This is a genomic window from Labrys monachus (genome assembly GCF_030814655.1).
In the GTDB taxonomy this organism is placed as follows: Bacteria; Pseudomonadota; Alphaproteobacteria; order Rhizobiales; family Labraceae; genus Labrys; species Labrys monacha.
In genome coordinates this window covers 3,578,024-3,662,500 of record NZ_JAUSVK010000001.1, presented here as the reverse complement: position 1 = coordinate 3,662,500, position 84,477 = coordinate 3,578,024, and the positions used below count along the sequence as shown (strand labels likewise).

General features: G+C 61.9%; 78 protein-coding genes, 1 tRNA gene, 2 rRNA genes and 2 pseudogenes (1 of these 83 running past the window's edge). 53 read left to right on the top strand and 30 right to left on the bottom strand.

The annotated features are described in order from the left end of the window. Positions 1 to 190 precede the first annotated feature (190 nt). From J3R73_RS16630 to J3R73_RS16620, 3 genes are all read left to right on the top strand, one after another. Positions 191 to 3,025, top strand: a 23S ribosomal RNA gene (locus J3R73_RS16630). A 221-nt stretch (positions 3,026 to 3,246) separates the two neighbouring features. Then, positions 3,247 to 3,361, top strand: a 5S ribosomal RNA gene (rrf, locus tag J3R73_RS16625). A 53-nt stretch (positions 3,362 to 3,414) separates the two neighbouring features. Then, a tRNA-Met gene (locus J3R73_RS16620) sits at positions 3,415 to 3,491 on the top strand. On the opposite strand, the gene J3R73_RS16615 is transcribed toward J3R73_RS16620, so the two are convergent. From J3R73_RS16615 to J3R73_RS16595, 5 genes are all read right to left on the bottom strand, one after another. Then, entirely contained in the window at positions 3,448 to 5,145 is a 1,698-nt protein-coding gene (locus J3R73_RS16615) for a recombinase family protein (RefSeq protein WP_307437422.1), read from the bottom strand. The genes J3R73_RS16620 and J3R73_RS16615 overlap by 44 nt on opposite strands. A gap of 13 nt (positions 5,146 to 5,158) precedes the next feature. Further along, positions 5,159 to 5,539 carry a helix-turn-helix domain-containing protein gene (locus J3R73_RS16610; protein WP_213340608.1) on the bottom strand — a complete coding sequence of 127 codons (381 nt, stop codon included), beginning with the start codon at positions 5,537 to 5,539 and terminating at the stop codon, positions 5,159 to 5,161. Then, positions 5,529 to 5,852: a type II toxin-antitoxin system HigB family toxin gene (locus tag J3R73_RS16605; RefSeq protein WP_213340607.1), complete on the bottom strand. Its 324-nt coding sequence runs from the start codon at positions 5,850 to 5,852 to the stop codon at positions 5,529 to 5,531. Before J3R73_RS16605 ends, J3R73_RS16610 begins: the two co-directional genes overlap by 11 nt. 103 nt (positions 5,853 to 5,955) lie before the next feature. Beyond that, a complete protein-coding gene (locus tag J3R73_RS16600) occupies positions 5,956 to 6,165 on the bottom strand; it encodes a hypothetical protein (RefSeq protein ID WP_213340606.1) in 210 nt (69 codons plus the stop codon). A gap of 464 nt (positions 6,166 to 6,629) precedes the next feature. Next, positions 6,630 to 8,153 (bottom strand): MFS transporter, encoded by a 1,524-nt coding sequence (locus J3R73_RS16595; RefSeq protein ID WP_307429014.1) that lies wholly within the window; start codon positions 8,151 to 8,153, stop codon positions 6,630 to 6,632. 170 nt (positions 8,154 to 8,323) lie between these two features. On the opposite strand from J3R73_RS16595, the gene J3R73_RS16590 reads away from it, so the two are divergent. Then, on the top strand, positions 8,324 to 9,190 hold the full coding sequence (locus J3R73_RS16590) for a LysR family transcriptional regulator (RefSeq protein ID WP_307429011.1): 867 nt from the start codon (positions 8,324 to 8,326) through the stop codon (positions 9,188 to 9,190). Positions 9,191 to 9,515: 325 nt separating this feature from the next. Here J3R73_RS16590 and J3R73_RS16585 read toward each other — a convergent pair whose 3' ends face one another. Beyond that, a complete protein-coding gene (locus J3R73_RS16585) occupies positions 9,516 to 10,439 on the bottom strand; it encodes a LysR family transcriptional regulator (RefSeq protein ID WP_307429008.1) in 924 nt (307 codons plus the stop codon). 104 nt (positions 10,440 to 10,543) lie between these two features. Here J3R73_RS16585 and J3R73_RS16580 point away from each other — a divergent pair, with 104 nt between their 5' ends. The 4 genes from J3R73_RS16580 (at position 10,544) to J3R73_RS16565 (ending at position 15,625) form a co-directional block, all read left to right on the top strand. Next, entirely contained in the window at positions 10,544 to 11,410 is an 867-nt protein-coding gene (locus J3R73_RS16580) for a DMT family transporter (protein ID WP_307429005.1), read from the top strand. Further along, positions 11,407 to 11,637: a hypothetical protein gene (locus J3R73_RS16575; protein ID WP_307429002.1), complete on the top strand. Its 231-nt coding sequence runs from the start codon at positions 11,407 to 11,409 to the stop codon at positions 11,635 to 11,637. The genes J3R73_RS16580 and J3R73_RS16575 overlap by 4 nt, the downstream gene beginning before the upstream one ends. Before the next feature lies 1 nt (position 11,638). Continuing rightward, positions 11,639 to 12,850 (top strand): MFS transporter, encoded by a 1,212-nt coding sequence (locus tag J3R73_RS16570; protein ID WP_307428998.1) that lies wholly within the window; start codon positions 11,639 to 11,641, stop codon positions 12,848 to 12,850. 603 nt (positions 12,851 to 13,453) lie between these two features. Further along, positions 13,454 to 15,625 (top strand): putative bifunctional diguanylate cyclase/phosphodiesterase, encoded by a 2,172-nt coding sequence (locus tag J3R73_RS16565; protein ID WP_307428995.1) that lies wholly within the window; start codon positions 13,454 to 13,456, stop codon positions 15,623 to 15,625. Here the strand turns inward: J3R73_RS16565 and J3R73_RS16560 are convergent. From J3R73_RS16560 to J3R73_RS16535, 6 genes are all read right to left on the bottom strand, one after another. Then, positions 15,597 to 15,863, bottom strand: a complete 267-nt coding sequence (locus tag J3R73_RS16560) for a hypothetical protein (RefSeq protein WP_213340602.1) — start codon at positions 15,861 to 15,863, stop codon at positions 15,597 to 15,599. The genes J3R73_RS16565 and J3R73_RS16560 overlap by 29 nt on opposite strands. A gap of 226 nt (positions 15,864 to 16,089) precedes the next feature. Next, a complete protein-coding gene (locus J3R73_RS16555; protein ID WP_307428991.1) occupies positions 16,090 to 16,365 on the bottom strand; it encodes a hypothetical protein in 276 nt (91 codons plus the stop codon). 137 nt (positions 16,366 to 16,502) lie between these two features. Next, positions 16,503 to 17,483, bottom strand: a complete 981-nt coding sequence (locus tag J3R73_RS16550; RefSeq protein WP_307428988.1) for a hypothetical protein — start codon at positions 17,481 to 17,483, stop codon at positions 16,503 to 16,505. 67 nt (positions 17,484 to 17,550) lie between these two features. Then, positions 17,551 to 19,218: an ABC transporter permease gene (locus J3R73_RS16545; RefSeq protein ID WP_307428985.1), complete on the bottom strand. Its 1,668-nt coding sequence runs from the start codon at positions 19,216 to 19,218 to the stop codon at positions 17,551 to 17,553. Next, complete coding sequence (locus J3R73_RS16540; RefSeq protein WP_307428982.1) at positions 19,215 to 20,312, bottom strand: ABC transporter ATP-binding protein; 1,098 nt, start codon at positions 20,310 to 20,312, stop codon at positions 19,215 to 19,217. Before J3R73_RS16540 ends, J3R73_RS16545 begins: the two co-directional genes overlap by 4 nt. Positions 20,313 to 20,400: 88 nt before the next feature. Continuing rightward, positions 20,401 to 21,348, bottom strand: a complete 948-nt coding sequence (locus tag J3R73_RS16535; protein ID WP_307428979.1) for an extracellular solute-binding protein — start codon at positions 21,346 to 21,348, stop codon at positions 20,401 to 20,403. Between the two features lie 217 nt (positions 21,349 to 21,565). Between J3R73_RS16535 and J3R73_RS16530 the strand changes: the two genes are divergently transcribed. Then, positions 21,566 to 22,591, top strand: coding sequence for a LacI family DNA-binding transcriptional regulator (locus tag J3R73_RS16530; RefSeq protein ID WP_307428977.1), 1,026 nt, complete (start codon positions 21,566 to 21,568; stop codon positions 22,589 to 22,591). Positions 22,592 to 23,396: 805 nt separating this feature from the next. Here the strand turns inward: J3R73_RS16530 and J3R73_RS16525 are convergent. From J3R73_RS16525 to J3R73_RS16505, 5 genes are all read right to left on the bottom strand, one after another. Beyond that, entirely contained in the window at positions 23,397 to 24,212 is an 816-nt protein-coding gene (locus J3R73_RS16525) for an amino acid ABC transporter ATP-binding protein (RefSeq protein WP_213335644.1), read from the bottom strand. A gap of 182 nt (positions 24,213 to 24,394) precedes the next feature. Continuing rightward, positions 24,395 to 25,075 carry an ABC transporter permease gene (locus tag J3R73_RS16520; protein ID WP_213335642.1) on the bottom strand — a complete coding sequence of 227 codons (681 nt, stop codon included), beginning with the start codon at positions 25,073 to 25,075 and terminating at the stop codon, positions 24,395 to 24,397. A gap of 4 nt (positions 25,076 to 25,079) precedes the next feature. Then, the gene (locus J3R73_RS16515) at positions 25,080 to 25,754 is read right to left on the bottom strand and encodes an ABC transporter permease (protein ID WP_307428970.1); all 675 of its coding nucleotides are present in this window, start codon (positions 25,752 to 25,754) and stop codon (positions 25,080 to 25,082) included. Beyond that, a complete protein-coding gene (locus J3R73_RS16510) occupies positions 25,739 to 27,136 on the bottom strand; it encodes a M20/M25/M40 family metallo-hydrolase (protein ID WP_307428967.1) in 1,398 nt (465 codons plus the stop codon). Before J3R73_RS16510 ends, J3R73_RS16515 begins: the two co-directional genes overlap by 16 nt. Positions 27,137 to 27,200: 64 nt before the next feature. Next, positions 27,201 to 27,989 carry a transporter substrate-binding domain-containing protein gene (locus tag J3R73_RS16505; protein ID WP_246519257.1) on the bottom strand — a complete coding sequence of 263 codons (789 nt, stop codon included), beginning with the start codon at positions 27,987 to 27,989 and terminating at the stop codon, positions 27,201 to 27,203. A 263-nt stretch (positions 27,990 to 28,252) separates the two neighbouring features. Here J3R73_RS16505 and J3R73_RS16500 point away from each other — a divergent pair, with 263 nt between their 5' ends. Continuing rightward, positions 28,253 to 29,185: a LysR family transcriptional regulator gene (locus J3R73_RS16500; RefSeq protein WP_307428962.1), complete on the top strand. Its 933-nt coding sequence runs from the start codon at positions 28,253 to 28,255 to the stop codon at positions 29,183 to 29,185. A 70-nt stretch (positions 29,186 to 29,255) separates the two neighbouring features. Here J3R73_RS16500 and J3R73_RS16495 read toward each other — a convergent pair whose 3' ends face one another. Next, positions 29,256 to 29,693, bottom strand: coding sequence for an Lrp/AsnC family transcriptional regulator (locus J3R73_RS16495; RefSeq protein WP_213335633.1), 438 nt, complete (start codon positions 29,691 to 29,693; stop codon positions 29,256 to 29,258). Between the two features lie 132 nt (positions 29,694 to 29,825). On the opposite strand from J3R73_RS16495, the gene rocF reads away from it, so the two are divergent. From rocF to J3R73_RS16465, 6 genes and pseudogenes are all read left to right on the top strand, one after another. Beyond that, on the top strand, positions 29,826 to 30,755 hold the full coding sequence (gene rocF, locus J3R73_RS16490; protein ID WP_213335628.1) for an arginase: 930 nt from the start codon (positions 29,826 to 29,828) through the stop codon (positions 30,753 to 30,755). Beyond that, positions 30,752 to 31,813, top strand: a complete 1,062-nt coding sequence (gene ocd / locus J3R73_RS16485; RefSeq protein ID WP_213335625.1) for an ornithine cyclodeaminase — start codon at positions 30,752 to 30,754, stop codon at positions 31,811 to 31,813. Before rocF ends, ocd begins: the two co-directional genes overlap by 4 nt. Positions 31,814 to 32,006: 193 nt before the next feature. Next, positions 32,007 to 32,234, top strand: a pseudogene (locus tag J3R73_RS16480) (DUF6429 family protein). A 184-nt stretch (positions 32,235 to 32,418) separates the two neighbouring features. After that, positions 32,419 to 32,772 carry a DUF2958 domain-containing protein gene (locus J3R73_RS16475; protein WP_213335623.1) on the top strand — a complete coding sequence of 118 codons (354 nt, stop codon included), beginning with the start codon at positions 32,419 to 32,421 and terminating at the stop codon, positions 32,770 to 32,772. Positions 32,773 to 33,191: 419 nt separating this feature from the next. Further along, positions 33,192 to 35,249, top strand: a complete 2,058-nt coding sequence (locus J3R73_RS16470; protein ID WP_246519131.1) for a ParB/RepB/Spo0J family partition protein — start codon at positions 33,192 to 33,194, stop codon at positions 35,247 to 35,249. Positions 35,250 to 35,395: 146 nt separating this feature from the next. Beyond that, complete coding sequence (locus tag J3R73_RS16465; RefSeq protein ID WP_307428954.1) at positions 35,396 to 35,812, top strand: hypothetical protein; 417 nt, start codon at positions 35,396 to 35,398, stop codon at positions 35,810 to 35,812. A 256-nt stretch (positions 35,813 to 36,068) separates the two neighbouring features. Here J3R73_RS16465 and J3R73_RS16460 read toward each other — a convergent pair whose 3' ends face one another. Genes J3R73_RS16460 through J3R73_RS16445 form a run of 4 tightly spaced genes read right to left on the bottom strand, consistent with a single transcriptional unit; the run spans position 36,069 to position 38,278 of the window. After that, positions 36,069 to 36,485 carry a VOC family protein gene (locus tag J3R73_RS16460; protein ID WP_213335574.1) on the bottom strand — a complete coding sequence of 139 codons (417 nt, stop codon included), beginning with the start codon at positions 36,483 to 36,485 and terminating at the stop codon, positions 36,069 to 36,071. 44 nt (positions 36,486 to 36,529) lie between these two features. Next, positions 36,530 to 37,144, bottom strand: coding sequence for a LysE family translocator (locus J3R73_RS16455; protein ID WP_213335576.1), 615 nt, complete (start codon positions 37,142 to 37,144; stop codon positions 36,530 to 36,532). Between the two features lie 52 nt (positions 37,145 to 37,196). Beyond that, positions 37,197 to 37,823 (bottom strand): LysE family translocator, encoded by a 627-nt coding sequence (locus tag J3R73_RS16450; RefSeq protein ID WP_307428949.1) that lies wholly within the window; start codon positions 37,821 to 37,823, stop codon positions 37,197 to 37,199. Further along, a complete protein-coding gene (locus J3R73_RS16445; RefSeq protein ID WP_307428946.1) occupies positions 37,823 to 38,278 on the bottom strand; it encodes an Lrp/AsnC family transcriptional regulator in 456 nt (151 codons plus the stop codon). The genes J3R73_RS16450 and J3R73_RS16445 overlap by 1 nt, the downstream gene beginning before the upstream one ends. Before the next feature lie 833 nt (positions 38,279 to 39,111). Here J3R73_RS16445 and J3R73_RS16440 point away from each other — a divergent pair. Further along, positions 39,112 to 39,432 (top strand): DUF736 domain-containing protein, encoded by a 321-nt coding sequence (locus J3R73_RS16440; RefSeq protein ID WP_307428943.1) that lies wholly within the window; start codon positions 39,112 to 39,114, stop codon positions 39,430 to 39,432. A 187-nt stretch (positions 39,433 to 39,619) separates the two neighbouring features. Here the strand turns inward: J3R73_RS16440 and J3R73_RS16435 are convergent, their stop codons facing one another. After that, positions 39,620 to 39,886 carry a hypothetical protein gene (locus J3R73_RS16435; protein ID WP_213335580.1) on the bottom strand — a complete coding sequence of 89 codons (267 nt, stop codon included), beginning with the start codon at positions 39,884 to 39,886 and terminating at the stop codon, positions 39,620 to 39,622. 6 nt (positions 39,887 to 39,892) lie between these two features. Continuing rightward, positions 39,893 to 40,024: a hypothetical protein gene (locus tag J3R73_RS16430; RefSeq protein WP_307428939.1), complete on the bottom strand. Its 132-nt coding sequence runs from the start codon at positions 40,022 to 40,024 to the stop codon at positions 39,893 to 39,895. 140 nt (positions 40,025 to 40,164) lie between these two features. Between J3R73_RS16430 and J3R73_RS16425 the strand changes: the two genes are divergently transcribed. From J3R73_RS16425 to J3R73_RS16345, 17 genes are all read left to right on the top strand, one after another. Beyond that, positions 40,165 to 41,067 carry an AraC family transcriptional regulator gene (locus J3R73_RS16425; protein WP_213335581.1) on the top strand — a complete coding sequence of 301 codons (903 nt, stop codon included), beginning with the start codon at positions 40,165 to 40,167 and terminating at the stop codon, positions 41,065 to 41,067. 388 nt (positions 41,068 to 41,455) lie between these two features. Continuing rightward, positions 41,456 to 42,226 carry an ABC transporter ATP-binding protein gene (locus J3R73_RS16420; RefSeq protein ID WP_307437419.1) on the top strand — a complete coding sequence of 257 codons (771 nt, stop codon included), beginning with the start codon at positions 41,456 to 41,458 and terminating at the stop codon, positions 42,224 to 42,226. Then, complete coding sequence (locus tag J3R73_RS16415; protein WP_213335584.1) at positions 42,223 to 42,930, top strand: ABC transporter ATP-binding protein; 708 nt, start codon at positions 42,223 to 42,225, stop codon at positions 42,928 to 42,930. Before J3R73_RS16420 ends, J3R73_RS16415 begins: the two co-directional genes overlap by 4 nt. 9 nt (positions 42,931 to 42,939) lie before the next feature. Continuing rightward, entirely contained in the window at positions 42,940 to 43,812 is an 873-nt protein-coding gene (locus J3R73_RS16410; protein WP_213335586.1) for a branched-chain amino acid ABC transporter permease, read from the top strand. A 15-nt stretch (positions 43,813 to 43,827) separates the two neighbouring features. Further along, positions 43,828 to 44,829 carry a branched-chain amino acid ABC transporter permease gene (locus tag J3R73_RS16405; RefSeq protein ID WP_213335588.1) on the top strand — a complete coding sequence of 334 codons (1,002 nt, stop codon included), beginning with the start codon at positions 43,828 to 43,830 and terminating at the stop codon, positions 44,827 to 44,829. Further along, a complete protein-coding gene (locus J3R73_RS16400) occupies positions 44,826 to 46,079 on the top strand; it encodes an ABC transporter substrate-binding protein (RefSeq protein WP_307428933.1) in 1,254 nt (417 codons plus the stop codon). Before J3R73_RS16405 ends, J3R73_RS16400 begins: the two co-directional genes overlap by 4 nt. 114 nt (positions 46,080 to 46,193) lie before the next feature. Continuing rightward, entirely contained in the window at positions 46,194 to 47,258 is a 1,065-nt protein-coding gene (locus tag J3R73_RS16395; RefSeq protein WP_213335593.1) for a branched-chain amino acid aminotransferase, read from the top strand. 172 nt (positions 47,259 to 47,430) lie between these two features. Next, a complete protein-coding gene (locus J3R73_RS16390; protein WP_213335596.1) occupies positions 47,431 to 48,654 on the top strand; it encodes an MFS transporter in 1,224 nt (407 codons plus the stop codon). Between the two features lie 67 nt (positions 48,655 to 48,721). After that, on the top strand, positions 48,722 to 49,471 hold the full coding sequence (locus J3R73_RS16385) for an SDR family oxidoreductase (protein WP_213335599.1): 750 nt from the start codon (positions 48,722 to 48,724) through the stop codon (positions 49,469 to 49,471). 121 nt (positions 49,472 to 49,592) lie between these two features. Further along, positions 49,593 to 50,168 (top strand): hypothetical protein, encoded by a 576-nt coding sequence (locus J3R73_RS16380; protein ID WP_213335601.1) that lies wholly within the window; start codon positions 49,593 to 49,595, stop codon positions 50,166 to 50,168. 185 nt (positions 50,169 to 50,353) lie between these two features. Next, positions 50,354 to 51,196, top strand: coding sequence for a DUF932 domain-containing protein (locus J3R73_RS16375; RefSeq protein ID WP_213335603.1), 843 nt, complete (start codon positions 50,354 to 50,356; stop codon positions 51,194 to 51,196). 246 nt (positions 51,197 to 51,442) lie between these two features. Next, a complete protein-coding gene (locus J3R73_RS16370) occupies positions 51,443 to 51,916 on the top strand; it encodes a transcriptional regulator domain-containing protein (RefSeq protein ID WP_307428924.1) in 474 nt (157 codons plus the stop codon). Continuing rightward, on the top strand, positions 51,798 to 52,298 hold the full coding sequence (locus J3R73_RS16365) for a DUF2285 domain-containing protein (protein ID WP_213335619.1): 501 nt from the start codon (positions 51,798 to 51,800) through the stop codon (positions 52,296 to 52,298). Before J3R73_RS16370 ends, J3R73_RS16365 begins: the two co-directional genes overlap by 119 nt. 188 nt (positions 52,299 to 52,486) lie before the next feature. Beyond that, positions 52,487 to 53,245, top strand: coding sequence for an AraC family transcriptional regulator (locus J3R73_RS16360; protein WP_213335605.1), 759 nt, complete (start codon positions 52,487 to 52,489; stop codon positions 53,243 to 53,245). 57 nt (positions 53,246 to 53,302) lie between these two features. Next, positions 53,303 to 54,208: an aromatic amino acid exporter YddG gene (yddG, locus tag J3R73_RS16355; protein WP_307428921.1), complete on the top strand. Its 906-nt coding sequence runs from the start codon at positions 53,303 to 53,305 to the stop codon at positions 54,206 to 54,208. Positions 54,209 to 54,496: 288 nt separating this feature from the next. Continuing rightward, a complete protein-coding gene (locus tag J3R73_RS16350; RefSeq protein WP_307428918.1) occupies positions 54,497 to 54,766 on the top strand; it encodes a helix-turn-helix transcriptional regulator in 270 nt (89 codons plus the stop codon). Beyond that, positions 54,767 to 55,888, top strand: a complete 1,122-nt coding sequence (locus tag J3R73_RS16345) for a replication initiator protein A (RefSeq protein ID WP_307428914.1) — start codon at positions 54,767 to 54,769, stop codon at positions 55,886 to 55,888. A 79-nt stretch (positions 55,889 to 55,967) separates the two neighbouring features. Here J3R73_RS16345 and J3R73_RS16340 read toward each other — a convergent pair whose 3' ends face one another. From J3R73_RS16340 to J3R73_RS16325, 4 genes are read right to left on the bottom strand one after another with little or no spacing between them, the layout of a single operon-like run. Continuing rightward, positions 55,968 to 57,491, bottom strand: a complete 1,524-nt coding sequence (locus J3R73_RS16340) for a TniQ family protein (protein WP_307428911.1) — start codon at positions 57,489 to 57,491, stop codon at positions 55,968 to 55,970. Beyond that, complete coding sequence (locus J3R73_RS16335) at positions 57,478 to 58,383, bottom strand: TniB family NTP-binding protein (protein WP_370879936.1); 906 nt, start codon at positions 58,381 to 58,383, stop codon at positions 57,478 to 57,480. Before J3R73_RS16335 ends, J3R73_RS16340 begins: the two co-directional genes overlap by 14 nt. After that, a complete protein-coding gene (locus tag J3R73_RS16330) occupies positions 58,374 to 60,053 on the bottom strand; it encodes a TnsB C-terminal domain-containing protein (protein WP_307428903.1) in 1,680 nt (559 codons plus the stop codon). The genes J3R73_RS16335 and J3R73_RS16330 overlap by 10 nt, the downstream gene beginning before the upstream one ends. After that, positions 60,050 to 60,664, bottom strand: coding sequence for a TnsA endonuclease N-terminal domain-containing protein (locus J3R73_RS16325; protein WP_307428900.1), 615 nt, complete (start codon positions 60,662 to 60,664; stop codon positions 60,050 to 60,052). The genes J3R73_RS16330 and J3R73_RS16325 overlap by 4 nt, the downstream gene beginning before the upstream one ends. Before the next feature lie 245 nt (positions 60,665 to 60,909). Here J3R73_RS16325 and parA point away from each other — a divergent pair, with 245 nt between their 5' ends. From parA to J3R73_RS16290, 7 genes are all read left to right on the top strand, one after another. Continuing rightward, complete coding sequence (gene parA, locus J3R73_RS16320) at positions 60,910 to 61,563, top strand: ParA family partition ATPase (RefSeq protein WP_307428898.1); 654 nt, start codon at positions 60,910 to 60,912, stop codon at positions 61,561 to 61,563. Then, positions 61,560 to 61,811, top strand: coding sequence for a hypothetical protein (locus J3R73_RS16315; protein ID WP_307428895.1), 252 nt, complete (start codon positions 61,560 to 61,562; stop codon positions 61,809 to 61,811). Before parA ends, J3R73_RS16315 begins: the two co-directional genes overlap by 4 nt. Then, positions 61,808 to 62,329, top strand: a complete 522-nt coding sequence (locus J3R73_RS16310; RefSeq protein WP_307428892.1) for a DUF2840 domain-containing protein — start codon at positions 61,808 to 61,810, stop codon at positions 62,327 to 62,329. The genes J3R73_RS16315 and J3R73_RS16310 overlap by 4 nt, the downstream gene beginning before the upstream one ends. Then, entirely contained in the window at positions 62,326 to 62,883 is a 558-nt protein-coding gene (locus J3R73_RS16305; protein ID WP_307428889.1) for a S26 family signal peptidase, read from the top strand. The genes J3R73_RS16310 and J3R73_RS16305 overlap by 4 nt, the downstream gene beginning before the upstream one ends. Positions 62,884 to 62,951: 68 nt before the next feature. Next, on the top strand, positions 62,952 to 63,287 hold the full coding sequence (locus J3R73_RS16300) for a DUF736 domain-containing protein (protein ID WP_307437416.1): 336 nt from the start codon (positions 62,952 to 62,954) through the stop codon (positions 63,285 to 63,287). Between the two features lie 4 nt (positions 63,288 to 63,291). Then, positions 63,292 to 64,218, top strand: coding sequence for a lytic transglycosylase domain-containing protein (locus tag J3R73_RS16295; RefSeq protein ID WP_307428886.1), 927 nt, complete (start codon positions 63,292 to 63,294; stop codon positions 64,216 to 64,218). Beyond that, entirely contained in the window at positions 64,148 to 66,571 is a 2,424-nt protein-coding gene (locus tag J3R73_RS16290) for a relaxase/mobilization nuclease domain-containing protein (protein ID WP_442358286.1), read from the top strand. Before J3R73_RS16295 ends, J3R73_RS16290 begins: the two co-directional genes overlap by 71 nt. Before the next feature lie 100 nt (positions 66,572 to 66,671). Here J3R73_RS16290 and J3R73_RS16285 read toward each other — a convergent pair whose 3' ends face one another. Continuing rightward, positions 66,672 to 67,631 carry an AraC family transcriptional regulator gene (locus J3R73_RS16285; protein ID WP_307428880.1) on the bottom strand — a complete coding sequence of 320 codons (960 nt, stop codon included), beginning with the start codon at positions 67,629 to 67,631 and terminating at the stop codon, positions 66,672 to 66,674. Positions 67,632 to 68,196: 565 nt separating this feature from the next. On the opposite strand from J3R73_RS16285, the gene J3R73_RS16280 reads away from it, so the two are divergent. The 10 genes and pseudogenes from J3R73_RS16280 to J3R73_RS16240 all read left to right on the top strand — a co-directional run bounded on the left by J3R73_RS16280 (position 68,197) and on the right by J3R73_RS16240 (position 82,657). Beyond that, positions 68,197 to 69,894, top strand: a complete 1,698-nt coding sequence (locus tag J3R73_RS16280) for a methyl-accepting chemotaxis protein (protein ID WP_307428876.1) — start codon at positions 68,197 to 68,199, stop codon at positions 69,892 to 69,894. Between the two features lie 37 nt (positions 69,895 to 69,931). Then, positions 69,932 to 72,193 carry a methyl-accepting chemotaxis protein gene (locus J3R73_RS16275; RefSeq protein ID WP_307428873.1) on the top strand — a complete coding sequence of 754 codons (2,262 nt, stop codon included), beginning with the start codon at positions 69,932 to 69,934 and terminating at the stop codon, positions 72,191 to 72,193. Positions 72,194 to 72,218: 25 nt separating this feature from the next. Further along, a complete protein-coding gene (locus J3R73_RS16270; RefSeq protein WP_307428869.1) occupies positions 72,219 to 73,343 on the top strand; it encodes an HD-GYP domain-containing protein in 1,125 nt (374 codons plus the stop codon). Continuing rightward, positions 73,340 to 73,672, top strand: a complete 333-nt coding sequence (locus J3R73_RS16265; protein WP_307428866.1) for a hypothetical protein — start codon at positions 73,340 to 73,342, stop codon at positions 73,670 to 73,672. Before J3R73_RS16270 ends, J3R73_RS16265 begins: the two co-directional genes overlap by 4 nt. Positions 73,673 to 74,098: 426 nt before the next feature. Continuing rightward, positions 74,099 to 76,120: a methyl-accepting chemotaxis protein gene (locus J3R73_RS16260; protein ID WP_307428863.1), complete on the top strand. Its 2,022-nt coding sequence runs from the start codon at positions 74,099 to 74,101 to the stop codon at positions 76,118 to 76,120. A gap of 127 nt (positions 76,121 to 76,247) precedes the next feature. Continuing rightward, positions 76,248 to 78,959 (top strand): hybrid sensor histidine kinase/response regulator, encoded by a 2,712-nt coding sequence (locus J3R73_RS16255; RefSeq protein WP_307437412.1) that lies wholly within the window; start codon positions 76,248 to 76,250, stop codon positions 78,957 to 78,959. Next, entirely contained in the window at positions 78,956 to 79,423 is a 468-nt protein-coding gene (locus J3R73_RS16250) for a chemotaxis protein CheW (RefSeq protein WP_307428858.1), read from the top strand. The genes J3R73_RS16255 and J3R73_RS16250 overlap by 4 nt, the downstream gene beginning before the upstream one ends. A gap of 51 nt (positions 79,424 to 79,474) precedes the next feature. Next, positions 79,475 to 80,950 (top strand): annotated as a pseudogene (locus J3R73_RS16245) (methyl-accepting chemotaxis protein); the annotation flags it as partial. Positions 80,951 to 80,980: 30 nt separating this feature from the next. Next, complete coding sequence (locus J3R73_RS31545; protein ID WP_370880060.1) at positions 80,981 to 81,406, top strand: bacteriohemerythrin; 426 nt, start codon at positions 80,981 to 80,983, stop codon at positions 81,404 to 81,406. A 372-nt stretch (positions 81,407 to 81,778) separates the two neighbouring features. Beyond that, positions 81,779 to 82,657: a LysR family transcriptional regulator gene (locus J3R73_RS16240; protein WP_307428852.1), complete on the top strand. Its 879-nt coding sequence runs from the start codon at positions 81,779 to 81,781 to the stop codon at positions 82,655 to 82,657. Here the strand turns inward: J3R73_RS16240 and J3R73_RS16235 are convergent. Then, positions 82,649 to 82,861 carry a helix-turn-helix domain-containing protein gene (locus J3R73_RS16235; protein WP_213335609.1) on the bottom strand — a complete coding sequence of 71 codons (213 nt, stop codon included), beginning with the start codon at positions 82,859 to 82,861 and terminating at the stop codon, positions 82,649 to 82,651. The two genes, J3R73_RS16240 and J3R73_RS16235, sit on opposite strands and share 9 nt — an antisense overlap. A gap of 208 nt (positions 82,862 to 83,069) precedes the next feature. Between J3R73_RS16235 and J3R73_RS16230 the strand changes: the two genes are divergently transcribed. Continuing rightward, positions 83,070 to 83,369: a DNA -binding domain-containing protein gene (locus tag J3R73_RS16230; protein ID WP_213335612.1), complete on the top strand. Its 300-nt coding sequence runs from the start codon at positions 83,070 to 83,072 to the stop codon at positions 83,367 to 83,369. A 117-nt stretch (positions 83,370 to 83,486) separates the two neighbouring features. Then, a protein-coding gene (locus tag J3R73_RS16225; protein WP_307437408.1) for a conjugal transfer protein TraG crosses the window boundary here: on the top strand, positions 83,487 to 84,477 show its 5' end (the start). It continues 1,001 nt past the right edge of the window; only the first 991 of its 1,992 coding nucleotides appear in the window; its start codon is at positions 83,487 to 83,489; the stop codon falls past the right edge of the window.

Sequence of the window (84,477 nt, the reverse complement as noted above, 5' to 3'; positions counted from 1 at the left end):
TGAAGCAAGATGGTCTTTCTAATCATATTCACGGGTGCCACCAAATCCTGCAAAGGTGGAGGGTGGGCCCGGGATGACCGTCCCGACAGCTGGTTGCCATTTTCCCTTCGGGAAAAGGCCGACCGGAGTAGGGTGGTGGTTCTGCTCGCAATCGCTTTGCGATTGCGAGGTGAGTATCGACAATGAGAGCGATCAAGCGTCTTAAGGGCATTCGGTGGATGCCTTGGCACTGAGAGGCGATGAAGGACGTGGTACGCTGCGAAAAGCTTTGGGGAGCCGCGAACAGGCATTGATCCAGAGATATCCGAATGGGGAAACCCACTTCCGACAATTGTTATTTTGAGGACGTTGCGCATCCGAGACCGGCAATGGAGACATTGCGAGGGATTGGGTGTGTTGCGGCTTTGGACTAACAATTGTCACAAGGAGGTATTCTTTCCCTGAATACATAGGGGATTGAAAGCGAACCCGGGGAACTGAAACATCTAAGTACCCGGAGGAAAGGACATCAACCGAGACTCCGTTAGTAGTGGCGAGCGAACGCGGACCAGGCCAGTGCTCTTCCTGAGATTACCAGAAGCAGATGGAAAGCTGCGCGATATCGGGTGATAGCCCCGTATGGAACGATTGATGGAAGAGACCAGAGTAGGGCGGGGCACGTGAAACCCTGTCTGAACGTGGGGGGACCACCCTCCAAGCCTAAGTACTCCTCAGTGACCGATAGCGAACCAGTACCGTGAGGGAAAGGTGAAAAGATCCCCGACGAGGGGAGTGAAACAGATCCTGAAACCGGGTGCCTACAAACAGGTGAAGGCCGCAAGGCTGACACCGTACCTTTTGTATAATGGGCCAGCGACTTAGTGAGACGGGCAAGCTTAAGCCGGTAGGTGTAGGCGTAGCGAAAGCGAGTCTGAACAGGGCGTTCAGTCCGTCTTATTAGACCCGAAACCGATGTGATCTAGCCATGAGCAGGTTGAAGGTGGGGTAACACCCACTGGAGGACCGAACCGGTGTCTGTTGAAAAAGCCTCGGATGACTTGTGGCTAGGGGTGAAAGGCCAATCAAACTCGGAAATAGCTGGTTCTCCGCGAAAACTATTTAGGTAGTGCGTCGCATGAATGCTCCGGGGGGTAGAGCACTGGATGGGCTAGGGGAACTTACCGTTCTACCAAACCTAACCAAACTCCGAATACCCGGAAGCAATGTGCGGCAGACAGACGGCGGGTGCTAACGTCCGTCGTCGAGAGGGAAAAAACCCTGACCACCAGCTAAGGCCCCTAATTCATGGCTAAGTGGTAAAGGATGTGAGGATCCCATAACAACCAGGAGGTTGGCTTAGAAGCAGCCATCCTTTAAAGAAAGCGTAACAGCTCACTGGTCTAAACAAGGGTCTTTGCGCCGAAAATGTAACGGGGCTCAAGCCATGAGCCGAAGCTGTGGGCTCGCAAGAGCGGTAGCGGAGCGTTCCATAGGCCTGTGAAGGTGTACCCGTGAGGGGCGCTGGAGGTATTGGAAGTGCGAATGCTGGCATGAGTAACGACAAACAGTGTGAGAGACACTGTCGCCGAAAGTCCAAGGGTTCCTGCGTAAAGTTAATCTGCGCAGGGTTAGTCGGCCCCTAAGGCGAGGCTGAAAAGCGTAGTCGATGGGAATGCGGTGAATATTCCGCAACCAGTGGGTAGTGACGGATCTCTTCCGTGGTGTGTGCTTATTGGATTGTGCATGCCATCACGAGGTTCCAGGAAATAGCTCCCACGATGGACCGTACCCGAAACCGACACAGGTGGACTGGTAGAGTATACCAAGGCGCTTGAGAGAACTATGCTGAAGGAACTCGGCAATTTGCCTCCGTAACTTCGGGATAAGGAGGCCTCATGAGCGGGCAACCGTTTGTGAGGGGCACAAACTAGGGGGTGGCGACTGTTTAACAAAAACACAGGGCTCTGCTAAGCCGCAAGGCGACGTATAGGGTCTGACGCCTGCCCGGTGCCGGAAGGTTAAGAGGAGAGGTGCAAGCTTTGAATCGAAGCCCCGGTAAACGGCGGCCGTAACTATAACGGTCCTAAGGTAGCGAAATTCCTTGTCGGGTAAGTTCCGACCTGCACGAATGGCGTAACGATCTCCCCGCTGTCTCCAGCATAGACTCAGTGAAATTGAATTCCCCGTGAAGATGCGGGGTACCTGCGCTTAGACGGAAAGACCCCGTGCACCTTTACTATAACTTTACACTGGCATTCGTGTTTGCATGTGTAGGATAGGTGGTAGGCTACGAAGCGAGGGCGCTAGCCCTTGTGGAGCCACCCTTGAAATACCACCCTTATGAACATGGATGTCTAACCGCGACCCGTCATCCGGGCCCGGGACAGTGTATGGTGGGTAGTTTGACTGGGGCGGTCGCCTCCCAAAGAGTAACGGAGGCGTGCGAAGGTGGGCTCAGACCGGTCGGAAATCGGTCGTCGAGTGCAATGGCATAAGCCCGCCTGACTGCGAGACTGACAAGTCGAGCAGAGACGAAAGTCGGCCATAGTGATCCGGTGGTCCGTTGTGGAACGGCCATCGCTCAACGAATAAAAGGTACGCCGGGGATAACAGGCTGATGATTCCCAAGAGTCCATATCGACGGAATCGTTTGGCACCTCGATGTCGACTCATCACATCCTGGGGCTGGAGAAGGTCCCAAGGGTTCGGCTGTTCGCCGATTAAAGTGGTACGTGAGTTGGGTTCAAAACGTCGTGAGACAGTTTGGTCCCTATCTGGCGTGGGCGTAGGAGAATTGAGAGGATCTGTCCTTAGTACGAGAGGACCGGGATGGACGTACCTCTGGTGGACCTGTTGTGGCGCCAGCCGCAGTGCAGGGTAGCTATGTACGGTCGGGATAACCGCTGAAGGCATCTAAGCGGGAAACCCACCTCAAGATGAGTTCTCCCTCGAAAGCCGTGGTAGACCACCACGTTGATAGGCCGGGTGTGGAAGTGGAGCGATCCATGCAGCTTACCGGTACTAATCGCTTGATCGGCTTGATCGCTCTCATTTGTCGATACTCACAACGCAATCGCAAGGCGATTGCGTGGAACCTCGGACCGACTGGTCAGCCTTTTGCAAAGCAAAATGGCAACCAGTTCGTTCCGGTGGAAAACCGGAAACACCATCTTATGCGCTTCACGTGACGATCAGCTGCGCTGATTGCACGGCGCGCATCCTCCGCAATCGTACCGATTGCCCAGGGCTTCACTTGTCTTTCGCCGGCCTGGTGGCCCTAGCGAGGAGCCTGAACCCGATCCCATCCCGAACTCGGCCGTTAAACTCCTCAGCGCCGATGGTACTATGTCTCAAGACCTGGGAGAGTAGGTCGTCGCCAGGCCTGCAAAAGACAAGCTTATCCAATCACCATGCATCCAACATCTCCCAAATCAACGCGGGGTGGAGCAGCCCGGTAGCTCGTCAGGCTCATAACCTGAAGGCCGCAGGTTCAAATCCTGCCCCCGCAACCACCGATACCGACACTCCCGAGAGCTCAGCTCCGGGAGTGTTTGTTTTTGTAAGTCCGCCAATGGCTTGGCGATCGGTCCAGTTCAAAATTGTGCCTAGTTCGCCATAGAGAGCTGCGTCGATCTCGCCCTTGTTCGGTCCTGGCTTCAGTACGATCTTCTCGATCAGCAACCGCAGGGCTTCTGCCGCCTCTGCTCGCTGGTCGGGCTGGTTCAGTGCCTCTGTCAGCCGGCCGACTTTCTTAGCATAGATGGCCGACGCGCTTGGCAGAAGATCCGGCACGTCGGCCGGAACATCGGCGAGCATGGCGGTCAGCTCGGCTTTGCGAGCTTCGAGAGCATCCATCTCGGCTTTCATGCTCGGCTGGAACATGCCTTCCTTGATCGCTTCGATGATGCCCCGGATTTGCTTTGTGACCTTCGCCAACTCGGTGCGCCAGGCTTCACCATTCGAGCGACGCTCGCGGTTCAGCCGATTCATCTCTTCGGCATAGGCGCGCATCGCCTCGGCCGCCACGTCTGGTGCCATCATGCGGTCCTTGAGACCAGAGAGAACGCGGTGCTCCAGTTCCTCACGTGGGATCGTCCGACTGTTCGAGCAAGACCCATTGCTGATGTGGTTTGAGCAGGCGAAGCGATCGGCGCTGCGCAGCGAATAGGGACCGCCGCAGCAGCCGCAGAAGATCAAGCCGGACAGGAGCGACTTCGGGCGACGTGCGCCATTGAGGCGGTTGCGTGTGTGGTGTTCGCGGACCGCCTCGGTCAGGTTGACGTGCTTCTCGGCGATGTCGTTCTGACGCGCCTTCGTGGCCTGCCACAATTCGTCGTCGACGATCCGCAGTTCGGGCACGTCCGTCGTGATCCATTCGGATTCCGGGTTGAGTCGGGAAACCCGCTTGCCGGTCGAGGGATCTTTGATGTAGCGCTGCCGGTTCCACACCAGCCGGCCGATATAGAGTTCGTTGTTGATAATGCCGGTGCCGCGCTTCACGTGGCCGCGGATTGTTGTGTCGTTCCAGAGCTTACCGTCTGGGCCGGCGATGCCCTGATCGTTCAGCGCTTTGGCGATGGCGCGTGGGCCGATGCCAGCGGCGAAGTCGCGGAAGATGCGGCGGATGACCTCGGCGTGATGGGCATCGATCTCGCGGTCCCCGCGAATCTGCTCACCGCGCGCGTCGAGCTTCTTCACGACGCGATAGCCGTAGCAGAGACCGCCGCCCGACTTCCCGTCTTCTACCCGGCCGCGCAAACCGCGGTGTGTCTTTTGTGCGAGGTCTTTGAGGAAGAGGGCGTTCATCGTGCCCTTCAAGCCGACATGCAGTTCGGATATCTCGCCTTCAGCCAGCGTGACGATCGGTACACCGGCGAACTTGAGATGTTTGAACAGCGTGGCGATATCGGCTTGGTCGCGACTGACGCGATCGAGAGCCTCAGCCAACACAATGTCGAACTGCCCGGTCTGAGCGTCCTGCAGTAGCGCTTGGATACCGGGACGCAGGATCATGCTCGACCCGGAAATGCCCGCGTCCTTATAGGCGCCGACCACCTGCCAGCCCTCGCGTTTGGCCTGCTCGCGGCAGATGCGGAACTGATCCTCGATCGACGCGTCGCGTTGATTGTCTGAGGAGTAGCGGGCGTAAAGCGCGACGCGGGTCATGGCGGCAATCCTTTCAGGCAACCTTATCCATCCGGCTGGGTCGGATCAGCACCTCAGCTGAGATACCAAGACGTTCATGCAGGTGCCGGATCATCTCGATTGACAGGCCCCGTTTGCGGTTCAGGACATCCGCTACCCGGTTGCGGGGGCCGATCATCGGCTCCAGATCCTTGCGGGTGAGACCCTGCTGCTCCATACGGAAACGGATCGCCTCGATAGGATCAGGCGGATCGATCGGATGATGCCGCGCTTCATAGGCGTCGATCAGGGTCGCCAGTACGTCGAGGCGGTCGCCTTCCGGCGTGCCACTCTTGGCACCCCACAGGTGTTCTACCTCGGCCAGCGCTGTCTCGTAATCCGCCTCATTGCGAATAGGCTTCAGGTCACTTGTCATGTTCGACCTCCGTGACGTCGATCATATCATAAGCCTCGTGTGTGCCAATCCATTTGACCCAGACGATGCCCTTCTCGAAATCAACGGCGACGACGAGGCGGTAATCGTTACCCTTGATGTTGAATACGATCCGCTCTGCATTGACGATACTCGCTGTTGCATAGAGCCGCTTCACATCGGCGGTGCTCGACCAGGCCGCCTTGCTGACTTCATCAAACCATGCTTCGAGCGCGGCCTTGACGGCTTGCCTGTCCTTCTGACCCGCAAGGCTATCGACAAATTCGCGCAAGGTGCGGCGGGCGATGATCCTCATGTGCTCACCTATAACATGAGACCGTAATGGTCTCAAGCGGAATACGCCAACGGCCCGACGGGGAAATCCCTGCCGGGTGTTCGAGTTGATGCAACAGTGCAGTCTACTGCTGCTCGTCGCTGTTGATGGGGCGGCGCTGCTGCTGTTCTTTCGCTCTCTCACGCTCGTGTTGCTCGCGGGCGATCTGACGACCGATCAATCTGGCGAGTTGAAGCACGGTATCGCTCGATAGGCTGCGCGAGCTTTCAGCCATTTCCGCGACATCGGCGGGGCCGAAGACCGCAATCCTGATCTTGTCCTGCCTCGCTGTCATCGCTCAATAAAATCCGCGCCGGAAATCGGCTCGGACGATGAAAACGCAGCCGGGCGCTTATGAAAATACCGACGATAACACTGGACGGTAATCGGCGGCTGCATCGAAGAAATAGGATGGCTCGGACGCCCATTGTGGGGAGACGGCAGACAGCAGTTTAGTGACGATCTCAGCAATGTTTGCCTCCGTTACCGATCGACTGGAGCGAGTTCCCCCACGTCGAACTGGTGGACGGTGATTATCTTTTTTTCACTGCGAACAATCCTATCGCCTTTCTTAAGTGGAAAGCACTCGGTTTTGTGCATTTTGGCCTGACGCTGTTACGCACGGCCGTAACACAGTCTATATTGACGTCCATATAGACAGATCATCCAATTCCGCTTGCTTTGGGAGCAGCAAGGGGCCTTCCTCGGCACCAATGATTCCAATCTTCATCTCTGCACCTTTGCCAAAGTCCGTTTTCATCAGCGGGAAGAGGCGTCCGCCCGCATCGCCTTCCTTCTTCCGAAGGCGAGGAAGCTGAGCGCCGACAGGCCACAGGCGCATGTCGCTGCGTATAGCGTGACCCAGCCTATGCCGTGCGCAAGCGCATCGCGCGCCGTGGCGACCGGGAAGCCGAAGTTTTCGGCGGCGGAGAGATTCCCGGCCGATACCACATCCGCCAGCGCCCGAAGCGTAACGTCGGAGGGAACATCCGGCAGCGCCCGCACGAGATAGGCGGATACGCCGGTCAGCAGAATGAACCCCATGAGCGCGATATTGACCGCCAGCGAAATCATTCTCGCACTCATGTCCATGCCCGACGCCATGCCTGCTCTTTCCGGCGGTACGGCTGCGGTGGCAGTATTGGTGACAGGCGTATTGGTCAGCCCGAGACCGATCCCCGCGAGGATGCAGCCGGGAAGAAGCGTCTGCCAATGTGCGTTGCCGCTGGTGATGGCGACATGGAGAACGGCGAAGCCCGCGCCGATGGTCAGAAGACCGAGGGGAATGACAAAGCCCGGTCCGCGGCGCAGGAGCAGCCGCTCCGCAAGGGGCGGCACCACGATTGTCGGCAAGGTGTAGGCGAGCACGGTCAAGCCCGCCGTGATCGCGTCGTAGCCGAGCACGCCTTTCAGGTAGATCGGCAGGTAGATCACGAAAGGCCAGAAGCTGAAATTCATGCCGCTCGACCCCAGAAGCGCGCCGGAAAACTTGCGGACACGAAATGCGCTGAAGTCGAACATCGGCCGCGCGATGCGGTTCTCGATCAACACGAACAGGAGGAAACTGACGATACTGAGAGCGAGAATTGTCAGCACCAGAGGGCTTGTAAGCCCCAGCGTCTGGCCCTGTGTGATCAGATAGACGACGCCGAACACCGCGAGCGACAGCGTCGTCATGCCAGCGAAGTCGATACGGATCGCGTTCGGGTCCGACGATTCCTCGACCCCCTTCAGCGCGCAGAGCAACGTCACAACCGCGATGAAACCGTGGATCAGAAACACCCACTGCCAGCTCGCAAGGGTGATGATCGCGCCGCCGACAATCGGACCGAAACCGAGACCGACCCCGAAGACGATGCCCCACCAGCCAAACGCCTTGCCGCGTTCCGCTCCGTTGCGGAACTGGTGCGACAGGACGGCGACCTGACAGGCGAGCATGGCCGCCGCGCTGAGCCCTTGAAGAAAGCGCGCTGCGATCAGAAGCGGCGCATTGATCGCCAGTCCGCAAATGAGCGACGCCATCGCGAAAACAGCGATTCCGGACATGAAAATGCGCTTGCGGCCAAATCGATCTCCCAAAGCGCCCATCGCCATCAAGACCGCGCACATGGTGATGGTATAGGCGTTCATGATCCATTGCAGTTGCCGGAAGTCGGCAGGCAGCAGGCTTTCGAGCGTAGGCAGGATGGACGGGACGGAGGTTATTTCGAGTCCGAGCATGAGCGCCGACAGACAGACGGCGACCAATGCAAAGTGATTTCTGGATGAGGATGCGGGAGTCATGATTTGCCTTGCTGTTATCTGCGTCGCAAGGCGGACTATCCCGACAGCCGTGTGCTTAACCCGGATCACTCCGCGCGACGATATTGTTCGCTTGCAAAGTTGCAGTTGCGCTGCTCATTATGCAATCGTATGACCGGATATTTCAGTGATGACAAAATCGGATAGATAGAATGGACACGCTTGAGATCGAAGCCGTCCGCGCCTTTGTGATGATCGCGGACCTTCAGAGCTTCACCCGTGCGGCGGAGGCTCTTGGTTCGACGCAAGGCGCGGTCAGCGTGAAGCTCAAACGTCTGGAAGATCGTTTGGGCAAAAAGCTGATCGAGCGCACCCCGAGACAGGTCCGCATGTCCGCGCAGGGCGAAACCTTCCTGCCTTCCGCAAGAGAGTTTCTGGCCGCTCACGAGCGCGCGCTTGCCGCCCTCACAATGGAGCGTCGGCGCTTCCGCCTCGGTATTGCCGCCCACGTCATGGGGCCGGAAGTTCCAACCCTGCTGGCGAAGCTCAAATCTCTCGATCCCTGTTTGACCGTCGAGGTGCTGGTCGACAATTCACGCGCGCTGCTTGATGCATATGAACAGGGATCACTTGATGCGATAATCGTACGCAGCGACGATGACCGGCGCGATGGGGAAGTGCTTGGACCGGAGCATTTCGGGTGGTTTACGTCATCGGATTTCGAGCACCGTGCGGGCGAGCCGCTGCGGATCGCCAGCCATCCTTCCTGCTGCACGGTGCGGGAGGTGGCGCGGCGATTGCTGGACACCGCTTCAATTCCTTGGACCGAGGTTTTTGTCGGCGGCACTTCCGCCGTGACAGCTGCTTTGTCCGCTGGTCTCGCCGTTGCCGCGTTTCCCTGTCGGCTCGCGACGCCGGACATGATAGAAGTCAGTCAGGCGCTCAGCCTGCCGCCCATTCCCTCGCTGTCGATCATGCTGCATTCGTCGCTGACCGACGCCAAGACGCGCGAAACCTTGCGCGCCATCACGGCAGCGTTCAGCGAGCATCGGCGGACCGGAAATCGGCTCGAACGATGAAAACGCAGCCGAGCACGTATGGAAATACCGACGATAACACTGGGCGGTAATCGGCGGCTGTATCGAAGAAATAGGATGGCTGGGACGCTAAGCGCGGGGAGACGGCAGACAGCAGTTCAGTGGCGATCTCGGCCAAACGCTCGACTTGTCCCGTGCGGTTCCACTCCGGCACCTTGTGACCGAAGGGGAAAAGAGGTATTCGCGGCGGCAGGTAATGGACACGCGCAAACCATCTCCCCGGACAAATTGCGGGACGGGGCGTGACCGATGGCGGGCGGCGCAACGACGCCACATATCACAGCGTCGCGCGGCAACGTCGTGTAGTTCAAATAAGCACGGCGTTATGGCCGATCTTGTTTCCGGATGAACGGCGAAGAAAATCGGCCATCTGGCAGATTGCGTTCGTTTTCGATGCCTGAATCATAACAAGATGAACATCGGGGAGCGGCGGAAAGCCGTCCTCTTCATCGAGAATAACATGGTCTTTGGAAATCGCGCTTTGCGGAAGGATACCGACACCGAGCCCTGACGACACCGCCGCGCGGATATTCTCGTAGGCGGCGCTGACATAGCCACAATAAGTACGTTTGCCGACAGCGGACAGAGCCGCCCGCGCGGCGGCGCGATAGGAACAGCCTTCGGGAAAAACCGCCAAAGACAGTTCCTCAAAGCGGTCGATCCTCTGCCGTTCACTGGCTATCCAGCGCAAAGGCTCCTTGCGCAACAGGTGGACCGAATGTCCTTTGTCGGGAAGCTCGTCGGTCGCCACACGTTTGGCGATGGCCAGGTCCAGGTGCCCGTCATCAAGCATCTGGAATATGGTTGATGACAGCGCGGATCGGACCTCGATCCTCAAATCCGGATTCATCGTCAGGCATCGTGACATGGCTCCGTGCAGATCGAAAATCTTGAAATCGTCGGGGACACCTATTGCCAGATGACCGGAGATTTGGGGACGCTTCATGGCGCTGACGGCTTCGGAGGCTCGGGCCAGAATCTCGTTCACGGCTGGAAGAAACCGCTCTCCATCCGGCGTCAGTCCGACGACATGTCCCTGTCGGCGCTCCACGAGGCGGCATTGAAGGATGTCTTCCAGACGTTTCAATCCCTGTGTGATGGCCGATTGGCTCCGGCACAGTTCCTGCGCGGCTTGCAGAAAGCCGCCGCCTTCGGCGATCAGGGCGAACGCGCGCAACTGCTCAAGAGTGACGCGCCGGTCGCCCAAGGGAGAAGAAAGTGTGAGCTTCATCGCGGCTTCCTGCGGAATAAGCTGAACTGATTATGGAAGCGTTATAACTCATTTTCCCGATACACGCATCAATGCCATGTTCGCTCTAAAAGAGGGAGTATGGCGTGCGGCGCTTCACATTCGCAATATTGGTTGTTGTTTTCAGCCTGATCTGGAGTTCGGCCTTCATCGCCGGAACGGTCGCGTTGAAAGACTTCGATCCTTTCACGCTTCTGTCTTTAAGGTTTGCGCTTAGCGCAATTGTGCTATTGCCATTCAGCTTGTACGGGAAATCGGCATTCGATCGCGCCGTGATACAGCGTGGTCTTGCGCTCGGCCTCCTGAATAACGCGATCTACCTTGGCCTGAGTTTTTCCGCCTTGCGATCCGTCAAGCCGGAAGTTGTCGTCGTTGTCATCAGTTGTGCGCCCTTCGTGACGACGCTCATTGCCGCATTACTTGGTCACGAAGCCTTATCGGTGAAAAAGCTGGCGGGGATTGCCATCGGGTTCATCGGGGTCATCGTCATCTCGGGCGTGGCGTCAACGCAAAAGCCGGACCCTTGGGGGCTATTTCTGGCGACTGCCGGTATGGTGGCATTCGCTTGCGGCACGGTCCTGTTTCGGAGCCGCTCCACGGAACTCCCTATCCTCCAAATCAATTCCTGGCAGTCCGTCGCGGGTGCCGGAGCGCTGATCCCATTTGCGGTTCTGTGGGGAACGCCGGTGCGCATGGTGGACGCGCCATCGGTCGTCGCCCTGCTTTATCTCGTTCTCGTGGTCAGCATCGGCGGCATGGCGCTTTGGCTCGTGCTGATCCGCACCAGCGGGGCGGCGACAGCCTCGTCCTATCACCTTCTCAATCCGTTCTTTGGCGTTCTGCTGGCCCATTTCGTTCTGGGTCGGGATCTTCACGTCACGGATTTCATCGGTGTCGCCCTCATCGCGGGCGGCCTCGTTCTTTCAACAGCAAAAGGGAGGATAAAATCATGACAAATGCGCGCGAAACAACTGATCCTAAGCACATCAACCTCGACGCCGCCGCATTTTTCGGCCTGCCGAAGCTAAAGCGGATTCGTTCAGATACAACTATTGGGCTGAGCGACCGCAGCTATCTGCCTAAGGTCGATGACCCAAGATCCATTACGTCGCTGCCGTTAAGGACGGCGCGCTGGAAATCTGCGATTGCTGCGACGAACTGCCAAGGGAATTTGACCTGATATGACCGAAGCAACCGACACATCCACCGCGACGCCTATGTTTGAACACACTGATACGGACTGGCAATCCGTCGGCATCCTGTGGGGCATCGGGATCGGGGCCGCGATGCAGTTTGCCAAATTCTCCGCCGCGTTTACCGAACTCCAGAGCCACTATGATGTTGACGCCACTCAGATCGGGTTGGCGTTGTCCATTGTCGGCTTCGTGGGTCTCGTCCTGGGCGTCAGTGCGGGCGTTCTGGCTGGACGCACCGGATATCGTCGCGTTCTTGTCGGCTGTTTGATTGTGGGGGCGTCCCTCAGCCTTCTTCAGTCGTTTCTCCCTCCATTTCCGGTGTTACTGTTCAGTCGGTTCGCGGAAGGTGTTTCTCATCTGGGGATAGTCGTCGCCGCTCCGACGATGATGGCTTTTGTCAGCGCACGCCGACATCGATCGATTACCATGGCGATATGGGGTACGTTCTTTGGCGTCGCATTCGGCCTGATGGGCTGGATCGGCCCCCTCGTGATCAAGCACTCGGGTTTGCCTTCACTCTTTGTCGGTCATGCCGCCTTCATGGCGATATTCGCGCTTTGCGCTTTACGTCTCCCCGCGACCAAGCAAGCAGCAATGAGGTCGGTCGAACAGGCGACGTTCGGGCATTTCTTTAAGGAAAACCTCGCGGTTTACAGAAACCCGCGAACGGTTCTTCCCGGCGCGATCTTTCTGTTTCACACCTCGATGTATATTGCCCTGCTGACGTTCGTTCCGCGCCTGACCACTCACCCGGATGTTACAAGCCTCCTTCTCGTTGCGCTGCCGCTGGCGAGCACCGGGGGAACGTTTCTCGCCGGTATCATCGCGCAATATCTCATGTCGCCGCAGACACTCGTCGTGATCGCCTACATGGTCGTAGCCGGTCTTTCCGTTGCGGTGGCAACGACTGTTTCCTCAGATTACGTCTTTGTCTGCGCAGCGATGAGCTTGCTCCTCTTCTCCGGGCTTGTGCAGGGCGCAACCTTTGCAACCATTCCGCATGTAACCCGCAGCCCCGATGAGCAGGCTCAAGCGAACGGGGCGATCGCCCAACTTGGAAATCTCGGTTCAACCCTCGGACCACCGGTATTCGCTATGGCGCTCGGCAAATACGGGAGCACTGGCATAATTGGGCTGACATTCTTTCTTTGTCTCGGCGGGGTGGCGGTCGGTTGGATGGCGCAAAAGCTGCGATAAATGAAATTGGTGCATGCCTTTGGCCAGTAGCGGACCTTCTTTTGGTCGGGGATTTCATCGTGCTCGCTTAAATTCCTGACGACGGGCGGATCGGGAGGTTCGAGGGCGGGGACTATGGGGGCACGACCCTTGGACCAGCGTCAGGCCGCTCGATGCGGCTAAGGGGCGGCAGGTGGTGCCGGGGGCAACGTCAATAGTGGGATCGAGTGAATGCAGCGATCATCCCTATCGGTCGCGGCTCGACAGGCAATACCCGACGGCGCGTTTTTCCCGAGGGGAAGAAAATGCTCTACATCCAGAAAGAGAGCTCACCGAACGGCTCTCTTGAAGCAAAATTTCCGGATTATGGAATATTGTCATGGGTAATGACAATTAAAATTTCGCATTTTGTAATGTATTTCGCATATAGGAATATAATGTCCTCTATTTTCCGCGAAATAAATATAGCATGATTTGCCATCATTGCTCATAATTTCGCGCAATTAAAATGAAAATACATAATGTTACACACATTTTCCATGAGAAGTTGAATAATCACTTGGCAAAAATTAACCTATGGCGTGTATCCAGCCATAGAAGCTACGCGTTTATCGGAGCGAACGAATGAGGCAAGAAACGTCCGAGTCGATGGAGATCGAGTCGGTGATCAATGCTTCTCTCCGTCTCCAGAAAGCAGCTTCTGAAGCCGAGATATTCACTGTCCTATACGAAGCCTGCACAGCAGTGGCAGGTCCCGTCGGCCTCGACGGTTGGGTAATCGGCCATAGCCGCTCCGCCCACCACGTTGCTCACCTCGGACCCGAATCGGTCGAGGCGACGGTCGACGAGGTCGAGGCATGGCTCGCTGGTGGCTCCCTTCCCGAGGCCTTCGCCCGCCACGACCATGTTGCCACGGATGTTACGACTTCGCGCCTGGAGAGTGAGAAGCGCGTCGTCGGCGGGATCGTGGTCATCGCCGCGCGTCTGACATCGCTCGAGCGGCGATACCTCTTCGATTTAGCCCGCCTCGCTGCCGAGGCATTGGCAAAGCTCCCCGAGATGCGGCGCTGCCAACTGGTCCTTGAGGCGCTCGAACAGAGCGAAGAGGCAATCTCTTTTTACGACGAGACTGAGGGCATCGTCTTTACGAACGATGCCTATCACCGGATCTTTCAGCACTATCCTGATCGATCCGAACTTCTCGGGATGAACCATCTTGATCTCTACCGCCTCGATCTCAATGCTGGCGTGATCGAGGATCCCCTGGCGCAATGCGATCCAGAGGCTTATCTCGCTCAACGAGCTCGTCTCTCGGCGACCCTGGTCGGGCAGCAGCGCGAGATCCAGACGATCCGCGGTCGGACCTATATCTATACCCGCAGCCGCTCGACGACCGGGGCGACGATGTCGCGGCGGATCGACATCACGGAACAGGTGGCGACCGAAATGCGGCTGAGAGAGCGAGAGAGGGAACTCCACGATCTGGCGTTTCGCGACTCGCTCACCGGTCTCTACAATCGCGCCCATCTGCGCGATCTCCTTGGAAGTCTGACGCGGCAGGTCGCCGATGGGACGCTGGCCGGGGTCACCGCGTTTCTGGTCGATCTCGACGAGTTCAAATGGGTCAACGACACCTATGGCCACGACTGGGGCGATCACGTCCTGAAGACTGTCGCCGACCGCCTGTCCCGGTCCTCTGCGACTGATGGCGGAGCCGTGGCACGGATCGGTGGTGACGAATTCGTCGTTCTCTTCGAAGCGCCCTTCACGCCGGAAGAAATGGTGGCGGCGGGAGACCGGTTTATCGCCGTTCTGGCCGAACCGATGGCGCACGACGGTATGGTTTTGCGCATCGGTGCGAGCATCGGTATCGCCCACCGTTGTGGCGCCGCCGCTGACATCGCTACAATCCTGACCGATGCCGATTTCGCTATGTACGAGGCCAAAAAGGTGAAAGGCGGCGCCAGTCGGGTCTTCACCCCAGGCCTCAAGACGGCGACTCTCGACCGGCTCCGCCTCTTAGAGGACATACGCAATGCGTTGTACAGGCGCGAATTCACGCTCCTCTACCAGCCGCAGTTCTCGATCGGGACAAGGCGGCTCAATGGCTTCGAGGCCTTGGCGCGCTGGATGCATCCGACGCGCGGATCGGTGCCGCCCGACATATTCATTCCAATGCTCGAGGAGCACGGGCTCATCGAGGAATTCGGCGAATGGGTGCTCGAAACGGCTTGCTCGGAGGCGATGCGTTGGCCGGACGACCTCGGCGTCGCTATCAACGTATCGCCGCTTCAGGTCCACGCCGTCCGTTTTTCGCTGAAGCTTTGCGAGACACTGATGCGTACCGGCTTGCGACCGGGTCGACTGGAGCTGGAGGTTACCGAAACGGTGTTTCTCGACGGAAAACAGCAAACCGAGGCAGTGCTCAACAACTGGAAAGCACTCGGCATCCGCATCGCCCTGGATGACTTCGGCCACGGCTATTCCAGCCTCAGCTATCTCGGCAACTTTCCGATCGATAAACTCAAGATCGACCGCGGCTTTCTCGGACAATTCGATCCTTCGCAGCCGCAAGCCAAAGCCGGTGTCATACTCGATACCATCATCGACCTAGGACGAAAGCTCGGCATGACGGTAACGGCGGAAGGAGTTGAATCGGCCGAACAGCTCGAGCATCTACATCGGCATGGGTGCACCGAGGCTCAAGGGTTCCTGCTCGGTCGCCCTATGTCGGCAGACGAGGTCCGGCAGATCATATCGGCGCGGGTCACGCCGCCGCCATCGAACCGAGATTGATCCAGACGCCAATCCTGACGAGATGATGCCGGGAAGGTTGGTCGACCGCGCGGAACGAGAAGCCCTGCCGGCTGGCGGCACCCTGTTCGTTGATGTGGAAACCGCAACTTGGACGGCCATGCAGATCGACGCGACGGCACGTGTTGGAGCCTGCCGCCGTTTGCCGGAGCGTCGTTTTCTCCGGCTTCAGCAGAGGGATCAGCCTGGTGTCAATTATGTGCTCCGGCTCTTCCGACATGGCCGTGGGACTCTGGTCCAACATCCTCTCAACGCATCGTCCAACAAGAGTAATCCGGTGTGCTTTCGTCTGCCGCGCGATCTCGCCGAACGCCGCACTCAGGTTCCTCGCTCGCGCTGGCGACGGTCATCACGTTGTCGGATGCCAGATGGGCAGCGCCGGCAACATCGCGCGTCTTGCCGATCAAGCGCGCAGCGGACCCGGACAGGGTTCCGGGCGTTACCCGCTACTCGACCGCAGCGGAGGTGATCGAACCGACGACGCTGCCGATCGCATGCTCGAAGGCATCGGCCGTCGCATACATCATGCTGCGGCGCTGAGCCATCGTTTCGGCGCGCCGGGTCGCTCCCGCTTGTTCCAGGTCGGCGCTGCGAACCATGCTGCGGCGGAAGACCTCGATGGTCCCATCCGTGACGGGGATCGCGGCGAAATGGGGACCGAGGACCTTCTTGATATCAGCGAGCATCGCGATCTCACCAACATCTGCCACTGCGCGCAACATGGAGAACGGCCACCCGCATCTGTCCCCGTCTCGCTCGACAGTGGCGTTGCCGCCGCCCATATGGTCCCGGTGCTGGCTTGGCCGTTCGGCATTATGCTCTTGTGGATGCGACGCTCTGCCTGATCGGAGACGCCGCTTCAGATCCTGGGCCTTGCCCAATGACGCACGATGATCAGGCTCCGATCGTCGTGGCTGCCGCCGGGGATTACGCCCTTGACGGCGGCGAAGCGGCCGAGCCGGCGCGGATCTTCCCGATTGGCGGCATCGATCAGTGCCTCCCAGTCAGCGATGGTAGCGCCCGACGGTTGGCCCGGATAGCCGTCGGAGAAGAGCTCGACGGTGGAGAATTGCCCCCAGGGAATGGTGATGCCGGGTTGCGGTGGATTTTCATGCGAGAAGCCATCGATCGCCATGGAATAGAGCGGCGATCTCCCGTCACGGGCATCTCGACCGCCTCTGAGTCCGAGGTCAAGCGCCGCATCGATGGTTTCGGGAGGAAAATGCGGCTCGCGACGCAGCACGGTCTCGACGCGGGTACGGATATCGGCTGTAGGGCCGATGGGCGCGATGCCGGCGCGCAGGAGTGTCCCGACGGCCGCATCACGTCCGTCCTCGTCCAGCTCTGCCATCGACGGATCGCTCCAGAGCGCACGGCGCAGGGCGATGAAGAGTGCCTCGAGATCGTTCGTGGGGTTTGTGACCCGGCTGCCGTCGACGCGAACGAGCGACAGATCGCCGATGATCCTGAGACCGTCGGTGGAGGCGCGAGCCAGCACCAACGCGGATCGGAAGCGGCGCTTCGGATCCGCACACGCGAGGTCGAAAAGCCCAAAATGCCGATAGGCCGCCTCGAAATGCCGATCGATCTCGCTGAAGACGGCGTCGTCGTTCCAATCCTCGGTCACCATGCGCTCGGCGTTGTCGGCGATGCAGCGGGCGACGATATCCGCCGCCAGCCATCCGGGTGCACGGTCATCGTAGCGGTAGCCGTGGATGTCGGTGGCGCCATCGACGATCGCGGCGGCGTAGGGCAGAGCCGAGACGACCCGGTCTTCACACGCGTCCGGATGAGACGGATGTTTGCCGATGCAGAGGCTTTCAACGATTGGGGCGGGCAAAGCGTATGTCCTCATGGGGGGTGCAAGGCAGGTCGATCGAGATGTCGGAGACCCAGAGCAAAAGCGATCAGTTCGCCGTGAGGCGTTCCTGACCGCCGAGACGATAGAGCAGCGCGAAGACCGCAAGGGTCAGCGCCGTCTGGACGAAGCCAAGCGCGGCGGCAGGCCCGTTTTCGAAGGTCATGGCATATTGGTAGGTCATGATGGGAAGCGTCACGGTTCGTGCAGTATAGAGCACGATGGATGCGCTGAGTTCGTTGAAGATCTCCAGCCAGACCAGCAGCGCGCCAGCAAGGATACCGGGCGCCATCAGAGGCACCATGACCTTGCCGAAGGTCCTCAGCGGCGGGTAGCCGAGGCTGAGGGAGGCTTCTTCCAACGAGCCATCGATCTGCGCGACAATGGATGCGCTGGTACGCACCATATAGGGAAGACGGCGAACGACATAAGCGAGCACGATGATGGCCGCCGTACCGGTCAGAAGGAACGGTGGACCGCCGAAACTGTAGACGAGGCCGATGCCAAACACGGTGCCGGGTAGGAAATAGGGCAGCATGACCAGAGCGTCGGCGATCCACATCGTCCCGTCCTTGCGGCGCGCGGAGAGATAGCCGATCATGCTGCCCAGCACCACGACGATGGCGAAGGCGATGCCCGAGAAGAGGATGCTGTTCCAGATCGACGTGCGCAGATCATGCGCGACGCGCTGGAAATTGCCGAGCGACAAGGCCGGATAGATGACCGCGCCGCGCACCTCGAGGAAGGCGAGGATCGAAATCGTCAGCAAGGACAAGCAGGTGAGCAGCATTAAGGAGTAAGCGGCGCCTTGGGCGATAGCGCCAGTGAGCGGCGTGAGCTGGCGCCGGACGATCGGTTGCGGCTGGTCGGTTGTCACCGTCAGCCGTCGCAGGATCACGAGCTGCCCGCCGGCAACCGTGACCGAAATCAGAAGTAGGATGGTGCTCGTGACGGCGGCGAGCCCGCCTTCGGTGCCGATCTCATTGACGAAGGTACTGTAGGCGACGGTGGCGAGAACGGGAAAACGCTCGCCCTGGCCGATCAGCATCGCCGTGCCCCAGTCGGAAATGGCACCGAGGAACACCAGCATGCCGCCGGTCAGGATTGCCGGCATGAGCAATGGCAGCGAGACCGTGAAGAAGACGGCGGTGGGCGGTCGACCGAGACTGGCGGCGGCCTCTTCGAGGGCGGGGTCGATCCGGGTCAGGGCGGCGCTGACGATCAGGAACACCATCGGAAACGAATGCAGCGTCGACACCAGGATGATGCCGCCGGGGCCATAGATGCTGGGGACCGCCAGGCCGAGATCGCGCAGCGGCTGGAGCGCGACGCCCGCATCGCCGAAGAGCAGGATCCAGCAGAAGGCGCCAAGAAAAGCCGGTGACAGCATGCCGATGGTGACGACGGTGCGGAAGGTGGCAGCGCCACGCACGGCATAGCGGGTGAGAAGCAACGCCATCGGTACGGCGACGACGAGGGATGCCAGCATGGAGCCGATGCCGATGATGAAAGTGTTGGTCAGACAGCGGACGAAATAGCGCGAGGCGAAGAACTGCGCAAAGTTGCCCGTATCGCTGGCGCCATCGCTATGGAAACTGCGCATGAGCACACTTGCCACCGGCACCAGAACCAATCCAGCCAATGCAAAGATCAATAGGCTGATGAAGACGATCCAGGGATCGCGCGGGCGACGGACGGATTGGCCGGCGATGGTCATGACGCAAGCACCTTTCCGTCCTTGGGCGAGAACAGGTGAAGGCCTGCCGGGTCCGGGTGAAGCCGCCAGCGGCTGCCGGAGGCCGACGACATGACCGGATGGGTTCCGGGAACCCGAAGTTCGACCTCACCGCCCTGGTCGACGGCAAGACGGACCTGACAATGGGCGCCGAGAAAGCTCGCCAGGACAAGATTACAGGCGATGCCGTCGCTGCCGGCCGCGTCGAAGGCCTCCAACACCGCCGCTGCCTCCGGGCGGAAGGCGATCCGGACCGGGGTGGCTGCGGAAAGCCGGCCGAGGAATTCAGGACCGGCGAGGCGACCGCCTCCGGACCCGACCAGGGCGGGAATGCCGAGATCGAGGCGGATTTCGCCGTCGAGCAGATTGCTGCGGCCGATGAATTCGGCGACGATGACATGCTGCGGGTGGTGATACAGGTCCGTGGGCGTTCCATATTGGCGGATGATGCCACTGTTCATCAGCGCCACCTTGTCGGAGATGGCGAGTGCCTCTTCCTGGTCGTGGGTGACGTAGATGGTGGTAATGCCATAGTCGCGCTGCAGGAGCCGGATCTCCTCGCGCATCTCGATGCGCAGCGTGGCATCGAGGTTCGAAAGCGGCTCGTCCATCAGCAGCAGGTCGGGACGGATGACGAGGGCGCGGGCGAGACCGACGCGCTGCTTTTGGCCGCCGGACAGTTGGGAGGGCATGCGCGCCTCATAGCCGGACATGCGGACTTTGGCGAGGATGTCGCGCACCCGCGCCTCGCGCTCGGCGCGCCCGACACCGCGGGCCTTGAGGCCGTAGGCGACATTGTCCGCCACCGTGAGATGCGGAAAAATGGCGTAGCTCTGGAAGACCATGGCGGCACCGCGGCGATAGGGCGGTAAGGCTTCGACGCGCTGGCCACCGAACAGCACCTTGCCGGCGTCGGGATGCAGAAAGCCGGCGAGGATGCGCAGGAGCGTGGTCTTGCCGCAACCGGACGGCCCGAGCAGCGTGACCAGACTGCCGCTTTCAACGGTAAGATCGACCCCTCTCAGGACGCAGGACGAGCCGAAAGACTTGGCGATGGACTCCAGTTCGACGTGCACGGCGCTCCCCCTGTTGTCTATGCAGGACTGTGAATGAACGACCGACCGCCTCAAGGGCGGCCGGCAAGGTGTCCCCAGGTCGGCCTATTCAACTGCGGATCAACGCCAAGTATTTCCTGATGACTGCGTCGCGATCGAGCGTCGCGGCGGCGGCCGGGTCGATCTTGGCCTGTGGCAGTTCTGCGGCGAGGCCCTTCGGCAACGTCACGCCAGGGACCGGCGAACGACGAAACATCCTGTCGACGATAACCTGCTGTACCGCCGGCCGTGCGGCATAGGCGAAGAAGAGACGCGCCTCGTCAGCGTGCTTGCCCCCCTTGATCAGCGCCGAGCCGTCGTTCTTCACGACGACGCCCTCGGCCGGATAGATCACCTTCACCGGGGCACCGTCGACGATGAGCTTGTAGGCGGCATCTTCATTGGTGATGCCGATGGCATATTCGCCACGGCCGGTGCCGGTCACCACCGCGCCCGAGCTGTTGGTCACGATGAGGTTCGGAAGGATCCGGCCAAAGAGCTTCCACCCGGCTTCTTCTCCCTTCACGCCGAGCAGCAACGTCAGTTGCTCATAGGCGGAGCCGGACTTGTCGGCGCCGGCATAGGCGATCTTGCCCCTGTAGATCGGCTTGGCGAGATCCTCCCAACTCGCGGGAACCGGTAGGTTGCCGAGCGCATTTTCGTTGACCGCGAAGACGCCGACGACGGCGCGGGAGAACGGTGGCCAGGGCTTGCCGGCACCGTCCGGGACCTCGAGGTTGTCCTTGGCATCGTCCAGCAGTTCGTTGGACATGCCGACAAGAGCATCGCCGAGCGGCGCTGCTGCTTCCGCCTTGATGCGCTGCAGGATCTCGCCCGAGCCGGCGGCGACCATGTCGACCTTGATGCCGGTCTCGGCTTCGAAGGCCGGCACGATCAGGTCGAGATAGCCTTTGCTAGGGGTGTAGACGACGAGCGAGCGGTCGGCGGACGAAGCCGCCGACGGCAGGGCAATAGCCAGCGCGGCGATGGCCGGCAGGAAGAGCGTGGTGAGCTTCATGTTCATCTCCGTGGCGTCATCACAAAGTCGGCGAGCACGACATCGACCCGCTACCCATCAAAATCTGGAACGTTTCACATTTAATGTGCGCACCATGCCGAATTTATATTGCTGTTTCATGACGACCTGTCATAGATCGGCAGGAATATTGACTCTTGCCAAGCGAGAGGGGTGATATATCTTTTGATACGTTTCATTTATTGCTGAGGATTCACCAATGAATCGACCCAATTCCAACGGGCGGCCAACGATCGTCGACGTGGCGAGAAAGGCGGGGCTCTCCGTCGGAACCGTGTCCAACTATCTCAACGGACAGTCGCTTCGGATGGCAAACCGCGCCCGGATCGAAGCGGCAATCGAGGAGTTGAGTTTTACGCGCAATCAGATCGCCGTCTCCATGAAGACGACCGAAACCCGGCTCGTCGGCTTGCTGGTGCCGTCGATGAGCGAGTTCCACGGCGGCATCGCGGAGCGGCTATCGGCGATCTTGCACGAACAGGGCCGAGCGCTGCTGACCTATTGCCATGGTCAGAAGCCGGACGTGATGGATCAGGCGTTGGACTTTTTCACCGGACAACGGGTCGCGGCACTCGTGTTGAGCGGTGCCGATTGTCTCCGAGACAAACTCGTCCGCCTCGCCGATCGTGGCTTGCCGATCATCTGCTTTAACAACGATATTGAAGGCGTGCCGATGCAGCGAGTGTTCGTCAACAACCGCGACGCGGCGCGGCGAGCTGTCGGTCATCTCATCGATCTCGGTCATTCACGAATTGCTGTTCTGAGCGGTGACCTCAGTCAGTCCACCGCGCGCGAGCGCCTTGAGGGTTACCATCAGGCCATGGCGGGCCGCGGGCTCGCCGTCGATGACCGCCTGGTCGGGGCTGGTTCATGGCGACCGAGCCTCGCCTATGCGGCACTGTCAGACCTTCTCGACGGCCCGCAGAAGCCAACCGCGCTGTTTTCGTCGAGCGCCGGCATGACATTCGGGGCTCTCCAACTGTTGGCGGATCGGGGTTTGCGCGTTCCCGATGACATTTCTCTCATAGGCTTCGACGACAGCGTCGCTTTCCGGCTCCGCGAACACCCGCTGACCGTCATTCAGCAGCCGCTCGACAGGATCGCCGGTGCGATCGGGGAGCTTCTGGCCGCGCATCTTGAGGCCGACAAATACTTAGCGCCCGGAACTCTGCGTTTCGATTGCGACTTGATAACCCGCCGTTCCTGTGGGCGACTTCCGGCGTGAATGTAAGCTCAAATCCATTGGCCGAATCCGTTGGCAGTCAGGGGCCAGGTCCTTGAGGCTCAATGGGCCGTTGCGGTGATTGCGGCAGCGACCATTCTCTCCTGACTGGCCATCATGTTGTATGATACGTCGAGCCTTCAGCGACATTAAGTCCGGTCGGGCGGGGGAGCGGCATGGGTAGCCCGGGGTCAGCTGCCATACAAATTCGCCGTGTTCTTGTTCGCAGTCGACACATGATGAAAGCGGAGTGACACGTGCTCGCTTGTATCTCGTGATAGAGCATATTATTTTTTTGTGTTGGCGTGTGGAATGCAGATATTTCTTGTAATATCTGCTGTTCCAATTACCTTAAAAAGGTGTAAAGATCCACACTGCTGCCGTTTAAATCGGATACTTATGCTTCATCTGTCTGATTATAACTCAGAGTTAACTGTGTTGATAGATCAATTATTTCATATTTTTTTATGATATCACAATTCACTAGCCTTATTTCTTCCCGGCACGGAACTCAACTATTCGTTCGAACGAGGTATAGCGTTCTATCAACCGGCGGCGGGTTGTTTTCTCGACCGACGTGGGAAACGACTGCATCCCATCCTACAGCGGTCGGATCGCTCGAATAACCCCGATCGCAACGCTGGTAGACCTCCGATTCTCGCGGCTCCGCATTGACGTTTCCGTAGAAACAGCGTCAACCATTGGAGCGATGCAGGCGCTTCAACTCCCATCCGGACCAGCTATCAGGAGCCCTATTCCGGTGATACGCGATAGAGTGCTTGATAGAGCTGACTTATTATTAAAGACATCAATGTATTATCTGACTTAGAAATATTTTTGTACGCTCATTCTGAGGATTGTCAAAGAATTCATCTGGCGTGTTCTGCTCGACAATCTGGCCTTTGTCCATGAATATTACGCGATTGGCGACCTTGCGCGCGAAGCCCATTTCGTGAGTGACACACAGCATGGTCATACCTTCTTCGGCGAGGCCAACCATCGTCTCCAGTACCTCCTTCACCATCTCGGGGTCGAGGGCCGAGGTGGGCTCGTCGAAAAGCATGACGCGTGGCTTCATACAAAGCGCACGTGCGATTGCGACACGCTGTTGCTGGCCGCCGGAGAGCTGGCCCGGGTATTTGTGAGCTTGCTCAGGAATTCTAACGCGTTCGAGGAAATGCATTGCAAGTTCTTCGGCAGCCTTGCGGGGCATTTTTCGGGTCGATATTGGTGCCAGAGTGCAATTCTGCAGGATGGTCAGGTGAGGGAATAGATTAAAATGCTGGAACACCATGCCGACTTCGCGGCGAACTTCGTATATACGCCTGCGGTCGTTCGCGAGGTCGCTTGTGAGTTCGATACCGTCGACGACGATGCTGCCCTTCTGGTGTTCCTCAAGCCGGTTGATGCAGCGGATCATCGTGGACTTGCCAGAGCCGGAAGGTCCACAGATGACGATGCGCTCGCCGCGCATGACTTTCAGGTTGATGTCTTTGAGAACGTTGAAATCGTTATACCATTTGTGCATGCCGATGATCTCGACAGCGATGTCGTTTCGCGACACCTTCATCTTTGAGGCATCGACCGTGAATTCTCCCGCGCTGATCTGATTCTCATTCGTCATCAATCGCCTCCAATCTGATTGTATAGACACTCCGGCCAAGCTGGGCCCGGCAGAATGCGAGTGGACCCTTGCCCTCCGGCAAGCCCAGCAGGACGCAGCCGTGTTGGCACCTTTCTTCCGCCAGACTTCCTCCGGCTTTGAACGACAGTGGCCCAATCCTATCCGCGCCTACTCGCGGTAGATCATCGTCCCGGAATGGCCACTCGTGCTTCGATGATCTTGAAGGTCCACCCGAACAGAGCGCCGAACACGAGATAGAGGATGCCCGCGATCAGAAAGGCTTCGAATGGTGCATAGGTGCGTGCGACGAAGAGGCGTGCGGCACCAGTCATCTCGATGACCGTCACCGCGCTTGCCAATGTCGATGCCTTCATGACCAAGACGAGTTCATTGCCAATCGCGGGAAGAACGACCCGATAGACCTGTGGCAAAACCACCTTCGACAGGATTGCGTGGTCCGTGAGGCCAAGCGCATGTCCGGCCTCGAATTGACCCTTGTGGAGCTGCCGAATGGCACCCGCAACGACGCGCGCGGAATAGGCGGCGGAGTTCAGCGCGATCGCCAGGATCGCGCAGTAGACCGCGCTGCGCAGCACCGGCCACAGGAAGCTCTCGCGTATGAATTCCAGTTGTCCAAGACCGTAGTAGATGATGAACAACTGAATGAGGAGTGGACTGCCTCGCACGACGAAAGTGTAGAATGCCGCCGGGACGCTCAGCCACACACGCGTCGAGACGAGGGCAAGTGCGACCGGAAGAGCTATCGCTTGCCCGAGAGCGAAACCGCAGATCGTGATGAGGAGCGTCAGGAAAAGACCGCTCAAAATGGCGCTAAATGCCGGAAGCAACAAGTCGAAAGACATGGCATCACCGCGTTGAGTTGGGATCAAGACGGGCGGAGATCAGATTGATCACCAGGGAAGAGATCCCTGTCACCAGGACGTAAAGGACCGCAGCTGTCAGATAAAAGGCGAGTGGCTGGTGCGTGGCGCCAGCGGCCACCACCGACTTTCGCATCAACTCTTCCAGGCCGACGATGGAGACGAGCGCGCTCTCCTTGAGAATTACCAACCACTGATTGCCGAGGCCGGGTAAAGCCCTCATAACCATTTGCGGCGATATCACCTTTGTGAAGGCCGAGAGATGCGTCAATCCCAAAGCGATGGCGGCCTCCCACTGGCCGCGCGCGATACCGGCGAGGGCACCGCGCAGGATTTCTGTACAATAGGCGGCTGACACGACCGACAGCGAAGCTATGCCTGCCGAGAGTGCATCGACCTCGAAGTAGGCACCCCGCATGCGGGTCAGCAACACCGTACCACCGTAAAAGACGAGAAAAATGATGAGGAGTTCCGGAAGGCCGCGGATCAGACCGACATAACCGGCGACCAAGCGCCGCAGAACCGGCGGGCCATAGTGGCCGACAGGAGCCAGGAAGAGCGCCATGGCGAGCCCGCACGCAAAGCTGCCCGCCGCGACTGCGAGCGTCACCCAGAGGCCTTGCAGCAGTTGTGGAGAGTATTGGACTATCGAATCGAGCATGCAGCGGCCTCCTTTTTGGATCGGCCCGCGTCCGTCAGAGATAGAATTTCGCGGGTGAGGGCCTCGAAGAAGCTCGCGGAGAACCCGACCATCTTCTCGAACTGCGCAATGACGATATTCTCGTCAGAGGAGTGAAGTCTGGACCCGTGATGGGTAATTCCCGCGCCGAACAGGGTTGCGCCGAATTGGCGCACGAAGTGATGGGCCGGTCCCGATCCAGCCGCGCTGGGTTGAAGAACGACCTCCAGGCCGAACCATTTGCCGAGAAGTTCGGCACCGAACGCGATGATCGGATTATCCGGGGCACTGCGCACACCCCTCAGTTCCGCATCGTGCACGGTCAGCTCAATGTCGACAAAGCCTTTGGCATCGAGATGCTGACGCAAGAGCCGGACTATGGTCTCGGGAGACTGACCCGGTACGAGACGAAAATCGAGTTTGGCGATGGCGCTGCACGGCAGAACCGTCATGGACCCTTCGCCGCCGTAACCGCCATGAATGCCGTTGACGTTGACGCAAGGGGCGAGGTTCATGCGACCGTAGAAATTGGCGTCGGTCACGTCGCGCAATCGTTTCGTGCCTCCGGTGGAGCGCCCGAGATCGTCGAGCGAAAACGGGCTCCGCTCGACGAGGTGTCGGGTGGTCGCGTCGACCGGTTCGATGCCCTCGTAGAATCCGTTGATGAGAACACGACCGGCTTCATCGCGCAGCGAGGCAATCGCCGAGGCCATTCGCCACAGCGGATTGTCGAAGACGACCCCAAGGCTCGAATGTAGGTCCGCCGCCGAGGTGCGACAGGAGAGTTCCACCGCGAGAAGCCCCTTGAAACCGAGGAGAATGACGGGGCGTCCAGTCGTATCGATCTCGCCGTATTCCCACCAACAGAGATCCGATTTCAGGTCTGGAAAACGGCTGGCGAGAAAGCCCGAGAGAGACGGGCTGCCGACCTCCTCTTCACCTTCCAGGATCCAGACGACCCGGTATGGCAAGGGCTCCGGGAAGCGCGAGCGGAACAAGTTCCATCCCGCCAACCTGCTCACGAACTCACCCTTGTCGTCGGCCACACCGCGCCCGAACAACCGCCCGTCACGTTCGGCGAGCACGAAGGGTGGCGCGGTCCACCGGTCCAAAGGCCCTTCCGGCTGAACGTCATAATGGTTGTAGATGACGAGTGTGAAAGGTCCGGCGCCGGCCTCGGCGACCACGAAAGGTCCGATAGCGCCTTCATGGAGCCCGGTCTCAAAGCCGGCTTCAGCGAGCAGTGCCGCGATCTTCATCGCGCACGTATCCAATTCCTGCCCCCTTGCGCTTACCGAGGGGATTGCCACCAGTTCGGCGAGTTCGCGGCGCGCAGTTGCTAGAATCTGGGCATCTATCGACACGTCGAAGCTCCTGAAGCCGAAATATTCGCGGGTGAGGCGGGAGGGGCGAGCCGTCTCGACAACGTCACTTGGCCGAAACGTCGTAGCCGAACCACTTTTCGGAGGCGGCTTTGATGGCCCCTTCTGTCCGCATTGCCGCGATCGCCGCATCGATGCGTGACCGCAATGCGGAATTGCCCTTCTTCAGAGCAATGCCCTGACCTTTGCCGAATTCGGGGAAGTCGGAGCTGTTCAACAAAGGGCCGGCGTAGGTGAGCTTACCCGCGCCATGGGCCTTGACCAGGGGATCCCAGGCGGCCCGCTCCATCAGTCCAGCATCTATACGACCGGCGATCAGGTCGTCGGCAATCTGGTCTGGTCGGTCATAGGCTCTGACGTCAGCCTTGGGAAAATGGGCACGGATCACCTGCTCGTGCGTCGTGCCGGTCTGGACGCCGATCACGGCCGAGCCCAGCTTCGCGACCAGTTCCGCGGCCGACTTGGCAGATGCGGCTGCGTTGCCGAGCGCGACGACCACGGATGCGGGAGCGTCGGCGTAGGCAGTCGAGAAATCGACGCGCTCGGCACGCTCGGCGTTGATCGAGATGCCAGACATCACCAGGTCGAACTTACCGATCTGTAGGCCGGGCAGCAGGCCGTCGAACGTCTGGTTCTGCCAGACGCAGGTCGCGCGGATGCGCTTGCAGATCTCGTCTCCGACCGAACGATCGAACCCGATGATCTGGCCGGCAGCGTCGACCGACTCCCATGGTGGATAATCGGCGCTGGTGCCGATCTTGAGTTCTTCGGCTCGCGCGGAACCCGCGCTCATAGCAATGCTGAGCAGAGTGGCCAGAGCCAGAGTCTTCATCATCCGTACCCCCTTAACATAGACTGGGACCGCTTCGGTGCGTGATGCAGAGCGAGGCCGGTCGTATTGAGTTCGGGGTCATACTGCTGGCTCCGTCCTTGCGGTCACGTTCCTCAAGCGCCGGAAAACCTGCAGTGCGTGGACTCCGATGATAGACGCAACGCGTGCCTACAAAGCAGGCATTATTTGTGTGCGCCCATAATTTGAACGGTACGTGTTACCTATTGCATTGCAAAGCTGATTTATATGCGTGATAGCATACTGCAATGCGGAAGAAATCGACGCCCAGTGGCTCGCAATGGCTTGGAAAATGGTCGCGCTTGCGCGACCTCGAAATCATCTGCGCGATCGTTGCAGAGCGGAAGACGACGACCGCAGCGCAGCGCCTGGGGATGTCTCAGCCCGGCGTCAGTCGTGCGATTGCCGCAATCGAAAAGCGACATGGCAAAGTCCTGTTCCATCGTGAGGGAGGGCGCCTTCAGCCGACCGCAGAGGCCTTGGTACTCCACCGCTTGGGAAGCGCGGCCTTCAGCGCGCTGGCGGCTCTGGACGGCAGTCTGGCGGAGCCCGTCGCGGAGCACATCGTCGTGTCCGCACTCCCGACGATGTGCCACTGTTTCCTCGTCGGAGCCGTCGCCGATTTCCTCGAGTTCCATCCGCAGGTCTCGATTTCCCTCTATATGGCAGACGCCGAAGACCCTGCGGGGTCGATCGCGGAAGGACGGGTGGACGTGGGCGTGAGTGACTCTGTCTTCCTCCATTCCGGCGTTTCGGCTGAGCCGTTGCTTCAGACGTCGGCGGTCTGCGTAATGCCTTCCGATCACCATCTCGCTGCCAAACCTTGGATCGGTCCTGACGATCTCGATGACGAACGCTTCGTCGCCACCAGCCATAGACATTCCCAGAGGGCGGCATTGGACCGCATCTTTTCCGACTCCGGGGTGATGCCGAAAACCACTGTCGAGATTGATACCGTCATGGACATGGTCGAGATGATCAGACGGGGCTTCGGCGTGTCGATCCTCAACCCGTTTCCGATTGCCCGTTTCGATGTGACAGGTCTCGAACTGAAGCCGTTTCGGCCGGAATTCCTTTTTCAGACAAACGTAATGTTGTCCGCGAACCGACCGATGTCGGTGTCGGTACGGCGCTTTGTCGACTTTCTCAAGGATCGGTGTCGCAGTTTCGGTCTGCCGTGAGATCTTGTCCCATAAGCGGACTGCCAGCTCAGTCCGAGGTCGGCTGCGCGTTCTCGTTCTACATCAATGGTCACAACCGTGCGCGCGTGCTGCGCGGCGTGGCGAGCAGCAATGTCGTCTCCGAGGCTGTGATGCCGGGTACCAATCGGACCCGACGTAGCACGGTATCGAGATCGGTCAGGCTTTGGGCGGAAAACTCGATGACCAAGTCCCAGCGGCCGTTCGTGGTGTGGATCGCGCCGATCTCAGGGAAGCCGACCAGTGCATCGATCACACGATCCACCACCCGCCCCTCAACCTCGACCATTGTCAATCCACGCACCGGCATGAACACCGCGTCGGCCCGCAGCACCACAGTGTAGCCGATGATCGTCCCGTCGGCCTCCAGCCGTTCAAGCCTTGCCCGGACGGTCGCTCTGGACAGGCCGAGCTCGACGGCGAGGTTCGAAATGCTGCTGCGGCCGTCGTGGCGTAGAATCGAGACGAGGCGTTGGTCGATTTCGTCCATCGGTCGCTCCTATTCGATAAGGCTTTTAGAGCACATCGATAAGGTAAATCGTCCTTTTTGCCAATCTGATCCGTTCACTCTGCCGGTCATCCCCTCTAGTTTCTGAGGAGATGACGACAGACGAGGACCTTCATGAGCGATCGCTGCATTCTGATTGGAGCGCCGGTAGAGGCGGGAACGGGGCGACGCGGTGCCGACATGGGTGCGAGAGCCTTCCGCGCCGCCGGCCTCGCCGAGACCCTGCGGGATCTCGGCCTCGAAGTTCGCGAGCACGGCAATCTGTTTATCGGGCCGGTCGTGCCCAAAGCACACCCCAATCCGATGATCGGCGACATCGCCGAGATCGCTGCCTGGACCGAGGTGATCGAGAAGGTCGCCTACGAGACGGCAGCGCAAGGCATGCCGATCTTCCTCGGCGGTGACCACAGCGTGGCGGCGGGATCGATCGCCGGCATCAACCGGCGCGCGGTCGAGGACGGTCGCGAGCTGTTCGTGCTCTGGCTCGACGCTCATTCCGACTATCACACGCTCGACACCACCGAGAGTGGCAATCTCCACGGCGTGCCGGCGGCCTATGTCACGGGGCGACCGGGATTTGCCGGCTATTTCCCGCCGCTCGTCGCGCCGGTGAAGCCGGAGAACGTCTGCATGGTCGGGCTGCGCAGCGTCGATCCGGCGGAGCGCTCGGCGCTCGACGGCTCCGGCATCACCGTTCACGACATGCGCGCCATCGACGAGAACGGCATCGGCCGGCTGGTCGGCAGCTTCCTGAAGGAGGTGGTGGTGCGCGGCGGCATCCTCCACGTCAGTCTCGACGTCGATTTTCTCGATCCGGAGATCGCGCCGGGCGTCGGCACCACGGTTCCCGGCGGGGCGACCTTCCGCGAGGCCCATCTCGTCATGGAGATGCTGCACGACACCGGTCTCGTGCGCAGCCTCGACGTGGTCGAGCTCAACCCCTTCCTCGACGAGCGCGGCCGCACCGCGCTGTTGCTCGTCGACCTCGTCGCCAGTCTCATGGGCCGGCGGATCCTCGACAGACCCACCCGGAGCTGGTCATGACCCACCGCGCCTTGAACATCGTTCCCTTCGTCAGCGTCCACAACATGATGCGGCTGGTGAACGCCGTCGGCGTCGAGCGGTTCCTGACCGAACTCGCCACTTTCGTCGAGGACGATTTCCGGCGCTGGCCGGTTTTCGACAAGACGCCGCGTCTCGCCTCGCATTCGGTCGACGGCGTGATCGAGCTGATGCCTACCAGCGACGGCATCACCTACGGTTTCAAATACGTCAATGGTCACCCCAAGAACATGCGCGTCGGCCGCCAGACAGTCACCGCCTTCGGGCTCCTCGCCGATGTCGCCACCGGCTATCCGGTGCTCCTCAGCGAGATGACGATCCTGACGGCGCTGCGCACCGCCGCCACCTCCGCCGTCGCCGCGCTCCACCTCGCCAGACCGGGATCGCGCACCATGGCGATCATCGGCAACGGCGCGCAGTCGGAGTTCCAGGCCGTCGCATTCAAGGCGCTCCTCGGCATCGACCGCCTGCGCCTCTACGACATCGAGCGCTGGGCGAGCGAGAAATGCGCCCGCAATCTCGCCCGTTACGGCTTCGACGTGACGATCTGCGACGGTGTCGCCTCGGCCGTCGAGGGCGCCGACATCGTCACCACGGTGACCGCCGACAAGCAGAACGCCACCATCCTCACCGACAATCTCGTCGGAGCGGGACAGCACATCAACGCCGTTGGCGGCGATTGCCCGGGCAAGACCGAACTGCACCGCGACATTCTGCTGCGCGCCGACATCTTCGTCGAATATCCGCCGCAGACCCGGATCGAGGGCGAAATTCAGCAGCTCGCCGCAGACCATCCGGTCACCGAGTTCTGGCGGGTGATTGCCGGCGAGGTGGCGGGCCGACGCTCGGCCGAGCAGATCACCCTGTTCGACTCGGTCGGCTTCGCCACGGAGGACTTTTCGGCCTTGCGCTACGTCCGCTCCAAGCTGGCGCTCGGTGGCTTCCACGAGGATCTCGATCTGCTCGCCGACCCCGACGAGCCGCGCGATCTCCTCGGCATGGTCCATCGCGCCGCTGTCTCGGAAATTTCTCGCCCCTGACGCGGCGGAGTTGACACCAATCGTCCGCTGCGTAGAGATCTTGGGCGCACTCGTGCTCATCCATCCTCGAACGCCGGACGTGGACGTGATGAACCGCCGGCTATTCGAGCTATTTCACGGCCGCTTTCGCTCACAACAATTGCTCACGCCCAACCCCCCGCATAAATTTATCTGGCCGGGACCATAGGTGACGGTGTCTCAGTTACACCACGCCAGTGGGCACGATCTCGCGCTGCTCTTTCTGTCGCTCGACCGTGATGGCCGCGCATGGAAGAGTTTCGATTGGGACGCGATGAATCGCCTCTAGGAGAAGGGCTATATCGGCAATCCCGCAAGCAAGGCGAAATCGGTCATTCTGACGGACGATGGCCTCGCCAGGTCCGAGCGATTATTCCGCGGATTGTTCGGCAAGGCGGAGTGACGAGCGATATTGCCGCCTTCACCCGACCTCACCCTTCCGACGGGTATCGGCAAGCTGGCTGCCGCCGCGGCGGGGTCAAGCCCGGCCCGCGCCAGACCGTGTAGGGCCTGACCTCACCGCTCGACTGCGCCGACCCAACGCCTCCTCGCCCTCGATCGGAGGGTGACATCGAATGGAGGCCGACATGGCAGACCCGCTCATCACAGACGAACTCTTCGCCCAGCTCATCGCCAATGGCGTCCGCAGCGTCGCCGGCGAGGACATCGATCCGCCCCCGGTCGTCAAGCTCTTTACGCCGGATGCCGGTGCAACCTGGCTTCTCACAGAAGCCGATCCAGACGACCCCGACCGACTCTTCGGCCTGTGCGACCTCGGCCTTGGCGAACCCGAACTCGGCTATGTCAGCCTCGTCGAGATCAGTACAGTGCGTGGACGCCTGCGGCTTCCGGTCGAACGCGACCTCTACTTCACGGCCCGGCGTTCGCTGAGCTGGTACGCTCGGCGCGCCCGCCAATCCGGTAGGATCGTCACCGACTGACGATCACAATCGCGCCCCGCCTTCGGGCGGGGCGCTTCGCTATGTTCGTGTTTCCGGCAGAACACGAAAATGCGGTGATCAGGATGCACGGCTTTCAGGTTCGGCGGCTTTACGCATCCTGATCCGGTTTTTCTCCCGGCTCCCGCTGGCGCTCAAGCCGGGCGGATTGCTTGGGGGCGCCGCCCCCTGGCGCGGTCAAGGGTGAAGCGCCGGCGAGCCGGCGCCGTCCGGGGTGGTCTCCCCGACCTTCCGCGCGGATACGATGTTCCGCACATCGGTCATTGGGCAAATCCGCTTGTGCAGGCCGGGCGATCCCCCTCCACCCCGGCCGCCCTGGCCCTTGCACCCCCCGGTCTCGCCGACGGGCAGGGTTGCAGCGCAGCGCTGCGCTCCAACCCAAGCCCATGAGGATCAAGACCATGACCAACATTATCGAGACAACCGCTACGATTTCCGAAGCCCCCGCCATCGAGAACGGCGCGGTGCTGTTCGTGCCGCTGAACAAATTGAAGAAGTCGCCCAAGAACGCCCGCAAGACCCCGCACAGCGACGCCCATATCGAGGCGCTGGCAGCCAGCATCGCCGCCAAGGGGATGTTGCAAAATCTGGTGGTGGAGCCGGAGACGGACGCGGACGGCCAGCCGACCGGCTGCTATTGCGTCATCATCGGTGAAGGCCGCAGGCTGGCGCAGATGCTGCGCGTCAAGCGCAAGCAGATCAAGAAGACGGAAGCCATCCGCGTCGTTCTCGATACGGAGAACGACGCGGCGGAAATCAGCCTTGACGAGAACGTCACCCGCGAGGCGATGCACCCCGCCGACCAGTTCGAGCGGTTCCGTGAGTTGGCCGAAAATCGTGGTTGGGGCGCGGAGGACATCGCCGCCCGATTTGGCGTGACGGCCCATGTCGTGCGCCAGCGGATGCGTCTCGGCGCTGTCAGCCCCAAACTGATGCAGGTCTATCGCGACGGTGGATTAACCTTGGAGCAGTTGATGGCCTTCGCCATCGTGGACGATCCGGCCCGGCAGGAGCAGGTTTACGAGAACCTGTCGTGGAACAAAGACCCCTCGACCATTCGCCGCGACCTGACCCGGATGCACATCGCAGCGACGGATCGGCGGGCGATCTTCGTCGGTGCGGAAGTCTATAGCGAGGCGGGTGGCGTGATCCTGCGCGACCTGTTCACCGAGGATCGTGGTGGCTTCTACGAGGATGCCGGTTTGCTCGACCGGCTTGTCATCAAGAAGCTGGACGGGATCGCGGAGAGCGTGAAGGCCGAGGAAGGTTGGAAGTGGGCCTCTGTCCATATCGACTATCCGCACGGCAACGGTCTGCGCCGCACCTATCCGCATTCGGTGGCGCTGTCGGAGGAAGACGAGGCAGCCTACGCCGCCGCGCAAACAGAATACAACGCGCTGACCGAGCAGTATGACAGCGTTGAGGAACTGCCCGACGACGTCGATCAGCGGTTCGGGGAGTTGGAAGCCGAGATCGAGCGCATCGACGCCTTGCGTCACGCCTATGACGCTGACGAGATCGCCCGTGGCGGCGTGTTCGTCATCCTCTCCCATGACGGGGAAGCCCGCATCGAACGAGGGTTCATCCGCGCCGAGGATGAACAGCCGGAAGCCAAGGACGATACAAACGGTGAAGGCGGTGGTGTGATCGATGGCGTTCGCGTCAACGGTGACGGCGAGATCATCGAGGAGGTCGACCGTGAAGAGGACGGCAACCCCGTTTCCACACGCGAAACTGAGGAGGAAGACGCCGGGGACGTGGGCAAGCCCCAGTCGGACGGTCTCATCCGTGACCTGACCTCGCACCGAACGCTCGGCCTTCGCCTTGCCTTGGGCGAGCAGCCGGACATGGCGCTGATCGCCGTCACCCATGCGCTGGTGGCGCAGACATTCTATCGCGGGACGGACGCTACCTGCCTCGAAATCCGCCCTACGAGCAGCTATCTGGCGTCCCACGCGGACGGCATCGAGGACACGGCGGCGGGCAAGGCGCTGGCGGATCGTCACGCCGGATGGGCGGCGGACATGCCGCGCGACGTGGCTGACCTGTGGGGCTTCGTTGCCGGTCTGGACCATGCCAGCGTCATGGCGCTGTTCGCCCATTGCGCCTCGCTCACCGTCAATGCGGTGAAGCAGCCTTGGGAGAAGAAGCCCCACGCCCATGCCACGGCGGAGAAGCTGGCGACGGCGGTGGCGCTGGACATGACGGCGCACTGGACGCCGACCGTGCGGGCCTATCTGGGCCGCGTGACCAAGGCGCACATCCTCGCCGCCGTGCGCGAAGCCATCGGCGATGCGGCGGCGGAGCGGATCGCGGGCTTGAAGAAGACGGAGATGGCGGAGGCTGCCGAACAGCTTCTGGCCGGAACCGGCTGGCTTCCCGCCGCACTGCGGACAGTGCGGCCCACGTGGCTGGACGATCGCCAAGAAGCTGACGCCTTGCAGATCGCCGCCGAGTGAGGATCGGGCCGGGACCGCATCGGCGCGGTCCCGGCTTCTCTCTCACCCAGAATCCAAAAAACGCGGTCGTGCGGTGTTCACCGCGCGACCGGCTGACCTCGACTGTCCGATGGCCATGACCGTCATCGGGATTATGGAGACCCATCATGATCGCCGTGATGTTGATGAGCATAGCGCTGATCGCGGGCCTATGTGTCCTGGCCTATACGCTTGCCGTCTATGCGCTGCCCTTCATGCTGGCCGTGGAAGCGGCGCGCTTCGCCTATGCCACCGGCTCCAGCCTATTCGGCGCGGGCCTTGTCGGGCTCGTCGCCGGGGCCACAGCCTATGGTCTGTTGATATTCGCTTTCACGTCGCAGCGCTCGCCGATCCTGCGCCTGATCGTGGTGCTCGCTTTCGCTTTGCCTGCCGGCATCGCAGGCTATGCGCTCGTTCACGGTGTCACGCGCGAGGCCGTGCCGTCCGGGGGCTGGCGCGTGATCTTCTGTATGGTCGGAGGCTGTGTAACCGGCGTGTCGGCATTGATGCGACTGGCAGGCGGGGCGCTCTCCCCTGCTGAATAGGCGGAACGCCACGATAGCGGCCTTCGACCGCTACCTCACCGGTGCCAGTGCTGCCTGAACTCGTCAGCGAACCACATCTCGACATCATAGGAGACGGACGTGGTGGTTCGGAAATCGAGATAGGACGAATAGTTCGGCCAGGCCCATGACAAAAACGGCCGAGAAGCTGAGTTTTCCGGACGAAGGTCTGTCAGTCCACTCTCCCTGTGCCATTGGTGGCACAGGTGACGGATCACGGCTTCGCACGCGCCTTTCTTCATGACGGCTCATCTGTCCACTCGCCAACCTCCGCCTGATAGCAGACGAAGGCGAGCTTGTTGCCGTCCGGGTCGCGCACATAGGCTGCGTAGAAACCCGGCCCATACTGTGGTCGTGGACCGGGCAGGCCTTCATCGGAGCCGCCATGCGTCATCGCCAACTCATAAAGGTCTTTCACCTGGGCGACACTCGGCGCACGAAGCGCCAGCATCACGCCATTACCTGACGTTGCCGCCATGCTGTCGAACGGTCGACCGACGCAAAGTCCGGGAATGGCATAATCTTCCAGCGATCCCCACGACACGCTGTTATCCCCGGTCCAGCATCGCGGCTGCCCGAGCCGCTCCATCAACGGGTCATAGAACCGGATCGCACGATCCAGATCGTTGGTCCCCAACATGGCATAGGCGAACATCGAACTCCTCCGAACGCGGCGCTATAGTCACCGACCGAGAGGCATCACCTCGCCGCGACCACCGCAACACCCGCGCCGACCATGACGCTGCCGGCGGTGCGGTTCACCCGGCGGACGATGCGGGGGCTACGCAAGAGCTTGCGGGCACGACTGGCCAGGAGCACATGCCCACCGATAACGACGACCTCGACAGCGACAATGACCGCTGCCAACACTCCGACCTGACCGAGCGTGAGAGACGCCCCGACCATGTTTGGCAACAGCGCAACATAGAATAGAGGCATTTTCGGATTGCCGAGATTGAGCGCGATGCCGGTTGCGAAGATCGAAACAAGTCCACCCCCTCCGTTGACGGGCTGGAGATCGGGTACGACCGGTTCAGCCGTCCAGAGCCTGATGCCCATCCAGATCAGATAGGCTGCGCCCGCGTAACGCAGGATCGTCATCACCACTCCCATCTCGGCCGCGAGGACCGATAGGCCGAACGCCGCGAGCGTCAGGAAGATCAGGATGCCGACAACGGTTCCAGCGCCGTAGGCGATGCCCGAGGCCGCACCATTGGCAATGGTGCGGGCGACGATGGTCATGTTGTCGGGTCCAGGACTGGCGGCGAAGACGAAAAAGGCTGCTGCAAAAGCGAGAAGAGTGGAGAACTCCATCAATATACTCCCGAGGTTGGTGTGGAGGCGCAGACCTCCTGTTTTTAGCTCATCAAGCAACCATACTCAAAGCAAGTGAACCGAGGGCATAGAGACCGAAAAGGATGAGGATCAGTCCTGACAGGCTCGAAACCCTCCGGGAGAAACTTTCGGGAAGGCGCTGCCTGGCCAATGCTACACCGCCGCTCAGGACAAACCACCACAGCAAAGAGCCAAGAAAAACGCCAGCGACAACGAGAAACACACTCGTGGTGCCCGCTGCGTCCGCAAGACCGAGACCCGCAAAAATCGCCGCAAAGGACAGAATGGTCATAGGGTTGGTGATCGTCAGGAAGAAGGTCGCGGCGATGGTGCCGAAAAGATCGCGCGCGCCGACTTGAGCTGCGTTCCCGACAGGCTTGGGTTTCAGGCTTTTCCATCCGAGCCACAACATGAACAGGCCACCCACGATTTTGAGTGGCGCGTCGATCGTCGCAAGGGTGGCCGCGAAAGCCGAAAACCCGACGGCTGCGAGGCTGGCATAGACGGCATCCGCCAGGGCGGTGCCAAGGCCACCCGCCACACCAGCCCAGAATCCGCGTTCAAACGTCCGATTGATGCATAAGGCGCCGATCGGGCCGAGCGGAGCCGCGATCGCAAGGCCCAGCACGATGCTTTTCAGGATAAGGATCAAGTCCATCAGTCCACGCTCCCCTTCGGCATAAACGGCCCCGGCACCACGGATGACAGGGCGATGATCGTTTCCGTGCGGGCGAGGAATCCGTACTGTTTCATGGTCGCCAGAAAGGATTCGATCTCCGCCAGAGATGCGACATGGACTTTGGCGAGATAGGACCACGGTCCGGTCACATGGTGACATTCCGCAATGGCGGACTGCGACGCCGCATAGGAGCGAAACGCGCCCTCATCGGCATCCGGCGCTAATGCGATCCAGACGAAGGCGATGACCGGCAACTCGAAGGCTGCCGGATCGGCATCGACGGTGATGCGCCGGATCGCCCCGCTCGCGGTCAGGCGTCGGATGCGCTCGTTCACTGCCGACGCGGAAAGCTCGACCACATTTCCGATATCGGCCAACGAACGGCGGGCATCTTCTGCCAAAAGAGTGATGATTTTGCGGTCTACGATGTCCATAACCGCATAAATGCACGTTGGACACATAAATACAAGATATTATGCGGAATATGTGGCGTTAGCCGCATAATTTGTGGTCCAGATGGTGATCGACCGGATAATCGGGCGTTGCCCTTCGGGCCGCGCTTTCGGCAGCGCCGGAACCACGCCGATGGCGCGTTTCCGCCATTCGGCTTCAATCGCTAACGCAAAGAGTGGGCGGCGGCGGCCCCCTGAGCAGCCCCGCCCGGGCGAGCGGCAGCCTGTGGGTGTCGGTTCATGGCACCAGCGGCGGGATCGTGCGTCCGTTATCTCCTTCTCGGCAGCGACACTTTCGTCCGGCTCAAACGCGTGGAAGTTTGGATCGTCAGCCGGCGAGACCGGTCGCTTTGGGCCCTGCAGGTGATCCTCACCGGCCTGCCCAACGCCAGCGCATCGAAGAAGACGAAGATCGGGAAGCATCCGTGTCCGCTTGTGGAGCCTGGGACGGCCTTGTCGTCGGCGGTTAGGAATAGATTGACGCGATCGGGGGGCACGTTTCGTGCCTGGCGCACAGGCCATCGCCACCAGTGCCGTGTTCCTTCCGATTTCCGTATAAGCCACGCCCACGGCGTCCTCGAATGGATTGGGTCTGACCGAAGACCGGCTGCGCCTCGCTCGTCTTCCCGCAACGTCCGTCGCCAACTTTTTTCCGCCGCGCGCCAACGCGCTTTGCATCGCCAAGCAAAAAAGCCGTCGCCGGCCGTCGTCCATTGCATTCCCGCCCTCCGGGTGCGGGGCCGATCGTCCTCGGTCGCACGACCACCATCGAGGTCGCGACAGGCGCGGCCCGAAGCAACGAAAGGCTCACGACAATGGCAACCATCGGCACCTTCACCAAGAACGAAAACGGCTCGGGCTTCACCGGCGCGGTCAAGACCCTGACCCTCAATGTCAAGGCCAAGTTCGTCCCCACCGAGGGCGAAAGCGAGCGCGGCCCGGACTTCCGCATCTTCGCAGGCACCACGGTCGAGTTCGGCGCGGCCTGGAAGAAGACCGCCCGCGAGACGGGCCGCGAATACCTCTCCGTCAAGCTGGATGATCCGAGCTTCCCCGCTCCGATCTACGCCAGCCTGGTCGAGGCCGAAGACGGCGAAGGCCTCAATCTCATCTGGTCGCGCCGCACGGGCGACTGAGGCCGGACATCTCCCGAAGCCCCGCTCGTCCGAGCGGGGCTGCTCAAGGGGCCGCCGCCTTTCAGGAAGTCCGGCAATCAGGTTGTACGATTTCAGGTAACCGCGGCGACCGGTCTCGTGCACCGACGCGGCGCACGACATGTTCGAAGAACTGCGGCCCGGCAGCACGATGTCGAATGAGGAAGATTCACGATCGGTCCGTCAGCGATCCGATTGACCGCGGTGATCCGAGGATCGAGCCGCGCCGGATTTGGCGCTTGTCGAGATGGCCGCTCCACAAGGTCAGTAGCAGGCCGATCCCGGCCATGATTGCACCGACCCATGGCGTTGCGCCCAATCCGAAGCGGGAAGCGGCCACCGTTCCGACGATGAAGGCTCCGAGCGCAAAGCCGGCATTGGCGGCTGACACATTGATGGTGGAGGCGCTATCGACACTGCCCGGTCGATGGCGCATGGTGAGCTAAGCGACATAGGTTGCCAGGCCCGGCGCATTGCAGAACATCAAGCCGCCAAGCGCCGCCAATGTCATGATCATGCCAGGCATGGACAAGGCGGTGAAGGTCAGCACCGCCGCCGCCTGCGCGGCGAACATCACGGTGCGCTGCGACCACGCTGCCCAGCAAGTGGTGTTGCAAGATTATATCCACGCGGTCACTGATGCCCCGTGCGGTTTGAGCTGGCCTCGAATTTGCTTGTTATTCCGTGTGTAATCGGTTGGGAAAACAAGTTCGTATGGCCGTGTCCAAATGGCTCAGCTACGCCGACTTCTATCGGGAATCGTCTTATCAGGCCTTTCCGCAAGAGCATCGGCGCGCTCAGGGGCTTCTAGCCTATAATTTGATCCAAGTTGAACAAGGTCCGCACAATTTCGTCGATCCCGAAGTTCCCGAGACAATCCTTGCCTTGCCATTGACCGTCGATCGTCGCTGCACGTGGCGATGGACGATGGGTGGGAAGAGTTCGCGGGAGAGCGCCGAACCCGGCCGTCTGCTCGCTGTCCCCTCCGGCGTCGAAAGCCGTTGGGAGATCGATGGAAGTCGCAAGATCCTGCTACTGACCGTGCCTGATTCGACTGTCCGATCGGTACTCGGCTCGTCGTGCCCGAAACGGGTGAGCGATGTGTTCTGGACCCTCAGTCGGGATACCTGGGTCGACCCCTTCGTCGAGGTTCTGCTCAATCGGATGTGGCAATGCGGGGCAGGCGGAGAGGCCGCCGATCGTTATCTCGCCGATGGTCTTCTCGTCTCGATGCTGTCGCAGCTCCTGATCCGGGCGGGGGCTCGGCTGGACGACGGAGCGCCCGTGGCCTTGCCACAATGGCGCCTTCGCCGAGTACGGGAATTCGTGGAAGCCAATCTCGACCAAGACATCGGCCTCGATGAGCTCGCTGATGCTGCCGGTTTCAGCAGACGTCATTTTGCCCGCAGTTTTCGCACCGAGACGGGCGAAACCCCTCACCGATGGCTCATGAAAGTCCGTCTGGAGCGGGCCCTGTTGCTCCTGAGGGAGACCGAAGAGACACTTGTCGACATTTCAGATCAGTGCGGCTTTTCGAGCCAGAGCCACTTTACGACGACAATGAAGTTGGTGACCGGCATGACGCCACGACAGTGGCGCCAAAACAATCAAGATTGAGCGTGATTGCCCTGTCTCAGAGCGCGATGAAACAGGGCATCGTGAGACGTGGCGCCTCGCAATCATTGAGATAGATCCGAACTTCGTCAGGCGCTCGACCACTCCCTGCGTCGATCGGTGCCAAGAGGAGGCGTGGCTCTGCCGCACGAGACGGGCAAGGGGCAGCGTGGCTCTTTGCTGAAAATTACGGCACGCCCAAATAAGAACCAAACGACGCTTTCCTCTAATTTCTCTAGACGAGTGGCGCGCCCTTCGAGTGGCACGCCGATTACCTCTCTGTGAGGTGCCGTCGAGGGATTTCATGAACGCATCACCACGAGCCCGCACCGTACTGCCTCTCGCTCCTGATCGGCAGGGCGCAGGACTGCACGAACATCAGAATGACGATCTGCTCGTCTGCCGAGACATCGTACTGGAGTTCGGGGCTTTTCGGGCGGTGAATTCATGTTCGTTTTCGGTTCGGCGCGGTTCAATCACCGGTTTGGTCGGCCCAAATGGTGCCGGCAAGTCGACGATGATCAATCTGATCGCCGGGGCGCTGCATCCCAGTAGTGGCAAGATTCACTACGCTGGTGAGGACATCACCGACCTCGCGCCGAACGAACGCTTTCATAGAGGGCTCGTGCGAACCTTTCAGATCCCGCACGAGTTTGCCCACCTGTCGGTCCTCGAGAACCTGATGTTGGTAGCGCCACATCAAGCCGGCGAACAGATGTGGTCGAACTGGTTCTCGCCTGGGCGGGTTCGCATCGACGAAGACGAAATCCGGCGACGCGCCTGGGCGACACTCGGGTTCCTCGAACTCACGCACATCGCCCACGAGCGCGCGGGGCGCATTTCCGGTGGGCAGAAGAAGCTGCTTGAGCTCGGCCGTACCATGATGACCGATGCCCAGCTGGTACTTCTCGACGAACCTGCAGCCGGCGTGAACCGAACACTGCTCCGCAAGCTCGAGTCGCAGATCGAGTATCTCAATCGCGAGAGAAACTACACCTTCCTCCTCATCGAACACGACATGGAGATGATCGAGCGCCTCTGCGATCCGGTCGTCTGTATGACCGAGGGCAGCGTTTTGATCGAGGCCGATTTCAAGACGGTGCGGTCCGATCCGCACGTCCTCGAAGCCTATCTTGGGGAAACGAAGGACGCAGCTCAATGACCGCATTACTTACCATGAGCAGCATCTCCGGCGGCTATGGCGACGCCGACATCCTTCATGACCTGTCGATGGAAGTCGGGGCGCGCGAGATCGTGGCGATCATCGGTCCCAACGGCGCCGGCAAATCCACCGCAATGAAGTCGATCTTCGGCCTCTTGACCATTCGCAGCGGCACCATCGTCGTCGATGGCACCGACATCACCGGATGGGCCCCGAGCCGGATCGTCAGATCGGGCATCTGCTACGTCCCGCAGGTCGCCAACGTCTTCTACGACATGACCGTTCACGAAAATTTCGAGATGGGAGCCTTTCTGCGCAACGGTGACTACTCCGATGCGCTGGAGCGGGTCTACGAGATGTTCCCGGACATGAAGGCCAAGCAGAAGGCGCTGGCCGGCAGCCTCTCGGGTGGGCAGCGCCAGATGGTCGCAATTGGGCGCGCACTCATGCTCGACCCCAAGGTTCTTCTCCTCGATGAGCCGACAGCAGGCCTCTCCCCCAAATACATGGAACAAATATTCCAGACATGTCGCGATATTCGCAACACCGGTGTTGCGTTAGTCCTCGTTGAGCAACACGCAAAGCAAGCTCTACGCTTCGCCGATCGTGGCTATGTCCTGGCTGCTGGAAGAAATAGATGCGACGGAACCGGGGTAGATTTGCTGAACAATAGATTTATCGCGGAAATGTTCTTGGGCGCATAAGGGGGTGACGTGGATATATCGAGCTTTATCAACTTCTTCCTGATCCCTGGGATCATCCTCGGGTCGATCTATGCGCTCGGTGCCATCGGCGTCACGCTCGTGTACGCGATCATGCGTCACGGTCACTTCGCCCACGGAGATCTTGCGACCTTCGGCGCCTTCATGGTGTTGCTGTTCTCCGCGTCATCGGGCCTGTCCCCATATGCCGCATTGCCCATTGCGGCCGTGGCTGCCGGGCTGATGGCGATTGCCATCGACTGGTTGTTCTATACCCATCTGCGCACGCTTCCCAAGATCATCACAACGATATCGTCTCTCGGCGTCGCATTGATGCTTCGCGCGGTGGTGCAGATCTTCTGGGGCGTCAATACCCTCAGCTACGAAACGGGGATCGCGCGGCCCGAAAACTGGTTCGGCCTGCGGATCAAGCCACACGAGGTGGTGACGGTCGTCATGGTGATCGGGCTGGTCGTGGCACTCGAGATCTTCCTGCGCCACAGCAAGTGGGGCAAGGCGATGCGGGCGATGTCCGACAACCCGGATCTGGCCTCGCTCTGCGGAATCGACAACCGAAAGGTGATCGCACTCACTTGGATGCTCGTCGGTGCGCTTTGCGCCGCTTCGGGGTTCTTCCTCGGATTGAACACCCAAGTCAAATCATTGATGGGGTGGAATATTCTGCTCCCGACGTTTGCTGCGGCCATTCTGGGCGGCGTCGGTCGCATCGAGGGGGCCATCCTCGGTGGCCTGATCGTCGGCATCTGCGAGGAGATGTCCGTCCTGGTCATCCGCAGTGAATACAAGGTTCTCAGCGGCTTCGTCATTCTGCTTCTCGCTCTCCTGATCCGTCCGACCGGCCTTTTCCGTGGCAAGGTACTCTGAGAGGAGACAGCCGAGATGAACTTCGTCACACTCCTCAACTATCCTATCTATCTTCTGATCTTCATATCGATCTACGGATGCCTGACCATCGCGCTGAATGTTCAGTGGGGGTATGCCGGGCTGTTCAACGCTGGTGTCGCCGGATTCTTCGCCGTCGGGGCCTACACGTCGGCCATTCTGACGTCACCCGCCGCCGTAGGACGGATCGGCGGCTTCAGCCTCCCCGTTCCGGTGGGCATGCTGGGTGCCATGCTCGCCTGTGTGGTCGCCGCATGGCCGGTCGGCAAAGTGTGCCTGAGGTTCCGTTCGGACTATCTCGCCATCGTGTCGATCGGGGTAGCGGAAGCCATTCGTCTGGTCGTCCGGTCGGAAGAGTGGCTCACCAACGGCAGCCGCGGCATCATCGATATTCCCCGGCCCTTCGGTGATCTTCCCTACGCCCAGTCACAGGTCGCCTTTCTCGGCCTCTCCTGCCTCATCCTCCTAGTGGTCTATTTCCTCGTCGAACGCCAGCTTCGCTCACCCTGGGGGCGAATGATGCGAGCGATCCGAGACAATGAGACGGCGGCCCAGGCGATGGGCAAGGATGTGCCGCGCCGACGCCTCGAGGCCTTCATCCTCGGCTCCGCTCTGATGGGCCTGGCCGGTGCCCTCTACGTCCATCTCACCCGAGTGATCACGCCGGATGCGATCGATCCCATGATCGTGACATTTCTCGTCTGGATCATGGTCATTCTCGGTGGGTCTGGAAACAACCGCGGCGTTCTCGTCGGTGCACTGATCATCTGGGTCATCTGGTCCGCGTCCGAACTGGTGACCGATCAGCTTCCGGCGGACATCGCCCTGAAGGCCAAATACGCGCGGATGTTCCTGGTCGGACTGCTTCTACAGGTCATCTTGCGGCTCAGACCCGAAGGACTGCTCCCGGAACGTGTCGGTACGGCAGGCGGTTCCGGTGATCTCGGACGAACGTCCCCCGAAGCGATCGCTCCGTCGGAAGGGTCGGACGACGTTTGAACTCCAGGCCCGGCGGTCGTTGCCGCCCTTTCGAAGAGAGGAAGACTCTGATGCGTAACACTGTACTCGGAATGGCATCACTCATTGTTGCAGCCGGTGTCGCTGCCACTCCTGCTCAGGCCGATGTCGGTATCGGTTTGGTCGGTGGGATCACCGGCGGCACGGCGGCGCTGGCACCGGAAATGATGAAGTCCTACCAGTTCGCCGTGAAGCAGGTGAACGATCAGGGCGGCATCAAGAACGGCGAAAAACTCATCGGCGTGGTGGCGGACGACGGTTGCAATGCGCAGACCGGCGTCGACGCGGTGACGAAGGTCGTGAACGTCTCCCAGGTCGTGGGGATGGCAGGCCCGTGGTGCTCCGGCGTGGTTCTCGCCGTGGCGAATTCCGTGACGATCCCGGCCGGCGTCGTGCTGATCACGCCTGCCGGAACCTCGCCGCAGATCACGGCGCTGAAGGACAACGATCTCGTCTTCCGGACGGTGCCCTCCGACGAATATCAGGGCCAGGTTCTGGCGCGGACGCTGCTGGCGCGGGGCACCACCAAGGTGGCGCTCTCCTTCATCAACAACGACTACGGCAAGGGCCTCGCCGACGCGTTCCAGAAGGAATTCGTCGCCAAGGGTGGCACCGTCGCCGCCCGCGCTGCCCACGAGGAAAATCGCGCCTCCTATCGCACCGACCTCGCGCAACTCGCCAAGGGCGGCGCCGACACGCTCGTGCTGATCGATTACGGCGACAGCTCCGGTTTGACGGTTCTGCGCGAATCCATCGAAAACGACTTCTTCAAAACCTACGTCGGCGGCGAGGGGATGAAGACGACCGCCACGATCAAGACGATCGGATCGAAGAACCTCGCCAACTTCTATGTCTCCTCGCCGGTCAGCGAGAAGTCGCAGTCGCTTGAGGTCTTCGCCTCCGGCTTCAAGAGCGCTGGTGGTGACCCCAACGCGACCTTCGTGTCGACATCTTATGACGCCGTCTTCCTCCTCGCCCTGGCGATCGAACAGACCGGCGGCGACAAGACCAAGATCTCGGCCGCTCTGCGCAATCTCGTCGACGCTGCCGGTGAATCGATCATGCCGGGCGAATGGGCGAAGGCCAAGGCGCTCATCGCCGCCGGCAAGCCCATTTCCTACAAGGGTGCTTCGGGCACGCTCGCCTTCGATGCGAACGGTGATGTCCCTGGTGCCTATGCCCTGTTCAAAGTGAACGGGGACGACTTTCAGTTCGTCACCGACATGAAGTGAACTCACACGGATGGCGTGCCCGACGAAGGCATGCCATCCGCTTCCCACCTGCCGCGCGACATCACGTTCGCCGCTGTCCATGCACCTCTCCCAAAGCGAGAGAAAGGTAAGTCAATGCCGTTTCCGGTCACGAGAACGATTGCGCCCAAACCCATTCCTTCGGATGTCGGAAACACCTTCGGCGCTTATTTCACCGACCACATGTTCGTCATGGACTACACGGAGGGGCGCGGATGGCACAATCACCGGATCGGTCCCTTCGGGCCGATCCCCGTTCATCCCTCGTGCTCGGCGATCCAATACGGTCAGTCGATCTTCGACGGCTACAAAGCCTACCGGTGCGACGACGGCATCATCCGACTGTTCCGCCCCAAGGCTCATCTGGAGCGCATCAACCGCTCAACGGCGCGTCTGTGCATGCCGGCGATCGAACCCGACACCGTCCTCGATGCCATGGTGCAACTCGTCGGCCTCGACCGCGACTGGGTGCCCCACCAGCCCGGCAAGGCTCTCTATGTTCGCGAGACGATGATCGGAACGGAGGGTTTCATGGCCGTGCGCCCGGCCAAGACCTATACGTTCATGATCTTCTTGTCGCCAGTCGGCAATTACTACGCCGAAGGGGCCGATCCGGTCAAAATTCTGGTTTCGGACAAGCATGTGCGGGCGGCCCGTGGCGGTATAGGCGCCGCGAAGGCTGCCGCGAACTACAGCGCCAGCCTCCTCGCGACAGAAGAGGCCAAGGCGCTCGGCCATACGCAGGTCCTGTGGCTCGATTCCGTCGAGCGGCGCTATCTCGAGGAAGTCGGCACGATGAACGTGATGCTGAAGGTCGGCGATGAAATCGTCACCCCGCCGCTCACCGACTCGATCCTGCCGGGCGTGACGCGCCTCACTGCCCTCCACCTCCTGCGCGAATGGGGGCTGAAGGTCAGCGAGAGGCAGATCGCCATCGATGACGTCTTGGCTGGTATCGAAGACGAATCGATCGAGGAAATCTGGGGGCTCGGGACCGCCGCAGTGGTTTCACCGATCGGCGAACTCACTTATCGCGGCAGGTCACGGGTTGTCGGCGGCGGCAAGATCGGCCCCACGACGGCAAAGCTCTACGATGCGATTACCAAGCTTCACACCCAGGCGGGCAACGATCCCTACGGTTGGCGCGTGGACGTCCTCTGACCCCCTTCCCTGGAGTTTCGACGGGATCGAGTTCTAGGGGCACATCGCGAAGGCTTGCCTGGCCTGTCGGAGCGCTCGCCGCCGATCTCTCCGACATCACGCGCCGCGCTGCTCGTCCGCCGTCCGGAGCTTGCCAACACGAAGGTCCGGCCTCTAGGTCCGGAGAGGGTCCATGAATTCACTCGACGGGACGAATTCTTCTGCCCCGGAAGCGGCCGATGCCACCTCGGCCGTCATGCCGCCGCACCAGATCGCCGTCTTCTGTGCCGCCACCGGCATCATCGTCGCCAACCTCTATTACGCGCAGCCACTCGCCGGCATGATGGCGGCAGACGTCGGGCTGCCGTCGTCGGCAGCGGGTCTGATCGTGACCCTCACGCAGATCGGCTTTGGGTTGGGGCTCGTCTTCCTCGTGCCGTTGGTGGATCTCGTCCGTGCGCGTCTGCTGCTTCCCATGGTGGTGATCGGGGCCGGGCTGGCTCTCGCCGCGATGGCGTTGGCTCAGGCGGCTTGGCAGATCCTGCTCGGCGCCCTGCTCATCGGTCTGTGTTCGACGGCGACGCAGATGTTGGTGCCGATCGCCGCCCGTCTGTCGCCGCCGACGTTGCGTGGGCGGGTCGTCGGCAGGGTCATGGCGGGGCTCCTGTCAGGTATTCTCGCGTCACGGCCGATCGCGGGCATCATCGCGGATTCACTGGGATGGCGTGCGGTGTTCGTCGTCGCAGGGATCATGATGGCGCTGCTCGCGGGAACGCTGCTGTCGGCTCTGCCGAAGCGTCGCGTGGTGACCGACAGCACCTCCTATCGGGAGCTGATCGGCTCCATGGGGCGGCTGTTTCGCAGCAATCGCGTCGTGCGTACGCGGGCCTACCTCCATGCGCCGTTGTTTGCCGCCTTCACCTTGTTCTGGACTGCCGTCCCCCTTCATCTCGGCAACGACCTCGCGCTGACCCCGACCCAGATCGGCTGGTTCACCCTCGCCAGCGCCGCCGGCGCCCTGGCAGCCCCGATCGTCGGACGCCTCGCCGACGCCGGGTGGAGTGGACCGGCGACCCTGGCGGCGATGGGAATGGTTGCAACTGCGTTCGGCCTGGCCGCGGTCGGACGCGGCAGCATTCCGCTGCTGTTACTCGCTGCAACGCTCCTCGATTTCGGTGTGCAGTCGAATCTGGTTCTCGGCCAGCGGGCCATCTTTGTCGCGAGTGGCGAAGCCAGCGGACGTGCCAACGCCGTGTTCATGTCATTGTTCTTCGTCGGTGGCGCAGTCGGATCTGCGATGTCCGGTGGACTGATGACACTCGGTGGTTGGGGGGCGGTCGCCGCCGCCGGTCTCGGTGCAGCGGTGTTCGCGACTGTGATGGCGATCATGGACACGCGACCCCGCGCTCGACCGTGACAGTCCCGGCGGAGGCAAGTGACATTCATGAGGCGAAGCCGCCGCCAACCACGTGAACGAGGGAAAGATGAAGAAGCTCAACGGAAAGACGGCACTGATCACCGGCGCGGCGCGTGGCCTCGGCCTCGAAATAGCTCGTGGGCTGGCGGCGAACGGCGCGCACGTCGTCATCCATGGCCGCAATCAAGACGAACTCGAAGTGGCGAGGCGCGACCTGATCGCAGCAGGCGCAGATGTCTCCATGCTGTTGGTGGATCTCGCCGACGAAATGGGGACCATCGAGGCCTGCAAGGACCTCGTCGCACGGCAGGGCCGGATCGACATCCTCGTCAACAACGCAGGGGCTCGGGATCGCCGCCCCCTCGCCGAGATCGATCGCCAGTCGTTTCGGCGGCTTCTGGAAGTCAATCTCGTCGCCCCTTTCGATCTGGTGCGGCGTCTGACCCCCCATATTCCCGATGGCGGTCGGATCGTGAACATCACCTCGATCGCCGGCCCGATCGCCCGCGCCGGAGACCCCGCCTACACGGCGGCCAAGGGGGGGCTCGATGCTCTGACCCGCGCGCTCGCCGCCGAACTCGGAAGTCGAGGGATCACCGTCAACGCCATCGCCCCAGGCTTTTTCGCGACCGAGGCGAACGGAAAGATGGTCGCCGATCCCACCATCGCAGCACGCCTCGAACAACGCACGTCGCTCGGTCGCTGGGGCAATCCGAGAGAAATCGTCGGCGCCGTCCTCTTTCTCTGCTCGCCGGATGCATCCTATGTCACCGGTACCACGCTGGCCGTCGACGGAGGATACCTCTCACACTTCTGATGCTGGGCCAGAATATCTTCTATGTAAAAGCGCACAGTAACGTATTGCAAGCAGTCGACGGGTTGATATCCGATCTGCAGTAAGACGATATAAAATACAGATTGCGCCGTTACGGCGTTAATTGGAGTTTGATGTTCAAACGCATCCTGCCACGCCGCGATTCCAGGGACACCTTCATGAACCTGATCCTTCGGCGATCGACGTTACCACGATCAGGCGCTCCGAGGCGATGCCGAGCGAGGCCAACCGCACCCTACAGATGGATGCTGCCAGACGCACCGCCGAGATTGAGCAGTTGATGCTGACCGGCATCGGCAATCGCCGCCTGCTGAATGAGCGTCTCGCCGAAGCCATCGCTCTTGCCGATCGTGCTCGCAGCGCTCCTGTCGCAAGAAATGACGCCATCGTGTGCCGTGATGCGCAGACGCTCCGCGCTCTATCGGGTGTCGTGCCGGTCACACGCAGCAGCGGCAAGCAAGACCTCTTTCTTGGTGATGCGCCAAGCCTGCCCGCATCGGCTCCGCATGGCGGTCTGGTGAAACGTTCGACGGCAATCGAATGCCGTAACCAGATGCCGTGTGAGGCTGTCGTCGGCAAGGTGCGACGCTTCCACATTGCGCAGCGCCGCGGCGACGACTGCGATGAGCATGCACCACCAGCAAATAGAGCTGCGTGGCACGCCCAACTCTTGGCCTGACAATGCTTAGGGCTCCGCCCTCGGCGCGCTTCGAGGCGCCTTCCGCCCAGCTTCCTGCGCGTGTGCCACGCTCCGTGCAGCCGGGTCCCCGCGAAGGGCCCCTCCGCTTGCACACCCGCTGCTCGCCGCGAGGCAAGGTTGCAGCGCAGCGCAGCGCTCCAACCCAGCCCCAAAGGAGACAGATCATGTATCATCACCTCGCCACCCGGTTCGGCCGCAATTCGCATCAGATCAGCGGGCGCGAAGCCCTCGACAACGAAGCCCTGTTTCGCCACGTCCCGTCCGTGTTCGCCCGTGAGGCGCATGACAGCCGGTCGGATCGTTATGTCTATGTCCCCACCATCGAGATCGTGGAGGGGTTGCGGCGGGAGGGGTGGTTTCCATTCTTCGCCGTGCAGTCGGTGCCGCGCGACGGCAGTCGCCACGGCCACGCCAAGCATATGCTGCGGCTGCGCCGCGATGACGGGATCGGCAAACCGGAGGCGGCGGAAGTCATCATCGTGAATTCCCACGACGGAACCTCGGCTTATCAGATGTTTGCCGGTGTACTGCGTTTCGTCTGCACCAACAGCATGATCGCGGGCGAACGCTTCGAGGAAGTCCGCGTCCCCCACAAGGGCGGCATTCAGGATCAGATCATCGAAGGCGTCTACACAGTTGCCGAAGACTTCCCGCGCCTGATCGATGCCACCGAGACGATGAAAGACACAAGGCTGTCGCGGGACGAACAGCAGGTGTTCGCCGAGGCGAGCCTTGTTGCCCGTTATGGCGAGGACGAAAGCCCGCTTCGCCCCGACCAGATCATCGCTCCGCGCCGCCGCGAGGATGTCGGCCAAAGCCTGTGGCAGACCTTCAATGTCGTTCAGGAGAACCTGATACGCGGCGGACTGGACGGCCACCGAACCAATGCCGATGGCCGCATCCGTCGCAGCCGGACCCGTCCCATCAACGGCATCGACCAGAATGTCGGTCTCAATCGCGCGCTGTGGACGCTGGCCGAGGGAATGCAGCGGATCAAAGCCGCCTGACCACAAAGCCGTGCAATCGGGTTTCCGGTTGCACGGCTTTCAGCCTTTCCAGTTCCGCACATCACCAATTTTCCGCCGATCCGTGGACCCGGATCGGCGGCGCGGCCGTGCTTGTGCCACGGCCGCCGCTCGCCGGGCTGCCCCCGGCTCGCCAAAGAACGACTACAATGATAGATGTATTTTACAAATATATGATCGTATTGCGCGAACAACATATCTGATATTCATGGCTTCAATAAAAATCTGATGATTCCTACTCTGCTCCTCTTTAGCGCCGACCAACAGGCGCATGAGAGGAAAGGTGACGCCATGCCAAGCACGGATTGGCGCTCGCCGGTCGCTTATGGACATGCCAGGAGCATTCCAGCCGCCGGCTTCGCTTGGGAATATCTTCGCCGCGACGACGACTATCGCCGTGATTTTGAGCAGTTCAGCGCTTTGCCGAAGAGAGACACCGGTATGACCGATGCGTTCTCCCGGCGTTGGGGGGTGCGATTTCCCGGTTGCTCCGGAAACACTGGCCGACGAACATACGCCGTTCTGGATACCGGCGCTGCAACCCGGCACGATCCAGCTCGCGCCGATAGGCACTCCAGACGATATGCCGGCGGACTTGCCGCTGGTCCTGTCGGAGCTTCCCGGTGTTGCGATCCATCCGGCACAGAATGGTGTTCATATCGTCTGGCGGGTGAATGGCGTCGATCATCAGATCTGGCTTGAACTTGCCGTACCGAGCGAACCGACCGGTTTCGTTGCGATCCTGCCGCTCGACGCTTTGTTTCTATTGCGCGCCCAGGCGGCCCGCCGTCTCTGGCGGTCGCTGAACGGTCAGCCGCCGGACGATCCGCTGGGGTCTTTGCCGACGCTCACCCGTGACCGCCACATCCTGACCCTTCGAGCGCTCGACGCCCGTCTGGCCGGGGAAAGCTATCGGACGATCGCCGAGGTACTGCTCGGCTTCCACGGTCGGATCAAGAACGACTGGGAGGTGAGCCCGCTCAAGAACCAGGCCCGCCGCCTCGTCGCCGACGGCCTGTACTACATGCACGGCGGCTACCGCGATCTGCTCCACTATCCGCTCAAGCTGACACGCCGCCGCTGACCGGCGGCGTGTCAGCATTCGCCGGACCGATGGCCATGTCGGGCCGATGTCCTGTCGTATCTTCCCGTCTACCCGCAAGCAAGCTGTGTCGCCATGCACTGCGCGCCGTGATCTTTACTTGAAAGCCCGTCTCTCCAAGATGCTATGCTATATTGCATTTCTATCCATAAATTATCTGGACCAAGGAAATGGATGGGCCGACGATAGAAATAAGAAGTTACGCCGATGCATCACGGCGTCACGATCATGATCACCACCAGATCGTCTTGCCCTTCCGAGGGTGTCTGGAACTCGATTTTGGACACAGCGGCGGGTACGTCGCGACCGGCGTTGGTGCGATCATCCCAGCAGGAGCCGATCATGCTTTTCAGGCGCGGGGAAACAATGCCTTCGTGGTCATGGACCTGCCGGACGAGTATCCCGTGCAGACGGGTATCTTCGGATCGGTAGGGGCGTTCTTTGCGATCGGTGCCGATCTCCAGGGGTTGTTGGATTACGCCACCGTCCGGTCATCGCAGAGCAACCTTCCCACGCATCTTCGCGCCGCCTGGACAAGCTTGATGCTCGATCGGCTCAACGCCACAGCGAGCCATCCCGATTTCGTCGATGTCGCTCTTCGGCGCGCGATTTCCTTCATGAGAGAGAGGCTGGCCGACCCGGTCCGCACGGATGACATCGCTGCGGCCGCCGGCCTCAGTCTGACCAGGCTCCATGCGGCCTTCCGTGACCGTCTGGGATCGACCCCGCATGCGCACCTTTCAGCGCTGCGTCTCGATGCGGCCGAACGCCTGCTGATGACGACCAGCGATCCCATCGCCATTATCGCGCTCCGGACCGGCCATGCGGATCAAAGCGCTCTGACCCGCGCCCTGAAGCGGGAACGCGGAAAGACCCCGGCCGCGATGCGACGGGCAGTGCGGCACGGTAATTCGGCAGACGAAGCCTAAAATTCCGCAGACCGTATCAAGACGGTGCCCGCCGTTTCGGAGTGCCGTGTCGTCTCCATGGAAGCGGAGACGACGATATTGCAGCAGCTACAGCAGAAGCGCACATTTAAAGCCACGGCGATCGGCATCGCCGCCATCCTATTCTGGGCGGGGCTGGCCCTCCTGACGGTGACAGCCCGAGGCATTCCGCCCTTTGAACTTCTTGCCCTCAGTTTCGGTGTCGCCTTCCTTGCCGGCGTGATCGTCTTGGCCGCGCGCGGGCGTCAGGCGTTGGTCCGGCTTCGCCAGCCGCCCGGACCATGGCTGACCGCCTTTGCGGCGATATTTCTATATCATGCACTCTACTTCTATGCACTGACGACGGTCCCTCCCGCAGAGGCCGGTTTGATCGCCTATCTATGGCCTCTCCTCATCGTGCTGTTCGCCGCCGTGGGGCCGGGCGGCGAGCGGCTCCGGCTGAACCACCTCGGCGGTGCTATCCTCGGTCTTCTGGGAACTGCCGTCCTCTTCGTGGACCACCCGCCCGAAACCTTCGTCTCGGGTGCAGCGGCAGGTTATACGGCGGCGTTCGGTTGTGCGGTCATCTGGTCCGGCTACTCGGTCGTCAATCGCCACTTTGCAAACGTGCCGAGCGAAATGCTCATCGGCGTCTGTGGCGCCGTCACCATCGCCGGCCTCGTTGCCCACGGGTTGTTCGAGACAATGGTCTGGCCCGATACCCGGCAGTGGCTTGCCGTGGTCCTACTCGGCATAGGCCCGACGGGGCTTGCCTTCCTCGCCTGGGATCACGCCACCAAGCACGGCAATCTGCTGTTATTGGGTGCGCTCTCCTATCTCGCGCCGCTCCTCTCGACGGCTCTTCTCGTTGCGGCCGGCCAAACGCGGCCGACGGGGTTTCTCGCGCTCGCGGCGCTCTTCATCGTCGGCGGGGCGATCCTGGCAAGCCTGCGATCATCGCGGTGATGAACCCGGCCTTCGTGGTTTTCCGCCCCGATCGTGACGGTCGCGCCAGGATCGGGCCGCAGTCACGGCGACCGTTGCACGACCTGCCGTGCTGACGATCTCAGCCGTTCTTCGCTCGGCCTTCCTGTTGCCGATAACCGGGAGATGTTCAGGCCATTGCCAACGTCCGGTGTGCCGGATTCACGTCCCGTGAATCCGGCACACTGCAAGCCGTCGATCCTCCGCCACGGTTCGCCATGGCCCGCTGTCGCCACCGACAGCCGCCGAACCCGACCCGGAGACCCGACCATGATCGACCCGAAGACGGGGCTGCCGCCCCGATTCCTGCGCACACCCGATGCGGCCCGTTTTCTCGGCATCTCGCTCAGGACGCTGGAGAAACACCGCACCTATGGCACCGGCCCGACCTATCGCAAGATCGGCGGCCGCGTCGTCTACGCGCTCGACGACCTGCAAGCCTGGACGGCCGTCGCTGCCCGCAAATCCACCACCGACAAGAACGCCGACCGCGTCTACCCCGCGCGTCCCTTGACGCCCGCCGAGCGGAGCGCCCGCTGAATGGCGCCCGGCTCGACCCCTGACGCCCCTCGGCGCTCCCGTCGCCTCGCCGGCAGCGAGCGGGCGCGGCTCGACCCCTTCGTCGTCGCCACCGGCGATGCCAGCCCCCGCGACCAGCGCGACCTGATGGAGCGGCCGTTCTTCTCGCTGTCGAAGACGCCACGCACCACGCCCATCCTCTACAAGGCCGCCGACATCGAAGTGCTGGTGCTCGGAATGCCCGAGCACGGCATGGCGACCATCTGGGACGCCGACGTGCTGATCTGGGCGGCGAGCCAGATCGTCGAGGCCGAAAACCGTGGCATGAAGACCTCGCGCTTCTTCCGCTTCACGCCGTACCAGCTCCTGCGCGGCATCGGCCGCGACACCGGCAATCGGCAATACCTGTTGCTGAAGGCGTCGCTCGCCCGCCTGCAATCGACCGTCATCGCCACCACCATCCGCAACGGCATCCACTGGCGACGTCGGCAATTCTCCTGGATCAACGAATGGGAGGAAATGACCACGCGCGACGGCCGCGTCGAGGGCATGGAGTTCGTCCTGCCCGAATGGTTCTACAACGGTGTCGTAGACCGTTCTCTGGTCTTGACCATCGACCCGGACTATTTCCGACTGACCGGCGGCATCGAGCGCTGGCTCTACCGCGTCGCCCGCAAGCACGCCGGACATCAGCCGCATGGCTGGCTGTTCGAGGTCGCCCATCTCCACGAAAAGTCCGGCAGTCTGGCGCGGCCGTCTGACTTCGCACTCGACCTGCGCCGCATCGCCGCCCGTCAGCCGCTGCCCGGATACCGGGTGTCGATCGAGCCCGATGGACGGCGCGAATGGCTCAGAATCCTACCCACCGAACAATTCACAGTGCCTGTGGACAAGGGTGTGAATCCTATCGGTACATCAGGCGCAAAGGGTATCGGTACATCAGGCGCAGCCCTATCGGTACATCAGGCGCACGGACCGCAGTTAAATCTCTGGCCTGAAAAGCGGAATCCGACTGCTAACTTAGAGTCTAACAAAGAATCTAACTCTTTTTCTTTGCGGCGCGCGGGCGCGACCCATGGTGCCGGTGCCGTCGATGGGTGTCGGTTTCCCCAAAAACGTGGACGGGGGCCGATAAATGATTAAACGGCTCCTTAAATCGTGGACTGGTGTCCCTTTAATCGTTGAACGGAACTTTGCCCTCATCGCTGGGCGAGATTTCCCTTTAATCGTGGAATCGCGCATCGTCGCGGCTCCATCGACGAGGGGCGCTGACGCGACGCCGGACCCAGGGACCATGCTTGCGCAGCAAGCGGGACGCGACCTCCAGGCTGACTTCCAGCCCGAAGCGACGGAAGATCTCGTTCCTGACGCGGTTCGAGCGCCAGTGCGGCTGGTTGGTCGGTGCCTCGGCGATCCATTGTGCGATCTCGACGGCCTGAGCCTGGTTGAGGGCACCGCGCTGACGATCGAGCGCGGACTCAAGACCGGCTTTCGCGCCCCGCTTCAGCCAGATGTAGAGGGTGCGTGGAATGATTCCGGCAGCCTCGGCCGCCAGTTCGACGGGCATCCCGTCACGCACATCGGCGAGCGCCATCAGGCGGGCCCGACGATGCGGAAAGCGGTCGATCGCAGCGCGGGCGCGCAATTCATCTCCGCTCTCGGGCAGGTTCTCGATCCAGTCGCGCCACCATGCCCGGTCATCGGGATGCTTCTGGTCCGGCCAGATCGCCAGCAGGAGATCGAGCAACACCTGTCGGGTCGCACCATCGAGATGCTGCCAGCGATCAAGCTGCCGGCGTGGTCGCGGTCCCTGCACGATGGCGATGGTCGTTCTCACCCGGTCGGGCCAGCCGTCCAGTATCCACGCAAGGATCAGCAAGCCTTCGTAGCTACCGGCTGGCTCCGGGCCGAGCGTGCCGGGGCCGAAGTCCCGTTCGATCCGTTCGAACAGCCGACGACGCGTAACGGGTCGGGTCTCGATCCAGATCGCGCCCAGCAGCACGTCGAACAATGCGATGGCTTCGGGCCACGCAAGCCGTTCTCTATCCGGCATGACGAAGGTGCCGCTGTCATGCGCGGCGCGGAGTTGCCGATGCAGGGCGACGGCGGCCGGATGGGCCTCGCGCGCCGCCATTGCGGTGAGACGGAAGCCACAGTGCGTGCAACGGTCGGGCGCAAAATAGTCCTGCGAGGACAAAGCTGGCAGCTTCAGCCTGTGTCCGCATTCCGGACAAGCCCCGACCAGCACTTCGGAATGGTCGGGGCAGATCATGGTCCATCCGGTGGCCCAGTCTCGGCGGACATAGGGCACCGGATCATCCATCAAGCAATGCGGACATACGGCAATGCGCCGTTTACGGCGGCTCGTCGCCCCCTGTGCCCGGAAGCGCAGCCCTGCGAAGCGGTCGCGTGGATCGTCCGTCTCTTCGTCTCCCGGCCACAACGTCAGTTCGGTCAGCACCATCGCATCGACGCCGGTTGCTTGCGCCAGATGCTCCAGCAGCGCCGGAGGAGGCCTACGCCACCAGTCGCCGCGACCGGCCAGTTCGATGTCGGCACGGCGCAGGAGCAGATCCTCGGGCGAGACCCCGAAGGGCTCGGCATAACGCAGCAGCCACGATGCCAGTGCTTCATCCCGCAGCGGCACGGTCACGCCCGGCAGCTTCGGTCGCTGCACGATGGCCAGCTCCCCGGCGGGCGGGTCGAACAACTCGACCTCGAACAAATCCTTCTCAGACCACGGCATGACGACGCTCGGAGGGCGCTATGAACCCCAACTCATCCAGCATGTCGGGCAGGATGCATTCCTTGCCCGTGACGACGGCGGCCACCGCCGCGCGCGTCACGATAGACACGACTTCACCAAGGATGCCCTCGGAGATCGAGAGTAACCGCTGCGCCATCGGTGGTGCCGACAGGTTCGAGGCTTCCTTCAACGGCATCGAAGCTTCGAGCGTGTTGAGCAGGCGTGTGAACTCGGCCCCACCTTCCCAAGGGGGCAGGCCGAACGGCGTGAAGCGGTTGGCAAGCTGGTCGTCACTCTGGATCGCCCGCAATCCTTCGGCCGTGCCGACCGCGACCAGCGGGATTTGCAGCTCGTTGCCGAGCCAGCGCAACAGGTTCAGGAACCGCCGCTGCTGGTCGCGCGACCCGCACAGCATGTTGTGGACCTCATCGATGACGAGCATCCGTACGCCTGTCGCCCGCAGCATGCGCACCGCCGTATCCTGCTTGGTCGACAGCCTGTCGTTCAACCGGTCCGGCGCGCCGAGCGCTTCGAGGATCGCCGAGAAGAAGCGCCGCTCATCCGGAGCCGGCGGCATCTGCACTTTCAGCACCGGCACCCGGATTGCGCCGTCGCGGGCGCTTTCCTCCGATCCCGGCAGGTGGCTGCGCCGGAACTTCTCGACGATCATCGTCTTGCCGTTGTTGCTCGGCCCGACCAGCAGCAGGTTCGGCATTCGCGTCCGCTTCGGGAAGGACAGCAGATCCTCAAGTGCCGACAAGGCGGCTTCCGCCCGTGCGTAACCGAGCCAACGATCCGTCCGGATACGCCGTATGCGCGCCTCGTCAGGCGCATCGGCCAGCGCCTGCATCGCGGGCAGCAGATGGGAATAGGTCTTCTCCGTCACAGCCATTCCTCCACGTTGGTGAACAGCCGCTCGTTCTCGGGCAGCGGTTCGAACGCCCGGGGATCGGGTCTGTCAGGTTTTGCCACCGCTGGTTTCACAGCGTTGGCCTTGGCGGCTTGCAGCCGGCGCTCACGCTGCCGCCGTATGGTTTTGGTTTCAATGACCGCCCGTTCGGCAATACTGCGCATCCGGTCGATCGCCGCGAAGATAGCGTCCTCGTCCACCTGGGCGCGGCCGTCCTCACGCAGACGTTTCAGGGCAAGACGATGCTCCCACAGGCTGACCGGCGGTCGCCTGAGATCGGCGTAGTTCAGGTCGTAATAGCGCCCGTCGGGTGCCCAGAGGTAAATCCGGCTGAGATCGCGCGGATCGTAGCGCACGACCATCTTCTCCCGCTCGCCGATCAGCGTGCGCAGCACGTCCGACCAATAGGCGATCGAATGCAGGAATACGCCCTGGCGACGTATCAGCCGCCGTTCCATCGGCAGAAAGTCGATCAGGAACTTGCGGGCATCGAAGACCTGTCGCGTGTTGCCGCGCCCAGGCCGTTCCTCGTTCCCTTCCAACCCACGCTGCCAGGCCACGAGCGGCGTCGCGCCAATGCCGCGATGCAGGTCGCAATGATAGACGCCGGTGATGGCATGAGCGAGCCATCGCTCCACTTCGTCGAGCGTCATCGCCGCGCTCTTCGACGGATCGAGATCACCCTTCACCCGCACGTCGGAGAAGGTCGTGCCTGGCAGAAGATGGACCTTGCCCATCATCGTGCCGATCAGCCGCTCGATATGGCCGCCATAGTGCGGGGTGCGCACCGGCCGGTAGTCGATGTCGATGCCATGTTCATGGCATCCCTGCTTCAGCGCGATCGAACGGAACTCCTTGGCATTGTCGAGGTGCAGACGCTCGGGAATACCGCTGACCGGCCAGTCGCCCTCGACGTCGCGCACCCGCATCCATGCATCCTTCGGCAAGGCGGCATGGGTGATGCACAAGGCGACGCTGACCGCCGAGGGCGGGTCGAGCGAGAGATGGAAGCCCGCGACGCAGCGGGAATGCACATCGATCGCCAGCGTCAGCCACGGCCGCTGGATCGGCTCGCGCGTGCGGCTGTCGACAACGATTACGTCGACCAGCGTGTGATCGATCTGCACCAGCGACAGCGGCCATGGTGCCTCGAGCGAACCGACCGCCGGCGCGTAACGATCCCGCGCGGCCTTGCGGCCATGGCGTTTGCGATGCACGTCCGCAGCCGGTCGCATGCGCAGTCTCAGATCGATCGCCTTACGGCTCGGTGGCGTAAAACCGAGCATCCGGCAGCGCTTGCGCACTTCCAGGACGACATCGCTGATGCGCTGTTTCTGGCGCGTCAGGAACAGTTGATCGATGACCGCTGCAACGATCTCCTCGACCTCGGCGGAGAGGACAAGTTGGCCCTCACGTCGTCCGCGCCGCTCGGGCAACAGGCTGGTCAGCCGTGGATCGGCCTCGTAACGCGCCAGCAGTCGATAGACGAGCGTCAGGCTGATACCCAGTTCGTCCGCAGCCGCCTGTGCCATGCCGCGCGATCGGCGCTCGGTTTCTGCAAGCGGCTTGAGAACTTCGAGCCGTCGCCGCGCTTTCTCCCACTCTTCCAGGCCAATTCCGGACAGATCGGGCGCGGACGACGGCTGGGTCATGACACCCTCAACCGGGTGTCGAACCCGACAGCGAGTTGCGGATCGAAGACAAGATCGCCGCGCGCCATCAGCCGCCAAACAACGCCCAGCGCCATCACGCGGTCGCACGGCATCGCCGTCACCGTCTCGCGCAGCGTGGCGGCACCCATTCGCCTGACAACGGTCTTGGCAGCCTCCGCCAACTCCGCATCCAGTGGCGCCGTGCGCAGCGGCAGCAGCCTGCGCGCATTGTCCAGCCGGGGAACGCGGATTGCCGATTCAGTGACGATCCGGAAGCTGCCGCCATCCTTATGCACAGTGGTTCGGGCAGCAACAAATCCCGGTCGCAACGCGGACCAGTTCGCGCGCAGATCAGCCCGATATTTGATCTCGACGAGTTCGTATCGCCCGTCGCTCCAGGTCACGCCGAAGTCCGGCGTGTACCGACGCGCTCCCACCGGAGTCTCAAACCGGATCGTCGTCGGCTGTGCCACGATAACCGCACCGGGATCATCGAAGGCCGCAAGCAACGCGAAGTCTCGTTCGAGCGCGCTCTCGTGTTCGACGAGGCCGGTCTCGAAACTTCCGAACCCTGTGACATGCGAACGGCGACTGAGCGGGATGCGTCTCATCGCTCCCTCCGACTCATCTGAGTGTCACACGAACGTACACCCAGATGTAGCGGTCAGTCCACGATTTAGGGACAAAATCTATGATTCAAGGGAAATCAGCCAATGGCCAAGAGTCCAGAAAGACTCAGCATTCCTTACCGATCAGATTCGGATTCAAGGAAAAACGACAATGGGGCCTCAAATCGTGGACTGGCCTCGGATGCCACGAAAGCGCGCAACGTCATCCGCCCGAACCGGGGGCGGCCATGATCATCGCCCTCCTCAATCAGAAGGGTGGCGTCGGCAAGACCACGCTGGCGCTGCATCTGGCTGGCGAATGGGCCGGCAAGGGCAAGCGCGTCACGCTGATCGACGCGGACCCGCAGGGTTCGGCGCTCGACTGGTCGCAGCAGCGGGCGCGCGAAGGCTCCCCCCGGCTCTTCGGCGTCGTCGGCCTGGCGCGAGACACCTTGCACCGGGAGGCGCCCGAGCTGGCGCGCGATGTCGATCACGTCGTCATCGACGGACCGCCGCGCGTCGCCGGTCTGATGCGCTCGGCCTTGCTCGCCGCCGATCTGGTGCTGATCCCGGTTCAGCCGTCGCCCTTCGACGGCTGGGCCTCGGCGGAGATGCTGGCGTTGCTGACCGAGGCGCGCATCTACCGGCCGGAGCTCGCCGCCCGTTTCGTGCTGAACCGCTGCGGTGCACGCACCGTCATCGCCCGTGAGACGGCCGAGACGCTGGCCGACCACGATCCGCCGGTGCTCACCGCGACCATCGGCCAGCGTGTCGTCTTCGCCGACGCCGCGCAGTCCGGCCGGCTCGCCTCGGAAATCGACGCCGGCAGTCCGGCCGCGCGCGAGATCGCGGCGCTCGCCGCCGAGATCGACCGACTCCGCACCGGGAGGACGACGCCATGAGCGAACGCCCGACCCGTAAGAGCTTCGCATCCCGGCCGGCCGATCCCGAACGTTGGATCAAGGCCACCGACGTTCGACCGCGCGATGGCGAGGCCGGCGGTTTCACCGCCCGGCTGACCATCGACATCACGCCGGAACTGCGCGGTCGCATCAAGATCGTGGCGTTCCGGCGCGGTGTCACCGTCGCCGACATGCTGCGCGCGCTGCTCGCGCGCGAATTCCCCGCCACCGAAGGAGACCCATCATGACCGGCAACGCGGCGTCCCGCGTGCGCGGCGGCCCCGTGCCGCTGGCGCATCCCTCCGACAGCCTGACCCATGTCGAGCTGACCCATGTCGAAAAGCGCATCGAGAACTGGATCAGGTTCGGTCGCAAGGCGCACGAACAGATCCTCGACCGGCGACGGCGCATCTTCTCGTTTCGGCCCGGCAGCGTCTTCGCCTTCGTCCGCTGGGCCTCGAACGATTTCGGCACGATCATCTCGCGCATCGACATCGTGCGCGCGGTGGACCCAGGCGAAGCCTATCAGACGCTGCCCTTCGTGCGTCCCGGCGGCGACATCCTGCTCGAGATCGACGGCTGGTCAACGGTCGAACAGGTGCTCCGCCACATCGACGCCATCCAGGCGATCGGCATCGAGCCGGAGGATGTCTCGCCCGACCATTGGCGGCATGTCCACAACCGGCTGACCGCCGGACACCTGCCGCGCGCCTACACCGCCGACCAGCACCGAGCGTTCCTCCTGCGCCGGAGGGCCGAACCATGACCCGCTTCGGCTATGTGATGGCGACATATTTTTCGATCATGGGCGTGGCCATCGCGTCCTTCATCCCGACGCCGACCCGGCTGGTGTGGAACGTCTCCGCCAGCGCACCGATCGGCCTCTACGACATCGATCCGCCGGGCGATCTGCCAAGTGGTCTCAGGGTCACCGATCTGGTTGCGGTCGTTCCGCCAGAACCGCTCACCGATTTCATGGTGGAGCGCGGCTATATCGGTCGTGGCGTGCCGCTCTTGAAGCGCGTCATGGCGCTCGCCGGGCAACAGGTCTGCCGCACCGGTCGCGACATCATGGTCGATGGCGCCTTCATCGGCGCGGCGCTCGACCGCGACCGGAGGGGCCGCGATCTGCCGGTCTGGCAGGGCTGCCGCCGCATCGCGGACGGCGACATCTTCCTGATGAACCCGGATGTCCGCGACAGCCTCGACGGCCGCTACTTCGGCCCGATCCCGGCCAAATCCATCATCGGCCGCGCGACGCCGATCTACACCGACGAAGATGGTGATGGCCGTTTCGTCTGGTGGGCCGCAACCCGCTGACCGCCAAGGCATCGGCGGGCGTGCTGCTCGCCGGCTTTCACCCAACCACCCGCATCACGGAGACTTCCATGCCGCAGATTGGCCAGTTCACGCGCGAGACGACGGGCTTCGTCGGGCGCGTCCGCACGCTCACCCTCTATCGCGAACTCACCATCGTGCCGGCCGAGCCGTCCGATGCCGAGAACGCGCCCGACTATCGCATCCATCACGGCAATGACGAAGGTCCGGAGATCGGCGCGGGATGGAAACGCACTGGCGAGCGCGCGGGCGAATACATCTCGCTGCTGATCGACGACCCCGCCCTGCCGCAGCCGATCCGCGCCAATCTGTTCCGCGACGATGACGGCGGGGCCGTCTGGTCATTGCACTGGACGCGCCCGGTCAAGCGTGGCGAGAAGGATTGAGGTCATGCTGTTCGTCAACTGGATCGCGTGCGAGATCGCGCGAACAAGCTCCATTCCTTTGTTCGCGGGAAAGCCGTTTCATTCCTTCGTCCCGCTCGACGATCCGTCGGCCGGCGCGCGCAGCGCAGGTCCAGGGCGATCGAAGATCGGCGCACTGCGCGCACCCTTGACTGTAGCGAGCACGCTGGCAGTCTGGCGTCGGAGTGGAGACAGAACGCCCGTCCGATCAGCGGTCCTTCTGCTTTCGGTTATGCTCGCGGTCGAAATGCCACTGCCCTGTCAGGCGCAGCCGGAGCCGGTCCGGCGTCAGACTTCTGTCGATCCCTATGCCGCCGATGTCGGCGAGGCGGCGCAGCGCTTCGAGCTTTCCGCCTCCTGGATCAGGGCGGTGATGCGCGCCGAGAGCGGCGGCGATCCCCGCGCGACCTCGCCCAAGGGGGCGATGGGCCTGATGCAGATCATGCCGGAGACCTGGGCCGAATTGCGCATCCGGCATCGGCTCGGCAGCGATGCGTATGACCCGCACGACAACATCATTGCCGGTGCCGCCTATATCCGCGCGTTGTTCGACCGCTACGGTTCGCCCGGCTGGATCGCCGCCTATAATGCCGGGCCGGGCCGTTACGAGGCGTCGCTGAAAGGTCGCCCGCTGCCGCTGGAAACCCGCGCCTATGTCGCGGCCATCGCGCCGATTCTCGACGGCGGCGACACTGCCGAATCGGTCCTGGTCGCCACAGCCGGTCCGCCTTCGTGGACCCGCGCGCCGCTGTTCGTCGTGCAGGCCGGGCGCGCATCTTCTGCCAGTCCTGTGCAGTCCGACGCGCGCTCCGGCGACGCTCGGGCTGCAACACCCGTGCGCGATGTCTCGGCGATCACCCCGCAGTCGGGCGGTCTGTTCGTGGCCCGGGCGGATACGGGAGAACCGCGATGAGCATGGTGCGATGGTGGGGCCGGCGATCCTGTTCAGTGTCCAGCGCAGGGGAGCAAGATCAGGCGGAATCAGGGTCAGGATGGGCAGAAAGGGCGGTGAGGCGGGAGGGCAAGATAAAACCGGCCGGCACCCTATGGGTCCGCTCCGGGGGGCAAGCCCTTGTCTGCACATTGGTTGGGAGGATGGCGCGCGGCACCACGAATTTCGAGGCCTGGTGCCGCGCGGCGCGGCAAGGCCGGCCTTCCTCGCTTTTCTCGCGGCACTCCAACCCCAAATCGCCGGTTTTGGGAGGTCGGCCATGAGCGCGGAGGACGATGACCACTTCCGGCCGAGACCCGGTCGTGTCCGCTCCGACGCGCCGAAGGCGGGCCAGACCAAGAGCTTCCTCAGTCAGGTCCGCAAGATCGCCCGCCAGCAGAGCACCGCCGCAGCGTCGCGCCGTTCGTCACCGGGGAAATCCGGCGGATCGGCGAAAGCCGGAGCAAAGCACAACGGGTTCGCCGGGCCGGGTGTCCGGCGTGGTCGCGGCGCCAGCTTCGTCCAGTCCCGACACATCGCCGGCGGCTGGCGTCACAGTGCGCCGGGAAGCCGCCGCATCGTGGTGAAGACCCGCTTCGTCAAGGGCGCAGGCAAGAGCGGCAAGGCCGCCGCCCATCTACGCTATATCCAGCGCGACGGCACCGCCCGCGACGGCGAGCGCGGCCGGCTCTATTCGGCGTCGGAGGATCGTGCCGACGCCGACGCCTTCCTCGATCGCGGCAAGGACGATCGCCACCAGTTCCGCTTCATCGTCTCGCCCGAGGACGCCGCCGATCTCGCCGACCTCTCCGGCTATACACGCGAGCTGATGGGAAGGATCGAAACCGACCTCGGCACGAAGCTCGATTGGGTCGCGGTCAACCACCACAACACCGGCCACCCGCATGTCCATGTCATCGTCAACGGTCGCGATGGCCTCGGCGAGGATCTGGTCATCAACGGCGACTATCTCGCCAACGGCATCCGCGAACGGGCGAGTGAGCTGGCGATGCTGGAGCTCGGTCCCGTCACCGAGATCGAGCAGCGCCGCAAGCTCATGGCGGAGATCGACCAGGACCGGCTCACCCGCATCGACCGGGCGATGCTGGACGAGGCCGCCGGCGGTCCGCTCGATCTGCGTCACGAACCGGATGATCGGCGCAGCCAGGAAGATCGGACGCTCCGCATCCGCCGTCTCGGCACGCTGGAGAAGATGGGGCTCGCCAGCGAACACCAACCGGGCGTCTGGGAACTGAGCGATCGGCTGGAAGCGACGCTCAGCGAGATGGGCGAGCGCGGCGACATCATCCGCACCATGCAAAAGGTGCTCCGTGCCGAGGGTGCTGAGCGCGACCCGATGAGTTTCGAGATTCATGGCGGCTCGCCCACGACATCGATTACCGGTCGCGTCATCGACAAGCATCTCTCCGACGAACTGGGCGAGACCTTGACGCTTGTGGTCGATGGCATCGACGGGCGCATGCACCATGTCTCCGGCATCGATACGGCCCGCGTCGAGGAGGCGCGCATCGGCAGCATCATCGAGATCGGGCCGCCGGACAGCGCCGGGCGCCCCTCCGATCGTGCCATCATCGCCACGGCCGAGGACGGCATCTATCGGCCGAGCCGCCATCTGGAACAGGCCCGGTTCGAGGGGCGCGTACCGGGCGGCGACTATGAGGGGTTCGTGGACGCCCATGTCCGTCGCTTGGAGGCGTTGCGTCGCGCCGGCATCGCCGAGCGCATCGACACCGACCAATGGCGCATCCCCGACGACTTCGAGGCACGCGCCGCCGCCCATGATGCCGGTCGCGATGCCCGCTCCAATATCCGCATCCTCTCGACCTTCGATCTGGAAAAGCAGATCGGATCGGACGGGGCGACCTGGCTCGACCGGCGGTTGGTCGGTGCGGGCGTCTCCGACCTGTCGGCCGCCGGCTTCGGCGATGTGGTGCGCGAGGCCATGGAGCGTCGCCGCGACAAGCTGATCGATCAGGGTGACGCGACGCGCCAGACCAATGGCCGCGTGGCCTACCGGCGCAACCTGATCGCCACACTTCAGGAGCGTGAGGTGGCCCATGCGGGGACAGAGTTGGCCGCCAACAAGTCCATGCCGTTCCGTGCCGCAGCCGATGGCGAGACCGTCAGTGGCACCTTGACCGGCACAGTGCAGCTCTCCAGCGGCAAGTTCGCCATCGTCGAGAAGAGCCACGAGTTCACACTGGTCCCATGGAGGCCGGTGATTGACCGTCAGCTCGGCAAAGAGGTGGCAGGGATCGTTCAGGGCGGATCGGTGTCGTGGCAAATGGGTAGGCAGCGAGGTTTGGGACTGTGATACGTACCGCACCGGCCTAAAACCCCGATGACAAAGGGAGCGCCGACCAGCTGATGACGACCGGCTACCGGCTTCACTCACGACCTTCGGTCTTCATCCGCTATTTCTTGTGGCGGCCGGACCACGCCTCTGGACCGAAAGCAGCGAAATAGTCGGCCTTGAAGCGGGTGGCGTTCGAAAAGCCCCAACGTCGAGCGATGGCATGGATACTACCGCCTTCCGATGCCAGTAACTCCTGGCGGACGGCCGCGAGCCGAGCCTGCTTGAGGAATTCGTGGGGCGCGATACCGAGGTGCTTGAGAAAGCCGATCTGGAGAGCCCGCGCGGTGACGCCCAGGCATTCAGCGAGTTCACCGACCGTCATAGGGCCGGAACTCAGTTTGACGATGTCGATGGCCCTGCGGACCGTCTTGTGTTCGATCCCCTGCGCCCGGATCGAACGCGCCGGCGCGACCTGCGAAATCATGTCGAGGAGGGAGAGCAGCGCGGTTTCCTCCATCTGCCGGACGGTGAAGTCGGAGATGAGTCCTTCTTCCCGCGCGTCGAAGCACATGTTGACCTTGGCAAACATCGACGCCACGATGTGCCCCAGTCCAGCCTCCGTCCTCGATATACAAATGGCCTCTGTCAGGGATGGTCCGAGATCGCCCGTGAGGTGAAGCGCTCGCCTGCGGAGTTCCTCGAGAGGCAGAGTGAAGTGTGTCGTATCCGATCGGCCGAAGAACAGCAGCGAGTTGACGCGCCGTGGATCGACCAGAGCTATCCGGCTGCGGTCGCATGGATCTCCGCTATTGAGGAAAGTCCCTCCGGGATGGGCGGCGCCCGCCTCGACCATCACGAGCGAGAGATTGTCGGGACAGGCATCAGATCGTGCTTCGAGATCGGACGTGTAGCGGTTCCTGATCGCCACGAAGATCGATCCGTTGCGGATCGACAGCTCGCCCGAGAACGGTTCGGCTGTTCTTGGTTTCATCTCGATGCGCCAGCCCTGGCGCTCTCCGATGATGGCCTGCATGGCGTCGACGTCGTTCGATGCGAGCTTCACGTGATGGAAAGGCATGTGTCATCCCCTCGTCGACGTCCAAGAGCGCTTCGGTTCTCGTTCTCTCTGCTGTTAGGTTGATGATCTACCGGTACAGCATAGCAACTGCCGCCACAAAGACCATCGTGATCTGCGATCCCACCCCGAATTCCTCGGAAAATGTTTCTATTGCTATGGGAAGCGCACCTTTCTCGTCGCGTAAGTCGATGTCGGGCGTCTCACGATCTCCCCCGCTGCCGACCGTACGGTTGCTCAACGCCCGCCCATCGAAGTGGTGATCCAGCTCCCCTCCTAGTCGAATCGCTTTTGTCTAATCTCAGCGGAAGTGAGGGCGAAGCATAGATCAGAAATAATCAGTAAGTAAACTAATATACACGTTTTGCGAATTATAGTTACAAAAAACGAAAGAAATTGAAAGTTTATTTGAAATACACGGCAATTAACCGTTCATTAACACTGACTTGCTCTGCTTTAGCACTGTTTATTGCTGATCCTAGAAGGCGAAACGCGCGATCATGGCGCTCGACGTTCATTTCCGTCTAGACGGCATCAATGCTCTGCTCATCCCGAAGGAGGTCATCGCATGTCCTATTCGAATCTACCGTTGGCCTGGAAAGTGGTCAGCCTGCTGCTGTTGCTCGGGGTCGTCAGTCTCGGCGGCGCCTATTACTCCACATCGACCACCGTGAAGGTCGACGAAGCCTATTCGAACGTGATCGAGCATGATGCGATGGCGCTGATTCAACTGGCGCGCGCCAACCGTTTCGTCGTCGCCTATGACGATGCCATCTACGAAACCATCGTCGCGACGACCGACGAGGGCAACCGCAAAGCGGTCCAGCATCAGGCGGAGGCCTTCAAGGGGTTCGAGGAGAACGTGGGCGAAGCCGTGCGTCTCCAACCTCAGTTGGCCGACCGGATCCGTGACATATCGAACGATGTGAAGAGAGCGCAACAGAGTTCCTGTGCCGAAACGATCCGGATCGCCAATGGCGACCTGACGATGGAAGGCGTCAAGAAGGCCGGCGACCTCATGGACAGGGACTGCAGTCCGGCTCTCGATGCAGCCCGGGATAAATTGACCGCGTTCAACACCGTTCTGATGGATCAGATCAAGAAGACCAATGCTGCGGCCAGCGCCTCCACGGCGACCAGCTTCTGGGTCACGCTGGGCGGGATTTCCGCAGCGCTCGTCACCGTCATCGGTCTTGCGGTGTTTCTGACCAACACCGGCATCGTCCGTCCGATCCAGGCCGCGATGGGTGTCATGGCCTCCCTCGGGAGGGGCGAACTCAACGTCGAGGTTCCCGGTGCCGAACGGCGTGACGAGGTCGGTCATATCGCCAAATCGCTCGAGGTGCTGCGTGGTCAGCTTCAGGTGGCCGAGACGGCGCGTCAGGAACAGGCGGCTCGCGAGGGGGCAGAACGTCAGCAACTCGCCCGTCGCGAGAAGCTCGCGGGAGATTTCGTCGCCCGCATGCAGGCTCTTGCCGCGGGCTTCGCCCAATCCTCCGGTGAGGTCGCCGACAGCGCCAAGGGTCTCTCCGCCACGGCGGAGGAGACCTCGCGTCAGGCCCAGGCCGTCGCTGCGGCGGCCGAAGAAGCCGCCACCAACGTCCAGACCGTCGCAGCCTCGTCCGAGGAGATGGCGACTTCGGTGCGCGAGATCAACGGACAGGTCGGTCATTCGGCTCGGGTCGCCGACACCGCCTTCAACGAAGCGGAAGCCTCCAACGGTCGCATTGCGGCTCTCGCCACGGCGGCCTCGACGATCGGCGACGTGATCAACCTGATCAAGGGTATCGCCGACCAGACCAACCTCTTGGCTCTGAACGCCACCATCGAAGCGGCACGCGCCGGTGAGGCCGGCAAGGGCTTCGCCGTCGTCGCAGCCGAGGTCAAGCAACTGGCCGATCAGACCGCCAAAGCGACCGGCGAGATCGGCGCCAAGGTCGGCGAGATCCAGCAGGCGACCGATGGAACGGTGAAGTCGATGACGGAGATCGTCCGCGTCATCGGCGAAATGAAGGAGGTCGCCTCGGCAATCGCCGGTGCGGTCGAACAGCAAGGGGCGGCGACCGCCGAGATCGCCCGCAACTGCCAGCAGGCGGCGGCGGGTACTCATCAGGTGACCGAGAACATCTCCGGTGTCGGTCAGGCGGCCGAGATGACCGGAGCGGCCTCGACCCAGCTCATGACGCTGTCGACGGGCTTGTCGAGCCAGGCCGCCGATCTGCGCAAGGTCGTCGAGACCTTCGTCAAGGACTTCGCCGCCGCGTGATGCGGGGACCTCCATTCGTTCCTGACCCTAGGGACGAATGGAGGTGCCATTTGATGTGCACCTACGCGACCCGACATCTCGAAAGAGAACCAAGAACGGAGTTGCAGACATGAACGTCCATTCGATCCGCGTGCGTATCGCCGGCCTCGCCGCCCTCTGCCTCGTCGTCACGACGGTGGCCATCGTCGGCTACAATGTGTGGGCATCCACGCGGAAAGCGGACTTCGTCGAGACCTCCGTCGGCAACTTGCTCGATCGCTCCAGCCGCGAATCGATCATGCGCCTCGCTGGCAAAGAAGCCGGCGGCATCCAGACCGAGATCAATGTCGCCTTCGATGCGGCGCGCAACATGGCTAGGGCGCTCGAGACGATCGCTGCGGCGCCGGACAAGAACGGAGCGCCGATCGACGTGCGGCGCGCGCAACTCGACGGCCTGCTCGAGCGGGTGCTGCGCGACAATCCCCGCTTCAACGGCACCTACAGCGCTTGGTTGCCCAACGCCCTCGACGGCCGCGACCGGGACTTCAAGGGCAACAAGGCGGCGGGATCGGACGACACCGGTCGGGCATTGCCCTATTGGACCCGCGACACAACCGGGCGCATCGCGCTTCAGCCGTTGGTCGAATACGACAGCCGCGCTCTCGATGCGAACGGCCTGATGAAGGGGGGATGGTTCATCAACCCGCAGGAGACCGGTCGCGAGAGCATGCTGGCGCCGCTGCCCTACATCGTCCAGGGCCGTTCGGTTCATCTCGCCACTATCTCGGTGCCGATCACCATCGAGGGAAAATTCGCCGGCGTCGTCGGCGCCGACTTCGACCTAGCCTTCATCCAGAAGCTGGCCGAGGACGTCAACTCCCACATCTACGACGGCAAGGGCGGGGTGACCATCATCACCGACGATGGTCTGATCGTCGCCTCCAGCCTCGATCCGTCGTCGGTCGGTGGGTCAATCTCCAAGCTCGACAACGATCCGCAGGCCACCATGAAGCGCGTGAGCGCCGGCAAGGAAGAGATCATCTACGTCCAGGCGACCGATCGCCTTCGTGTTTTCTCGCCGATCGAAGTCGGCCATACCGGAAGACATTGGGCCGTCGCCATCGGCTTGCCGCGCAATGTGGTGATGGCGGAAGCCGCTGTGTTGACCAAGACGCTGCAAGAAAAGGAAAGCACCGACTTCTTCTGGCAGATTGCCGTCGCGGTGGGCGTGTCGGGCATGGCGGTGATCGCCATGATCTTCCTCGGCCAGACGATCGCCTCGCCGATCGTGTCGCTCGCTTCGGTTCTGCGCAGGATCGCCGCCGGAGAAACGGTCGACAAGATTGCCGGGGCCGAACGTCGCGACGAGATCGGCGAGATCGCCGGCGCATCCGAAGTCCTGCGGGTCGGTCTCACCGAGGCGGCACGGCTTCGCCTGGACGCGGCTGCGAAGGAGACCAAGGAGCGTGAAGTCCTTGCCCGTCGCGAGATGCTCGCGGGTGACTTCGTTTCCCGCATGCAGGACCTCGCTGCCGGGTTTGCCCAATCCTCCGGCGAAGTCGCCGACAGCGCCAAGAACCTCTCGGCCACGGCGGAGGAGACCTCGCGTCAGGCCCAGGCCGTCGCCGCAGCGGCAGAAGAAGCTGCCACCAACGTCCAGACCGTCGCCGCTTCGTCCGAGGAGATGGCGGCCTCCGTGCGCGAGATCAACGGGCAGGTCGGCCATTCGGCCAAGGTCGCGGACACAGCCTTCACTGAAGCCGAGGCCTCCAGCGGTCGCATCGCTGCGCTCGCGATCGCCGCCGCGACGATCGGCGACGTGATCAACCTGATCAAGGGCATCGCTGACCAGACCAATCTCCTTGCGTTGAACGCCACCATCGAGGCGGCGCGCGCCGGCGAGGCTGGTAAGGGCTTCGCCGTTGTCGCCGCAGAGGTCAAACAACTCGCCAACCAGACTGCCAAGGCGACTGGTGAGATCGGGTCCAAGGTTGGCGAGATCCAAGCGGCGACCGACGGCACGGTGAAGTCGATGACCGAGATCGTCCGCATCATCGCCAATATGAAGGAGATCGCCTCGACGATCGCCGGTGCGGTCGAACAGCAAGGTGCGGCCACCGCCGAGATCGCCCGCAACTGCCAGCAGGCGGCAACGGGGACGCAGCAGGTGACGCAGAACATCTCTGGCGTCGGTCAGGCAGCCGAGATGACCGGCGCGGCCTCGACCCAGCTCATGACGCTCTCCACCGGGCTGTCGAGCCAGGCCGTCGATCTGCGCAAGGTCGTGGAGACCTTCGTCAAGGACTTCGCTGCGGCATGATCTGAACCGGATGGGAGACAACGCCATGGGCCACCTACTCGTCGTCGTCCACGATCGCCCCGACGGCCGCCCTCCTGTCTACGTTCCAGCCCTGTCGTCGATCGGCACCGTCCTGACGGTCGATCTAAGTGCGTCGGCTCGGCTCCGTGCTTTTATCGATGCCCCCTGGCTGATCGACATCGTTGCCCCGAACGAGTCCAAGGTGGCCCGGCTCAGGGCGGCGATGAGCGAACCAGGAGGCGCGCCCCGTCTCCTCGTTGTCACTCCCGAAGATCATTTGACCCGGGTCCAAGCGAATGCCCTGGGAGCGACCGCCGTTGTCCCCAGACCGATCACCGTGGAAACGATCCGGCGCCTGTTGGATCACCCGCAGTCGGTGGAGAGTGGGGTGGATACGACGGCAGCGACGGATGTCGTGACGGCCATCGCGGGGGCTGCCGATGCCCTCGATCAGGTCTTCTCGGCCTGCGTTGCGGGGGCCTCGATCGACGCGGCGGTGCTGCGCAGAGCCGCCACTCTGGTCTCACCAGTAGTTCGGGAGGCAGGTCTCGGCACGTGGCTTGATCTCGTCCGCCGCCATCACACCGGCACCTACCTGCACATTCTCCAGGTCATGGGTATCTCCGTCCTCCTCGGACAGAGGCTTTCTCTCGGTGCCACCGAGATCGACCGATTGGCGCTCAGCGCACTGCTCCATGACACGGGGAAATGCTGGACCCCGGAAGCCATCCTCGACAAGCCGGGTAAGTTGACGGAAGCCGAGTTCACCATCATGCGCCGACACAGCTACGATGGCTGGGCGGCGCTGCGGGCGACGGACCTCAATCTCGACGAGGACGTCTACGACGCTGTGCTCCACCACCATGAGCATCTCGATGGCAGTGGCTATCCCGACAGCCTCGTCGGCGCGACGATCCGCCCGCTCACCCGGATCTTGACGGTGTGCGACATCTTCGGCGCCCTCATCGAAAGGCGCGCCTACCGTCCGCCACTTCCCCCACTTGAGGCCCTGACAATCCTCGAAGCAATGGCGCTCGCCGGAAAGGTCGATGGGACACTCGTCGGCGCCCTGTTCCGGCTCGCCATCTCCCGAGAAAGCCGACTGCGGCAGTCCACGTCACTCAACGGAATTGGAGTGATCGACAAATGACCGTTTCAATCTATCCCCTCACACATGCAAAGGCCGTGCGGCTCATGACCAAAATGGATCATGAACTCAAGTCTTATGTGAAAGCGTTCATCGTTGAACTCGATCTATTGATCAAGAATGGCGACAACGATGTGCTGATACCTATTGCAGAACGACTACTCAATGAGATCGGGGACATGATGAAGTCGCCGATCACGACAGAGACGGGGATCACTGCCCGTAATGCTGTCTGGGAAACCTGCTGCGACATCCTGCGCACGCAACAAGACTCGATTTCCTGCGGGACAAGGCCATCACCCGAAGTTCGGGCGTCATCGTTTCGGCAGTGAAGGATGCCATCGGGGCTCGGGTCACGCAGAAGTGCCTCTGTCGACGACAGCAAGGTTCGGAATTAAGTCTATGCGAGATGGCAGACGGATGTATTTTTAATACCCATCTTAACGCCAGCTTATATGTGATATTAATGAAATATAAATATGTGATTATATGTATACAATTTTATTGTAATTTACATATTGCGAAAATATACGAAAATTATTGTTAGTTTACATATTTTTAACTATGATTTTACTATAATTAAACAAATTTATATCAAATATCTCATCGCTTAATACCCATTCGGATCGGGCCTTGTGCCGCTATCCGGATGCTGCTGACCGACTCTTGCGTGAATTCACCATCAGCCTTCGAACACTAGGAGAGTAACTATGTCGTGGATAACCAATCTCGGGTCTGGGCTATCGGTCAAGGTCAGGATGACCGCGCTGGCGGCCATTCCCACCCTGGGTCTCCTGGGGATGTCGTGGCAAGTGGTCGATACCAGGTGGGACCTCGCCAGCGAGATGACCGAAGTGGCGGATATGACCTCACTCACCTCCGACGTCGTCGACTATGTGCACGCTCTGCAGAAGGAGGCCGGCGCTTCGGCGTCTTTCGTTTCATCCAAGGGAGGAGACGGTCAGACCGATCTCGATCGGCTGCGTCGCACCTCCGACGAGGCGCGGGCGAAGGTAGAGGCCGTGCTGAAGACCTTCGATCTGAAGGCGGTGTCGAACGAACTGGATACGGTGTTGCAAGACGGGTTGCGCAAATCCGCCGGCGCCGATGCCGTCCGCAACGGCGTCAGCCGGCGGACGATCTCGGCTGACGACATGAACAACTACTACACCGCCTCCATCGTCCGCCTTCTCGACGTCAGCCTCTATGCCGCGAAAACTATCTCTCATGCCGAGGTGGCGCGTTTGATGAACGTCTATGCCTATACGCTGCAGGCCGAGGAGGCCTCGAGTGCCGCCCGTGCCAATGCGGCGGTCGGATTGAGCGCCGGGCGTTTCGACACCGCGCTCTATGCCAAGGTCATGGCCTTCGTCGCCAAGCAGGAAGCCTTCATGTCGACGCTCGAGCTCAATGCCAATCGGAGCGAGCTCGACGTTCTGCATGCGACCTACGCCGGTACCCCGATCGACGAGACCGCCCGCTATCTGAATGTCGTTCGAGACGCCGGACCCAACGCCGGGATCACCAACCTCGATGCCGCCGGTTGGCTGCGCGTCAATGCCGACCGCCTCGCTTTGTTCGGCAAGGTGGAAGGGGTCTTCCACGACAATCTCTTGACGACTGCGGCTCGGGTGCGCAGCGACGCCCAGGCCGGACTGGTACTCTCTGCGACGGTGGCCGGTGGCCTTGCGCTCGTCACGCTCTTTCTCGCCTTCGTCGTGACGTCCGGCATCACCGTTCCAATTCGCAAACTGTCCGACGTGATGCACGACCTCGCCGAAGGGCGGCTGGCGACCGAGGTGGAGGGGGCCGATCGCGGCGACGAGATCGGCGCTATGGCCAAGACCGTCCTGGTGTTCCGTGACCGCCTCCAGGAAAACGAGGCGATGCGCGAACGCCAGGCGAATATCGAGCGGGAGAATGCCGCCCGCATTCTGACGGAGCGCAATGCCATCGCCGATCAGTTCCAGGCCAAGATGGGGGTGCTGGCCGATCACTTCGCCAAATCGTCGAACGAGGTGGCTGAAGCTGCCCGCAACATGTCGGCGACGGCCGAGGAGACCTCGCGCCAGGCGCAGGCCGTTGCCAGTGGGGCGGAGGAAGCCACCAACAACGTCCAGACGGTCGCGGCCGGTGCCGAAGAACTCTCCGCCTCCATTCGCGAAATCAACCGCCAGGTGGCCAAGTCGGCGACCATCGCCGGGGAGGCCGCTGAAGAGGCCACGCGCTCGGAGGGCAACGTTCGCGCGCTCAACGAAGCCTCGGCGACGATCGGCGACGTCGTCGGCCTGATCAAGGACATCGCGAGCCAGACCAATCTGCTCGCGCTCAACGCCACGATCGAGGCGGCGCGCGCCGGCGAAGCCGGCCGCGGCTTCGCGGTCGTCGCCTCCGAAGTCAAGCAACTCGCGGCCCAAACGGCCAAGGCGACCGATGAGATCGCCGCCAAGATCGGGGAGATCCAGGCGGCGACGGACGAAACCGTCGGCTCGATCGGGCGCATCGTTGCCACGATCAAGACGATCCGCGAGGTGACCTCCTCGATCGCGGGCGCGGTCGAAGAGCAGGGGGCTGCCACCAACGAGATCGCCGCCAATACCCAGAGGGCGGCTCGTGGGAACCAGGACGTGACCGGCAACATCACCGGCGTCGGTCAAGCGGCGGAGATGACGGGGGCTGCCTCCACTCACCTCATGAGCCTCTCCGGCAACCTCCAGACCCAGTCCGGCGAACTCCAGCGCGAAGTCGCGGAATTCGTGCGCGGGCTGCGGGCCGGGTAACAGCGAGCGGCGGCGGCTCAAGACGACGAGCCGAAGAATGCCTCGGCCCTGCGGCGGAAGCGACCACCGCAGGGTCCCTCTCCTCCCTCGCGACGCCCGCGTCGACAACCGGATCAAGGCAAGAGCCATGGACGATCTGCTTCGTGAATTCCTGACGGAAACCAGCGAGAGCCTCGATGTCGTCGACGTCGAGTTGGTGAAGTTCGAGCAAGACCCCAACAACGAGAAGATCCTCGGCAACATCTTCCGTCTGGTCCACACAATCAAGGGTACCTGCGGTTTTCTCGGGCTGCCCCGTCTTGAGGCGATTGCCCACGCGGCGGAAACCCTGATGGGCCGGTTCCGCGACGGCGTGCCAGTGACTGAGGCCGCCGTGACGCTGGTCCTTCAGTCGATCGACCGGATCAAGCAGATCATCGCCGATCTCGAGGCGAACGAGCAAGAGCCGGCCGGTGAAGATCACGATCTGGTCGGCGAACTCGAACGCATGTCGCAAGAGGGTCAGCCGCTGGTCGTCTCCGAAGGACCGAGGTGTACCGAAGGCACGCTGGTGCCCCAAGTTCTCGAACGCCAGTTGCGACTGGGCGAGGTCTCGCTCGATGAGTTGGAGCGCGCCTTTCGAGAGGCGACCTCCGAGACGCAGACTGCGGCGAACACGGCGGCTGCGACACTGGAACCCGAGCCGGCACCGGTGGCGGCGATCCGTCCGACGACACGCGCGCGCACCAAGACCGAGGCCAGGGACGCGGAAAAGGACGGCGAGGGCAAGGGCAGCGTGTCGTCGCAGTCGATCCGCGTCTCGGTCGACACGCTCGAACACCTGATGACCATGGTTTCGGAGCTGGTGCTGACCCGCAATCAGCTCCTGGAGATCGTCCGCCGTCACGAGGACAGCGAATTCAAGGTGCCGCTGCAGCGCCTGTCGAACGTCACCGCCGAGCTGCAGGAAGGCGTCATGAAGACGCGGATGCAGCCGATCGGCAACGCCTGGCAGAAGCTGCCACGCATCGTGCGCGACCTCGCCAACGAGCTCGGTAAGCACATCGACCTGGAGATGGTCGGTCAGGACACTGAACTCGACCGGCAGGTGCTGGAGCTGATCAAGGATCCGCTCACCCACATGGTGAGGAACTCCGCCGACCATGGGCTCGAGATGCCAGAGGTGCGCAAAGCAGCCGGCAAGTCGGAGAAGGGCACGATCAGGCTCTCCGCCTATCACGAGGGCGGCCACATCATCATCGAGATCGCCGACGATGGTCGCGGCCTCGACCTCGAGCGGATCAAGCAGAAGATCGTCGACACCGGCTTGGCGGCCGAGTTCGAACTCGAGAAAATGTCGGATGCGCAGATCTTCAAATACGTCTTCGCGCCCGGCTTCTCGACGGCGCAGAAGGTCACCAACGTCTCGGGCCGCGGTGTCGGTCTGGACGTAGTCAAGACCAACATCGACGCCATCGGCGGCACGGTCGATCTGAAGAGCGTCGCCGGTCAGGGCACGACCTTCGCCATCAAGATCCCGTTGACGCTGGCGATCGTCTCGACCCTGATCGTCGAGACGGCCGGAGACCGCTTCGCCATCCCGCAGTTGTCGGTGGTGGAACTGGTCCGTGCCCAACAGAACTCCGAGCATCGGATCGAGCGCATCCGCGACACGCCGGTTCTGCGCCTCAGAAACAAGCTGTTGCCGCTGGTTCATCTCGCCAAGCTCCTCGATATCACCACCATCGGTGGCGAGGCCGAAGTGCCGGTGTCGGAGGAAGACGGCTTCATCGTGGTGATGCAGGTCGGTCCGCAGACCTTCGGCGTGGTGGTCGACGCGGTGTTCCACACGGAAGAAATCGTCGTCAAGCCGATGTCGACCATGCTGCGCCACATCGGCATGTTCTCCGGCAACACCATTCTCGGCGACGGTTCGGTGATCATGATCGTCGACCCGAACGGTCTCGCCCAGGCGATCGGGCCGAGCCAGGAGACGCCGGTGACCGACAAGGTAGGGCACGAGGAGGATCGTTCGCGCGACGAGGCGCAGCTGATCTCCCTTCTGCTGTTCCGGGCCGGCGATGCACATCCCAAGGCGGTGCCGCTGTCGCTGGTCACCCGTCTCGAGGAGTTCTCGGTCGACAAGGTCGAGCGCTCCAACGACCGCGATCTCGTCCAGTACCGGGGGACGCTGATGCCGCTCGTCTATTTCGACGAATTTGCCCAGAGGAAAACCGAGGGCGGTCTGCCGATGCTGGTGTTTACGGACGGCGGTCGTTCGATGGGCCTGGTGGTCGACGAGATCCTCGACATCGTCGAAGATCGCCTGGACATCCAGATCGGCTCGGAGCGTCCTGGGATCCTCGGCTCGGCGGTGATCAAGGGACGGGCGACCGAGGTCGTCGACGTCGGTCATTTCCTGCCGCAGGCCTTCGAGGACTGGTTCCGCCGCAAGGAGGTCTCGACCGATCAGGTCCCCCGCTCGCTTCTGTTCGTCGACGACGCGCCGTTCTTCCGCAACATGCTGGGTCCGGTGCTCAAGGCCGCCGGCTACCGCGTGACGGTGTGCGCTTCGGCCACTGAAGGTCTCCAGCTTCTCGGCAGCGGCCGCCGCTTCGACGTCATCGTCTCCGACATCGAGATGCCCGAGATGAACGGCTACGAGTTTGCCGAAAGCATCAAGCGAGACCCACGGCTGCACCACACTCCCGTTCTGGCGCTGTCGTCGATCTGCACGCCGGCCTCGATCGAACGTGGTCGGCAGGCGGGCTTCGACGACTACGTCGCCAAGTTCGACCGGCCCGGTCTGATCGCGGCGCTGAAGGAAATGACGAACTACGACATGGGAGTTGCGGCATGAGCGACGCGATCAACAACCACAGCGAGAGCATCCAGTACGCCACCGTGATGATTGGCGGTCAGGTGTTCGGCCTGCCGGTCTCCCGTGTCCACGATGTGTTCATGCCGCAGTCGATCACCCGGGTGCCGCGGTCGCGGCCGGAGATCGCCGGTGTGCTCAACCTGCGCGGTCGCATCGTCACGGCGATTGACATGCGTCGGAGGTTGGATCTTCCCTCCCGCGACGACGGCGGCACAGCGATGGCGGTCGGCATCGAAAGCAAGGGCGAGAGCTACGGCCTGCTCATCGACACAGTCGGGGAAGTGCTCGATCTACTGGGAAGCGGTCGCGAACCGAACCCGGTCAATCTCGATCCGCGTTGGACCGCAGTTTCCAGCGGGGTCCATCGGCTCGACGGACGACTGATGGTCATCCTCGACGTCGAACGCGTTCTCGCCGGGATGTTCGAAGCAATAGCCGCTTGAGCCGGCGATTTCCGGCAAACGGCGAGATCGAACCTATAGAAAGAAACCGTCATGCATCTCTTCAGCACGAACAGAGAACGCATCGCCAAACTCGAGGCGCTCGACCGATCGCAGGCCGTAATCGAGTTCGACATGGCCGGCAAGGTGATCACCGCCAACGAGAACTTCCTCGCCGTGCTCGGTTACGACCTCGGCGAGATCGTCGGCCGCCACCACTCGATGTTCGTCGACCCGAAGGAGCGCGACGGCGCCGACTATCGCGTCTTCTGGGACAATCTGCGCCGCAGCAGATTCCAGGCCGGTGAATTCCACCGCATCGGCAAGGGTGGCAAGGACGTCTGGATCCAGGCCTCCTACAATCCGCTGCTCGACCGCTCGGGACGGCCGTTCAAGGTGGTCAAATTCGCCGCCGACACGACCGCCGAGAAGCTCAGGAACGCCGAATTCCAGGGCCGGATCGCCGCCATCGACAAGGCGCAAGCGGTGATCTCCTTCGAACTCGACGGCACCGTCATCGACGCCAACCAGAACTTCCTCGACGCACTCGGCTACCGGCTCGACGAGATCAAGGGCCGCCATCATTCGGTGTTCGTCGAGCCGGCCCATCGCGACAGCGCCGAATACCGCGCCTTCTGGGAAGCGCTGCGCGCAGGCCGCTTCCAGGCGGCCGAATACAAGCGGATCGGCAAGGGCGGACGGGTGGTCTGGATCCAGGCCTCCTACAATCCGATCTTCGATCTCACTGGGCGTCCCTTCAAGGTGGTCAAGTTCGCCACCGACATGACCGAGCAGGTCGAGGAACGGGCGCGGCGGGCGGAGGTCCAGAAGGGTATCGACGGCGATCTCGGCGCCATCGCCGAGGCGATCGCCACGACGACGCAGCAGGCCGAAGCGGCGGCGGCGGCCTCGGCGCAGACCTCGTCCAACGTCCAAGCGGTCGCCGCTGGTTCGGAGGAGCTCGCCCAGTCCGTCGGCGAGATCAGCCGCCAGGTGGCCCAGGCGCTCAAGATCGCCAAAGGCGCGGTCGCCGAGGCCGGGCGCACCAACACCACGGCCAACACCCTGCTCGTGGGAACCCAGACCATCGGCAAGGTGGTCGATCTCATCAATTCGATCGCCGCCCAGACCAATCTTCTGGCGTTGAACGCTACGATCGAAGCGGCGCGCGCCGGCGAGGCGGGCAAGGGTTTCGCCGTCGTCGCCTCCGAGGTCAAGCAACTCGCCGCCCAGACGGCCAGAGCCACCGACGAGATCGCCGCCGAGATCGGTCGGGTCCAGGGCAACACCCGTGAGGTGGTGGAGGCAATCGCCTCGATCTCGTCGACCATTACCCGGATCAACGAGATCTCGTCCGATATCGCCACCGCCGTCGAGCAGCAGGCGGCGGTGACGCAGGACATGTCGGCAAACATGAACACTGCCGCCCAGGGCGTCGAAGCGATCGCCTCCGGCGTCAGGGAAATCGCCGGCTGGACGCAGCTCATCGGCGGTTCGGCCCGCAAGATCAAGGATGCTTCCCTCAGCATCGTTGCGCCGAAAGGCGCGTCGAGCGTCGGAATGGAGAAAGCAGGATCATCCCTGATGACCTGGAGCGACGGCCTGAGTGTCGGCGTCACTGCACTCGACACCGAGCATCAGAGGCTCATCGAAATGGTCAATCAACTCTGGGACGGCATGCAGTCCGGCGCCGGCAACGCCGCTGTCGGCCAGGTGCTCGATGGGCTGATCGCCTACACGGCATCGCATTTCAAGCACGAGGAAGAGCTCTTCGCCAAGACCGGCTATCCCGCCACGGCCGGTCACAAACAGGAGCATGACGAACTGACGCGCCAAGTGCTCGATGTGCAGGCCAAATACAAGTCCGGCGTCTACAGTGTTCTGTCACTGGAGGTTCTGACCTTCCTCAAGAAATGGCTGGTCAATCACATCCAGGGCAGCGACCAGCGCTACGGATCCCATCTCAACGCAATGGGCATCAGGTGAAACCGTTTCGGCCGGCGATGCTTGCAGATTCCCGAATCGGATGGTGACGTCTGAGCTCTCGGCATGAGTGAAGCGACCGCCACCCGGTTCGAAGCCCGCCTCGCACTGGCCTTCGGGTTCTGCCCCGCGTCATTCCGCGCGCCCTCCTTCATTTCGGAAAGCAGTCGTCATCATGAGCGCCCATCAAAATTTTCTGGAGATTCACGACATCTCGTTTTTCCTGATTATTAGACTACGTCCTGACGCATTGCGTCCCGGCACCACGTTTTAGTGGGAGCAAGGGCATTGACGCGATCCTTGCGCTTGCGCAAACGCCATCGCTGCGACACTGATCCACTCGGCTCAACCTCGTTGAACGGTTGGATTCCGTTGGTGTCCCTCCGATATGCGTTGGCCGTTGCTGAACATTTGAACTTCCGCCATGCCGCCAATCGGCTGGGCGTAAGCCAATCCTGCGTCAGCACCCGGATCAAGACATTGGAACAGGATCTCAATATCCTGCTGTTCGAGAGGCGTCATCGCGGGGTTCGGTTGACCGAGGCCGGACGCTGCTTCATCGCGGAGGTCGCGACAGGCATCGAGCATCTCGATCATGCCATCAACACCGCCGGAGCGCTTTCGACAGGCGCAGTCGGGCGTCTTCATATCGGTCTGCATTCTTCGATCGCCGCGGGATTTCTCGCCGACCTCCGCCGCCGGTTTCGGAACGAGCACCCGAATGTCGAACTGATGATCACCGAAGGGCGGTCCGCCGACACGATCCGACAGGTCCGGGAAGGCTCGCTCGACATCGCCTTCGTCATGGGAGCGGTAGACGCCCCCGATTGCCATTCCTGCCTGGTCTGGAGCGAGCCTTTTGTCATTGCCGTGCCAGTCCATCATCCATTGGGGGCCGCCGAGAGTTTTGGATGGCTCGATCTGGCGCCGGAAACCTTCCTCGTCCGGCAGAGTGGTGCTGGTCCGCAATTGCTAAACCATATCACCCGTCGGATCGTCGAGCGGGACCGGACACCCAACATCCGGCGCTGCGATGTCGGTCGCGACACGCTGATGCACATGGCCGCCGATGGCGAAGGGGTGACCCTCACCACCGAGGCAGCGGCACATGTGCCGTTTCCCGGCATCATATTCCGGCAGATCACCGACGAGACGGAACGCGCTCAATTCAGCGCAGTGTGGTCGCCGCACAACCGCAGCCCGGCGCTGAAGAACCTGCTCGACCTCGCGGCTGCGACGGGCCGGTCAGCCTGATTTCGTAACCAGTTCGGCCGGTTCGATCCCCAGGGCATCGGCGATCTGGCCGAGAACGGTGACGCTGGCCGACACATCGGCGCGCTCGATCGCCCCGATATAGCGCGCGCTCAGGTCCGCGCGATCCGCCAGCTCTTCCTGCGTCAGTTGTTTGTCATGACGTATCCGACGCAGATTGATCGCCATGACCTCCTTGAGATCCATGACGAGAGCGGAGCCTGAATCGGAATTATCGTTCCAGGAACGATGATTCCGATTCGTCGCGCGTTGTGATATTCATCCAACCGCTTCGGCTTGCTGCGGCAGCGCAATGCTTGGCGAAACTGAATAGCCACACGCCGCTGTCTCACAAGCGAAGCAAAAAATGAGGTAATCATCACTCCGAGCCGCGGTACCGGAAGGAGGCCGTGAGATGCGCGTCAAACCCGAACTCGATCCCGATGTTGACGATCTGGCTCCCATGGAGCCGGATGTGACCCGCTATGACGAGGCGCATTTCGTCACCTATCTGCGCCTGCTCGACGCCGAGACCGATGGGGCCGACTGGACGGAGGTGGCGCGGATCGTGCTGCATCGCGATCCCGTCGCGGAAACCGCCCGAACCCGCACATGCTGGGAAAGCCACCTCGCCCGCGCCCGGTGGATGACCAAGATCGGCTACAGGCGCATTCTGGAACAGGCAGTTGAGGAAGCCCGCAACACGCGGCACTGACCCATCCGATTTCTACGCCATGGTATCCGGCGGCACGCCCTCTGTTCTTTTCTATTGCCTATCGCAAAACCGTCTATTCTCTGATCGGCTCCATCTCTTTTGCCGATCGGAGCCTCTATGTCGGGAAGTCGTGTCCTTTGGGGACAAGTTGCCATCGTCCTGTTGATCGTGCTCACTGCGATCTGGGGCGCGACCGAATGGACGGCGTGGCGGCTCGGGTTCCAAGTGCAGTTGGGTGTGCCGTGGTTCGAGCTTGGTGGCTGGCCGGTCTACTACCCGCCCATCTTCTTCTGGTGGTGGTACGCCTACGACGCCTATGCGCCTGCGATCTTCATCGAAGGGGCGCTCATCGCCGTGTCCGGCGGTTTCCTCTCCATCGCCGTCGCCATCACCCTGTCAATCATCCGGGCGCGCGAGGCGAAGAACGTCGCCACCTACGGCTCGGCACGCTGGGCCTCGTCCGAGGAGGTGAAGGCGGCCGGACTGCTTGACCCGGACGGCGTGGTGCTCGGCAGGCTCGATCGCGACTATCTCCGTCACGACGGCCCGGAGCATGTGCTGTGCTTCGCGCCGACCCGCTCCGGTAAGGGCGTCGGGCTTGTGGTGCCGACGCTGCTGACCTGGCCCGGCAGCGTCATTGTCCACGACATCAAGGGCGAGAACTGGGGGCTGACAGCGGGTTTCCGCGCCAGACACGGTCGCGTGCTGCTGTTCGATCCGACCGATGCGAAATCCTCCGCCTACAATCCGCTGCTGGAGGTCCGGCGCGGCGATTGGGAGGTGCGCGACGTCCAGAACATCGCCGACATCCTGGTCGATCCCGAGGGCGCGCTCGACAAGCGCAATCATTGGGAAAAGACCAGCCATTCGCTACTGGTCGGCGTGATCCTACACGTCCTCTATGCCGAGCCGGACAAGACGCTGGCCGGCGTCGCCAACTTCCTCTCCGATCCGAAACGCCCCATGGAGGCGACGCTGCGCGCCATGATGTCCACGTCGCATCTGGGCGAGGCCGGCGTCCATCCCGTCATCGCCTCGTCGGCGCGCGAGCTGCTCAACAAATCCGACAACGAGCGATCGGGCGTGCTGTCCACGGCTATGTCGTTTC

Coding starts and splice junctions, on each gene's coding strand:
- J3R73_RS16615 (WP_307437422.1), bottom strand. CDS start 5,145: ATGACCCGCGTCGCGCTTTACGCCCGCTACTCCTCAGACAATCAACGC.
- J3R73_RS16610 (WP_213340608.1), bottom strand. CDS start 5,539: ATGACAAGTGACCTGAAGCCTATTCGCAATGAGGCGGATTACGAGACA.
- J3R73_RS16605 (WP_213340607.1), bottom strand. CDS start 5,852: ATGAGGATCATCGCCCGCCGCACCTTGCGCGAATTTGTCGATAGCCTT.
- J3R73_RS16600 (WP_213340606.1), bottom strand. CDS start 6,165: ATGACAGCGAGGCAGGACAAGATCAGGATTGCGGTCTTCGGCCCCGCC.
- J3R73_RS16595 (WP_307429014.1), bottom strand. CDS start 8,153: ATGACTCCCGCATCCTCATCCAGAAATCACTTTGCATTGGTCGCCGTC.
- J3R73_RS16590 (WP_307429011.1), top strand. CDS start 8,324: ATGGACACGCTTGAGATCGAAGCCGTCCGCGCCTTTGTGATGATCGCG.
- J3R73_RS16585 (WP_307429008.1), bottom strand. CDS start 10,439: ATGAAGCTCACACTTTCTTCTCCCTTGGGCGACCGGCGCGTCACTCTT.
- J3R73_RS16575 (WP_307429002.1), top strand. CDS start 11,407: ATGACAAATGCGCGCGAAACAACTGATCCTAAGCACATCAACCTCGAC.
- J3R73_RS16570 (WP_307428998.1), top strand. CDS start 11,639: ATGACCGAAGCAACCGACACATCCACCGCGACGCCTATGTTTGAACAC.
- J3R73_RS16565 (WP_307428995.1), top strand. CDS start 13,454: ATGAGGCAAGAAACGTCCGAGTCGATGGAGATCGAGTCGGTGATCAAT.
- J3R73_RS16560 (WP_213340602.1), bottom strand. CDS start 15,863: ATGTCGGAAGAGCCGGAGCACATAATTGACACCAGGCTGATCCCTCTG.
- J3R73_RS16555 (WP_307428991.1), bottom strand. CDS start 16,365: ATGTTGCGCGCAGTGGCAGATGTTGGTGAGATCGCGATGCTCGCTGAT.
- J3R73_RS16545 (WP_307428985.1), bottom strand. CDS start 19,218: ATGACCATCGCCGGCCAATCCGTCCGTCGCCCGCGCGATCCCTGGATC.
- J3R73_RS16535 (WP_307428979.1), bottom strand. CDS start 21,348: ATGAAGCTCACCACGCTCTTCCTGCCGGCCATCGCCGCGCTGGCTATT.
- J3R73_RS16530 (WP_307428977.1), top strand. CDS start 21,566: ATGAATCGACCCAATTCCAACGGGCGGCCAACGATCGTCGACGTGGCG.
- J3R73_RS16525 (WP_213335644.1), bottom strand. CDS start 24,212: ATGACGAATGAGAATCAGATCAGCGCGGGAGAATTCACGGTCGATGCC.
- J3R73_RS16520 (WP_213335642.1), bottom strand. CDS start 25,075: ATGTCTTTCGACTTGTTGCTTCCGGCATTTAGCGCCATTTTGAGCGGT.
- J3R73_RS16515 (WP_307428970.1), bottom strand. CDS start 25,754: ATGCTCGATTCGATAGTCCAATACTCTCCACAACTGCTGCAAGGCCTC.
- J3R73_RS16505 (WP_246519257.1), bottom strand. CDS start 27,989: ATGATGAAGACTCTGGCTCTGGCCACTCTGCTCAGCATTGCTATGAGC.
- J3R73_RS16500 (WP_307428962.1), top strand. CDS start 28,253: ATGCGGAAGAAATCGACGCCCAGTGGCTCGCAATGGCTTGGAAAATGG.
- J3R73_RS16495 (WP_213335633.1), bottom strand. CDS start 29,693: ATGGACGAAATCGACCAACGCCTCGTCTCGATTCTACGCCACGACGGC.
- rocF (WP_213335628.1), top strand. CDS start 29,826: ATGAGCGATCGCTGCATTCTGATTGGAGCGCCGGTAGAGGCGGGAACG.
- ocd (WP_213335625.1), top strand. CDS start 30,752: ATGACCCACCGCGCCTTGAACATCGTTCCCTTCGTCAGCGTCCACAAC.
- J3R73_RS16475 (WP_213335623.1), top strand. CDS start 32,419: ATGGCAGACCCGCTCATCACAGACGAACTCTTCGCCCAGCTCATCGCC.
- J3R73_RS16470 (WP_246519131.1), top strand. CDS start 33,192: ATGACCAACATTATCGAGACAACCGCTACGATTTCCGAAGCCCCCGCC.
- J3R73_RS16465 (WP_307428954.1), top strand. CDS start 35,396: ATGATCGCCGTGATGTTGATGAGCATAGCGCTGATCGCGGGCCTATGT.
- J3R73_RS16460 (WP_213335574.1), bottom strand. CDS start 36,485: ATGTTCGCCTATGCCATGTTGGGGACCAACGATCTGGATCGTGCGATC.
- J3R73_RS16455 (WP_213335576.1), bottom strand. CDS start 37,144: ATGGAGTTCTCCACTCTTCTCGCTTTTGCAGCAGCCTTTTTCGTCTTC.
- J3R73_RS16450 (WP_307428949.1), bottom strand. CDS start 37,823: ATGGACTTGATCCTTATCCTGAAAAGCATCGTGCTGGGCCTTGCGATC.
- J3R73_RS16445 (WP_307428946.1), bottom strand. CDS start 38,278: ATGGACATCGTAGACCGCAAAATCATCACTCTTTTGGCAGAAGATGCC.
- J3R73_RS16440 (WP_307428943.1), top strand. CDS start 39,112: ATGGCAACCATCGGCACCTTCACCAAGAACGAAAACGGCTCGGGCTTC.
- J3R73_RS16435 (WP_213335580.1), bottom strand. CDS start 39,886: ATGCGCCATCGACCGGGCAGTGTCGATAGCGCCTCCACCATCAATGTG.
- J3R73_RS16430 (WP_307428939.1), bottom strand. CDS start 40,024: ATGTTCGCCGCGCAGGCGGCGGCGGTGCTGACCTTCACCGCCTTGTCC.
- J3R73_RS16425 (WP_213335581.1), top strand. CDS start 40,165: ATGGCCGTGTCCAAATGGCTCAGCTACGCCGACTTCTATCGGGAATCG.
- J3R73_RS16415 (WP_213335584.1), top strand. CDS start 42,223: ATGACCGCATTACTTACCATGAGCAGCATCTCCGGCGGCTATGGCGAC.
- J3R73_RS16405 (WP_213335588.1), top strand. CDS start 43,828: ATGAACTTCGTCACACTCCTCAACTATCCTATCTATCTTCTGATCTTC.
- J3R73_RS16395 (WP_213335593.1), top strand. CDS start 46,194: ATGCCGTTTCCGGTCACGAGAACGATTGCGCCCAAACCCATTCCTTCG.
- J3R73_RS16390 (WP_213335596.1), top strand. CDS start 47,431: ATGAATTCACTCGACGGGACGAATTCTTCTGCCCCGGAAGCGGCCGAT.
- J3R73_RS16385 (WP_213335599.1), top strand. CDS start 48,722: ATGAAGAAGCTCAACGGAAAGACGGCACTGATCACCGGCGCGGCGCGT.
- J3R73_RS16375 (WP_213335603.1), top strand. CDS start 50,354: ATGTATCATCACCTCGCCACCCGGTTCGGCCGCAATTCGCATCAGATC.
- J3R73_RS16370 (WP_307428924.1), top strand. CDS start 51,443: ATGATTCCTACTCTGCTCCTCTTTAGCGCCGACCAACAGGCGCATGAG.
- J3R73_RS16365 (WP_213335619.1), top strand. CDS start 51,798: ATGCCGGCGGACTTGCCGCTGGTCCTGTCGGAGCTTCCCGGTGTTGCG.
- J3R73_RS16360 (WP_213335605.1), top strand. CDS start 52,487: ATGGATGGGCCGACGATAGAAATAAGAAGTTACGCCGATGCATCACGG.
- yddG (WP_307428921.1), top strand. CDS start 53,303: ATGGAAGCGGAGACGACGATATTGCAGCAGCTACAGCAGAAGCGCACA.
- J3R73_RS16350 (WP_307428918.1), top strand. CDS start 54,497: ATGATCGACCCGAAGACGGGGCTGCCGCCCCGATTCCTGCGCACACCC.
- J3R73_RS16345 (WP_307428914.1), top strand. CDS start 54,767: ATGGCGCCCGGCTCGACCCCTGACGCCCCTCGGCGCTCCCGTCGCCTC.
- J3R73_RS16340 (WP_307428911.1), bottom strand. CDS start 57,491: ATGCCGTGGTCTGAGAAGGATTTGTTCGAGGTCGAGTTGTTCGACCCG.
- J3R73_RS16335 (WP_370879936.1), bottom strand. CDS start 58,383: ATGGCTGTGACGGAGAAGACCTATTCCCATCTGCTGCCCGCGATGCAG.
- J3R73_RS16330 (WP_307428903.1), bottom strand. CDS start 60,053: ATGACCCAGCCGTCGTCCGCGCCCGATCTGTCCGGAATTGGCCTGGAA.
- J3R73_RS16325 (WP_307428900.1), bottom strand. CDS start 60,664: ATGAGACGCATCCCGCTCAGTCGCCGTTCGCATGTCACAGGGTTCGGA.
- parA (WP_307428898.1), top strand. CDS start 60,910: ATGATCATCGCCCTCCTCAATCAGAAGGGTGGCGTCGGCAAGACCACG.
- J3R73_RS16315 (WP_307428895.1), top strand. CDS start 61,560: ATGAGCGAACGCCCGACCCGTAAGAGCTTCGCATCCCGGCCGGCCGAT.
- J3R73_RS16310 (WP_307428892.1), top strand. CDS start 61,808: ATGACCGGCAACGCGGCGTCCCGCGTGCGCGGCGGCCCCGTGCCGCTG.
- J3R73_RS16305 (WP_307428889.1), top strand. CDS start 62,326: ATGACCCGCTTCGGCTATGTGATGGCGACATATTTTTCGATCATGGGC.
- J3R73_RS16300 (WP_307437416.1), top strand. CDS start 62,952: ATGCCGCAGATTGGCCAGTTCACGCGCGAGACGACGGGCTTCGTCGGG.
- J3R73_RS16295 (WP_307428886.1), top strand. CDS start 63,292: ATGCTGTTCGTCAACTGGATCGCGTGCGAGATCGCGCGAACAAGCTCC.
- J3R73_RS16290 (WP_442358286.1), top strand. CDS start 64,148: ATGTCTCGGCGATCACCCCGCAGTCGGGCGGTCTGTTCGTGGCCCGGG.
- J3R73_RS16285 (WP_307428880.1), bottom strand. CDS start 67,631: ATGCCTTTCCATCACGTGAAGCTCGCATCGAACGACGTCGACGCCATG.
- J3R73_RS16280 (WP_307428876.1), top strand. CDS start 68,197: ATGTCCTATTCGAATCTACCGTTGGCCTGGAAAGTGGTCAGCCTGCTG.
- J3R73_RS16275 (WP_307428873.1), top strand. CDS start 69,932: ATGGAGGTGCCATTTGATGTGCACCTACGCGACCCGACATCTCGAAAG.
- J3R73_RS16270 (WP_307428869.1), top strand. CDS start 72,219: ATGGGCCACCTACTCGTCGTCGTCCACGATCGCCCCGACGGCCGCCCT.
- J3R73_RS16265 (WP_307428866.1), top strand. CDS start 73,340: ATGACCGTTTCAATCTATCCCCTCACACATGCAAAGGCCGTGCGGCTC.
- J3R73_RS16260 (WP_307428863.1), top strand. CDS start 74,099: ATGACCGCGCTGGCGGCCATTCCCACCCTGGGTCTCCTGGGGATGTCG.
- J3R73_RS16255 (WP_307437412.1), top strand. CDS start 76,248: ATGGACGATCTGCTTCGTGAATTCCTGACGGAAACCAGCGAGAGCCTC.
- J3R73_RS16250 (WP_307428858.1), top strand. CDS start 78,956: ATGAGCGACGCGATCAACAACCACAGCGAGAGCATCCAGTACGCCACC.
- J3R73_RS31545 (WP_370880060.1), top strand. CDS start 80,981: ATGGAGAAAGCAGGATCATCCCTGATGACCTGGAGCGACGGCCTGAGT.
- J3R73_RS16235 (WP_213335609.1), bottom strand. CDS start 82,861: ATGGATCTCAAGGAGGTCATGGCGATCAATCTGCGTCGGATACGTCAT.
- J3R73_RS16230 (WP_213335612.1), top strand. CDS start 83,070: ATGCGCGTCAAACCCGAACTCGATCCCGATGTTGACGATCTGGCTCCC.